Source organism: Bacillus sp. GB_SG_008 (genome assembly GCF_052038115.1).
Taxonomy (GTDB): Bacteria; Bacillota; Bacilli; order Bacillales; family Bacillaceae_G; genus Bacillus_A; species Bacillus_A rhizoplanae.
The window spans coordinates 172,448-275,630 of record NZ_JBPZSK010000006.1 but is presented as its reverse complement, the minus strand read 5'-3'; the positions used below and the strand labels follow the sequence as shown (position 1 = coordinate 275,630).

The following is a 103,183-nucleotide window of genomic DNA, read 5'->3' as shown; positions in this document are numbered from 1 at the left end:
AACGGAAATCTGGAAAAATCTTGGTATAAATAGCTTTCGGGGATTTGGTTACTGCTGATAATGATGCGTTATGTTAACCGATCATGTATAGAATATACATGGTTCCTTGTTCAACGGTCAGGTTGAACAAAGAACTTTAATTTAGATAATGCTTCTTATTCCTCCATAAAGAATGCTTTTCGCTCTGTAGTAATCCAATTCTCCAAATTGTCTTGGCTACGTTTAACAAGTCGATTCACTAGCACGTCATGCCACACATAATCCTCTAATAAATAAATATGAACAGGGTCATCTGTATAAAAAGCAACACTACGCTCCTCAATTGATGGTCCATAAATCATCTCTTTAGAATCTATGGACAGAATAAACCAATGTTCTGTAGATCGGGTTTCTGTATAAGGTGTTATACGATGGATTTCTAAATTTTTAATGGGATTTTCAACATGTAGCGTAATACCTTGTACCGTGACTTTATTAGCGACCTCAACCAGTTCCTCCTTCAACATCTCATACATATCATCCCACATCGATATGACAATACGCTTTTCGGCTTTTTTTAGTAATGTCTGACAATAACTAATTATCGTCTTATAGTCCTTTAAAGTAATCACTCGATTGTCTGCTTTTTCATCGGAGGTTTCTAGACTTTTTAATGATTCACTTATTCCTTCATAAGTGGATTGCCACTCTGATTGAGCTTTCTGCAAAAAGATTTCAACAGGTAAAGGTGAATATCGAGTGGTGTCATCTATTTCTTCCTTCATAACAATTCCTTTTTCAACAAGATTACTTAATACATCATAAATTCGTGCTCTTGGAATACCTGAGTCCTTACTCACTTGGTAGGCTGTAACAGGACCTTGTTTAACAAGAGATACATAAGATTTAGCTTCATATTCGTTAAAACCTAATTTTTTGAGCTGTTGCACTATATAGTTCAATTTTTCGTCCTCCAATTGTTCTTTTCCTATATTTTCAACGTTACAGTAACCATTTACATTTAGCAAATGATTAGTTACTATTTAAGTAGTGACTATAGAAAGGTTGATTATATATGGATTTCCACTTAGACCCATCGATATTAATTATTTTAATTGTTTTTGGTTTTTTAGCTTCATTTATTGATTCAGTAGTAGGGGGTGGTGGACTGATTGCTTTACCTGCTTTATTTTTTACAGGACTGAATCCAGCAGGGGCAGTAGCTACGAATAAATTAGCATCGACAATGGGGTGTGTAACTAGTAATATTGTGTTTTATCGTTCTGGTAATCTTGATTTGAAATCAGCGTTTAAATTATTTCCACTCACTTTCATAGGTTCCATAGTAGGTGCATGGACCGTTCATTTAATGAACCCAGAGATACTGAAGCCTTTGATGTTACTAATGCTCGGTGCTGTTGCTATTTATACGATATTCAAAAAGGATTGGGGTAGTATTTCCACTCATAAGAAATTGTCCGTTCGGCACTTCATTATTTTTACTTTTTTTGTTTTTGTTATTGGTTTTTATGATGGATTTCTAGGCCCTGGCACGGGTTCATTTTTAATGTTTTCCTTTTTATTAATTGGGTATGATTTTTTAAAGGCAGCAGGTAATGCGAAGTTTCTTAATTTGGGAAGCAATATTGGTGCATTGTTGATGTTTATGTGTTTAGGACAAGTAAACTACGCGTACGGCTTCATAATGGGAATAGCACAAATTGCTGGTGGGATCATTGGCTCCAAATTTGCTATAAAAAAAGGAAGTGGGTATGTTCGTGCCCTTTTCATTACAGTAACTTGTTTATTATTAGCGAAAAATATTTATGACTATATTCAATAATTTTTAAAATTAACTTCCTATATCGAATTTTACGTCAACTAGCCCCTCTTGTGGGGGGCTAGTTGTTTTTTTACAGTAGCAAAGATGAGATTTCACTTTTAGAAACTGTCTTAGCGTATAAAATCTGCGTTTTGTCGGCAGGACTACAAATAGTTCTGTTGACGGTACCCCTATGAGCACTCGAAAGGGGTCTTTTTCTACTACAATAAAAAGACCCCGTTACAAAACGGAGCAAGAAGATGAAATTTGAGGGTATTAAAATCTCTTAAGCTGATGGGCATGTATGGTGACCCCTACTACAATACTAGAATTCTTTCGTTTTCTACAAAACAATATATATTACAAGATCCATTTTTTTCCTTGACACTATCAAACATCATGCTATACTTGAGTAAATCGTAATCATTACGTTTTAAGAGAATAATACTCATGAAGCAAATAAAAAATATAGATGTAAAGGGTAGTTGTGATGAAACAGGAAATAGATTTTATAAAATTCAATCCAACACAAAATATGACAATTCTTGTTAAAACTAATTATCTAGTTGAGAAGTATAAGCACGTTGCTTCAAAAATTATGTCATATGACAACGTGTATGCTGAACAAGTAGGTTTTATAGAAAAACCGATAAATAATGAAGCTGCTGCACATCTACAGATGGCTGGAGGAGAGTTTTGCGGCAATGCTTGTATGGCATTGGCAGCTTATATTGCATCTGAAAAAGGGCTAAAGCATAATGATTTAGCGGAAATATTATTAGAAGCTTCAGGTACGGACAAATTAATAAGATGCCAAGTAAGAAGAAATTTAGATGAATATTATTGTCAAGTTACTATGCCTATTCCCAACCAGGTAGAACAGAGAACAATACAGTATGAGGGTGACGATTTGGATATTATTATAGTGAGATATCATGAGTTCATACATATTGTGATAGAAGTAGAGGAATTTGGCAGGACAGTGAGGCAAAAGGCACAATCATTGGCAAAGTTGCTTGGAGTAGTTTTAGGTGCCAACCTGATCGGCATTTTATTGTATAAATCGGAATCTGATGAATTGGCGCCCCTCATTTATGTCCCACATCTAGACAGCATGATATGGGAAAGGGGGTGTGGTTCAGGTACAGCCTCCTTAGGAGCCTATCTAGCTTGGAAGAATAAAGGGGAGATTGTTGCAAGGATAAGGCAGCCCGGCGGCACTATTAATGTAGTTGCTAATTGTCATGAAGAAGAATTGACAAGTCTTAAGATTGAAGGATCCGTCGGAATAGTAGCACAAGGCAAAGCTTTTATAGATGTTTAGTTATAACTTTGTATTGGGGGGTGAATGAATGAATGCGTTAAAAACATTTCAAGAATCTTTAAGCGAGTTTTTAGAAAAATTTGATGATTTAGCGGGAAGATATGATCATACAATTAATAATTGTTCAGAGTTAGAGAGTTTAATAGATGACTATTCAAAATTCATCACAAACGAGAGGAATAAAGTAGCTTGGAAACAACTGCAAGAATCCAGTGATTTGAATCAACTTGTGGCGGATTTAAGAAAAAAATCGGCACTTTGTGTTGCTATTATGGAGAAATACCATGCATTGAAGTTGCTGAGTGGAAATGCAAAAATGACCGATTACTTCAAAAATATAGAATCGTGTATTGAAAAAGAATTCGGCAGTTTTCAAATTACTTCTGAATCAAAGGTATTATTAGTTGGCTCAGGTTCATTCCCAATGACACTATTGCTAATTGCTAAGCGAACAGGAGCAGAGGTTGTTGGCATAGATATTGATGGTGAGGCTATCCAACTTGGACGAAATGTAGTAGAGAAATTAGGAAATGGATTAAATATTAGAGTAGAAAAAATATTAGTGGAAAATCTTGATTTTACAAAAGATGTGACCCATATCATTTTTAGTTCAACTGTTGAAAGTAAATATGACATATTGGATCAATTACATACATTGACGAATGAAAATGTAGTTGTTGCTATGAGATATGGTAATCAGTTGAAGTCCTTATTTAATTACCCGATGAGGGAGATAGATGGACAAAAATGGAAGATGGTTGAAAACATATTACGTCCAGATCATGTGTTTGATATTGCATTGTATAAAAAAGCATAAGTTACTTGTTTGTAAGAAAGGGAGGCTTTTATGAGTGATTTTAAGCGAGTCTTGCTATTAGGAACTGGTCCTACATCAATCCAACTTGCTTTAAATTTCAAAAAACAATTGAATTGCTATGTAGGAATTGCTGGAAGAGAATCTGTTCGTTCAGAAAAAGTCTTTGCAGCGCTTAAGCAAAGCAATCATCTTATTCGTGTGAGCGTTCAAAATGAAAAGCATCGAAATATGGAAGGTGAGTGCTTCGTTGATCAAGTTTTTAAAGGATATGGAACAATTAAGGGTGACTGGGATACCATTATTTTTTCTGTAACAACAGATGCCTATATTGAAGTATTAAAGCAAATAAATGGTGAACTTTTAAAACAAGTGAAATGTATTGTTTTAATCTCTCCAACTTTCGGTTCCAATAGCTTAATAGGTAACTATATGGATTCTCTTAATCCGGATGTGGAAATTATTAGTTTTTCTACATATTTTGGAGATACACGATGGATGAACGACAGACTATCTAATAATGTTTTAACAACAGCGGTAAAGAAAAGGGTTTATATAGGCTCCACACACTATCCATCTAAAAATGTCGATAGACTATGTAAGGAATATGGACAATTAGGTATTGCTCTAGAAATTATGAAGTCTCCAATTGAGGCGGAGACAAGAAATATTTCTTTATATGTACACCCACCATTGTTTATGAATGATTTTTCATTAAGTGCGATATTTAGAGAAGTAGATGTCAAAAAATATGTATACAAAATTTACCCTGAGGGGCCCATTACGCAATATTTAATTCGTGACATGCTGGCTCAATGGAAAGAAATTATGAATATTATAGGGAAAATGAATATGCAAAGTATAAATTTACTTAAATTTATGACAGATGATAATTATCCGGTGAGATTGGAAAGTTTATCACGTCGTGATATAGAAAATTTCAATCATTTAGAGACTATCCATCAAGAATATTTATTGTATATACGTTATACCTCACTATTGATCGATCCTTTTTCAGAGCCGGGTAAGGAGGGGAAATATTTTGATTTTTCTGCTGTTCCATTTAGGAAGATGTTCGTCAACAAGGAAGGGTATTTGGATATCCCGAGAATGCCTAATGAAGACTATTATCGTATAAAAATAATACAAGGAATTGCAAAGTATTTAAATGTGAATTGCCCAACAATAGATAAGTTCATTAAAACATATGAAAGTAAAATTGAACAAGTTGCTCGATCTCATAAAGGCGAATTATTATCCAATGCATTTGTCGTTCAAAGTTTTGATGAAGATTTGAAAATGATATGCAGTGAAATAGGAAAAAGTATAGAGTCAAAGACGGCAGAATAGGACCTGTCATAAAATATGAATATCATATTTATACCATTTAAATCGTAATCATTACGGTTTTAGAGTAAATTTATTAATATATGAAACATTAGATCCATATCTGCCAAGTCAAAAAGAGTTGCATTCAATTAAGTAAGATGAAAAGGAGAGGATAGAGTGTTTAATAAAAGATTTAAGTTAGCGGCTATAGTTTTTTTGATCTTATCTATTCTAGTTGGCTGCTCAGCAGTTACAGGAAACTCTGATAATGAGAAAAAGGAAAATGCCAAGGTATCGGACAAAGAAACAGAATTAGTATATGCATCAGCCAAAGATATTAATGATATGAATCCTCATTTGTACACAGGTTCCATGCCGGCTCAAGGGATGATATATGAATCGTTGGTTGAGAATACGGAAGACGGAATCAAGCCTTTACTTGCCGAATCATGGGAGATTTCAAAAGATGGAAAAGTATACACATTTCATTTAAGAAAAGGTGTGAAATTTCACGACGGGGAACCATTTAACGCAGAAGCAGTGAAGCAAAATATTGATGCTGTACAAAAGAATGCAGCAAAGCATTCCTGGAGTAAGCTATCAACAAAAATAGTAAGTTGCAATGTAGCAGATGAGTATACAGTTGAATTAGTACTATCAGAAGCATACTATCCAACTTTGGTTGAATTGTCGATGACTAGACCTTATGTATTCATATCACCCAAAGACTTTGTTAACGGGGGCACAAAAGATGGTGTAAATGGTTATCATGGTACAGGACCATATATTCTCACTAAACATAAAGTTGATGAGTATGCAAATTTTGAAGCGAATGAAAACTACTGGGGTGGCTCACCTAAAATTAAAAAGATTACTACTAAAGTCCTTCCAGCAGGGGAAACGACATTTTTAGCATTACAAAAAGGAGAGGTTAACTTTATTTTCACAGATGATCGAGGTGCGGACAGTATTGATGTCGAAGCAATGAATCAATTAGTTGATTCAGGTGATTATCAACTTGTTAGAAGTGAAGCAATGAATACAAAAATGATTGTAGCCAATAGCAGCAAATCTTATAATCCTGTGAGTGAAACGGCTGTTCGTGAAGCCATTTGGTACTCTATTGATAGAGAAACAATAAGTAAAGATATTTTAAATGGTACTGAAGCGGCAGCCAATACACTGTTTTCACCTAACGTCCCTTATGCAGATGTCGATTTGAAGAAACGAGGCTATGATTTAGAAAAAGCGAAAGAGATTTTAGAAAAAGCAGGCTGGAAATCGGAAAATGGTGCTGCCGTTAGAACCAAGGAAGGCAAAAAATTAGCAATGAAACTTTATTATGATAGCAATTCTTCTTCCCAAAAAACTGAGGCTGAATTTATCCAAAGTTCATTGAAAAAAGTAGGTATTCAGCTGGAAATTATCGGCGAAGAGTCAACTTCAATCGCTAATAGAAGATCGACTGGTGACTATGATTTATTATTCAATCAAACATGGGGATTAGCGTATGATCCACAAAGTACAATTGCTGCTTTTACTTCTGGGTCTGCCTATTTACATACTACTAGTGGCATTGCGAAAGCAGATGAACTCTATAAGAAAATTGAAGAAGTTATGATGTCCACTGATGAGGAAATACGAAAATCGTTATACGCTGAAATTTTGACAATTGTTCATAATGAAGCAGTCTTTATTCCCATTACAAATGGCAGTGTCACTATAGTTGCTCCTAAAAATTTAAAAGGCATCTCATTTAAGCAAACACAATTCGAGTTACCATTTGAGCGAATGAAGTTTGAATAGAAATATAAATAAAGGGGGCCCCTTTTATTTATGAGAAAGTGTGAATTTTTTAAGTTTAAGCTAATGTAAGAATCTTAATTTTATTGTACACATGCAATCGGCCCTTCGTATTTCTAAGCAGACGATCATTATAATGTTCAGAAGTGCTTGTCGCTTAATAGATTAATATATATGCAAGTTTCAAATAATATTTTCTATTAAAAGGAGATTTTCTATGGGAGGCTACATCATTAAAAGGCTATTAATATCAATCCCTTTACTCTTGATCATTTCGTTTTTAACGTTTGTTTTAGTTAATCTTTCTCCCCTAGATCCGGCCGAAGTGGTTTTGCAAGCGCAAGGTGTTCCAAAAATAACAGATGAATTAATCGTTCAAACGAAAGAAGAGTTGGGGCTGGATAAACCATTTATAATAAGATATTTCGAATGGGTCATTGCCTGCTTACAGTTGGACTTTGGGAATTCATACGTGACAGGAAAACCGGTTTGGTCATTAATAGGTCCAGCTTTTCTGAATACGTTAAAGCTAACGTTAGTTTCATCTGTTGTCATTATTATTTTATCAATATTATTAGGTGTTATTTGTGCGCTGAAAGAAGGAAAAATACTTGATAAATCGGTAAGAGGATTTTCATTTTTCCTGACTGCAATGCCGTCATATTGGCTGGCGTCTCTTATGATTTGGTATTTTTCTGTTAAATTGGACTTATTGCCAACAAGCGGAATGGACTCGTACAAAAGTTATATTCTACCGGTTATTGTTATTGCGATAAGTTATGCAGGCATTTATTTCAGGGTCGTTAGAAGTTCGATGTTAAGCAATTTAAATGAAGACTATGTACTGTATGGAAGGGCATGCGGCGTAACAGAGAGGAAAATTACCATGCATATATTAAGAAATTCGTTACAAGTTGCCATTTCGATATTTTGTATGGCTATTCCCATTATATTGGGAAGTACAGTAGTTATAGAGAATGTTTTTGCTTGGCCGGGGTTAGGGAGTCTAAGTGTTAGAGCAATTCTAAGCAGAGATTTCCCAATCATCCAAGCTTATGTTCTTATATTAGCGGTGGCGTTTGTATTGTTTAATACGATTTCTGACATTATAAATGCTGTGATGAATCCTAGGTTAAGGAAGGATTTCTAAATGAGAATATTGAGAAGCTTAAGTAAAGATAGGTTGGCTGCCATTTCTTTAATAGTAATTATTGTGACGATTGTCGTTGGTATATTTGCCCCTTTGATTGCACCACATGCCCCTGAAAAAATAAATATGAGCCTTCGGTTTGCGACCTCATCATGGGAGTACCCATTAGGTAACGATCACTTAGGGAGATGTATTTTATCCAGATTAATTTATGGAATTCGTCCCAGCGTTTTATGGGTTTTAGCTGCATTGTTCATATCTGTTTTGACTGGGGCTATTGCAGGCTTTATAGCGGGTTACTTTAGAGGAAAAGTAGATGCCTTTATTATGAGGATTTGTGATATTATGCTTTCTTTCCCGGGATACGTTATGACATTGGCGATTGTTGGTATTCTAGGGGTGGGTCTTGAGAATATATTGATTGCGTTTATTTGGATGAAATGGGCATGGTTTGCTCGAGTAATCAGAACGTCTGTTATGCAGTATGCTGAATTAGAATATGTGAAGTTTTCCAAGGCGTCTGGTATTAGTAATATAAAGATTATATATAAGCATATTGTTCCTGTTACATTTTCTGATATAGCAGTCATTTCAAGCAGCTCTATTGGTTCGATGATTTTGCAAATATCAGGGTTTTCATTCTTGGGTTTAGGAATTCAAGCTCCAAATGCTGAATGGGGAATGATGTTAAATGAGGCGAGGGAAGTCATGTTTTCAAGGCCAGAGTTAATGTTGGCGCCTGGTTTAGCCATTATTATCATAGTATCTGCATTGAATTTTTTATCTGATGCACTTCAAGTTGCTTTAGATCCTAAATTAATAACCTCTAAAAATCAGTCTCAGGAAAAAGAGGCAGCAACAAGAAACAGAGGTGGCAAAATTTATGAATATATTAGAAGTTGAGAATTTGAAAGTATTGGATATTAATACCGGTAAAATAATTATCTATAATAGTTCATTCAATTTAAAGCAAGGAGGCTGTCTCGCAATTGTAGGAGAAAGCGGAAGCGGTAAGTCCGTGACTTGCAGGTCAATTATGAGATTGAATAAAGCTTGGATTCGCCAATCAGGAGATATTCTATTTAAAGGAGAAAACTTAAACAATCTTCCTGAAAAAGAAATGAGAAAGAAAAGGGGAAGAAACCTTTGCATGATTCTGCAGAATGGTATGGGGGCATTTGATCCTTCTTGTGTGATTGGTGTTCATTTAAGGGAAACACTTGTTGAACATTTCGGCTGGAGCAATAACGAAATGGAAGGAAAAATGAAAACTGCCATGGAAAGCGTCGTGCTAAAAAATCCGATAGAGATTATGAATAAGTATCCACACCAACTATCGGGTGGAATGTTGCAGCGGATTATGATTGCATTGGCATTAGTATTAGAGCCCGACATTATTATCGCTGATGAACCGACAACAGCATTGGATACAATCTCACAATTTGAGGTCGTTGAACAATTCATGAAATTACGTGAAAGAATGGGCAGCTCGATGATCTTTGTTTCCCACGATTTAGGTGTAGTAAAAAAAATTGCTGATGACGTTTTGGTAATGAAGGATGGAGAAATTATTGAAAGAGGAAACACCCGAACTATCTTTTCAGAAGCGGAGCATGAATATACAAAGTATTTAGTATCGACCAGACTGGCGTTGAGCAATAATTTTAAGAAAATAATGGGGAGAGCTTAAAATTGCTGAAAGTTGATAGTGTTGAGAAATCCTATAAAAAAGGTGGATTGTTTTCAAAAGGAAAACAGAAGGTTTTGAACAATGTTAGTTTTGAATGCAGGAATGGCGAGTGTCTCGGTATTATCGGAGAAAGTGGAAGTGGAAAATCAACATTGGGACGTTTAATAGTCGGAATCGAAAAGCCTGATCGTGGAGCAGTTTTATTTGAGGGAAAGAATATACAGGATAGAAGAGTGAGATCAGGTAATATTAGCGTTGTATTTCAAGACTATACCTCCTCAATTAATCCATTTTTTACTGTTGAAGAAGCAATTATGGAGCCATTAAAAGGACAAAAAAAGGTTCAAAAAGAGATTCAAAGCAAGATTGATAGGCTATTAAGTCAAGTTGGATTAAATCCATCCTATAGAAAGAAATACCCTCATGAATTATCAGGAGGAGAAGTTCAGAGGGTGTGTATAGCAAGAGCCATTTCAACAGAACCGAAATGTATTTTATTAGATGAGGCAATTAGTTCTTTAGATATATCTGTTCAAATGCAAGTGCTTGAATTATTAAAGGAATTAAAAAAAATCTACAATATGAGTTATGTTTTTATAACTCATGATATACAAGCTGCTGCTTATATTTGCGACAGAGTCATTTTTTTTAGAAATGGTCAAATCGAAGAAATAGTTAAAATTGAACAATTAAAGGACGTTCAGTCAGAATATGCTAGAAAGTTATTGCAGACGTTAATAACTTCTTAATACTGAAATACACGAAACCACAGAATTTGTTACACGATTTAGGAGGAGAAAATGTTGAGTGGAGCTATGTCTTGGCCTTTTCTGCGTTTGTATATGTTGGTTCTTCTTTATTTTAGTGCCAATTCTATACTAAATGTTATTATCCCTTTACATGGGGAAACGTTAGGAGCCAGCAATACAACAATTGGCTTGATCATGGGGGCGTATCTGTTTACCACCATGTTCTTTCGACCATGGGCAGGTCATATTATTCAAAAGCATGGGCCGATAAAAGTGTTACGCATTATTCTTATTATCAATGGACTTGCTTTAACACTATATACATTTACTGGATTAGGGGGCTTTCTAGTTGCCCGTATGTTACAAGGGGTATCGACAGCTTTTTTTTCAATGGCATTACAGATAGGTATTATTGATGCACTGCCAGAAAAGGATCGCTCTCAAGGTATTTCACTTTATTCTTTATTCTCATATATACCAGGTATTATTGGCCCCATATTAGCATTAGGCATTTGGCAAGGGGGTATGAATTATTTTACAGTGGTGATGGTAGCGATTTCCATATTTACAGGGGTGTTCGGCTATAGTGCCAAGATGGACAAAGCAGACGCTCCGCCTGATACAAATAACGCCGAGCAGGGACTAAGTACGTTTAAATCATTTAGTCAGTTAGTAAAAAATCCGTTTTTATTTAAATGTAGCGTATTGATGTTAGTTGCATCAATTGTATTTGGGGCTATTACAACCTTTATACCACTATACGCTACGCAATTAAAAAGCGGTAATGCCGGAATTTACCTAATGCTTCAGGCGGGTACCGTTGTCTTTGCTCGTTTTGCTTTAAGAAAAAAAATTCCTTCAGACGGCAAATGGCATTCATCTTTTATCATGGGGACTATGCTTATTTTAACAGTAGCAGCGCAATGTGTAAGCTTTTCTATAACGGGTGGGGCTATCTTTTTCTATGTTGGCGCAATTTTAATGGGGATAGCTCAGGCACTCCTCTATCCAACGTTAACAACTTATTTAATCTTTGTCTTGCCACAGATGAATCGTAATGTGTTACTTGGTTTATTTATTGCTATGGCTGATTTAGGTGTTTCGCTAGGTGGTGTCATTATGGGGCCGATAGCTGATTTTTCCTCATACTCATTTATGTATATGATTTGTGCTATCTTAGGTGTGACAATGATCCTTTTTGCCTATGATCGACGAAGAATATTTGTTGGATAAATACAAAGGAGTCTTCCAAAATTTTCATTTATGAATTTTGAAAGACTCCTTTATTATGGTTGAATTTAATATTTTACTCTTATAGGGGTACCGTCACATGCCCATCAAGCTAAGCTTTTAAAGCACCCCCTAAACGAAAATTTTGTGTTTTTTATAGCACCGAAGTTCATTTTTATCGTTTTGGGGGTAACTTGTTTTCTTAAGTTGATGGACATGTGGCGAGACCCCTGGATTGCCTTGTATTGGTTGATTCGTGGTGTAAAGGCAATAGAATCCCGAAATCGTTAGCTAACGCAATACATGCCCTCCTCTTGTTGTTCTAAAGAGGGGGTTATTATTTTGATAGTCTCCTAAATACATTGACCCCCGATAATGATGCGTTATGTTAACCTTACAGGAATAAGATATACATCAAAAATAGTTCTATCAAAATAGATCACTCATGATAAAATGGAATTAAAAGGAAAGAGAGTGGCTTAATGAAATTAAAGATATTTTTCATAAGTTTATTAGTAATATTAAGTATAGCATGTGTATTCTTTATACAAAAAAAGGATGTCATTTTTCAAGAAGGAAATCCGATACCATTCGCAATTGCTATGTCAAAGATGATCTTTACAGATAAAAATATAATGGAAGTACAAACTAACGATACTCGCTATACCTATTTAGTAAAACGAGGGGAACTAGAGCCCTATATTGAAATGAGAGAGCAAGGTGGATGGGAATTTTTAGAGAGAGATATATACAGAAATTCTTTAACTTTTCAAAAAGGAAATATGACAGAGAGCGTTCCTTACAAATATTTCACACGGTATTATACAATCATTCATTCCCAATATGAATAGATACATTGACTTCCGATTTCGAATTTTTCGTCAACTAGTACCTCTTGCGGGGGACTAGTTGTTTTTTTTCAGTAGCAAAGATGAGATTTCACTTTTAGAAACTGTCTTAGCGTATTAAAATTTGCGTTTTGCCGTCAGTACCCCATGCCCACATGCCTATCAAGCTAAAATTTTATAGTACCCCCAGAACGAAATTTTGTACTAACTTGTAGCAAAAAAGCTCATTTTTTCGTTTTGGGGTATTTGCTTTTCTTAGCTTGATGGTGATGTATGGTGACCCCATATAGAATATTTCTTCATTATGTATGAAGTAGATTTTCAATTTTTGGAATATTAGTATTGTTTAGAATCTGTATATGTATTATTATAAATAATGGTATATTAGTAAATCTTTGGTACATATTCTATTCAATCTCTAAAAATATGATTCTTGGAGGCGTTGTTGTGTGTAAAAAATGGAAAATCGGGCTAATGAGTACGCTTCTTGCCTGTACTACCTTCACATCTGTAGCATTTGCAGCAGAAAAACCTGTCGATCAACCCAAATGGGAGGAATGGCTAAATGGACATGCAAAAAGATTAAATGAACCCACTTCCCAGACAACAGAAGATTTATCTTTTCTAAAAGATGCCATAAAAGATAAGCGTATTGTTGTACTTGGCGAAAGTACGCATGGAGCAAAGGAAATGAATCAATCCAAAATACGTATGATTAAGTACTTACATGAGGAAATGGGATATGATGTAATTGCATTTGAATCAGGATTTGCAGAAGCAAGTACGGTTCAACAAAATTTTGATAACTTAACCGCTACTGAAGCGATGAAACAATCTTTAGAAGGTGTATGGCAAACAGAGGAAGTTGAACAATTGTTTACCTATATGAAAGAACAAAAAGAAAAAGGAAAGCCACTAACATTAGCTGGTTTTGATATGAATTTGTTTTATAGATCCCCATTCTACTCGTATGCGAAAGACTGGTTGCAAAAATTAAGTCCTGAAGTGGCGAGTGAACTAGATGTAGCAGTAACAGAGTTAATCAAACTGGATAAGTATTACTATAATTTAAAAGATGGGTATCCTTATGATCAATATAAAGTAGAAATACAGCCCGTAATCAACAAGTTTGAAAACGTAAAAGCTTTTATTCAGACTCATAAAACCGAATTGACTCGAGTTGCACCTAGCCCTACCTATGACGTGAATTTTCTTGAGAAATCAATCAATATACGTATCGATGCGATTAAAACACACCTAGATAGTTTTATGAAATTAAAAGGAGGTATTATCCCTTCTAACATTGCAGGATTCCCAAATTATGTTCGAGATCAAAAAATGGCTCAAAACTTAGCATGGCTCACTGAGATGCAGTATAAAAACAAAAAAATAATTGTATGGGGGCATAATTATCATATTCGAAAACAAAATTCGAAAATGATATTAGATTACACCAAGTATCAACAATACAATTTTGTATGTCCTAATATGATGGATTTTCTTCCGCAGCGCATTAAAAACCAAATGTACACAATTGGAGTGTTTGCGTATAGTGGGAGCAGTTGGAACGCTGAAAATAACAAAATTGTTCCTGTACATACAGAACATGAAGAACAAAGTGTAGAAAAGATAATAAGCACCGTTGGAAGTTCAAATGTCTTTGTAAACTTAAAGGGAGAAAGTAACCGACCAGAAACGTCATGGATGTTTACCCCAACTGCAGCAAGTTATTGGGGGGACAAAGATAGAGAAGAAATCATGATTCCTAACGAACAATATGATGGCATTTTATGGTTAGAAAAGACTTCCCCTTCTGTTCTTAAATAAAAGAGAGGGCGTCCTTACATGCTAAGGATGCTCTTTTTCTTGTCATGATTGTACGTAAACAACATTCGATTGAATTCATTCCCTATAGAAAATACGGTTCTGGTACAAAATTCCAAGACTCTTGCAAGTAATCTCCTAATCTTGGACATACTGATAGTATGACTCTAAGAAAGGTACGTGATCAGTATGGAAAAGGAAAATTTGTTCAAATGGAAGCATTATCAGCCTGATATTATTTTATTAACAGTGAGATGGTACCTACGGTACAGCCTTAGTTTTCGTAACTTGGTGGAAATGGTGGAAGAACGCGGCTTATCGATGGCTCACACAACGATTATGCGTTGGGTTCATCAATATGGACCGGAATTAGATGAAAGGGTAAGGCCTCACCTTAATCTAACAAATGATTCCTGGAGAGTCGATGAAACGTATATCAAAGTAAAAGGTCAATGGATGTATCTATATCGTGCAGTGGACTCCGAAGGAAACACCATTGATTTTTATCTTAGCAAAAATAGAAATACTCAATTAGCCAAGTGCTTTTTCAAAAAAGCCTTGGCTTCTTCGCATGTGTCTTTCCCCCGCGTGATCACAGTCGATAAGAATCCAGCGTATCCTATAGCGATTCAAGAATTACAAGAAGAAAAAAGCATGCCTTCTGGCACGCAAATAAGACAACAGAAGTACCTAAATAATATCATTGAGCAAGACCATCGCTTTATAAAGAAGCGAGTTCGTTCTATGCTAGGATTGAAATCATTTCGAACTGCCAAAAAGATATTGAGTGGTATGGAAGCGATGCATATGCTTCGAAAGAAGCAAGTTTTCTTACGGGAGAAGTCTGTCAAAAACCAGAAAGAATTTATACATCAGTTGTTTGGACTTACAGCATAAAGGTAAGATTATGAAAGAAGTCCACTTATTTTTTCAAACTTTCATTGTATTTGCACCAGAACCTAAGAACAAATCACGCCTCTCTCTAAACTGGAGGGGTTTGCTATTCTTCATATATTTTTAAAAAAGATATAAAGATATCTTTACACCTTTTTTGTTTTCACCTACAATGTAAAGATATCTTTACATTGTAGGTGAAAAGATGGCTGTTAAAAACAAAATTAAAGAACTAAGAGTACAGCATGAAATTACACAAATTCAAATGGCGAAAGACTTACAGGTAACAAGGCAAACGATTGTAGCTATCGAGAACAATCACTACAATCCGAGTTTGGAATTAGCACTAAAAATAGCTCATTACTTCAATCTGAGGGTTGAAGACATCTTTATACTTGAGTAATCTCAAAATAAGGGAGTGCGAGGATAATGCGGATACAAAAGCAAGACGAAATGGAGAAATATCACGTAGCCAAAGCCAGTAAAAATGCGTTCTTAGTCTATACTGTTTTATTGTTCATGTGGTCGGTATACAATCAATTCAAAAATGGTCAATTAGGCGATGCTTTTCTCATTTTATCAGCTGGTAATGCAGTGTTTTTTGGGACATTAGTTATACAAAAAAGAAAGATAGAACGCTTTGAAGAGACAACTGATTCTAATACAGCATTGGGATTTATAAAAAGAAACAAGTATTTTATCATGTGGGCAATCATCTTAATTGCCATAACTGTTATTGGATTACTTACAAAGTAGAATAAAAGAGTAACTTCCGCTTTCGAGAATTATGTCAAAAATCCGTCCATTAGGACGGCTTTTTGTATTTTTGACTAGCGTGGTTTTTTTCCAAAATACTGGCGATACCCTTTAATGTTTTTTATTTTTAAAAGGTATGTAGGTTAAAATTAAGCATGCAAAACATATGACAAAAATGATAAGTTGTTTCATTGCATATCCTCCCCCTATTTTTTTCCATTTATGATTAAGTATAGGGATAGTACCAACAAAACGCGATAAACATACGTTAAGACAAATATTGTAAATAATCGTAATCAAAAACGTTGAAATATCACTTTTGTGGTTATTTGTTTTTAGTTATGGTTTTGGATATACGGAATTGCTATACGAAAAGGAAAATAAAAGTACCACCTAAAATCACCAAAAACGAAGGTTTATGGTGAAAAAATCCCTTAGAGTATAAAAAAATCAATTTCCACTTCCCAAAAATGTCTTAGCGTATGTCTTCCGCGAAATGTTGGCGGGACCCCAATAAGATATTTGTTGTCTATGTGTTAAAATGCTAAAAATGCTTACCAACTTCCAAAAGAATAAGGATCGCAAAATTGCAATATTAACCTTATTTTTAGATAGTGCTTAAATTATTTCGGATGATTTCTCGCCCGCACCTGTCCAATCGTCAACTTCGAGTAAGAGGCTCATGATAATCGTTTATAAAGTCATGCACCAGCATAACGGATCACTTCCATCACAATGAGGGCAACAACCTCCTGTATAAGTAATTCTAATTTGATCTGAATGAAGTACATAATAATCAGTAATTGGTTCGACGCCAGGGATCTCTATCCCGCCTGGAATCGCTGGCAATATAACCTCCCGCACTGTCATGTCCGACCACTTACCGTTCCAGGAACAAATACTGCACTTTAATATCTCTTCCGAAAAATTCGGAGCATTTTTGATGACAATAATACATTCTCTACTATAGGTATTGCAATTAGGACAATCGTGTACTTTCACGAATCTCCACCTCTCATCAAATTTAAAACTTTTCACGTACCTTCTTTTTATTATTCTTTTTTACAGTCAATTAGTCCTTTTTGGGTGCTTTTGCCCATCCCCCTTTTCGGGGGATAGGCAAAAACACCCTATGACGGTAAAGAAGTATATCTTGTTGACTTCGAATCAAACGACAATGTAACAGTAGGTGGATTTCTTGTTTATGTAGATATAGAGACTAAATTAAAGACTTATTAACTTCCGAATTCGGAAGTTATGTAATCACAATTACCCCCATCTTTTATATAGGAGTAATTGTAAATTTCAAACCATAAAAGTCAGAAAATTCTTTACATTGTAAGCGGTTTCTTATATAATAATAATGGGTTGGATGGCACGAGTGGCTATCAAGGTATCTGGCGTAGGTGGGGCCGATACTACGGACAGAGTAGAAATATTGTTTTTTACTATTATGAAACTCTATATATATTATAAAGAAGAGTGGAAAAGGAACTGACTCATAAGATCATGAGTCAGTTCCTTTTTCTGTTTTGCTACCGATAAGTGGGGTTATGTTAACTTGGTAAAAACACTTTATATAAAAGGGTTTCCTTACTTTTATCGAGAATATACTTATGTTCTTGATTTGTTAACTAAAAGGGAGCGTTAATAATGAAATTTAATCAATTATTTTTATTTATTATTGGGGCATTTGTATGTAGTTTAGTATTTAATTTTGTTACAGGTAAATTTGAATGGAATGTTTTTTACTTATTGATATTAGGGGCAATTTCAGGTTATCAAATTGGTAAAAATGAAATCAAAAAACAGATAAACAATATAAATTAAACTACCGCTAACGAATTTTACGTCAACTAGTACCTCTTGTGGGGGACTAGTTGTTTTTTTCAGTAGCAAAGATGAGATTTCACTTTTAGAAACTGTCTTAACGTATAAAATCCGCGTTTTGCTAGGGGTAGCACCACATGCCCATCAACTTAAGAAATTCGTTGTTATCCAAAACGAAAAAAATGCGCTGAATTGTTATAAATAATTGTAGATAGATAAAAATTTTCGTTTAGGAGGGACTTCATAACCTTAGCTTGATAGCGATGTGATGCTACCCCTAAAAATCAAAAAAGACAGGGCTATCCTTAAAACCCCGCTCTTTTTCTGAAATATTGCCCCCCATACTATGATATCTTGACTAACATTTCAAACGATATTTTGATAAAACATCTTCTAGTTCCATATTATGTACAATATAATCATACATTGCCAATTGCATTAAATATCTTCCCATTTGTCCATCTCCATTATAAGTTACGTCTTCGGTAATCATAATATGTTTTATAAGTAAAAAGAAAGCTTCCATATTTACTGAAAAGTTATCATTTATATAAATCTGATATCCTGGTGTAATTTCTTGAACTTTCTTAGGATGATGTTTATTTATTGCATCTATGACTTTAAAATCCCTATTACTTACTAAATTTTCACTTACTTCTTTAAATACATCCAAAATGTATCTATTTCCAAGATCATAAAAAAGTTTCAATCCCTCAAATATTTCACTTAAAAGTGGTCGCCATACAAAAATTTCATTTTCCCAATACTCAATATATGAAATTCGGCTATTTGGTAAACGATCAGACCTACTTTGACCAACTTCCCTGGTAATTAATACTTGATGTTTTACTTCATATATTTTGTTATCTAAGTAACACACTTCTTCAATAATTTCACTTAACTTATCACACTTTTTTTTGTATCTAGTCCTACATGCAAATTGTAGTTCCCTTCATATACAAAACACGGAACAATCTTATCTTCTCTCAATCCTAATTGTATGTTCTTTTTAATTGTTTCATCAAATTTACTTATATCCCCAATGAATAACATTTTTCCCCTCCTAAATTATTACTTAGTCTATCTATTTATGTATCATATGTAAGTAGCATATTTTATTCCCTAAAATCAATTATATCTCTTATAAAATATACAAGACAATCGGATGAGCTAGGATCCGTTAATAAGACAAACTATTCTTCTATTTTTTCCTCATATTGTTTAGCAAGCTTATAAAAAGAAGAACGTTTGATGCCATATTTTTTCATAGCTCCTACGGCTGTAATTGAACCCAAAAAAGATTGGACAAGTTATCTAAGAACAAAAGAGGATTCAAAACGATGTTCTTAAACAAAGCGATTGAATTTTTGCTCGATGAATTAGAGAAGCAAAGTTGAAGCAAGATTTTACATTGAATGAAGAAAACAAAGAAATGCGGGTGCCTGAGTGCCCGCATTTTCATTTGCTGTCGACAGAAGAAGTCTCCCTGACTTTCGATCGAAGGAAACACCCTTTTAGCGAGAGAGCGAAGCGGCAGGTGGGGGAGGTTCACCGAACTTCAAATGGTTAAATTCCGTAAAGATGATATACCAATTACCAAAATGAAAATTCATATGTTTACTACATATGCTATGTATGTTAACATATGAATTGCCAGAATATTCAACTGATGGTAAAAATAGTGGGATTACTTAAATAAAAGGAGATATTTACTATGAACGAATTTATAACCTTTGACTATTTCAGATCCATTTTGATTTTCTTGATCGTTGTTTTAGTGATTTCTTCTGCAATCGTAGCATTTCAGAAAAAAGGAGCTAAAATACTCAATGGGTTTGCCGTAGTCACCATTTCACTTATTTGCGTAGTGGTAGCAAGCGTGGGTCTGTATAAAACGGGATATATGATCGATGAACTGAACATGGTAGGAGACCCAGTTTCCACTTATATGGTTATTGCGATTGGAGTTCTAAGTGTAGTCAATCTTTCCACTTATTTCCTAAGAGGTAATCGAAAAATCGAAATCTAATGGATGTATTTTTTATCAAATACGTGAACTTCCGTATACATGCTGCAAGAGGCCTTCTAATTGCTTGAAGACCTTTTTTTGTTTAATTATCAGTAAGTTCAGACAGAAAACAACAAAAAATAGAATAAAAATACAAAATTAGAAAAAATTCTGAAATTTATGTTGCAATAGTTTCCTAAATTGTTAGAATAATACATGTGCAATATATATTGATAAAAAGGGAGAGTGATAGCATGGTTAGTATTTTTAAGAAATCTACCATGGTAGCATTGGGAACACTGCTAGTGTTAGGTTTTAACCAAACAGCATTAGCAAGTACAGCAGAAATTACGACTGAAGGTGGAAACAAAATAGGAGTTGGAGTCCCTAGGTCTCAATCTTCACCAGTATTGTATCTAGGAGCGGATTCTAATCCTTTTGAATCTAAAACTAATCAGTCTCAGGATCGTGTAAAACGAACGATTACGGTTGACCCATCTTCTACCGATACTACCGTTGAGATTCCATTTGAATTTAGAGATGGGGAGTATCTAGTTCTTGGGAAAGACAGCAAAGGTGATACGAATGGTTCAGCCAATATTTACAACAAAGAAGGTAAGTCACTTGGAATTGTATCGGTAAAAGCAACTGAGAACAAAACAGACCTTATTGATGCAGAAGTGAAAAATGGCAATACCCTAGTATTAAATGTACAAGCTGACACTCTTGCTCAACCGACTAACGTTGAAGTCGTTGCATTGGCCACATATTATTCAACTTACTTCTCTAGTTTTGCTTGGATTACTCGCGATGGGGTAAAATCTTTAAGCTTGACGCATACATCTTATACCGTCAATGCTCCTGATCCAGGTGAGGCTGCTGTAAGAATGATCGATTCTTGGAATAAATTGTATGCTGTACATAGCAGTAGTTCAAACTGGTATAACACAGGCGGAATGAAAGATCAGTATGAATGCCACTATAATTTCGCTAAGACAAAAAACCCTTGGAATTTAGAACCATCCAGACCAGATGTGAGTTACTCGGCAACTGTTGCAGCTCTTTGTAATCCTTAATCATTCATTTAGGGGTCCCGCCCCATCGCTATCAAGCTAAAGTTTTACACTACCCATAAAGCAAAAAAGGCGTTATCCTTTCTGTAGAATTATAAGAAAGGATGGCGTTTCTTTATGAATCTTTCGATTCTTGATGAACTTCAACCGATTGCTGAAGAATTATAACGACATATGTCTTCTCATGTTCTAGAAGGTTCTGGTGCAAAAACTTAAGGACAATTGCAATCAATCTATAAATCTTGGACATACTGTTACTATTACTTTAGAAAGGGTGCGGGATTGGTATGGAAAAGGAAAATGTATTCAAATGGAAGCATTATCAGCCTGATATTATTTTGTTAACGGTAAGATGGTACCTACGGTACAACCTCAGTTTTCGTGATTTGGTGGAAATGCGAGAAGAACGGGGTTTATCCATTTCTCATACAGCGATTATGCGTTGGGTTCATCAGTATGGTCCTGAATTGGACAAACGAATCCGTCGTCACCTCAAACAAATAAATGACTCTTGGAGAGTCGATGAAACATATATCAAAGTAAAAGGTCAATGGATGTATCTGTATCGTGCTGTTGATTCGAAAGGAAACACAATTGATTTTTTCCTAAACAAAACAAGAGACCAGAAGACCGCAAAGCGCTTTTTCAAGAAAGCTTTGCGGTCTTTTCATGTTTCAAAGCCACGTGTTATAACAGTCGATAAGAACCCGGCTTATCCTATAGCAATTGAACAGTTGAAAAAAGAAAAAAGCATACCTGATGGTATGCAACTTAGACAACAAAAGTACTTGAATAACATAGTAGAACAAGATCATCGCTTTATAAAGAAGCGAATCCGTTCTATGCTAGGGTTCAAATGTTTTGACACAGCTACATCCATTCTTTCTGGAGTAGAAGCCATGCATATGATTAAAAAAGAACAGATTGATTTACGGGACCAGTCTGTCCAAAATCAGAAAGAATTCATCCATCAATTGTTTGGACTTGCAGCATAAGATACGATTCCGTTAGGAATATATGCGCTTTATTCTCTTTTATTTTATTTTTGCACCAGAATCAAAAGGCTTACTACATCTCTCGTATCAAGCGGGTGGGGCTTGTGTGATAACTGGTGAGGTTTCAGAACGTAATATGTCATTAGAAAATGGAAAGATTACAATAAGTCCAGAAGGTGCAGAGTACCTGGTTAAAGAGTTGCAACAATACCAAGTTAAATAGAGAAATTAAAGGCTCCGCCATACAGGGAGCTTTTTTATTATCAATATAATAATTTCACGTATCGTAATGATTAACAGATCAAAACAAACCAAATAACAGTCTACATTTATATCTTGTTTCGCCCCTGGTTACAGCAACGCTGGTACTGGGCCAAGAAGCGAGTCTGAAGCGTTTAAAAACACATTTGTATAAATCCTTTTTTTGCTATTTAATAAAGTCATAAAATGGGAGGGATGATAATGAAACAGGTGGCTGTAATAGAGGGGAACTATCGATATTCTCTAATCAGGGATTGGACTAAAGAAGTCAAGCAAGAGCAACAGCGGAGAGTGTTGTTTATAATGCTGAATCTTAGTACTGCTAATGCTTTTGAGAATGACCAAACGACACAAAGATGTATAGGCTTTGCGAAAAGCTTTCATTATACATCTTTAGAAATTGTTAATTTATTCGCTTGGATATCAACAAATTGGAATGTAGTCAAGGGAATGAAGGAAGAAGAAGCTATTGGTCCCAAGAATGATGAATATATAAAAAAAGCCTTAAATAATTGCGATATGGTTATTGCAGCCTGGGGAGATGAGGCCACTACCCACAAGTCTGATAGGCTTAACGAATTAATGTCTTTAGTAATGAATGAATATAAAAAACCAATATATTGTCTTGGGAAAACAGGAATAAAGAAACAACCGCGACATCCTTCACGTCTAGCTAAAGAAACAAAACTGGAGGTGTTCAGATGAATGAAAATAATCGGTTAAACAGAACAGAGAAAGAGAAACGGGAATTTAAGTCTAAGGAAGGTTTATTAATTGATAACGAAGGAGAAGTAATTGGTGGGGATGCATGGATGTGGTGTGATGAATGCCTTGCTGATTTTAAAATAGAAGGTTATCCAGTTTGCGAGAATTGTTTAGAAGAATATAAAACAAAACATTCCAAATCGGGCAAAGGTTAATCCTTTGCTTTTTGGTTCTGGTGCAAAAAATACTCGATAGAAATATAGAGTGTCAATTTCCTTTAAATTGCTAGCTTATGAAACTAATCCAAACAATTTATGAATGAATTCTTTTTGATTTTGGAAAGACTTCTCCCTTTGGAGAGTCTGTCCTTTTTTGATCATGTGCATAGCCTCTATCCCCGCAATAATTCGTTTAGCAGTCCGTAAGGACTTTAATCGGTTCTGGTGCAAAAACTTAAGGACAATTGCAATGAATCTATAAATCTTGGACATACTGTTACTATTACTTTAGAAAGGGTGCGTGATTGGTATGGAAAAGGAAAATGTATTCAAATGGAAGCATTATCAGCCTGATATTATTTTGTTAACGGTAAGATGGTACCTACGGTACAACCTCAGTTTTCGTGATCTGGTGGAAATGCTAGAAGAACAAGGTTTATCCATTTCTCATACAACGATTATGCGTTGGGTTCATCAGTATGGTCCTGAATTGGACAAACGAATCCGTCGTCACCTCAAACAAACAAACAAATGACTCTTGGAGAGTCGATGAAACATATATCAAAGTTAAAGGTCAATGGATGTATCTGTATCGTGCTGTTGATTCGAAAGGAAACACAATTGATTTTTTCCTAAACAAAACAAGAGACCAGAAGGCTGCAAAGCGCTTTTTCAAGAAAGCTTTGCGGTCTTTTCATGTTTCAAAGCCACGTGTTATAACAGTCGATAAGAACCCGGCTTATCCTATAGCAATTGAACAGTTGAAAAAAGAAAAAAGCATACCTGATGGTATGCAACTTAGACAACAAAAGTACTTGAATAACATAGTAGAACAAGATCATCGCTTTATAAAGAAGCGAATCCGTTCTATGCTAGGGTTCAAATGTTTTGACACAGCTACATCTATTCTTTCTGGAGTAGAAGCCATGCATATGATTAAAAAAGAACAGATTGATTTACGGGACCAGTCTATCCAAAATCAGAAAGAATTCATCCATCAATTGTTTGGACTTGCAGCATAAGATACGATTCCGTTAGGAATATATACGCTTTATTCTCTTTTATTTTATTTTTGCACCAGAACCCTTTTTTCTAAAGTTTAACGACGTTTGAAAATCTTTGCAACAGAACCGTTTTTTGAGTTACACAACACAATAAAAATGGTTAACTATAAGTAAAAAAGAAAAAGACCGGCTTCTATCGGTCTTTTCAAATATTCTTATATTGTTGGTCTCTTCTTAGACCTAGATTTTCTAGGACCTACAATTAATTTGATTGCTGTTCTTTCTTGATTATTGATTGAAATCTCTTGAAACGCTGGAATAAGAACCAAGTCAATACCACTAGGAGCTACGAATCCTCTTGCAATAGCAATGGCTTTAATTGCTTGATTTATAGCGCCAGCTCCAATCACTTGAATTTCTGCATTACCGCTTTCTCTTAATACGCCTGCAATTGCGCCTGCAACTGAATTGGGATTTGATTTTGATGATACTTTTAATATATTTTCCATGTAAGTTGCTCCCTCTGTTATTTAATCGCCTTTTTTGGTTACTGACTGGAATATAATTAACGTACCTTTAACTAATATTCATATCCAAAGCAAACAATACTATTGAATGTATTTATTCGATACTTTTTATGTTGTACCTGCCCATCTACATAAATAAAAAGCGAATTACTAAATCTTAAACTTAGTCATCGCTCTATCCATTGCATCTTGGTTTACCCCTATATATCAAAGTGTTACTCTTTCTGATGAATGATTAAATATCCCCATAAGCAACGCTCTGTTCTTTGTCTGCATGTACATGTGATATCCAAACGTCTTACGTAATGTATGTGTTCCTATCTCATCTAAACCAAACTCTGCTGCTGTACTTCTAAGTATTTTGTATGCCATACTACGACCAATCGGTTTGTTACTACCTTGTCTGCTTTTAATTAAGTACTCATGATCTTCTCTCTCTTCAATGAACCACTTCAACTCTTGCAGTAATTTGAATACGTTTCTGCTTACCTGTTTTCATTTCATGCATTAAGATGTGACTACCTTTCAAGTCACCAACTTTCAGTTTCAAGATATCACTAATACGTAACCCTGTGTTAATTCCTATTACAAACAGGATATAATTACGTTCACGTCCTAATGGACGGTTTTGTTAAGTGATAATAAAGTTATTTAATTTATAATAAAGCCCTTTAATAAATAATAAAGTTGTTTAATACTTATTGGACTAACAGACAGATAGCTCAATAAGAAATAGACTATTGGTTAATTGTGGTATATAATTTCATTTACAGGAACGTATGTTCTTTGTTTTAATGTAGTAGCTTTTGATGCGAAAAATAATAAACTATGAAAATTGTGATTGGAGTGTTAGTGGATGAAAATAAAAAGAGTTTATCTTTATGTATTTAATACAATGTCAGACTGGGAATATGGATATTTAATTGCTGAACTAAACTCAGGAAGATATTTCAAAAAGGATTTAGCATCTTTAAAAGTGATTACAGTAGGAGCGAATAAAGAAATTATCACTACGATGGGTGGACTGAGTATAAAACCAGATATTTCTCTTGATGAATGTACCTTTGAGAGTAAAGATCTTGTAGTGTTACCTGGAGGGAATACTTGGGGAGAAGATATTCATCAACCTATCTTAAAAAAAATTGATGAAGCTTTAAAGCTTGGTACTATAGTTGCTGCAATTTGTGGTGCAACTGTCGGGCTAGCGAATAATGGATACTTAGATTCTAGAAAGCATACAAGCAATAACTTAGAGTATATTAAAATGGTCTGCCCTAATTATAAAGGAGAAAAATTTTATGAGATGGGACCTGTGGTAGCTAGTGAGAATTTGGTTACTGCATCAGGAGTAGCTCCTCTAGAATTTGCGATGGAAGTATTGAAAAAAATAGATGTATTTTTACCAGATACATTACATTCGTGGTATAACCTAAATAAGACTTACAAACCTGAATACTTCTTCCAGTTAATGAATTCAATAAATAAATGAGCTAAAAAAACAACTTTGCAGTTAGTTTAACAAGAATTAAACAATTTTATTATTAAGTTTTGAGTGCAAACATATTTAAATGGATAAAAATTAAACAACTTTAAAGAGCATTACTACAATAAAATGTAGCAAGGCTCTTATATTTTTATAAGAAAATTAAATAACTTTATTATCACTTAACAATAGGACAGTTTGTTGCTTTTTGGGAAAAAGATGGGGATAATAAAAACCAAGCCTTTTCATATGAAAAAGCTACTGATTTATTGGTTATCAATACTTTTACTAGAAATAATAATTTTGGACAATTCGTTTTTCCAAAAGAAGTACTTGTAAAACAAAGTATCCTTAAAACAGCCACTACAAAAGGAAAAATGGCAATTAGAGTTTACCCTAGTTGGGAAAATCCCACTAGCAAACAAGCTATCGAAACACAGAAATGGCAATTAGAATATTTTGTTGGGATGAACAATACAAATAGTTTACCAATACAAGAACTATTAAAGCTATACTCTAACTAAAATTGGATAGCCCTAAATGTGGTTTTAAAATAAAGTTCGATAATTTAAAACAAAGTATTCCATTTCCGTAAACAGGTGCGTTAGTGGAATAAGGAGTATTAAAATAATCAAACTTTTTTATAAAAATTTCATACTTAGTTAAAAAGAGAAACTCCATTTTGATCAATCTTTTTTCAAAATGAAGTTTTTATATTTGCTTTTAAATAAGGATTAAAACACATTTTTTAATCAAACTTTATTGCAAAGCTACAGTTTACTGATTTTCACCTAATTCCTAGAGATAAAGGTGGAATCTTTATGTTTTATAACAACAAGAATGAACTAATGTTTGTTGGTAAGGCAAGAAAGTTAAGACCAAGAATAAAAAAATATTTTGAAGATACTGTATCAGTAATCAAAGACCATAGAGATGAAGTAATCAAAATTGATGTTTGTCTTGTAGAAAACGCGATGGAAAGAGAAATTTATGAAACATATATCGCTAATAAACAAAAGTCAAAATATAATGTAGACAAAGTGTTCTTTAAATAAGTAAAAGCTCATAAAAAGGACTAATAAAATGAGACAACTTTGCCTCGGCTTATTAGTCCTTTTTTACCGCTTGCAACGTTACGTTGCACAATGATACGGATATCACTTGAGAGAAAGAACAATTTGATACGATAAAGGATGGGAATAGATTGGATAATCATAGCCAAACACCGGCGTATATATATACGTATGCATTTCGCGAAGAGGAACGTTCTTTATGTTATATGGAGATGCGCTCACTTTTTGGAACGGAATCGCACTCTAATATATTGAAAAGCACAATCAAAATTGATCCGAGCCGAAGCCCGTTTATTAAAGAACGGATTGACGTAATGTATGAAGGAGATGAACTGCCAGATATTTTGAAGCAGGTCGAACAGATTGATTTGTCTGGATCCACGTTCAAAGTCATCTTCGTTAAAATTAATGATCTTGATAAATCGAAAAAAATAGAATACGGAGAACGCCGCCTTATTGAGCGAGATATCGGCATGCATATTGAAGGTGAAGCCGATGTGCATCATCCAGAGCGTGTATTTGGCATTGTAATCATTGGCGGACGTTGGTACTTCGGAACATATATGGAAAGCGAGGCTGTTTGGTTCCATCACGTGAAAAAACCACGCAGCTATTCTACGTCACTAAGCACACGTGTAGCGAGAGCTGTTGCGAATATCGCTGTGCCAAATCCTGATGGAGTCAAAGCGATCGATCCATGCTGTGGTATTGGAACGGTAGTGGTAGAAGCACTCTCTATGGGCATTGACATCGTTGGCCGTGATATTAACCCGCTTGTCGTAATCGGATCAAGAGAAAACATCGCGCATTTTGGTTTTGAAGGAGACGTAACGGTAGGACCTATCGAAGACATTCAGACAAACTACGATGTAGCAATTATCGATATGCCGTACAATCTATTTACGTGCGCAACACCAGAAGATCAATTCTCGATTTTAAAACATGCGCGCCGTATTGCAAAAAAAGTAGTAGTTGTAACAAGCGAAACAATGGATCACATGATCGAAGAAATTGGATTTGAAATTACAGACCGCTGCGTAACAAGAAAAGGAAACTTTTCTCGGCAAATTCTTGTTTGTGAATAGGGAAGTAAGGGAAGACCAATGGGTGCATTGGTCTTTTTTTGTTTACTTTTCATTTTTAATGGTACAATTTCACTTTGAGGGTAAGGTAGGGATACAGCCGAGATACGTGTAAAATTAGGTCATAGTAATACATTTTTTACCAAACGTTGTTTTTCGGTGATATTTGTAACATAAACGTTCATTTTTGTTACGTTGTATATTTGAAAATTAGAAACGCCCTCACCGTTGAATTAGGCCTAGTTCCAGCGTTCCTGTAACCAGGGGCAAAGTATCTATTGAGAACACAGTGTTTTAGTGGTTAGCCCGACTTAATTCTTAGGAAAAACCAATGATTTTACAGTAACAAAAACGATCAGTTTAGATACAGTGTCAATTTGTACAGAATTATCGTTTTGGGGTAGTCCTAAATCCTTAGCTTGATGGGCATGTGGTGCTACCCCATATTGATATTATCCCCTTAAGGTAGACAGTGTAAAAAGACCATGAATACACATGGATGTTACACTTTTACTTGGAGGGGATAATATCAAACCAGTCTGTCCAAAATCAGAAAGAATTCATCCATCAATTGTTTGGACTTGCGGCATAAGATACGATTCCGTTAGGAATATCTACGCTTTATTCTCTTTTATTCTTTTTTTGCACCAAAACCAAATAAGCTATCCACATATTGTTTCAGATAATTTCAAAAGATTGTGAGGTTTTTTATCAATTTTTATTGACTTTTTTATCAATTTACATAAATAACAGAACAGCCTACTGCTTCTTTTATCCATCTTTACCAATTAATTAAGGAAATTACGTAACTTATATCCTTATTGCTTGCACAATCCCATCTTGTCCAGCTTGGATGATTTGTCCGTTTTGAACAATTGGTGTAGAGTAAACATAGTCCGTAGAAAAATGATACTCATCAATGATACTTCCATTCTTCAAATCTAGCCCCGTAAGTAAGCCATTTACACCAGAAATATAGACTTTTTCTCCTTCAGCTTTAACTGGTGAAGCATTAAATACGCGTTGTTTTGTTGTTGTTTGCCAAAGCAGTTTACCCGAATAAGGATCAATAGCACTAACTTTTCCCCATTCATCTGCTAAAACAGCCGTAGTGTTTTCTATTAAGATGAGTGGCGCGGAATAGAGAAAACCACCCTTAAATTTCCACTCGATATTTCCAGTATGACGATTAAGAGCATATGTGTTCGAAACATTCGAAACATAAACAAGATCTTTTGTCCCTTCCTTGGATGGAACGATTGTTGCTTTTGTTGCCCATGGACTATATATTAACGTTTTATATGGTGTTTCTCTTATCAGAATGGTAGATTCCCATATTACTTGTCCATTGATTCTATCCAATGCATAGGCCTTGCCGTCTCCTGCTCCCAAATAAATGGCTTTATCATCAGCGGTTGGCATCCCAGCAGTAAAACCGCTAACTTCTGTTGACCATTTTATTTTTCCAGTTTGTGCATCCATTAAAACGATATGATGCCCCGATGGAATGATTAGTTCCCCATTATCATAATAAATGTTGCCTAGAACGGGACTTGGCGTTTTACTTTTCCATACTGTTTCACCATTACTGGTACGAATACAATAAACCATGCGATCTGATGTACCAACGTAGATATCGGTTTCCTCATTATTTAATGCTGGCTGTGAATAAATCGGTTCCTTTAGTTCTCTCGACCATTTTTCTTTCCCATTATTCTGATAGATAGCTGTAACGCTTCCGGCTGTTGTTGTTGCAATAACTAGATTTGAAGAAGATATACTTGTTAAATCAGCTTGGATTGGTGCTAGCAGATCTTCTTGCCATTCTAATCTCGATGTACCGTGAGGATCTTCTATTTGTATAGTCTTCGAAGAATCCCACCATTCGGCCCGTTCATTTTTAACTCTGATCTGTAATCGGTATTTTCCTATAGGCATTGAATGCAAGTCTATGATTTTTTCAAAGCGAAGTGAGGAATTGCTTACTTGATTTAGGATTTCCCAGTTACCATCATCCTTTCCGGCATATTTATGGTCAGGCCAGAATTGATAAAGAACCTCTTTTGCTTTTGTACGAGGATCCAATATAACCTTTAATTCACCTTCTGAAGATTTATACTTTTGTTGAAATAATATAGCCTTTGGCTTTTCATGTTCTGCAGGTCTTGCTCCTGTAAGAGGAATCTCGGTCAGAACCGTTCGACTTTGAATACCCTCTTCATTAATACCTGCATGGTGAACTGATAATAAAGGCTGTTTATCAATGGTCTTTTTTTCTATCCAGAAAAACACAGGTGCATCCTTTGCAGCAGGAAGACTGAAAATATGACAGCCATTTTGCATCCACATTTGTTCTTTGTGAACATGGCCGCTTAAAATCAACCGAACGTTATAGGACTCAATCATTTCAAAAAGAGCTTCTTCATTGGATATAAAATAATTGTTATCTCCAATTGGATAATGCAAGTACAGTACGACTGGGGTTTTTCGTCCGATAGACTGTAGGTCTTTTTCAAGCCAATTTAGCTGGTCTTTCGTAAAAAATCCTGGTTCCTGAAGAAGCTGGGTAGGATCTAAAGCAATAAAATGAATTTCACCGAAATCAAAGGAATATTGTGATTTACCGACCACGTCATGAAAAAGTTCTCCAGCCCATTCGTCCCATCTTACTTCATGATTTCCCTTAATGGCATATAATCGATTTCGATAATTTTCAGGAATTAAACGATGAAATTCTTGATATTCTTCTGGGAGACCAGCCTCTATTAAATCGCCTAAATGAAGCACGAAGGAAGGAATATCTTTGGATTGAAAGCTAGAAAAAATCTTTTTAATATACTCACTTCTGTGTGGTGAGTAAGGTTCAATATGAGTATCCGCAATCACTGCAAATGAGAAATCTTCATTTTCCCAAGAAGACGCGTCGACTTTTATCGGAAATTGACTTAGGAAGAATAAGCCAGCTACGCCACCTGACATTTTTAAAAAATCTTTTCGATTCATTGGTGATACGTTCATTTTTATCTCATCCTTCTTATCAAATATGGTTTATAAATAGATTTTCTCTGTTCATGAAGAAAAAATTTCCGTCTTCTGCAATTTCTTACGATAGATAAAGGCGGATAAAGTAATGCTAATTTCATAGATTAATATCAGCGGAACTAATACGAGTATGTCTGATATAAAATCTGGAGGAGTAATTAGTACAGACGTTATGAGAATCACAAAATAAGCAATTTTTCTGGATTTCTTTAACATCTGAGGATTTATTATTCCTATAGCTGTTAAAAATAGAATGACAACAGGCAGTTCAAACAATATTCCAAAAGGAACGGTCAAACTAATTAGAAAACTAAAGTACTTTTCCGAAGTATAAAATTGCTGAAATCCTTCTCCTGCTAATTTTTCCAGAAAGGATAGAACAATAGGAAAAACAAGAAAATAGCCAAAGGAAATTCCCAGAATAAATAGCAAAAATAGTGCGGGAATTAGCATAAAGGTTGCTTTTCTTTCATGCTCTTGAAGGGCAGGCAAAACAAAACGCCAAACATGATATGCAGCTAATGGTATAGTAAGAGCAAGTGAACAGACGGCCGATATTTTGAAATAAATCCATAAAATATCTCCTGGTCCGAGTAAGGCGAGCATACTTTCTAAGTCTTTAACTAGCCATTTATAAATTTGTTCTACAAAAGCAAACGATAAAGCAAAAAAACTAAAAAGCTTCCAAGGGTATAGATAAGCCTTTTTCTCAATTCTTCTAGATGTACCGTTAATTCAACTTCCTTATCCTTCATGTTTTTCACCTCAATAATAAAAAAGAAGAGAGATAAGAAATATATCCCTTTTCTCAATCCAAAATTTAAATTTTTTCATCTTCCTTTTTAGAGTCCGAAGATACTAAATCCTTCGTCGAATTTTTAAATTCTTTTAACGTATTACCAAATGCACGCCCAATTTCAGGTAACTTAGATGGCCCAAATATGATGAGTGCAATAATTAAAATTAATATTAGACCTGGTACTCCTATGTTTTGTAACATGCTGTTGCCTCCATTAAAAATATTTTTAAACGATTGAGACGAATAAGATGAACTACATTTATCCTTTCACCGCTTCTTCCTTCACTCTGTCATTTAATGGTAAAGGATCCATACTTTGATCGTTGTTTGTTAAATCAATTCCATAGTCCTTAGCGAAAACCATATGGGTTTCAACAAGAACACCTTCTTTATTTTCATCTAAATTGAATACTCTTGCTCCACGTAGTCTGTTGTTATCAGCACCACCAAGACCGTACGTTCCAAAACCTGTGTTACCAGCATACCCAAGCAAAATTCCATAATAGTTGCCACAATAGGTGTTTATATGATCATGTCCGCAGAAAACTCCTTTAACGTCTCCTCTATCTAACATGGCTGAAAACAAGCCGCTGTTAACCGGTCCTGGGCATTCATCTTCATTTCTTTCTCCTACTATTTTATGCCTTGCCATTGCAAGCTCATGGCTTGCTTGTGTTCTTACGTCTACGCCTCCATGCCACATAAAACGATGCTCCCATAAAGGGATATGAATGAATACGAGTGAAGGAACTTTATAACCGTATTGCTTCTCAAGTTTTTTAGATTGCTCATAGTACCAATTCACCTGATTGAAACGGAGCCAGTCCCAAGTTGGGTATCCTTTAAAATCTTGCCCGGCTATTTGTGCTGGTGCATATCTTCCGCTATCAAGAAGCCAGAGGTTGAATACGGCTTTATCGCCTTTTGAATTTCTTATTAAGAGGTTCATGTTTCCTGTTCCAGAAAGGCCCTTTTCTCCAGGTTCATTCATATTATATTTGTAATTACTATAGAACTTCAGCATGTCATTCTCATACATTCCGGTCTTGGCTGAACAATCTTCATCATGATTTCCAAATGTAACCGCCCATTTAATTCCTCTTTTTTCCATTGGCTGAGTTACATTATTTAGGGCTTGTTTCATCTCTAATTCCGTATCAATGCCTGATTCAATATTGTCACCGTTAAGAACAACAAAATCCGGCTTCTCTGAGTCAAGAACTTTCTCCATAAGTTCAATTGTTCTGCGATCAATTCGTTCATCATCTTGAGTATCGTTAAATTGTACAACTTTAAACTTGCCATCTGAGTTAAATTGAAGCTTAGCATTTTCTGATTGTTCAGCATGTGCTTTATTAGTCAACAAATCAACCGGCAAACCAGTAGAAGCAACTGTTAACGCAAGCGTACTCACTCCTCCTATTTTTATAAAACTCCTTCTGTCTAACCCTTTGCTTTGATCCTGATTACTCATGAAAATTACCTCCAAATTTTTAAAAATTTTTTAGAGCCTAGCAATCGAAAAGAGAGAAAATAGGGAAAAAAGGTTTATACAGTTTCAAGTACAAGCAATCATTATTTAAGAACTGCCGCCATTATCCCCGTAATCTACATTTCCATCGTAGAATAAAAATATTGATAGAATATTAATTATGCTAGAAATATAAGTAAAAAAAACAAAACAAAATAGCCAAAGAAAACAACAAAATAGCCTTAATAAGAAAAACATTCAGATTATTTATAGAAGAAAAGATAGATGAAAAAGATGCTTTTAGGTTTTGTTTTCTTCTCCATTTTTGATAAATTTACAAAACTTAACATTTTCTTAGGCTTTTTTTTATATTCAGTTCTTATAATTGATTAAAACAAAACAAATCCAAATGATGGAGGCATTGAAAGTATTGTATGAATAAACATTTAATGACAGAAAGGTATAGAGTAATAATTAAAGAACTTGAGATAAAAAATAAAGTTAATGTAGTAGATTTAGCAATAAAATTAAACGTAACACCAGAAACGATTCGAAAAGATTTAAGCGCGCTTGAAGAGAAAAAGAAATTACGTAGAATTCACGGTGGGGCTATTCGATATTTTTGTTTGATTAAAGAACCTCATTTTAATAAAAAAATCGGCATCTCTCATAATCAAAAAAAAATGATAGGGGAAGTTGCGGCAACTTTTATTATGGATGGAGAAACAGTTGCTCTAGATGTAGGATCAACAACCTTACATATTGCGAGTTCCATTGAAAATGTAAAAAATATCACGATTGTGACCAACTCATTAGCAGCAGCCGAAATCTTAAATAATCGATTAGAAAGCCAACTATTTGATGGCAAAGTAATCGTACTTGGAGGGATAACTAATCCACTGCAACGTTCAATCAGTGGACCATTAACCAATCTGTTATTAGAACACTTTTATTTTGATAAAGCGTTTATTTCATGTGGAGGAATTAGCAAAGATGGAATATGTGATTTCAATATAGATGAAGCAACTGCATCTACTATTATGATGAAAAGATCAAGAAGTGTTTATGTTGTAACTGATTCTTCCAAGATTAATCAGAAGGCTCTTTTTCATATAGGGTCATTCTCATCAATTGATTGTGTTATTTCAGATCAAGAAATGCCCGTTGATTGGTCTAAAGATGCTATGGTTAGAAACCTAAAATGGATTAAAGCAGGTGACATGAATTAAACATTGATTACCATGTCATCTTAAAGAGGCTCCTTATTCATTTAGATAGTTAGAAAAAACCTATTATGTACAGTTTCAAAAGTGAACAATTAAAGGGCGCATTTCCAGAGCAGGATTGCGCTCTTTTTATGTATCGGGGCCAGATTGTGGAGTAACGATATCAATCCAAAATTGGTTTTATATTGAAACTATTCTATAAAAAAATTCTGTATAAGTATATGAAAATACTAGCAAAGGAATTAATGAAGGGATATTCAAATGCAGAAGTACACCTATTCACCTCCCAAAATCAAACATTCCACTAAATTGGTTGATGTACTCGACCAACATGGGAATGTTGTATGTAGTTTTAAAAGAAATTACAAAAGTACCTTAACAAGAATTGTATCCTATATATGGAATATTGATTGGCTTGTTCAAATTGATGTTTATTCCAACGATAGAGATATAGTTTATCAGTGCAAAAAGACAACAAAGTGGGGTGGGCATCCATATTATCAAGTTTTCAACTGTAAAACCGATGAGGTATTCCAAATTACCTATAAAACTTGGCTAAAAATTGCACCTGAATTCTTCATTACAAGTCAATCAAATGAATTTACAATGAAAAAAAGTAATGGATTGGGTAAGATTCTATCATCAAGGTAAAGAAGTGGCGAGATGGAAAATGAAAACAACCGAAATGTTTAAAACATATTTAGAAATTGAAGAAGACTGCCCAATTCAAGGTCCCGAGTTTTTTGTCTGTTTATTTCAAAATATTTTCTTTGTTGGTGATTAGAAAATTAAACTTCATAAGCAATAATAATTTGTTATGGTGGCTAAAAAATAAACGTTTAATTGAGTGATATCACAGTTGCTCAGTTAAAGGGCGCATTTCCAGTTGTCGCTTTTAAATAAAGTCACGGTGTTTATAAAAAAGACGCGATGTTTTGCCCCTTTGGATCTGTTTATCTAAAGGGGTATTTTTATAGTGAAAAGTGAAAAGAAGATCTGAACTGAAAGGCGGATTAAGGAAATGTTGAATAGCAATAAAGTTACTCCACTAAGGGGCCATTTAACCTAATAAGGGTTTACCTACGAAAAATCGAATATTCCCTTAAAGAGCTCGGAAAATCTCTAGAACCCATTTTATCGGAGTTTTGTAAAAGGGGTGGTAACTACGCGAAACTATGACTAGTTTTGTATAGGAATACAAGAATAGAAGATAATCTGATCGCTATATATCTCCATCAAATTCTTATAAAACTGTTTATCATAAAAAACTTAAAAATCCCCTCAATCAAATTTCTTCTCAATTCCAACTTAAACAATATAAAATGTTGTTTTTTTTGTTTTATTTACTTTTTTTTAATGTGGAATTTACTTATGATTTATATTTTAGTAACATTTCCCATTTACAATTAGGCACGTACTAATAAAGTCTCATTAAATTAGGAGGATAAATAATTGTTATAACTATCAAGTTTTAACTTAAAAAGTAGTTTCTGAACATCGTCGAAATGAATCTGATGTATCTTCCTGCAGTTGAAATGGTTAATAATTTGTGATGAAAAGAGGATCAACATTATGAAAAACGACCAATCACAGAAAAAAATTAAAAATAGTGTTGTTTTTGAAAAAGAAATGAGTCGACGAGATTTTTTACAGGGGACAACGAAAACAGCTGGACTTGCGCTCGGCATCTCGCTTGTTCCGTTTAGTGGTCTTCAATTGAATGGAGGGCAAACAGCCCTTGCTGCAGCCAATAGTAATGTCATCACGATAACGAATCTTGAACAAGGGACAGGCTTGTTCAAAGTTAACTTCCAAGGTACAGGATGGGAACATTGGTCCTCGCACTCTGTTAACAATAAGACAGGCGTCTACTTTGAATTTGAATTTATAGGAGATCAATTCCGTCTACTGGGAGAATTAGATGCCGGAGACGGGATTGCCGCTATCTCTATTGACGGGGGACCGGAACAAAAAGCAGACTTGTATGCACCTAGTAGACAAACAGGTGTTTATTATGAAAGCCCTGAACTTGAAGCAGGGGAACATAAAGTAAAAGTAACTGTTACCGGGGAGAAGAACGCAGCGGCAAGCAATGCGTTTGTCAGCTTAAGTCAAATTGAAGTGAACATTCCTGCGGATATTTCTTTCATCGACTTAGTCCAAGCCGATGTTCAGCATGCTGGATTTATTGAGGAGGGTACCCATACTCCTGTCATGATTCGATTGAATGAAGTATACAGCGATTTTGTACCGAAAAGCATGAACATTCATTTTGATACATCCATTCTCAAGGTTACCGATGTGACAGGAATGCAAGAGGGATTGCAAGCACAGATGACGGAAGTCTCCAAAAATAAAATCGTAGTCAACTTCACAACTGGAAATCCTTTAAAACAACGAAAGACGGTCAATCTTGCGAAACTAAACGTACAAGCGAAAGGTAAAGTAGGTAAAACTGGCAGCATCACGATTAAAGACCTTGTTGTAGCGGATGCCAATGGTCGGGAAACTGTTATTTCGGAATTGAAAGTGGACATTTCCATCACGAGAAAATCCATCATGACTTTCAACGTCATTAGCGATACTCAAGGGGATACCGTGGATTTTGATACCGCATTGAAGCAAATGAATATCATCAACCCTTATTCCAAAGCGCTGGTTATTAACGGTGATATTACAAACTACGGCGATCCCAAAGAATTTGACGCGGTACGCAATATAATACATAACAATGCAGTTCCTTTCAATATCATTCCTGCCATGGGAAATCATGATTTGTACAGAAGACAGGATAGCGTAGAGGTCAGGTTTCAGCGTTTTTATGATTTTGCTGGAGTGGACAAGCCATACTATGAGCGCAAAGTTCGAGGTATTCCATTTTTAGTGTTGGGTAACGAAAACCATGCAAATTTCAGCACAGACCAAGTATATTTTAGCGATGATCAATTGAATTGGTTGCGCGATCGATTGGAAAAGTATTCGAAAGAGGCCAAACCGGTTTTTATCGCGACCCACCATGTCCTTCGCGACACCGTCTCGGGCTCGTACAAAACGTATTTGGGAGACTATCTGCGGCAAGCAGAGTTTATGGATATTATCGGGTATTACCCGAATGTATTCGTGTTTACGGGCCATTCACACTGGTCTTTGGAATTGCCAGATTGGGCGGTAAATGTTAAAGTACCGGGCGGTCATAAGAAAGGCATTACAGTCGTTAACGCCGGTGCCATTCAAACCGGATGGATGCCGACGAATCCGGAACCCGGAGAAATGATACACCCAGAAGGCGGCGCTTTTAATCAAGGCTTGCAAGTACATGTATTTGAGGATGAAGTTGTCATCAAAGGCCGGAATTTTAGAACCAATAGTTGGATGCAGGAGTACATTGTGCAAATCGATAAATAACAGTTTGAAAAATGTTATATAAATAGGAGGTCAATTAGAATGTTACAAAACATAGGGATTCCTGGTTTGATTTTAATACTTGTGATTGCGTTGATTATTTTTGGACCTTCCAAGCTACCGGAAGTAGGCCGGGCTTTTGGACGCACGTTAACTGAATTCAAGAGTGCAGCCAAGGGGTTAGTATCTGATGAAGATAAAGAGGAAGAGAAAAAGGAAGAAAAAAAGCCTGAATTAACGGCTGTTGAAAAGAAGCAGGAGAAACCAGAAGTTTCATAATCATATGTGGACGAGGTAACTCGTCTATTTCTTTTATATATAAGCAGGAGGTATGCATTATGGAAAAAAAAGATTTACATCTTATTGAACATTTAGAGGAACTTCGTCAACGAATCATTAAAACCTTACTTGCATTCATTGTTTTCCTCATTGCCACTTTTATTTTTGTAAAGGATATTTATGATTGGTTAGTTAGGGATCTTGACGGAAAGTTGGCCATCTTGGGCCCAAGTGATATTTTATGGGTGTATATGATCTTATCAGGTGTATTTGCCATAGCGGCTACGATTCCTGTAGCCGCCTATCAGACATGGCGATTTGTGACGCCGGCGCTGACCAAGGAAGAGCGTAAGGTGACTTTAAGTTTTATTCCGGGGTTATTTCTTTTGTTTATGATGGGAATCTCTTTTGGTTATTTTGTCCTGTTTCCGAACGTGTTAGGGTTCTTAATGAAGTTGTCTGCAGGGCAGTTTGAAACCGTGTTTACGGCAGAGAAATATTTCCGGTTCATGATTAGCTTGAGTCTGCCATTTGGCTTTCTATTTGAGATGCCCTTGGTCGTGATGTTTTTAACGAGATTAGGAATTCTTAATCCAATGAGATTGGCTAAGGCAAGGAAACTGTCCTATTTTTCTCTTGCTGTCGTATCGATCTTAATTACGCCACCTGATCCTATATCGGATATCTTGGTTATTGTTCCTTTGCTTCTTCTTTATGAAGTGAGTGTCACCATTTCCAAGATTGTTTATAAGAAAAAGCTTATAGGGGTAGAAGGAGCAATTGTGACGTGAAGTGCAAAGTAACTTACAGAAAATGTAATAATTCAATTAATTTCGTATAATTAAAGCAATCATCTTAATAGATGTTTACCAAAAACCATAATTTTTGAGTGTAATCTCATTTAGAAAACTTTGCAACAGAACCAACTTTTATATATGTTTCATCAACTCTCCAGGAGTCATTTGTTTGCTTGAGGTGACGACGAATTTGTTTGTCTAACTCAGGACCATACTAGTGTACCCAACGCATAATGGTAGTGTGGGCGATGGGTACACCACGCTCTTCCATCATTTCCACCAAATCACGAAAACTCAGATTGTACCGTAGGTACCATCTCACTGTAAGAAGGATAATTTCAGACTGATAATGTTTCCACTTGAACAAATTTTTCGTTTTCATACCGATGACACCCCTTTTTTAGAGTCATAGTATCAGTATGTCCAAGTTTGATAGATTTTTTGCACCAGAACCATATTTTATTTATTCCATTAAAGGGCGCGATTACTGAGTAAATAAATCCCAACTTCTCATTTATAACACTGAGAGATTGGGATTTTTAATACTAGAATCTTCTTAACGTTGTAATATGAATTTTTTGAAATTACCTCTAATTATCTTCACAATTAATTAACGAACAATGTTTATTTTCAAAAACCATTTTGATAATAGTGGAATGGAGGTGTACTTCAATAGATATGGGGCATTTTCTTACAAGTAATGGTTAATTAATTTCATCAAAAATAGCTACTACACGGCTCCACCCCGCACTTGCATTAGCAATATTGATAGGAAACGCACATACTGTAAAACCATATGGTTTTGAAATTTTATCAAGGTTACAAAGCTTTTCAATTTGACAATATTCTTTACGTCTGCCTACTAAATGGGCTTCCCAAAACTGTGACTTCCCTTCCTTTGCCTCTTTGGCTGTTACATTAAATGGACGATCTAGACCCCATGCATCTATCCCGATTAGTTTTACCCCTTGGTCGATAAGCCACTCTGTTGCTGATGCAGTTAGTCCTGAATGCAAGTACTCATAACCAGGCTGATGAAAATGCTTGGAAGTTCCAGTGTAAATAAGTATGATGTCATAAGGTTTGATTGAATAATTCATCCTTTTTAGTTCTTGTTGCAAATCATCAATACTAATCCCTTCGCCAGCTTGCTTGTAAGTCATATTAATGAGAACACCATCTCCATAACACCAATTTAAGGGGATTTGTTCAATTGTTTTTGCAGGTTTTCCATTAGATGTAGAACCATAATGATAAGGAGCATCAATATGGGTGTAGGAATGAGTTGATAATGTTACTTCTTCTACTGCCCAGCCTTCCTCATCTGGCCAATAAGACTTATCAAGCCCTAAATACTTTTCTGTTACTGTAATTGAATCTTTATGATCTTTGTAAATAATTTTATGTGCATTTGGCTCAAATTCCCGAGTAGCGTTTGATAATCGATCGCTTAAATCGATAATTATTTTCCCTTTTCCATTTCGTATAAAACTTTCAATCATAACTCCATTCCCCCTAGTTCCTTAAAATTCATAAGCTCTCTAACTTATACTAGAAATTTAATCTATTTTTGATTATATGCAAAACTTCTTTACAACTTTAACCATTTTTGATTGATAGTTTTTTACCTTTATCTGTATTCTTTAATCGGTATTTACGGTTCTGGTGCAAAAACTTCAGGACAATTGCAATGAATTTATAAATCTTAGACATACTGATATTATTACTCTAGAAAGGGTGCGTGATTGGTATGGAAAAGGGAAATGTATTCAAATGGAAGCATTATCAGCCGGATATTATTTTGTTAACGGTAAGATGGTATCTACGGTACAACCTCAGTTTTCGTGATTTGGTGGAAATGCTAGAAGAACGGGGTTTATCCATTTCTCATACAACGATTATGCGTTGGGTTCATCAGTATGGTCCTGAATTGGACAAACGAATCCGTTCTATGCTAGGGTTCAAATGTTTTGACACAGCTACATCCATTCTTTCTGGAGTAGAAGCCATGCATATGATTAAAAAAGAACAGATTGATTTACGGGACCAGTCTGTCCAAAATCAGAAAGAATTCATCCATCAATTGTTTGGACTTACAGCATAAGATACGATTCCGTTAGGAATATATGCGCTTTATTCTCTTTTATTTTATTTTTGCACCAGAACCAATTTATATTACAGCGAATCCCATCAATCAGTTATCCATCGTCAAGACATCTTTACAGCTTGTAGCGGTAACATCCCCCGTCCAACTGAGATTAAACCTAAGGACGTGAAATAAATGCAACTTGATAAGATCATACAAGGGCTAGAAAAGGAAGTTGAGAAGGTTGAACCCACACATATGGACGATGAGGCAATTAGAAAGTACATTTCAGTCCATAACCAGCCTATTGTAATCGCTATTCCACATTCAATTATGCGGTTTAGAAAGAGTAAGAATAAAGAAGAAGAAACCTCAGCCGAATAACCGGTTGGGGTTTTTCTATTTAAGGAAAGATAGGGACAAATGGAGGTAAAAGATTGCTGTAACTTAGCTAAAGAAGTTACACCAAATGAATAGTTTCAAAAGGCATTAAACAAGGCTTATGACGGTGCTGTAACGCCTATGACACGCTACACCAATCAACATGCTACAATGCGTTTCCACTGTGGCATGTGTGGTACTGAGTTCTTTAATAAGGCTGGTTATATGATTGGGAAAGACCATCAAAAACATATTTGTACTATGCCTTATGGTGATAGATTTGGTACTAGATTAAATAAGCTTGGTAATAGTAAGTTAACACCTCAAAAACGAAAGAAGAAGGTAGACCCTGAGAAAGTGGCAAAACGAGTATATGAGATGATTATAGAAGATTACACACCCCAGCAGATAGCAATGGAATTAAAGGTTAACCCAACTATAATAAAAGATCATTTTAAAGCGGAGGGACTAATTTAACTGTCTTTCTGCTTTTCTTTTTTATTTAGGTTGTTTTCGTAAAGATTGTTGTTTTTAATATAGGTAATTGTTGTTTTTCCATAATCTGTTAAAATGACAATAGATAAAACTATTTATTAAGAGATTAAAAAGGAATGTTAGAATTATAGAAATAGGAGGTATTAAAATGAGTAAAGACAAAGAAACTCCTGAAAGAACAAGAGAAAAACTAAGACAAGAAGAATTAAAACGAAATCCAACTGGAAATATGAATGACGCATTTAATAAAGCTGAACATGGGAACCTTACCGATTTAACAAGTAGTTTAGGTTGGAAAGGTATGGGTATTTTAATACTTGTAATTATTATAGGTTTTGTTGTAGCATCAATATTCTTTAAGTAAGAAGACTTCTTTTTGAAGTCCTTTATTTAGAATCCTTCCCAGTGATTCCCTCAACTATCTCCCTTGCAGATTTCCTGTTCTTATTTATTCCGATGAGTTCATTTAATCCTTTACGCACATCACGAAACCCATTTTCAAATGTAGTTTGTAATCCTGTATGTACTTCTAAGGTTTCATTCTTTAATCCTTTTACACTATCCCCTAATTTCGTTACCTTCTTCTCCATTTCTGTTACCTTGTTTAGTATCTGTTTCGCTAACTCAAGTTCTCTTTCTGTTGCCATGCAGCAAGACCTCCCAAAATATTTTATAACCATTATATCAGCACCGATTGTGCCAAAAAGGTTTCTAGAAAAACCGCTCAATTTTTTCTGACCGTTTTCTAATATACAGATCAGTACAAACAGTGAGGACACCCCTTTCCTAGATTGCGATACAGCAAAGAAAGTAAGGTGGTTGGTCATGAATCAAAAGTTAATTGCCTAGAATCCGCCCACAGGGTATTCCATTATCTACCATCCATACTTTCCAGTCCATCCCGTATATTTTGTAACCACTAGACAGCCCATATACAGACCCCTGCCCTTGTATATAGGGGTATCTAAATATAAAAAATAAAGGCGTCGCAACGTCACCGCATAACGTCCTTGCAACTGTCCTTGCTGATCTCATTCATTACTTATTCATTGGTTGTTTGCTTATTGTTCTTTCTTCTTATCTCACTTCACTGAGTCGTTGCCATTCCCTCGTGCCTCGCCCCAGCACCACCTACTTTCCTCGCTATTACTCATGCTGTATGTGTGGCTATATGGTATGTGGTAGCACATACACCAGCCTATTATCCTACCATTCCAGCAGGGGGCTATATTGCCTCGCCACAGTACCGCCCTTTTGATAATCGATGGTTTCCATAAACACCACCGTTTATAAACGTATACCTTTACAGATACATAGAAAACTATAAAAAACCACGTCTGTAAATATCGATTTCTCACTTTACAGACATCTGTTTATTTTATATACCTTTACAGACATAATTGGTATAATTACCAATGAGGTATAGCATATGAAGCATAAAAAATTTGGATATGTCCGAGTTTCGAGTAAAGATCAAAACGAAGAACGACAAATTCAGAATATGAAAGATTTAGGAATAGAAGATCGAGATATTTTCATTGATAAAAAATCTGGAAAAAATATGGAGCGAGAGAACTACCAAATGTTAAAACGTCTCGTTCGTACAGGGGATACCATTGTGTTTGATTCCTTAACAAGACTTGGAAGAAATATGAATGATACATTAGAAGAATTTAGATACTATGAAAAGCATAAAGTGAATTTACAATTTATAAAGGAACCGTATATTAACGTCAATTACACTGGTGAAAGTACAAATGACGTCATTCAGAGCGCAATTCAAAAAGCAACACTTACAATATTATCAGCCTTTGCAGAAAAAGAGCGAATCGATATTAAACAACGTCAAGCTGAAGGAATTGCTCTTGCCAGAAAACAAGGTAAACATTTAGGACGTCCTCCTGTCGAAATAACAGAAAAATTTATTGAAGCTTATAAGGAATGGAAATCCGGTTCAATTACAGCAGTAGGAGCTATGAAAAAGTATGACATCAAACGATCTTCATTTTATAAACTTGCCAAACAGTATGAGGAAAGAATGAAAGAATAGAGAGACAAAATTTTAATTTGTTAAGATAGTAATTGAGGTAGCACCAACATTCGTTAAAATGTGGGTGGGACCCCTTTTAGCAAAACCGGAGTGGAAATGATGAGTATAAATAGTTTTGTGGGATTGATAAAGGACGAATTATTAAAAGAGGTAAGCATAAGAAGTGAGGATGAATTCGAGCCTGTAGTAGTTAAAGATATTCCTAGACTTTGGAAGTGTTTAGGGACAGGTAATTATGCCGCAGTATTTATGCACAAAGAATACAAAGATTGGGTAGTGAAAGTTTACGTGCGAGAAGGAGAAGGAATTGAAAAAGAGTCAGAAGTATACCGAAGAATCGGAAAACATCCTTCTTATTCGAAGCTTATATATAAAGGAGAAAATTTCATAGTATTGAAACGTTTAAAAGAAATTACCTTATACGATGCTATTCATAAGGGGATTAAAATTCCTAAGCAGGTAATCCTTGATATCAATGAAGCTTTAGAGTATGCAAGGGAACAAGGATTAACTCCTTGTGATGTTCACGGGAAAAATGTGATGATGGAAAACGGAAGAGGATATGTAGTCGATGTATCTGATTTCTTAAAAACAAAAGAAGATAGTAAGTGGAGAGACCTAGAAAAGGCATATTTTACATTTTATTTGCCTTTCATTTATAAATTGCCTTTCCCTGTTAAAATACCGTATTTCATGTTAAACATTGTTAGACGTTCATATAGAAAATATAAGAAGCTTAAAAAGAAATTCAAATTGTAAAAGGACCACATACTTATCTTTAGGTTAGATAAGTGAACCACTAGTAAACAAAAGGACCGTACATTTTAGATATGTCTAATATGTACGGTCCTAATTTTATAACTTCATGAAGTAATCAGTAAGCTTTTCATTTTCTTTTTCACGCAATTGCTTATTTTCTTCTTCAAGCTCTTTATTCTTTTTCTCTAACTTTTCAATTCTTCTTTTAAGAGAAGCGATGACGGCATTTTGATTGTTCTCGTCCCGTTTAATCCTAGAGTCCACAAATGCTTTTTCTTGTTGATTTCGCAAGAAATTGATGCGTTCTTTGAGCTCTGTATGGTTATACAGTGTGGCTTTACTCACTCCGGCTTCTTCTGTCACACTATTGAAGTTAATTGCTTTAGAGCTCTTGGTTAGACGTTTTATAGCTTCCTCAACCTTAGCTATAGTTGTCTGTTTCCTTTTTTCGTGTAGCTGCCTTAGTTGCTCTTCACGGTCGAAATTTGCTTAGCGTATGTTTTCGTTAAAATGTGGGTGGGACCCCATGCCCATCAACTTAACAGAACGAATTGCCGCAAAAAGATAAAAATGAATTTCGGTGCTATAAAAACCACAAAATTTTCGTTTTGGTGGTACTTTAAAATCTTAGCTTGATAGCAATGTGGCGGTACCCCTAATACATGTTTTCATATTATTAAAACACTCAAAATTTCTCTTAAGGATGGAAAATTTGTATATCATATTTATATAATTTATGTTATGGTTTCATATGTTAATTACTTACAATTATTTTCAAAAGGGGTATGAGGTATGAAGGCAAAGAAACTAATATGTTTAGCATTTCCACTTATGTTAGTAGCAGGGGTAGGGTGTTCTAAAGACAATACAGAAGAAAAGAAGACTGAAACTGTTAGCAAAACAAAAATGAAAGTAGTTCTATCAGAAAAACAGTATCCCTATTATATTTGTGAACAGATGGTAGAGTTTCAATTCAAGAAGGATGAAATATTGTTAAAACTAGGAGAAGCTTCAAAGGATAATAAGAAATATAATGATGTATTTAAAACAGCAAACGATATGGATGAAGCCTTAGACCGCATGGAGAACATAAGAGTACCTGATAAATACAAAGACATTCATAAACTCGTACAAGAAGGGATAACAGATGCAAGAAAAGGAACAAAGTTAATAAAAGACGCTGATAAAGAAGATGGACAGAAGATTCAAGTAGCTGTATTAAAAAGTTCTCCACATATGTCAGGTGTAGATGGAGAACAGTGGAGAGAAGCAATTTATAAGTTAAATCAGGAAACCAAAGATGCCTACGCCAAAGCACTTGATAAGAAAATGGAAGAACATACAAAGTAATAGAGTAACTTGTAATTATACATACAATCATTCAACTAATAAGGGGTAATAGGTCTCACCATACATGCCCATCAGCTTAAGAGATTTTAATACCCTCAAATACCAAAAAACGTTATCCTTTCTAAATAAACTAAATTAGAAAGGATGACGTTTTCTTATGCATTTTTCGATTCAAGATGAATTACAATCATTTGCGGAAGAATTACAACGATATGTTACACCTGTATTCTTAGAAGAACTTGCAAGAGAAATTGGATTTATAAAGAGAAAACGTAAGCTTTCTGGCTCAGACTTAGCTACTATATGTATTTGGGTTCTGTTGCAAAGTTTTCTAAATGAAGCTACACTCTTGAAAAAAGGAACGAGGAGAATCACAAATGCGATATTTTAAAGGGAAACAGTTCGAACGAGATATTATTTTGGTAGCCGTCGGCTACTATTGCCGTTTTGCTTTAAGCTATCGTGATGTCTCTGAAATTCTGAAAGAACGTGGTGTTTCGGTTCATCCCACAACCATTATGCGTTGGGTTCATGAATATGGGAGCTTGATTTATCAAATTTGGAAGAAGAAAACGAAAAACACCCACTTGTCTTGGAAACTAGATGAAACCTATATAAAAGTCAAAGGGAAATGGTGTTATTTATATCGTGCGATTGATATAGAAGGGCACACATTGGATATTCAACTTCGTAAAAAGCGAGATCATCAGGCCGCTTATGCTTTTATGAAAAGACTAGTGAAAATGTTTGGAGAACCAACGGTTCTCACTACAGATAAGGCGCCCGCATTACTTTGTGCGTTTAAGAAATTACGGGAAAAAGGCTTCTGTAAACACACTACTCATTGTACAATTAAATACCTGAACAATCTTATAGAACAGGATTATCGACAGGTGAAGCGTTGTTTTGCCAAATCCACAGGATTTCAAAGTATTCGTTATGCTTCACGTACGATAAAAGGAATCGAAACCGTTCATGCCCTATACAAACAAAGGCGAAGTCTTCAAACAGACTCCGCCTTTTCGGTATATCATGAATTACAGCAATTACTAGTAGTCTCATAATATTTCCTCATATATTCATGCCTCTGTTTATCTCTTGAGAAACTTTGCAACAGAACCCTCTTATTCATCTTTTTTATTCGGTTCTTGGATTTGAAGGAGTTCAACAAAAACATTTAGCATGTCCTGTATTGGAATTCGATTGTCTACAAAATGTTGCAAATTAAATCCATTAAAAATAGCCATGCCTGCTGTTGCTAAAGTTCTGGCATCTAATGGACTTCCGATTATACCTTCGTCTTTCATTCTCTGAAAAAAATGTGTAAGGAATGATCTCCATTCTTCCATCTGGAGAATAAGCCTTTCTTTTATTAGAGGTAATTGATTAGATATCATACATCCTTGGAGAAGCATGGGAGAAGATCCTTTTTCATAAGCTTCATTTACCAAACGCATAGAGTATTCTTTAAATTTATTTAGCATATCACACTCTTTTTGATTAAGAATTTCCTTTAAATCTTCAAAATAAAAATCAATTCCTTCTTTTATTAGTTTCAACAAAAATTCCTCTTTATTGGAAAAATGAACATAGAAAGCACCTTTAGAGTAACCCGCATGTTTTACAATCTGATCAACGCTTGTCCTAGAATAGCCTTGTTTAGAAAACAATTCAATTCCTGATTGCATTAATTTGTTGATGGTGTTTTCTGATTGTTTCTGATGATAAATTCCCATAGAAACCTCCTTTTTAATAAACTGAATATTTTATTAATTTTAACACATTCTTCATCATATAATAAATTGTTTAATACTGACTAGTTGGTATTAAAAAAATTAACACTTATAAAGGAGATGGTTGAATGACGTTATCTCAAGGAATTATAAAAAAATGGTTGTTACCGTTTATTTTATGTTTTTCAATGGTTTTTGCATTTTTTCCGCAATCTAAAGCGGAGGCTGCTACGACACCAACCTCAGTTTCAAAACAAACGCCTTCAACACAGAATATGGTCCAATTAAAAGACTTGCCCGTTATGATTGATGGTGTTAAGTATACACAAGACGATCCGCATGTAAAGAACGTAACCCAGTTTGTTTTCGATGACTCAGCAAAGGCAAATGGAGTAGTCTATGGGTTTACAAGTCAAGATCACTTAAATGCTCATTTGCAGAAAGCTGTTGCTGAACGTAAAAAGGCCATTAAGAGCGATACAATTACAACTCAAGTCGTTTACTATAATTCGTATTTTTATGAGCATTCTTACTATCGAGGAAATTCCTTCGGAACTTCTAGTAATATTAGCCGGGTGGGCTCATATTGGAATGATAGAATCTCTTCATTAAAGGCAGGTTACAATCATAACTGGACGGTTATGTGTTGGGATATTAACTACAGTGGATCAAGATTTTGGGTGCAATCCGGTATCAATGTCAGCTATGTTGGGTCAACTTGGAACGATAAAGCGTCTTCCATCTTCTTCACTAATTAAACTGAAGGACTAACCGCAGGAAGTATGACGGACCTGAGGAAACTTCTACGAAAATCGTGAGAGACTTTCTCAGGTCCAAATATTTTACTTTAAGGTCATTGAAACGGTTGTTGGATCGAGAATCAAACAACATAAGAGATTGTTTTTTTATATTGAAATTAAGTTATGTTAAGGACCATAAACCTTCGTTTTTGGTGATTTTAAATGGTACTTTTATTTTCCTTTTCGTATAGCGATTCCGTATATCCAAAAGCCAAACCAAAAACAAATTACCAAAACAGCAATACTTAAACGTTTTGGGTTAAGTTTATTTACAATATTTGTCTTAATTTTTTATAAAAACTAAACATAAATCTGTAAGAGAAGAATCCATTTTGATCAATCTTTTTTCAAAATGGATTCTTTTATTTATCCTAAAATGCTGGTTTATGAGGTGTTTTTGAACAAACTTTATTTTAAAGCAACAATTATTTCAATCAAATTTTATTTCAAAGCTGCATTAAGACTTAAAAAATACTAATTTCCTGTAAGTGTTTTAAAAGATATAAAACAACTGTTTACGGTATAAAAATAGTACTATTACTAAGAGGGATTTTTACTTCTCCTTCGGATAGCACTACACTACATTAAAAAAGCTTAATTATTATTGGATAAGAGGGTGAAGTGAATTTAAATTTGCAACATTCTTCATCACAAAGTTGTATGAATGGTGCCTAAAACCATACCGCTGGTTAAAGAAAATACATATGTTGTGGACCTTTTAGGATAGATATAGTTATGCAAAAATGATAGCAAGGGGGTCAAGGGAGTGTTTAATGATTTTAAACTTGTGGATGATCGTCCGTTTTATATTCAATTAAAGGATTATTTGAAAAAAATGATTATGAAAGGACATCTGCTGGAACACCAGAAGCTTCCATCTACCCGAGAACTTAGTAAATTATTATCGGTCAGCAGAAATACTGTTCTCACTGCTTACGCAGATTTAGAACAAGAAGGTTTAATCTATGCAATAAAGGGAAAAGGAAATTTTATAGGAAAAGTTAAAACATCCAAAACTCCATCCATCGAACTAAACTGGAAAGAAAAAGTCAATGAAGTTACCTTGTTAGCTGATGAATTGGATTTAATGAAGCACGGTGTTCGCTGGGAAAAAGGCATGATTTCATTCAATAGTATTGCCCCAGACGAAAAGCTTTTTGATGTTGAAAATTTTAAAAGAGCTTTTCTGAATCGAATGTCTATTGAAGGGGATATCGTTTTGAACTACGGATATGCAAAAGGTTATAAACCTCTCATTGATTACCTTCTTCACTATATGGAAATGAAAGGGGTAGATATTTCCAATAAGGATATTTTGATTACGAATGGTTTCACCGAAGGGCTGGATATTTTATTGTCTTCTTTAGCGAAAAAATCCGGTCGTATTATATGTGAAAATCCGACCCATCATGCTGCCTTAAAACTGTTTCGATTACATGGACTTGATGTGCATGGGATTGAAATGAAGGATGATGGTATTGATATTGATCAAGTTGAGAAAAGTTTATCCGAAATGGATTTTGATTTCGCATATCTAATCCCGTCTTATCATAATCCGACTGGAATTGTCACATCCTCAGAAAAAAGGACTGAAATCATGAACCTTTTTTCGAAATATGGGATCCCTATCGTGGAGGATGGATTTAATGAGGAATTGCGTTATTCGGGTTCTCATCTAGCACCCCTATTAACATTCGCCGGGTCCGGCAACAATGTTATCTATATCAGCAGCTTTTCAAAAATTCTTTTTCCAGGATTACGTGTTGGTTGGATTTTAGCAGATAAAGAATTAATTCATTGCTTGGAAAGTGTGAAAAGGGCAAGAACGATTCATACATCTACACTGGATCAGGCAGTGCTTTATCAATATTTGCATGATGGTTATTTCGAAAAATATTTAAAAAAGGCCAAGTCAGTTTATAAGAAAAAATATGAACTAGCTGTTCATGCTTGTCATCAATACATTCCTTTTCAAAGAATGACTGGAGATGGGGGACTCCATCTTTTTATAGAGTTAGAAAAAGGAATGAATTCGCGTACACTTTTGAAAAAATGCTATCAAGAGGGAGTCGTTTTTTCTCCTGGGGACGTCTTTTACACGGATGGAAGAGGAAGTAATACGTTTCGATTAGGATTCTCTCGATTAAAAGAAGCGGATATTCTTAAGGGAATTAAGATAATTGGAGATACACTGAAAAATGAAAGTGGGAGTTGAAAAAAGTGAGAGTTGGCGTAATTATGGGAGGCGTGTCCTCCGAAAAACAAGTATCCCTTATGACTGGGGAAGAAATGATTGCACATTTGGATAAAAGTAAGTACGAAATTGTGCCTATTCAACTAAATGACAAAAAAGAGCTTATTGAAAAGGTAAGGAATATTGATATTGCCTTGTTAGCGCTTCACGGAGAATATGGGGAGGACGGTACGATTCAAGGTACATTAGAAACTCTTGGCGTTCCCTATACCGGAAGTGTCATGTTATCAAGCGGTATTTGTATGGATAAAAATATGTCGAAAAAATTGATTCGTTATGAAGGAATTCAAACCCCGGATTGGGTACATCTTTCGAATATGGAAGAACTTCAGCTTGATGAAATCGAAAAAATGGGGTATCCGTTAGTGGTAAAACCTAATTCGGGTGGTTCCAGTGTAGGGGTAAAGATCGTATACGATAAGGATTCTTTACTATCCTCGCTTGAGGATGTATTGAAATGGGATTCTGAAATCGTAATTGAAAAATATATAAAGGGCGAAGAAATTACATGTTCCATTTTGGATGGAAAACTTTTACCGATTATTTCAATTCAACATACGGCCGAGTTCTTTGACTATCATGCGAAATATGATGATGCGGCTACGATTGAAGAGATTGTAGAACTTCCGGTCACAACGCAAAAGCGTGTCGCTGAGGCTGCAATGGCGTGCTATAGAGCATTAAAATGCAGTGTTTATGCTAGGGTTGATATGATTATAAAAGATGGAATCCCATATGTGATGGAAGTGAATACATTGCCGGGGATGACAAAAAATAGCTTACTGCCAAAAAGTGCTCATGCGGTGGGAATCACCTATAGTAAGCTATTGGATATGATTATTGAAACATCCTTACGGGTTAGGAAAAACGAAGGCTTTTAATAGAAACATAATTAACTGTAGTGTTAAAACTTATTGTTGATTCAGGAGCTTTAGACCTAGTGGGAGCATAACTGTTCTAGTCTTTCTGGTATTTTAATAGTATTGGAAAATATGATTTTGGACAAAGAACACTATGTCGTATACAACGCATGATAGCTGTATGATCAATAAATAGCCAAATAGCGCGTGTTTTTCCAGCAATTGCAGCTAGGAGTTTTAATCAAACTTTTTTATAAATAATACATCATAGTGTGATGTGAGGAATTCATTTTGACCAATCTTTTTTTCAAAATGGATTCCTTTTTGTTTATTGTAAAAGCCTCGTTCAATTAGTATGTTTGATCAAACTTTGTTCCAGAGTATTAGGGGGGTTACTGCCCACGAATAGCGGGATAAAGCGAACTTCTTCGAAAATGAAAAAAGTTGCTTATTTTACAAGCAACTTTTTCGTTTTAAAAACTAAAAAGATTGATTTTGCGCTGGTTTAATAAATTGTTCCGGGTTTTCGATTAATCCGCACGCAGCGCATTGTACGCGATATGTAGGACCTTGGTAGGCCATATGAAATGCACTCATATTTTCATTTGTATATTCTTCCTCGATTTGACCAGTTTGTGGATTTAATTTTACTGGTTTTGCTGTTTGCTCAATGATATTAAATCTTGTTCGGTTTGTTTTACAATTTGGACAAAGCATTGGTTCCATATCAACACACCTCCATTGTTAGCATTTGTTGATATGGCGGAGTTTATTCATAAGGAAAAACTCTATAAAGGATTTCTGCATTTTTTGTCAAAATAGTAAGAATGTAAGGGAGGAGAAGAATGTGAAACTTCAAATGAAATACATCATTTTATATGCACAGCAATATGAGGAATGCATCCGTTTTTATCGTGATATATTACAGCTACCGATAAAGAGTGAGCACGGTACATATGTTGAATTTGATACAGGTTCTACAATTTTGGCAATCAATAGTAGAAATGATGTTCAAGAGTTAACTGGTTTATCAATTCCGAAGACGTTATCGGAATCATCTACATTTGAGATTGGATTTGTTGTCGATGATGTTACAGAAACAATACATAACTTAAAAGAACACGGAGTAAAGGTGTTAGTAGAGCCGGTTACAAAACCATGGGGACAAACAGTTTCCTACGTTTCTGATCCGGATGGAAATTATATTGAAATTTGCAGTTCATTAGACTAAAGGAGCGGGAGAGAATGAGAAAGTTTCCTATTTTAGAAACAGATCGTTTGCAATTAAGGGAATTAACATTAGTAGATGCAGATGCGATGTTTCGTTATTTTGTTAAAGAACCTGTTATTCGTTATTTTGGGATGGATGCATTTCAAAATATAGAAGAAGTAAAAAACGTCATTCGGAATTTTAGAGAAAGGTATGAAGAGGGATCTGCATTTCGTTGGGGGATCGTATTAAAAGGAACAGATCAATTAATTGGCTCGTGCGGATTTCATTTAATTAATCACAAGCATAAACGTGCTGAAATCGGATATGAATTAGATGAAACATATTGGGGAAAGGGATATGCGACAGAAGCATTACAAGCTATTCTTACATATGGGTTTGAAACACTTTACTTTAAGCGGATTTCAGCTGTTGTATACCCGGAAAATGAATCATCTCGTAAATTATTACAAAAAGCAGGCTTTACGGAAGAGGGGTTGCTTCGAAAATATATGATTCAAAATGATGTCGCGCACGATGCGATTATGTATTCGTTGCTGCAGGAAGAATGGGCAACATTACTTCAAAAAGTACGTTAATTACATGAATATGAATAAAGACAATATAAGACCTAAACCTTTAGTTTTAGGTCTTACAAAATATATCTTTTTATCAAAATTTTTTACAAATTATCAATCTTTATTATAGATGATCAGACTTTTTTATAAATTATCGAACTTTATTTTAAATCTACAACTATATTGGACGGTGTTATATATGAACGATAACCTTACCTTGAAAGAATATTCTTCTGATTATCAATCTCAAATTTTAGATTTAATTCTCTCCATCCAACAAGATGAATATAATATTCCTATTTCAAAAGAGGACCAACCTGATTTAGTTAGGATAGAAAGTGTTTACCAATCCGGAAGCGGTAACTTTTGGATCGCACTTTATAAAGGAAAAGTTGTAGGTACTATCGCTCTTTTAGATATTGGCAATCATCAAGTAGCATTAAGAAAAATGTTTGTAAAAAAGAACTTTAGAGGAAAGACATTTCAAACGGCCAGTCTTTTATTACATAATGCAATTGCATGGGCGAAAACAAAAGAAGTGAAAGAAATATATTTAGGAACGACATTGAAATTTGTAGCAGCCCATAGGTTTTATGAAAAACATCGTTTCGAAAATATAGAACTTAACAAGTTACCTACCAATTTCCCTATCATGCAAGTGGACAAAAAATTTTATAAATACATTGTTTCCTAACTCAAAGACAATATAGAGTATTTCTTTGTTCAATAATCGGGCCAGATTGTGGAATAACCCTAAAAAAGAAAATTGTGTATTTAGGTTAAATTATATAAAAAAGATTGTGAAGGAATGTACTTAAAGTAACGGGCAGGTTAGTTTAACAAGGAATTAAAAAACATTGAGATGGTATCCCAATGTTTTTTAATTTGTTTAATGTTGTTTATCTAATGCTAGCTTTAGTCCAAATCCAATTAGGATAAGACCTGTTGTCTTATCTTAATGTAAAGTGACAAAAAAGTTGTTTAATTTACAATAAAGTCGTTTAAAAAATAATAAAGTTGTTTTAAAAAATGCGAGTCATTCTATTCAACAATCGGGCCGAATTGTTGAGGAATTATAGACAGTAGACATCCTACCTGAATAAGATTAATGGTAAAATTGAGAAGTATGGAAGACTTGATAAAGAATATAAACTAGTTGGTTACAATTAAAAGGGTCTTAATATTAAGGAAGGAAGTGCAAAACTATGGATTTCGAAACAGTTATGCAGGAGCTTGAAGCCCTCGGTAAGGAACGAACTAAAAAAATGTACATATCCAATGGTGCGCACGAGCCGCTTTTTGGCGTAGCTACAGGTGCTATGAAACCAATCGCAAAGAAAATAAAAATAAATCAACGTTTAGCTGAAGAGCTTTATTCCACAGGTAACTACGATGCAATGTACTTTGCAGGCATTATTGCAAACCCAAAAGCTATGAGTGAGTCGGATTTTGATCGTTGGATGGATGGGGCGTATTTTTATATGCTGTCTGATTTTGTGGTGGCAGTAACTTTATCAGAGTCAGATTTTGCACAAGACGTTGCTGATAAATGGATTGCAAGCGGTGACGAGCTGAGAATGTCAGCGGGCTGGAGTTGCTACTGTTGGCTTTTAGGGAATCGCCTAGACAATGAATTTTCCGAAAGCAAGATTTCCAATATGCTTGAAATTGTGAAAAATACGATTCATGATTCGCCAGAACGAACGAAATCCGCTATGAATAATTTTCTATACACCGTGGGGATTTCATATTTGCCGCTACATGAAAAGGCAGTCGAGACCGCAAAGGAAGTAGGTACAGTAGAAGTAAAACGGGACAAGAAAAAAAGCAGTTTCCTAAATGCTTACGAAAGTATTCATAAAGAAATTGATAGAGAGAGGCTTGGTTTCAAACGTAAATATGTAAGATGTTAAAAATTAGCTTAGTATTGGGGTGTTGATCCAAGACGGATTGACACTCTTTTTGTTGAAGTTACTGAACTAACGGGCAGAAGGGTGAAGGAGAATTTAGCTCATAACTTTATAAATACCATTGACTTGGAGTTCACTCCAGCTGTTATGATTTCGAAAGAAATTAGCTGAAAAATTAGGATTCGGAAATCCTGTAAAATATTCAATCTTTGTATAAATACATCTATTCCTTTATTCCAGAAAAGGGCGCTTTTTTTGAATAAAACTTAGATTTTTAAACGACTTTATTGTTATATTTTTTAGTGTAGTGAAGTATCTTGCATCAAAAATTAAACAACTATATTTTTAACCCCGTCCTAAACTTAGAACGGGGTTATGCTTGTTTGAGCTTTTAAAATTAAAAAACTTTATTGTCATTTTACACCTAATTGGACTTGGACTTTCGGAAACATAAGCCATTCACGCAAATAGTTAATGAAAAAGACGTAAACAAAAAACCAAGTGATAGATAGCACTGTATAAATAACACCCATTATAATAAGTTGTTGTGTTGCCGCTGCTCCTGTTTTTATAAATGGGCGTAAAAATGTTAAGAAGAACATTGCAACCTTGGGATTGAGTACATTTGAGAAGAGTCCTTGTTTAAAAGCTGACTTTTTCATTTCAGAATTATTTTGATTTTCAACACTGGTAACTTTCTGGATATGTGGAAAAAGAAGTAAAAGGGGTGGTAGATATTATACCTGACTAATATGTGTCACTCCTTATTCTTTATGAATCTTTACGATTTAGGTCATGATAAATTTTAAGCGCAACACCAAATAATCATTTAGACAGGCTTTTTAATTTGGTTCTAATTGCCCTTATATATATTTAACAATTTAGTTCGTTTAATTATAACTTTTAAAAAAATATTTCACACATTAACTACTTCGTAATACTATATAGTAGTACGAAGTGATGCCATTGTGAAAGAAGCATAGGAGAAAGTAAAGCTCCATAAAGAAAATCAGCTGTATCCAATGGGGATAGCTGGTTTTAAAAATATTTAGAAAATCCAGTTGACACTCCAGCTACTCGGTGATACAATGTACTTGTAATAAGTAATACTGAATAGATTATTTTCTCGAAAGTTATTCAGTAAAAATGCCCCTTAGTACTCTGTAATACTGAATATAAGTCAGACAGAATAGAGGAGGTAGAGGAGGATCTGAACATGGAAAATTTAACTGAAATGCTGAAGGGTTCGCTGGAAGGTTGTGTGCTGGAAATCATCAGCCGCCATGAAACCTATGGCTACGAGATTACCCGCCACCTGAACGAGCTTGGGTTTACCGAAGTCGTGGAAGGGACGGTCTATACCATCCTCGTGCGATTAGAAAAGAAAAAACTTGTGAATATAGAAAAGAAACCGTCAGATATGGGGCCGCCCCGCAAGTTTTACTCACTTAATGAGGCTGGCCGCCAGGAACTTGAATTGTTTTGGAAAAAATGGGATTTTGTATCATCAAAAATAAACGTCTTAAAGTCAATCTAGCTTCATAAGATATTCTGTCTGATATTTTTGGAGTGTCTTATTCAGCTTTATAAAAAAGGAGGAAAAATAGCATGATGGAAATGTTCAAAAAAATGATTGGTGATAAAAAAGAGTACAAAATGATGATGGCACGGGTTGGAGCCCTGCCAGAGGACTACCAGTTTGTATTTAAGAAAATTCAAAACTACATGTGGAATTTCTCAGCGGGCAACGGGATGGATATGCTACACATACAGTATGAATTAATCGATTTGTTCGAAGCCGGTGCGGCGGAAGGTAGACAAGTGCTGGAAATCACTGGGGACGACGTGGCGTCCTTTGCTGACGAACTAGTGGCAAACGCTAAAACCTATGTCTCCAAGTATCGTGAAGATTTGAATCAGAGTATCATGAAGCGATTGAGAAAAGAATAAATTTAATAAATAATACCGACTGATTAGCTGGTTACAAATGTGAATTGCTGCCATCGCTATTCAGTTATATTTTTAACCCGGTACTAAGTAATACAGATTATCAGTGAGACTAAATAGAAGAGTATAGGCAATCTAGCTCCGCAAAGCGCTTTTTATAAGGAGGAAAAAAGTATGAGCAATACAGCGATTTCTGTAAAAGGGTTAAAAAAATCTTTTAAAGACAAGGAAGTCTTAAAGGGGGTGGATTTTGAGGTACGGCGTGGCGAAATTTTCGCACTGCTGGGCTCAAATGGAGCGGGCAAGACGACGACGATCAACATCCTCTCGACGCTGATGAAGCCCGATGGCGGCGAAGTAGGTATTTGCGGCTTTGATGTCCAGCGTCAACCGGATCATGTTCGCCAGAGCATCAGCCTGACAGGGCAGTTCGCAGCTTTAGACGGCATGCTCACCGGGCGGGAAAACCTGATGATGATCGCCAAGTTGCGTGGAGTTTCCAATCCCGATCAAGTCGCCGACAATCTGCTTGCAAGATTCAGCCTGACCGACGCGGCCAACCGCCGGGCAGACCAGTATTCCGGCGGGATGAAGCGCCGGCTTGACATCGCCATGAGCCTGATCGGGACGCCAGCAGTCATTTTTCTCGACGAACCGACGACAGGGCTTGACCCCGAAGCACGGATTGAAGTCTGGGATACCGTCAAGGAGCTTGCCGGCGGCGGCACAACCATCTTGCTGACAACCCAGTACCTGGAGGAAGCCGAACAACTGGCAGACCGTATCGCCATCCTGCATGACGGAAAAATCATCACGACCGGTACCCTTACCGAACTCAAAGAGATGTTCCCGCCAGCGAAAGTGGAGTACATCGAGAAGCAACCGACATTAGAGGAAATTTTTCTCGCGATCATCGGCAAAAAGGAGGAGATGTAAATGAAAAGCAAAACAGGGGTATTACTAGGGCGTTTAATGCGCAACATCATGCGCAGCCCGGATACGATTATCACAGTGGCGATTACACCGATTATGATGATGTTGCTGTTTGTCTACGTATTTGGCGGCGCCATAGAGACAGGCACGGACAACTACGTCAATTATTTATTGCCGGGAATCTTGCTGATGGCTATCGCATCCGGCGTCGCTTACACTTCCGTGCGGCTGTTTACGGATGTAAAGAGCGGACTGATGGCGCGTTTCATTACCATGCCCATCAAGCGCTCGTCGGTATTGTGGGCTCATGTATTGACCTCGCTTGTTTCCAATGCGCTTACTATCGTGGTGGTTATCCTCGTCGCGCTCTTGATGGGCTTCCGTTCCAGCGCTGATATCCTAGATTGGCTCGCGGTAGCTGGGATACTCGGGCTGTTTACGCTGGCGCTGACATGGCTGGCAGTCATTCCCGGATTGACAGCGGGATCTATGGAAGGGGCGACAGCCTACTCGTACCCGCTGATTTTCCTGCCGTTTATCAGTTCGGCCTTTGTCCCCACCGAAACCATGCCTAAAATTGTCCGTGCGTTCGCTGAGAACCAGCCCGTAACTTCAATCGTGAATGCGATTCGTGCCCTCTTGTATGAAGGGTCTGTTGGCAACGGTATCTGGATCGCACTTGCTTGGTGTGTCGGCATCATGGTCATCGCTTACTTCTTCGCTAATAAAGCATTTAAACGCCAGTTAGGATAAGTACACCATCGGTTCGGTGTCTCGTGGCAACTAAATCTTCCGAAATAAAATATATGTTTGGAAAAGCACGGAAAAATTTTCCGTGCTTTAATTATTTGTCATGTTCTCAAGGTAACTATTGTCGATATAACAACTTCATGTTATTCCACAATCGGGCGCGATTGTGGAATAAGAAAGAACATTACATATTAGTCATATAAAATATGTAATGTCCTTAAATTTATTTGTTTTTTAAAATTTAGGTCTTGATAAAACTTTTTTTCAAAATGGATTCTTCTCATTTACCGTAAAATACGGGTTTGTGAGGTGTTTTTGATCAAACTTTATTTTAAAGCAACATTTAGAAAATCGGTAAAGGTAAAGAAATTGTGAAGATTTTCACTTTAACTAACGGTCATGTTAGTCAAAGAAGGAATATTTAAATATAACGTTGAATTTAGCTATGATAATGGAATTGATCAAAATTGTTTAGTCATTGAATGTGTTGGAGGAAGAGCTAATGAAAAAAAAGCAGTATTATTTTCTTTGAAAGAAAATTTCCAAGTGCAAACATGATCCTTATTAAGGAACAGCTCCCGAACCTTATTGATACTGGTTTTGGGAGTGATGCGAAAGATACAGAGCGATTAATTAAAGAAGTAGGTGTTTTACCAGAAGAATTACACCTTATTGTGAACACGCACTATCATAGTGACCATGTAAGAGGCAATTTTTATCTTCAAAAAAAATTATGGTGTTTCGATTGCTACTCATAAATGGGAAGCCAATTTAATTAATTCTTGTGACCACGAAGCTTGTAGTGCAGAATGGTTAGAACAGCCTGTATCCTGCTCGATTAAATGATTCGTTCCGGAGCAGCAGGCTGGCAGAATAATCATTTAATCGCCATCACCCATACCAAGCACCACAAAAGAAATGGATGAATAGGAACATAAAGCCGAAAGATTGGAAACCTCAAGATTTTCTCATCTAACTAAAAGCCCAGCCTAAAAGTAAAAAATTCCGGGGGAGATTTATATGCCATTAAAAGTAGGAGATATAATTTCGTTTGAACGGACTTTTTCAGTAAAGGATGTTGAATTATTTACAGAGATTTCAGGAGATGAAGGGATTCATCATAGAACCCCAGATGAACAGGGAAGACTTGTAATTCAAGGATTATTAACGGCAACTCTACCAACAAAAGTAGGTGGAGATCATAACGTACTGGCTCGTAGTATGAATTTTGAGTTTTTAAGACCTGTTTTTACGGGAGATATAATATTTTGCGAAGTAACAATTGAGAAGTTTGAAAAGCAAGATAATAATAGAACGGCCATTATGGCATCTTTCTTATGCACAAATCAGAATGAGAAACAAGTATTGAGAGGAAACTTTGCTGGAGTGATATTATAAACTTAATATGACTTATTCAACTAAAGGGCGCGATTGTGTAACACAGGCAGAAAATGATCAAACTTTTTTATAAAACCGAAACATAAACCTGCTGGATAAGAAACCATTTTGATTTACTATGTAATTTTAAAGACCATAGTATTTCAAAATGGTTTCTTTTTGATTCTCACTAAATTAGGGTTTGCAAAACATTTTTGAACAACCTTTATTCCAAAACAACACTCTACACATATTACTCGTTATAGTCTTACTTAGGGTTAACTTCAATTTTACCCTTGTACTTAATGACTTCGAATCTATCTCCCATTTCTGTTTTCTTAAATGTTTTATCACCTACATATAATTTCTTCTAGTTTTCCGTCTACCATGACCCTAAGAGCGTTTTTCCTAACGATTATATACTCTTTATATATGTTTTTGTTTATCATAACTGCTTGCTTATGTTCACCATTCTTTAGTAAGCCTCTATCTATTAATCCTTGCCCTACTATTGTGAGGCATGAAGAATGGGTGCATATTGGAAAATTTGATAGTCATCTTAATAAGTACTCTGGCATATATTGTGCATATACGGTATACACAATTAATAAGGAGGTTCTGTATGCTGGCATTAGACATTAGAAATTTAAATAAGAAATATCAAAATTTCGAGTTGAAGGATGTATCGTTTCAACTGGAAAAGGGTTATATTATGGGCTTTATCGGTGCCAATGGCGCAGGAAAAACAACCACCATTAAATCGATCTTGAACATGATTCATCTTGATAGCGGCGAGGTACGTATTTTAGGCAAGAACATTGCCGAACACGAGATTGAATTGAAACAGGAAATCGGATACGCATTTAGCGGCATTGACTTTTATACTCGAAGCAAAATGAAGACGTTGACCAATGTGATTAAGAAGTTCTACACGAATTGGGATGATGAAACCTATTACAACTATTTACGAAGATTTAAATTGGATGAAAACAAAAAAATCGTTGAATTGTCGACGGGGATGAAGGTAAAGTACAGTTTGGCCCTTGCCTTATCCTATGGGGCGAAGCTTCTTATCCTAGACGAACCGACAAGCGGACTCGATCCAGCCGCAAGAGATGATCTGTTGGATATTTTTCAAGAGCTCGTGATAGATGGCGAGATCAGCATTATTTTCTCTACTCATATTACATCCGACTTGGAGAAATGCGCGGATTTTATTACCTTTATCGAAAACGGTCAAATTATTAACAGTTCTGAGAAAGATGAATTTATTGCCTCATATCGCCTACTAAATGGTAATGGAAACCAGCTAAATCAGGTGAAAGAAAAGTTGATTTCCTACAAAATAAATTCATTTGGCTTTACGGGATTGATTCACTCCAAAGACTTCGATCCCTCCTCCGATATTAAAGCAACCACGCCGAGTCTCGAAGAAATCATGATTTACTTCTCAAGAAAGGAGGATATGTATGTATAACTTAGTGATGAAGGATTTAAAATTAGGCCTAAATCCCATGTTTTTTGTATTACCTGTTTTGACAGGTGCATTAATGCTTGTTCCCGGTTGGTTATATTTTATTGTCATTCTGTATTTTTGCTGGATAACGATACCGATTATGTTTGCAGGATATAGAATTCAGAACGATTTAATATTTACCACTATGATGCCTGTAATCAGAAAAGACATGGTGAAGGCAAGGGTGTTCGTTATTGTCATTCTGGAATTATTGCATATTGTTAGTGCAATTATCTTTGGAATGTTTAATATTCGCTTATATCCGAATCAAACCTACTATTTCTTCGCACCGCACATGGGTTTCTGGGGACTATGTTTTGTCATGCTCGCAATCTTCAACATTATCTTTATTTCCATGTATTATAAGACAGCGTATAAATATGGTGAAGCAACCTTCGCATCCGTTACAGCTGCCATGGTTTTTGCCGGAGTTGCACAATGGCTTGGAATCCAGAATTCTTTTGTGTCTGACATTTTCAATGGTAGCGGTGCTGACAATATGACGCTTCAAATATTCATCCTGATTGCAGGAATCGTGATATTTATTTCATTCACCATGATTGCTTATCGAATTGCGTATAAGCGATTCCTACAAGTGGAGATACAATGAACATAGCAATTTCGAACACATCTGAAAAGCCAATTTATCAGCAGCTTTTCGAACAAATCAGCGCCCAAATTTTGAAAGGCGAATTAGAAGGCGGCTATTGTTTAACACCAATTCGACAAGCAGCCAAGGAACTTCGCGTTAGTATCATCACCGTAAAGAAAGCTTGGGAAGAACTCGAACGATGCGGTTTGATAAACACAATAACGGGTAAAGGATGCTTTGTAACCGAACTCTCATCCGATGAGATACTGCGAATACGCAACGAAATGGTCATAAAGCAAATGGTTAGCGACATTTCATACTACAAATCCTTTGGTCTTACAATAGAAGAAGTTATTGAACTTTTGAAGAAGGCTTATACAGTTTAACATACTTCCAAAAGAATTCCCCTTCCTCAAGGAATGAGAAGGGTGAAGCCCAATGAGTAGGGAGGGGATGAATTTTGGTTGGTGTAAGCCAAAGGAATGAAAAAGGAATTTTCTCAAATGAGACAGAAGTTATAGAAAGAATACTTTTGATCTCAAAGTTATTGTTTGCTGAATGTAGGCGGTGCACCATTAGAAATGCTAAAGCAATACCGAAACAAAAGGACAAAACGAATGGGGGGTGATGACAATGTTGTTGAATCAAAAATATGAAATCTTTCCAACAGAAGCACAAAAAGAAGTGTTAGACCGTTGGCTACAATATTGTCGTCAAACTTACAATTCTGCCTTGCTAGACAAAGAACGGAAATATAAGCAAAATAAAGAAAATTACAATCGTTATGATATGCAAAGACAACTTACATTGGACAAGAATACGTATCCTTTTCTAAAAGAAATGCCTTCTCAGCCGCTACAAGAAGTTTTTGCACGTCTGAAAAAAGCATTTGATAATTTCTTTCGTAAAGATGCAAAATATCCAAAACAGAAAAAGTATAAAGATTACACGCTTCTTTCCATTTCCGCAATTTGGGTTCAAACGAAATGGAAAGAAGCGCTATGCCATGTCTTTTTCTGATAACGGTAAATTATACAATACAAAGCTGGGAGAAATAGATATCCTACTCCACAGACCACTCGAAGGAACAATCAAGCAACTGATTCTCAAACGTCAAGGGAAAAGATGGTACGCTATTTTCTCTGTCGAAAGACAAGTGGTACCATCTGATATCGATACCAATCGTTCGATAGGAATTGACGTGGGATTACATAAGTATGCCGTTCTTTCTAATGGTTTAGAATACGAAAACCCTAGATTTCTCCGTGAAAAAGAAAAACAACTAAAGAAAGCACAGCGAAAACTTTCTAAGAAGAAAAAGGGTTCTGCTAACTTCATAAAACAAGTCGAGCGTGTTCGCAAGCTACATGAAAAAGTAGCGAACCAGCGCAGAGATTTTCTTCATAAACTCAGTTACAATCTAGCGAAAGATTATTCCGTTATCGTTGTAGAAAATTTGAACATTCGTAACATGGTCAAAAACAGAAAATTATCGAAGTCTATTTCTGATGCAGGATGGGGAATGTTTCGAAACATGCTTGCTTACAAATGCGAAAATCATGGCGGTGTACTCATCAAAGTAGAACCAAAGTATACTTCACAAGACTGTTCTTTTTGTGAGAATCGCGTGAAGAAGTCTCTCTCTATTCGTACTCACATTTGTACAAAGTGTGGAACGGTATTGGATAGAGACTATAACGCGAGCCGGAACATCTTACAAAAAGGATTAAAAGAATTGTTTGCCACAAACTAAAGTCTACAAACTGTAGGGCAAGGTTATGTCCGAACAGTATAATCTACGCCTGTGGAGACTGTGTAAGACGTAGTGGGACACCCGACTATGCAACAGTTTATGAAATAGGAAGCCCCTTATTCAATCGACCGGAAGGTGGATAAGGAGGGGTTATTCACATAAGACGTTGTGATACGAAATGTGATCTTTTTGCGCAGTAATCCCAAAGAAACCCATCATTTTACAGGGAGCTTTTTGTTTTTGAGTTAGATCAGTCAGGCAACTTTGCTTTGTCTATGGACCATTCAATTTTTTTAAATCTGTTCAACAATCGGGCACGATTGTTGAACAATACAGGTAGAAAATGATTAAACTTTTTTATAAAAGCCAGACTAAAGTCTGTTGAAGAAGAAATCATTTTGATCAATCTTTTTTCAAAATGGTTTCTTTTTATTTATCATAAAACGTGGGTTTGCGAGGTATTTTTTGAACAAACTTTATTTCAAAACTACAATTCGCTCTATTTTGAAATTTTCTCCTTCTTTATCTTTATCTTCATAAATGTAGTGAATATATGACAAATACTCCAGCCGTCGAATTTTATAGTTATAAATCAAGGTACAATTTCAAAAACAGTACCTTGGTTAAAATCAGTCACTTTCATAGAGCCATAAACGCCTAAATATAGTCTGGTTTGATCCAGATTCGTTCCCAAACTAACATAATAAGCTGATTGAGACCCAAAATTATAATCGGTTTCAATAACACTAAAATCATTTAGTTTACAATCTGTACTTACCCTGGTATAAGCTAAAACCCCTCTAACCGGAGGTCGAGATTCTTCATGCCGAGCAAAATCGGTAAACACAACGCTTCCCGTTAAATTTGGGATTCCATTCCCTATATATGGCTGGACTCCTGTAAGTGCAGTTCCTCCAAACTTGTCTGGTCTGGGATCTTTATGAAAATAACTAGTTAAAGGTTGTAGACGCCTCACTGAAGTTTTTACTGTTTCATTGTAATAAGCAATTGTTTTCTCATCCAAAGTCGGATTCGCAGAACAGCTACTTATAAACGCAGTAGGAAAAGCACCTTCCCACCCCCGCCAACCAAAGTTAATAAATCCTTCTTGGTCAGGGTTAGATCTCATTAAAGAAGCTTGAATAAGCTGAGTAACCGGTATTGGTTTATAATGTACGAATGAAAAAATCGACTCTACCAAATCCTGTCCGACAATCCCTACATATTTGATATACTGATTATAAAACCTTTGAAATGAAATGCCTGTTATATTACGAACCCCTTTGGCAATTACCGTAAGCGATTCCTGGATAGGTACGGGAAGTTCATTAAAACGTGTGACCACGGGTGGATTATTGATAAATGTATTCTTAACTACATCAATTTCAATTATTTTACCGAATATTTCCATATTATCCTGACTTAAATTAAATGGATCATAGCCTGCTCCACCATCACCAGTTGTTAGAACAAGTTTTCCAGTTTCAGGTGAAAAGTTTAAGCTATTGACACCATTATGATTAAAAAATGGTCTTCTTATGTTAAGTAATGTCCGTCGTTTTTGAGGTTGACCATTCGATTGTAAAATCCATTCTTCAACTGTATCAATATGATCATATTGAGTTTCTCTATTTGTCCACCTTAGGTTTAAAGTTCTGGGATCACACGGGTTAGGCTTAAAATGTTCAGAAAGAGCACCTGGACCTTGTGTTCCAGCTACTGAATAATGAAGATAAAACAGACCGTTATAATAAAATTCTGGATGAAATGCTAGCCCTAGCAATCCACGTTCATCATATCCACTACCAGAAACACCTTCCTCAGAAGTACCTAATTTTATGACTCGCGGGCGAATATCTAAAAAAGTCTTGATAACTCCGTCTCCTATGTAAAAGATCTCTCCTACCTGGGTTGCAATAAATAGTCGTTCAATTGAATCACCCGGAAGTATAGTTGTTTTCAAAACGGTGGGTAAATTTATCTTACTTACAATAGGTCGTAAACGAACCTTAACTTTTATCAACTAATTTTACACTCCTTCTTATTGTTTTCTTTTATAAGAATATGACTAGAACTGTTCTATTAGTATCAAATTAGGGCCGGGGAATTAGGGGGATTTCCTTTTAATATTGGTCCGTTTTTGGTAGGTTTTATGTGGATATTAAGATGAGCATATGGAAATTTCAAACTGTTTATATTACTCAACGCAATTGTAGATGGTGCTTTTGCATTTATATTGAATGGTGTTATTAAAAAGATAAAAGTATTTACATTAGTTCGGTTAAATTAGATTCAATTTTTCGTTTATTTCTTTTGTAAGGAGTTTTTACTGTATGGATTTCAGTACATTACTGAAAGTAAAAGGGAATTTACTTAATAATATTATGAATTAATCACTTAAAGTAACGGGTGCTTATCTTCAATAATCGGGCGCTTTAATTGAGAAAGAATCACAAAAATTATCAAACTTTTTTATAAAAGGATGGTTCAATTGAATATAAAAAAGCGTGTTTTAATCAATTTTTTTCAAAACACGCTTTTTCTATTTGTTCTTTTATCAAGGTTTATTAAGTTAAGTTAAGTTAATCAAACCTTATTCCAAGGCTACAATAGTAGATTCATATTACTGCCTTTATTATATAGGTTTTTTATTGATTATTCTAACAGTTGTGGAACTCTAACCCGTTATTTTATGTTTTTTACATTTCTTAGATGTAGTGAAATAGCGTAGCTACAATGAAACTGTAACCAAAATGATTGTGGAAAATTGCTTATTTTACACTTACACCACATATGGTAGTCTGATAATAACAATATTATCCAATAAGAGGGCTGAATTAAGGTTCTATAAGTAATAAAATAACAATTATAAGGAAGGAGGATTATCGCATGAAAAAGTATTGTTTCTTGTCTATCCGCAATATGCTGATTTTGAAATAGCTCACGCATTATTTTTGCTTAGAAAAGTGGGTAAAGAAAAAATTACTACTGTTTCCGTAGATGGGTTTGATTTAATTCTTTTTTCTGGAGGAGACGGTGTTCGTGAAATACTAGATGAGGGAATTGTTAGTAAGATGTTAATGAACACCTTTAGCTTACACATTTCCATTGTCTCTATATGTGCTTCCGTCATTTTGTTGGGCAAAGCAGGGATACTTAACGGTAGAAAATTTACGTGTCTTCAGCATACATATGAGAAAACAAAGTCCTGTTTGAAGCATTAGTATATACAGGAACAGATATTGAAGTTGAAGAAACAATTATAACTGCAAACTCTGCAAACGCAGTACCTTTTGCAGTTATAATTGTAAATTAATGGATTTTTTGAAAGAAAAAGAAAAATTAGATTCAACAGTCAACTATCCACCACTTAAACGCTAACGCGCTTTGAAGTGGGGGCTTAGAAAAAGCCCTGGTTGTCTAGCCTTAGTCTTTTATAGACTCCGTTCGTAGGTTGCATACCCAAGAATGATTCCCTAGTTCTTGGCTCTATGGTGGCTCTGTAACAGTTCTGATTGGGAAGGAACGGTCAACCACAAGCCTTCTTGTATAATAAGTTGCTAACACCTACAAACATTGGCGAAGGGAAACAAACTCTTAGGAGGGACAAAACATGCGTGTATTTGTCAAGAATTTACGAGGAGAACCACTTATGCCTTGTAGTCCTCGTAAGGCTCGGCTTCTTCTCAAACAAGGAAAAGCAAAGATTGTGGGATATACACCATTTACCATTCAGCTTCAATACGCTACTGGAGAAACGGTACAACATGTTACAGTCGGCGTTGACAGTGGTGCAAAGCATATCGGCATTGCGATTACCACTGAAGACAAAGTGTTAGCAAAAGGAACCATTGAGTTGCGTCAAGACGTCAAAGAAAACCTTACACTAAGAGCTACATTACGCAGAGGTAGAAGACAACGAAAAACAAGATATCGCAAAGCACGTTTTCTCAATCGGAAAAAGAAAGAGGGCTGGTTACCGCCATCGATTCAAAGCAGAGTGGATAACCAAATTCATTGGATTGAAACATTCCGCTCGTTATTACCATCTCCAAAAGTGATTGTCGAGGTAGGAAAATTCGATGCACAAAAGCTCAAAAATCCTGATATACAAGGAACAGAATATCAACAAGGGGATGCTTTTGGCTTTTGGAATACGAGATATTATGTATTCGCAAGAGACAATTACGCCTTTCAAATTTGTAAGAAAAAAGGTGGTATCTTGCATACGCATCATATCATCGAACGATGCAACGGCGGCTCTAATATGGCAGATAATCTTGTAACTGTACATGAGGAGTGTCATCAAAAATTTCATCAAGGGAAACTCAAACATAGTTTCAAGAAACCAAAACAATATAAAGAAACAGCTTTTATGAATATACTGCGTTTGCAAATCATGAAACGTTTAGATTGTGACATTACGTATGGCAGTTGCACAACACCGAAACGAAAAGAGTTAAGTTTAGCCAAAACACATATAAATGACGCTATTGCGATCACAAATCCAAAACGGTTACAAGAATATGACCAAAGTGGCGAATTTCGCATCAAACAATTTAGAAAGAAAAAGCGTTCTCTCCATGAAGCAACTGCGAGAAAAGGAAGAAAAACGAAAAATACAAGCGCAAAGCGAAATAAGAAAAATACATCACATGTAGATGGAATTCATTTAGGTGATAAGGTGAAAGGATTTGGGCAAATAGGATTCGTGACGGGGTTTACAGGGAAAATGGTGTACGTACAAGATATCGATGGACACTATATACAAAATCCGTCTAAATCTTATAAGCAGATAAAGATATTGGATATAGAATGTATCCACCATAATACCAACTGGTTGTTTTTACAAGTGAGTTAGGCTGTACCTAACCGAAATTCATTCCCATCTTACCGTTGGGCTACTACCTGTTACATGTTTGAAGATGGGGACTTCTTTCGGAAATAGGTTAAAGTTTTGTAAGGGAATAATCTCTTAACTGAAGAATCTTATTTAAGAGAATCTCAACAATGTAAATCAATATAAAATAGTAATAAGGAAGAAACAGGAAGGGTAGATGGAAAATGGGGAATTTTTCAATATTAAACATTGTTTCAATTATTCTTTTCTTCGCTTTAATACTGTTATTTTTTATTTCGCTTGGTGCATTTATACGTTCACGACTCGTCAATCAATCTAGTCAAAGAGCTTCTTTAGTTGAAATTGAGAAGAAATTAGATAGAGTTATTGAGATGTTGGAGGAAAAAGAGAAAAATTGACAACATGCTTAATAAAACAAGTAAGAAAATATATGAAATTAGAAAAGAACAAGTAATGTGGATAATGCTTATTACTTGTTCTTATATCGGTAATATAAATGCTGTCTGAATGTTTAATTTATAATAGTATTATATAATTCTAGAGCTTCTTTTACATTCAATCCATTTTTTACGATGCCATGAATAGATTGAATCATAGCAACTGGATGTTCAGATTGCCAAATATTCCGTCCCATATCTACACCGATTGCTCCTTCTTGCAGTGCGTTGTATGTAATTGTTAGCACTGCTTCTATTGTGTCTAATTTTGGTCCTCCAGCAATAACGACTGGGGCAGGACATGTACTTGTGATTTTCTCAAAGCCTTCACAGTAATACGTTTTAATAATATCAGCGCCCATTTCAACACATACGCGTGAAGCTAGTGCTAAAAAACGTGCTTCTCGTTTTTGAAGTTCTTTTGCTACTGCAGTAATTCCTAGTACGGGCAAACCGTAATTATGTGCTTCGGATACAACATTGGCAAGATTTGTTACAGTTTGAGTTTCATAATCAGATCCAACAAAGACAGATACACCAACCCCAGCTACGTTATGACGCAGTGCTTCTTTTATTGGAGTAACAATTGTTTCATTGGCAAGATCTTTCCCAACTACAGTGGCCCCACCTGACACACGAAGGACCATAGGAGTTTTACAATTTTCCGGTATACAAGAGCTAAGGACACCTCGAGTTAAAAAGAGGGAGTCTGTATATGGAAGTAAGCTTTTTACTGTTTCAAGAGGTTGTTCTAATCCATGAATTGGCCCTAAAAAGTAACCGTGATCAATTGCTAGCATAACTGCTTTTCCGTCAGGCAAAATAGTATTTAAGCGATTTTGAAATCCCCAAGTCATAGGATATCACTCCTTAATTACATTTTGGATTTTCTGTTTGTACAGTATCTTTTTCTTGCAAGTGAGGCGATTTAATAAAGAGCGCTTTAAAATTTTGAGAAGAACGATTGATGAGATAGTGGGATTCATGAGGACGAACTTGTAAGACATCGCCTTGTTTAATAGGAACTTTTACATGATTAATATAGAAATCTATTTCACCTTCTAATGCGTAGAAAATTTCTTCACAAGTTGTATGATAATGGTTTTGAAAATCTTGCCCTGGTTTAATGACAACAACACCTATATCAATATTAGGTCCCTTCACTAAATATTTTGGTCCATTATCACCGAAGCGATAAGAAAAATCTTCTTCATTTACTTTTAGCATGCTTTTCACTCCTTTATGTAACAATTTACAGAGCGCCAGGTGCAATCCACATATGAGAAGTAAATCCTTGATCAGCTAATTGTAGTTGCTGCTGATATACAATTTTCCAGTTTTGATATAATTCTTGATACTGTTGATGGTTTTCGATATTTGGTATATACGTTGTTTCCCATTTTACAAATTGTTCAGAAACGGCTTCCATTGAATGATAAATACCAGCACCAACTCCTGCAACTATTGCTGTTCCTAAAGCAGCAGCTTCTTTTACTACTGGAACTTTTACAGGAACACCTAATACATCAGCTACAATTTGACACCATAACTTTCCTTTTGAAGCCCCCCCAGCAAAAACTACTTCTCTTGGGAAATGTCCTGTTAATTCTTCAATTAATTTTAAATTTCCATATGTTACAAAAGCAGCACTTTCTTCAATTGATCGAAACAGTTCTTTCTTCCCGCATTGTTCAGAATCTAAGCTTAAATTTATAAAAGAGGGAGATGCATGGCGCCAAGAAATATAGTTCATGACATTAGAAAAAATCGGAATGATACCGTGTGATCCAACTGGGACATGCTTTGCTTGTTCCTCTAATAATTCGTAAGCATCGATACCTAGTTCTTTTGCTCTTTGTTTTTCTTCTTGACAGAAGGCGTCCCGAAACCAGCGCATAACAAGGCCGGGAAAAAAGGCAATTGTTTCGTATTGCCAAAGAGTAGGAAGAACGTGACAATTTACACGAATGCGAGCATTTGGATCTGGTACAGGATTGTTTACATTCACTTCTTGTTGCCAAAAACTTCCTCCGCAAATGAATGTTTGCCCGTTTTTGACAACTCCAGAACCGAGAGAAGCCATTTGCGCATCTCCACCTCCAGTAACAACAGGCGTTCCCTCGAATAATCCAGTTTCTGCTGCGCTTTGTTTTGTTACGTTTCCAATAAGAGTTCCGGCTTCATTTATTTGTGGTGAGAGCACAGAGGAAAGTTTGCATTGGGCCACTAATTCTGGAGCCCAATTTCTATTTTGTAAATTGAAAATTCCCGTTGTACATCCATTGGAAGGGTCAATTTGTAATACGCCGCACAGTTTATATAAAATCCAGTCATTTAACATGGTAATAGAATGTACCTTCTTATAAATCTCTGGTTGGTGTTCCGCAATCCATCGTAACCTTGGTAATGCACCTAGAGCGAACGTTTGCCCTGATACCGTATATAGATTATGCTCAATGTGAGGGTGTAGTTGTTTAAGTTGTGTAACTTCAGCAACAGCACGGTTATCAACATTTGCACACGCCCAAATTTCAGTACCATCTTTGTCATATAAAACAAATCCTTCGCGCATACTTGTTGCACTAATTCCTTGAATAGAAGAAGGAGGAATACCACTTGTTTGTAGTACATCTTTTGTACATTCTTGAATAAGTTTCCAGTTTTCCTTTACGTCAAAATCCATTGAACCTGGGTATCGTGGGTTTTCTATGTGAACCCATTCTCGTTGACTAACAGCAAGTTGATTACCTTGTAAATCAAATAAAACAGCTCGGATACTACCAGTTCCGGCATCATAAGCTAATAGAGCAGCCATTATATTCCACTCTCCTTTTCCAATAAAGAAAGGGCAGTTTCTTCATCGATAATCAATGTATGAATGTACCTGCCTTTCAATGCCCCGTAAATCGCATCAACTTTTTGTTTACCGCCAGCTACTCCAACGACGTGTTTCATATTCCGAAGTATAGAAAGAGGCGTACCGATAATTCGTTTATGATGAGATAAACTTAGGATGTCTCCATCGATGGTATAAAATTGTCCAAGAATATCACCAACACCATGTTGATTTCGAATATATGTCATTTCCCGAAGGGTCATTTTTTCTTCTTTTAAAATAGTCGCATCAGAAGATAAGCCGCCAATTCCAACAACAGCAGTATTTGCGAGCGATGCAACATGCAACATGTCTTTCACAGATGGTTCAGATAGTATGCTGTCTGCCATTTTTTGTGTAGAAGCTAAAAATGGAGAAGGGATAATATGGAGATTTCCATGTACTTGATTAAGGTAATTTTGTTTTTTAGGAAGATAGTAACTTACGCCGCCGGTTAACGTGACCATAGAAATATTCATAGTTACATCAAAATTAATATTGTCCAGCGTTTTTGAGATAGTTTCACCCCAGCCAATACCGAGTAAATCGCCGTGTTGTAAATGTGTTTCTAAATATTGCGCAGCTGCTTTACCTAATGAATCAGAAAGATTATCTTTCGGCGTTGGAATAATGAAAGCATCTATTAGTTGAAACGCTTTTACAAGCTCTCTTTCTATACTTAAACAATGTAAACCAGTGCCTTTAATATGAAATGTAACGATTCCTTCAGTCCGTGCTTTTTCTAATAAACGGACAACTTTGTTCCGGGATATATGTAGTAATGAGGCGATTTCTTGTTGGGTAAGGTGATCTTTGTAATAATACCAAGCAGCTTTTGTTAACAAATTTTCTTCAAAGTTCAGCTGTGTCATGCTTTTCATCCTTTCAACAAATGACCGATGTTTAAACATATGTAAGTATATTTTTATTTATACCGTCTGTAATAGGAGGTTTACTTGAGAAAAATAAGTTCTAGATATGAGGAAAAGGATATACAATGCTACAAAACAAGTAGAGCAAAAAATTAACGGTTGAAAAATTGTTTCCTGTTAAAGGTAGGTGAAAGAAGCTTGGAACAAGTTCCTTTATTGGAAGTTAAAAATGTAAAAAAAGCATTCTTACAGCAACCTGTGCTAAAAGGAATCAATTTAACAGTAAAGAAAGGGGATATTTTCGCATTAGTAGGTGGTAACGGGGCTGGAAAGTCAACGTTAATGAAGATATTGACAGGGTTGTACACTTATGATGAAGGAGAAATCAAAATAAAAGGGAGATCTGTTACATTTTCCAATCCATCTGAGGCTCATCGAAACGGTATTTATTTAGTTCCGCAAGAACCGCTTATTTTTCCTAATATGACTATTGAAGAAAATATTTTATTAGGCATGAGGCAAAGTAAAAGAGAGCTTCGGACGAAATTAGATGTACTCATGAGGCAACTTGGCTGGAATCTAAAGCTGGGTGAGCGTGCTTCATTGTTGTCTATTGCACAGCAGCAATTAGTAGAAATAGTTAGAGGATTAATAAGAGAGGCAGAGATTCTTATTTTAGATGAACCTACATCGACGTTAACAGAAAATGAAATTAAGAGTCTATTTGTTGTGATGAAAAATTTGAAAGAACAAGGAATTGGCATGATTTATATTACTCATAGGTTTCCAGAGATTTTTGCAATTGCGGATCAAGTAGCTATTTTACGAGACGGCGTAATTTCTAACCAAGGTAATGTAAATGAATTTACTTACGATATCCTATTACAGGGACTACTACCAGAAGATTATCAGCAAATTCAAAAGAGAGAGAGTTTATATAACGAGACAGCGTCGTTAAAGCAAGTATTACAAGTAAATCATTTATTTAGTCATAGATTTCGAGATATTTCATTAGAAGTAAAAGCAGGAGAGATTGTTGGAATTGCTGGTGTTGTGGGAGCGGGAAGAACGGAATTAGCTGAAGTATTATATGGTATTACATCTGCAACCGAAGGAAACGTTCTATTAGATGGGAATGAAATTACAACGTGGTCAACAAAAAAGAGAATTGATGCAGGAATTATATATGTACCTGAAGACCGAGCGAGGCATGGGATTTTTTCAATTGCTTCTGTACAACAAAATATGACCTCTGTTCTCTTATATCGTTTAAGTGCATTTTTTTTAAATCAAGAAAAAGAAAGCGCTTTAACGGATGGGTATATTAAAAATTTTCGAATTATGGTTCACGATACAAATCAAAGCATAGAGTCTTTATCGGGAGGAAATCAACAAAAAGTAGTGTTAGGGAAATATCTTGCTTGTCAGCCTAAGCTTATTATTTTAGATGAACCAACACGTGGTATAGATGCAAAAGCGAGATTCGAAATATATGAAACAATTAAAGAACTAAGAGAAAATGGTTTAGCGGTATTGTTAATTTCCTCAGATTTAGAAGAAATCATGAATTTAGCAAATCGTGTGTATGTAATGCGAAATGGTAATATCGTGTCACATTTAGAACAGGAAGACATTTCATTGGATCGTATTACACGTTCTGCTTATGGGGGAGAGGAGGTTTCAAATGGATGAAATATGTTACATATATATTGAAAATGCGTGAAACCTCTATTGTAGGGCTGTTATTTCTTTATATTATCTTTGTTAGTGTAATGAACAAAGATTTTCTTCAATTGGATTCTTTTTCGATTATTTTAAAATCAAGTCTTATTTTAATTGTTCTCGCAATTGGTCAATCATTCGTGTTATTCACTAAAAATATTGATGTCTCGGTAGGATCGATAATGGGTTTATGTGCTGCTTCGTGTGGAATGTTTTTGACCAGTGGAAATAATCCTTTTAGTGCAATTATAATTACATTTTTGCTCGGTGCGTTTATCGGAATTGTAAATGGCGTAGGTGTGACAAAGTTTCATGTTCCAGCAATTATTATGACACTAGGAATGCTAGGTATTATTCGAGGTTTGATGATTATATATACAGAAGGGAAATGGATCGAAGATATTCCAAATGACTATAAAAAATTGTCTTCCGTAACATGGTTAGAGATTCCGATAACAGTTTGGTTCATCGGACTATTATTAATAGCTGCTTATCTTTTCCTAACAAAGATGTCGTTCGGAAGATATTTTTATGCGGTAGGAGATAATAAAGAAGGTGCAAGACTGATTGGGATTCCGGTATCGTTTGTGCAAATTTTAGCCTTTATGATTTCGGGCATTACTGCTGCAATTGCTGGATGTCTATTTGTTATGAATATTGGGTTTGTACCGAATCAAACAGGAACAGGAATTGAACTGCAAGTAATCGCTGCTGCGGTGCTTGGGGGTATTAGTTTAAAAGGTGGTACGGGATCAGTTTTTGGTGCAGCTTTAGGAGCATTGTTTTTAGAGGTGATTAGTAGTTCATTAGTATACTTAAAAATCCCAGCCTTTTGGAACAACGCAATTTCAGGATTTTTATTATTACTTATTATTATTCTAGATAGTGTAGTACAGAAATGGAGGAAACAGAGGCAGAGGGAGGTGGAAATATGAAGTCTAATCACTGGCTCTTTTGCTGGGAGGGAGCACTCCTTCTTTTGTTATGTATGGAGTTTATCGTTTTTAGCTTATTAAATGCAGATTTTTTAAATATAGGGAATTTATTGTTTAGTATTAATGATTTTATTTTTATTACAATAGCCGCGATACCGATGACATTTGTCATTATGACGGGAGGAATCGATGTTTCAGTTGGGGCAGTTATGGGGCTTACATCTATTCTTATCGGTGTATTATGGATAAATGGGGCATCTATTGGTATTGCGGTAATAATTGCTCTTATTATAAGCGTATTAGCTGGTTTTTTAAACGGTGTTATTATTCAAATGACATCTGTTGAACCGCTAGTTATAACATTAGGAACAATGTTTTTATATTCGGGTATCGCTCTTGTAATTTCGGGTGGATCTAAAGCAACTGGATATGAAGGAATTAGCGGATTGCCAGATTCATATGTCCAGTTTGCAAATGGAATATTCTTAGGAATTCCTAATTTATTTTGGTTACTCCTTATTATGACTGTTTTATTCTCTATTCTGCTGCGCTATACAAGATATGGTCGATATGTAATTTTAATAGGCATGAATGAAAAAGCAGCTAAATATTCTGGAATTCAAACGAAGCGAGTTGTTATTTTAGCATATATGCTTTCTGGTCTAGGCGGTGGATTAGGTGGAATATTTCTAACGGCTTACTTTGGTTCAGCTCGAGCGGATTTAGGAAACGAAGCAATTTTACCAGTCATTACAGCAGTTGTATTAGGCGGTGCTCTTATTACTGGTGGAAAAGGAAGTATTGTAGGAACTGTTCTTGCAAGTATTGTTATTGGAATTATGCAATATGGGCTACAGATGACAGGATTAACAAATGAGCAATCCAATGTTGTAATCGGTATTATTTTAATTCTCTCTGTTATGGTACGCCATTCCAAGATAAGATACTTCTTTATCAAAAAAATTGTTTCACATAGGGAGGAAACAACATGAAAAAGAAGATAAGTGTATTCATCATTTTATTGGTGTTTGTTGTTTCTATGATGGCATGTACAAATACAAAATCAGATGGGAATAAATCAAAAGATGTGAAATTTGCCTTTATTCCTAAATTAACTGGAGTCGGTTTCTTTACATCGGGCGGAGAAGGCGCAAAAGAAATGGCGGATAAGCTCGGTGTAAATTTAAAATACGATGGACCTTCTGAGGCAAGTGTATCAGGGCAGGTAAAATATATTAATAACTTTATTAATCAAAACTATGATGCGATTATGGTTTCATCTACTTCTGTCGACGGTTTATCACAAGCTTTGCAACGTGCAAAGAAAAAGGGGATTACAGTATTAACATGGGATTCTGACGTTAATCCGAAAGATCGCTCTTTCTATATAAGTCAAGGAACACCAGAACAATTGGCCAATTTGCTTATTCAAATGACTGCTTCACAAATTGGTGATAAAGGAAAAGTAGCATTCTTCTATTCTAGTCCAACAGTAACAGATCAGAATCAATGGGTTACAAAAGCGAAAGCAATTATAAAAGAAAAATATCCGAATTGGGAAATTGTGACGACCCAGTATGGGGAAAACAATGCTCAAAAATCACTAGCAGTAGGTGAAAGCATTTTGAAAACATATCCAGATATTAATGCAGTCATTTGCCCTGATGCAACTGCATTACCAGCAATGGCACAAGCTGCAGAAAATTTAAAAGTGGATAAGAAAGTTGTTATTACTGGTTTTTCAACACCTAATGTCATGCGAGATTATGTGAAGCGTGGTACAGTTCAACAGTTTGGCTTGTGGGATGTAAAACAACAAGGTGCACTTGCAACCTATGTTGCAAATGAAATGGTTGTAAAGGGTAAAAAGTTAAAAGTTGGTGATAGCTTTGAAGTTCCTGGTATTGGAAAAGTGAAAGTGGAACCAAATTCGATTCAAGGATACGATTATGAAGCAGAAGGAAATGGAATTATTGTATTGCCAGAACGGGTTGTGTTTACAAAGGATAACATTGAAAAATATAATTTTTAATAGTGTGTTTTTAAAGAAAAATTAATTATAATGATGAATATTTTCAAGTGAAGAGCAACCTAATATGGTTGCTCTTTTTTATGAAATAAAAATGAAACTTTTTTGAAAATCGAGAGAATATAGAGTGAAAGCTTTGAGAAAGGAGCCCCGATGCGAGTGAAGTAGAATTACAAGAATGATTGCTGTCCAAAGGGAAAAATAGTTGTAGACTGAAAAAGGGGGCTAGATATAGAAACAAAAGGAGCAGATGCAGCCCCTTTTATTTCTTATCATAAGGCTCTGTTAAACTAAAATGTTGATAAGTGAATATGAACAATGACTGTCTAAATTTCACAGTCATTATTTTTTTAAATCCTTTCTAATTGTTTCTTTCCATTTATTGATGTTGTTTATTGCATTTTTTTCTCCACCATTATATAAATCTTCAATTGTCATTGACCATCTTCTATATATACGTTTTCTTTTGTGGTTTGGCAGTGGATTGGTTATTTTACCTACTTTTGAAACGAGTTCCCTATTTTTTCTAAGAATATAACCAGTATCCCAATTATTATCATAAGCTCCAGTGAATAAGTTTATCAAATGATTATATCCATCTTTAGTATAGTTAGATGGGTGTTGAATCATATAACAAGAAACAAGCCAAAAATGTAAATCATATAATTTAGAGTCGTTATGCTCCCAAACCAGTGGGAATTGAAACATCTCGTAACAGGAAAGTCCATCTATTTCATTTGCTCCACATTCAATACATTTACCAGATTCCATTATTGTATTATTGTCAACCATTGTCGTTAAATCCTCCACTGATATACTTGTTCTTTTTGGGTATGTGGTAATTTATCAATGTGCTTAAGTAGATTACTAAATGCTTTGCTCATTCTTGCTTCCTCCGCGAATGTTTGTTCTTATAACAAATATACTAAGGATTCGAGAATGTATTAAATATCAACACTATACTTTAACAGAGCCTATCATAAAAACGGACAATATTTTATCACCATTTTTACCTTTGATTGTCCCAAAAGTATGATTTTCATTTATTCTCTAGATTTTTATGTTTGCTCATGAGTTTCTCGGTATATTCAATCGATTTTCCTCTAGGAACAGAAAGGCATTTCCATTTCTCATTTTTAAGTAACTTCCCTACATATACAATTTGGCCAATATGATAGGAATAATGTGATATTTGCCTTTCAATAGCTTCAATTACAGAATGAGCCTCTCCGCGTATATGAATTGTCTTTTCTAAATCGTTTTCTTTCAAACTATTCAATGTTGTAAATAAAACTTTCCATCCTTGATTCCATGCCTCATATAAGGCTGCTTTAGAGGGAAATTCCCCAGTAAATTCATCATCACGGTTTCTAGTTGATTTTTCCCCATCTGTTGTTAAAAAATCAGTCCATCTAGAAAGCATGTTTCCCCACATGTGTTTGATGATAATGGCGATACTATTAGATTCTTCATTCGGATATATATGGAGTTCTTCATAACTTAATTGATCGATAGCATCTTCGCCTAACTTTTTCATAGAATGAAATGTTTTTAATACACAGCGTAAATACTCTTTTTCAATTCCCATTATAAACACCTACCTAAAAAATACTTTTATAAAGGATTCGATATTTACCTGTTGTAACCTTTTATTTGAACGTAGTGGAATATAAAGTTCTTAGCAGCCCTTTCTTTCATAAGGAAGGGTTGTTTCGTTATAAGTCGAATACAGTAATGTTGCAAGAGAGGAGTAATCATATGTTATTTCAACAAGGAGAGCTATCTATTCGATACATAACGGAAGATGATGTTCAAACATTATCAAACTGGTTATCAAATCCTGAAGTTTTACGTTTTTATGAAGGGCGAGACAAACCACAATCAGTAGAACAAGTTCGAGAGCGTTATATAAGTAGTTCTGAAGATAAAGAGAAAAAGTGTATTGTGGAATATAAAGACCGAGCTATTGGCTATGTACAAATATATCCTTTAGATGCAGAGTGGAAAGCGTTATATGGATATGGTAAGAAAGAGAATGTATGGGGGATGGACCAATTTATTGGAGAAACAGCATACTGGAACCGAGGAATTGGTACAGAGCTTGTGCAAGCTGTAATTACATATATCAGTAACAAATTAGGTGCAGTCGCAATTGCGATGGATCCAAGGGTAAGAAATGAACGAGCAATTCGTTGCTATGAAAAGTGTGGTTTTCAAAAAGTGAAATTGTTGAAAAAACATGAATTACATGAAGGAGTATTGGAAGATTGCTGGATGATGGAGTATAAAAATGAGGGGAGAGTTGGTTGATGAAACAAGCACTTATAGTAATTGATGTGCAAGAAGGAATGTATACAGCAGGTGTGCCTGTACATAATCGCTCTGGCTTATTGCAAAATTTACAGGAAGTAATTCAAAAATGTCGTACACATGATATACCTGTTATCTATGTACAACATAATGGAACTGAGGGTCATCCGCTAGAAAAAGGAACACCGGGTTGGCACATTCATTCTAAAATTACTCCGATGTCAAATGAGGTTGTAGCGGAAAAAGAAACACCTGATTCTTTTCATGAAACAAATCTTCGTGCAGTTTTGCAAGAAAAAGGAATTAAACATCTTTTCATTTGTGGACTGCAAACCGAATATTGTGTAGATACAACCGTTCGCCGTGCCTTTAGTGAAGGGTATAAAGTAACACTTATTCATGGTGCACATAGTACGTTTGATTCAGAGCAATTATGTGCAGAAGATATCATTCAGCACCACAATAAAGTGTTAGGCTGGTTTGCGAATATAGTAGATGTAAAAGATATAAAGTTAAATTAGAAACATAGTATGTAGAGAGAAATATTTCATAATCTAAGTGTATTTTGATGAAAGTTAAGCCACCATTTTTAGAGTGAATTGTGGATTTAAAACAAAGTTCAACCGTTTATATATGAGTGCAGTGACATAACTAGGAGGTTTCCACTATGACAGCTTTCTTTGAACCTATGGCGTTCCAGCTGAAAACCGAACGACTTGACCTGAGTATGTGGGAGGAATCCGATGCAGCCTGGTTGAGAAAACTAATTGGTGAACGTGGTGTGGACATGCCGACTCTTGACGCCGCCCGTAGCCGGATTATCGAGATGCGCAAGAGAGCAGTCGAAAATGGCATTTCCCTTCTCACTATTCGCCGCCGAGACGAAGGCGATTTCATCGGATACTGTGGCTTGATTATCGGTCGTTCCACACTTGAAGAGCCGGAGATCGCATATGAGCTGTTCCGCAGCGTTCACCGTAAAGGCTATGCGACTGAGGCAGCATCCGTGGTCCTGGACGCTGCGATTGCTACCGGGCGCAACAGGCTTTGGTCGACTGTAGGCGCTTGGAATGTTGCGTCCTTCCGAGTGCTAGAAAAGATAGGATTTGAGCGGCACCACAGCACGTGGGACGAGCGCGGTGAGATAGTTTGGAACGTACGCGATCTTTAGAGATTTCGACCTTTTCCGAAACTATGGAAAAGGAGAAAAGGTCATTACTTTAGGGGAGAATCCAGATACAGGTAAAAGGGCTGGTTTATAACCCAAATAGTGACAAACTATAACCAATACGAAGCATTTACTCCTGCTGAAGTAGTGACAAAAAAAGGTGGCTGGACAAAAATCTTATTGCACTAACTGAGTGCTTATCTTGAATAAGATTTAAGCGGCGATCTTCAAGAATCGGGCGTGGTTGTTGAACGACATAGGTAGAAATGATCAAACTTTTTTATAAAAACCAAACTTAAATCTGCTTAGAAGAATCCATTTTGAACAATCTTCTTTCAAAATGGATTCTGTTTATTTATCGTAAAATTTGGGATTGCGAGGTATTTTTGATCAAACTTTTTTTCAAAGCTACATAAATCCCTAGAGATGATGCTTATTTATAAGTAAATTTAGTTTTTTATTAAGTCCTTACACAGTTCTTCTCGCCGAAATTAGTCAATGTCATGCGGAGTTAAAAAGTAGGAGGAGTAATTGCAAAGATTACTACTGCTTTCTCCTTATACGGATTTTCCCATTTATGCTTCATATAAGATGGGATTTTTACACTATCACCTGTGTATAAAGTTAATGTTTCTTGATTTAAATTTAGAGTAACAGTTCCCTCTAAAACAAATGCGATTTCTTCACCTTTATGCTCTATTAGTTTTTCGGAAGAAGAAGCTTGAGGTAATAAAGTCATAAGAGCAAGTTCAAGGGCTCCCGTTAAATCTGGAGATAGTAATTCATATGACAAATGTTCACTTTCAGGAAAACTAATCTTTTTTCGTTGGTCAGCTCTTACAACTAAGCTTTGTGCACTTGTATCTTCCAAAAAGAAATTAAACATAGGAATATTTAATGCGTTAGATATTAATTTAAGGGTTTGCAAGGATGGGTTTGCAGATCCTTTTTCGATTTGACTTAACATAGAAGGTGTGACATTGACGAGTGTTGCCAGTTCTCGACTACTCAAGCCTTGTGCTTTTCGGTATTCTGCTATTCTTTGTCCGACATTTATATCATTCATGTTGATTCTCCTTGTATATGAATTATTAAAGGTTTTTATTAAATTTAATTTAAATTTATTAATATATATTTAATTAATTTCGTTTGTGTGTTAAATTTAGTTTAATTATAATAAATAAAATTAAATTTTAAAATGCTAACATCTAACATTAATTAAATAAGGATAAAGAAGGGAGAATTCACAAATGAAGAAGTATGATAGCACAGCTATACAAATCTTAAAAGAAAAGCACCCTTTACTAAATCAACTCGTTTTGACGGAGGAAGTATTTTGGGTCAATCCTAATAAAGAAGAGTTTGAAACCGGAATTAAAAAAGCACCTCTTACTAAAGACGATGTAAAAGATGCTGAGGAAAGATTAAAACGTTTTGCACCGTATATTGCGAAAGCCTTTCCTGAAACAAAAGATACGAATGGGATTATTGAATCTCCTTTAGTGACAACGCCTTCTATGAAACAACATTTAGAACAAGAGTATGAGCAGCATATAGTAGGGAATTTATTACTAAAATGTGATAGTCAGCTTCCGATATCAGGATCTATTAAAGCAAGAGGTGGAATTTATGAAGTTCTTAAACATGCGGAAGATTTAGCTTTAGAACATCATTTATTAAATAAACAAGATGATTATTCCATTTTAGATAGTGATCAATTCCGCACGTTCTTCTCGCAATATTCAATCGCAGTAGGTTCAACAGGGAATTTAGGGCTTAGTATTGGCATTATGAGTGCAAAATTAGGATTTAATGTGACAGTTCATATGTCCGCTGATGCAAAGCAGTGGAAAAAAGATTTACTTCGAAGTAAAAATGTCACAGTTATTGAATATGCAGCGGATTATAGTAAAGCAGTAGAAGAAGGAAGAAGACAAGCCGAAGCGGATCCTATGTGTTATTTCGTTGATGATGAGAATTCAAAAAATCTGTTTCTTGGATATGCTGTAGCTGCTTCTCGCTTGCAAAAACAACTGCAGGATCAAAATATTGTTGTTGATGCTGACCATCCATTATTTGTTTATTTACCATGTGGTGTCGGCGGAGGTCCTGGCGGCGTAGCATTTGGTTTGAAATTATTGTTTGGTGATCATGTACATTGCTTCTTTGCGGAACCAACTCATTCTCCATGTATGTTAATTGGTTTATTGACAGGTCTTCACGATGAAATTTCTGTCCAAGACTTTGGCATTGATAATGTGACGGAAGCTGATGGCCTTGCGGTAGGAAGAGCATCTGGATTTGTTGGAAAAGTAATTGAACCGTTGCTAAGTGGATGTTACACAGTAAGTGATCAAGAATTATATAGACTATTAAAAGCTTTTGTCGATACAGAAGGAATCAAATTAGAGCCGTCAGCATTGGCAAGTGTATACGGACCTGTTCAATTGTTCAAACAACAGCAATATATACAAGAAAATCATCTGCAAGAAAAAATGATGCATGCAACGCATATCATGTGGGGAACAGGTGGAGGTATGGTTCCACCTCACATTATGGAAGAATATTATAAAAAAGGATAAATAACTTATAAAATCAAGAAGAGTTTTTAAGTAATCTTTATTGTAGATTAAAGTAACTTATTTGTATGAGTACATCACTTATCTAAAGTGGTGTACTTTTTGTTTTTTTATGTTTTCTTTATGGTTTCATATATTGCCATAACAAAACTGTAGCAATAGTGATTTACCGTAACATCAGTTTCAGTTATAATTGATTTGTTTGTAAAATTTCGAAAATTCTTACTGGTAAGGAGGAATTAATTTGAATACATCTCAACTATCTGAACGCTTTAAGAACTTTGCTAAAATTGAATGCAGAGGTTCAAGTAAACTGTATGAGTATTTATCTATAAAGATTTCAGAAGATGATGAGTTAATGGAGTTATGTGCAAATTCTCGAGAAGGGCAACCAGTTCCTAATTTATTTTTAGGGGCTGTTCATTATCTATTGTTAAAAGGAAAAGAACATGTTTTAAAAAAGTATTATCCAAGTATTACTAAGCATCCAAGAGAAATAGAAGATTCTTTTATTCATTTTAAGGATTTTTGCCGAATGTATAGAGACGAAATTATTTCTATCTTAAAAAGCAGGTTAGTACAGACTAATGAAGTAAGACGTTCTGCTTATCTATATCCAATTTTTTGCTATATTTACAACGTTGTAAAGAAGCCCTTATCACTAATAGAAATTGGAACAAGTGCTGGTCTGCAATTGTTATGGGACAAGTATAGTTATTCATATGGAACAAATGAGGTTTATGGAGATAAAGACTCAAATGTCCATATAACATCTGAAATAAAAGGAAATCATACGCCGCCATTTCTTTTATCTAGTCCTCCAGTAGCTTCAAAAGTAGGATTAGACTTACATATTAGTGATTTAGGAAATTCAGAAGATTATTTATGGTTAAAGTCGCTTATTTGGCCTGAACATGAAGAAAGGTTAGCGCTTTTTGAAAGTGCAGCTAAATGCCTTATCGAGAATCCAGTAAAACTTGTAGAAGGGGATGGAGTGGCATTACTTACAAATGTTGTAGAAAAACTTTCAAATGATACTGCTATTTGTATTTTCCATACTCACGTTGCAAATCAAATACCAGAAGGTTCTAAGTATGAACTAATAGAAAAAATAAAAACGATTGGAAGTAAAAGAGATGTTTTTCATATTTACAACAATATGTGGGATAGAAAACTTCATCTTGATTATTTTTTAAATGGTATAGAATATAATCAAACTATCGGAGAAACAGATGGGCATGGTAGATGGTTTGAGTGGAACTTGAAGTAGCGTATAGGGCGGAAGGGGTAACTAAGATAGGTATAGACGTAATTTTCCCAATTGAAATTTAAATTAATAAGTATTGATGACTATAACTTATGGTAACCCCAAAAGTGATTCTTTGTAAGAACACTTTTGGGGTTATTTTTGATAAAGAGAGCTATCCTTTTCGTGCTGCTTTGTACGTTATCAGTAACTGTCATGCCGGAGATAATTTTCCGTTAAGCTGATACTCTGTTATAACAGTAACATCTTTAAATGTGAACGAAATGAAACAAATAAAATATGTTAAATAATTGTGTTGATTATAGTAAAAAAACTTGGTATGGTTATACATTGTTATAGCTAATATGGGAAAAAGAAAAGAAAAGCGAAATCAAGATAAGGATTGCTATTCTACTGTGAAGGATTTTAAAGGAACGCTGTTTTTGTATAAATAGAATATTAACTATAAATGAATATTTTGAATATAAGGTACAAGGAGATAATAATATGAAAGACAAACTAAGTACAATCCCCTCATTATCTTCAAACTCTGTTTATTTGGGTGTTTTGCTAGCTGTAGTTGGAGGGTTTTTAGATGCTTACACTTTCATCAGCAGGGACGGAGTATTTGCTAATGCACAGACAGGAAATGTAGTACTACTCGCTATAAGAACAGCTAATGGGGAATGGGGAAGTGCTTTGCTTTATATCCCGCCTATTTTAGCTTTTATATTAGGTGTTTTAATATCAGAAGTAGTAAAGATTCCTCATATAAGGCATTTATTACATAGTTATAGACGCTCTATTCTTATGCTAGAATGTATTGTTTTAATCATTGTAGGTATCTTGCCAAAAAGTATACCTAACATAGTGGTAACAGTATGTATTTCGTTTGTATCATCTTTACAGATCTCTACTTTTAATAAACTAGACAAGTGGGCTTACAATTCAACGATGACAACAGGTAATCTTCGAATTGCAACGCAGGCAGCATATTTAGCATTCAAAGAACATGATCAGGAAGAGAAAAAACGATTTAAAGAATTTCTTGTTATCATTGTTTCTTTTATATTTGGTGTGCTGTTAGGGACTTTTTCCACCACTCATATAGGGATCAAATCTATTTGGATTGCATCTGGAATTTTAGTGATTGCTCTTATTATGTATCATAAAGATAGAGGTTATTGGAGAAAATCCGTAACGTTGAAATGAAAATTTTTAAAAAATGTTGCTCTAATAATCCCTCATGTGGAGTGCAACGCGCTGATAGCATAAAAATCGTAGCTCGGTAAAAAATCCTGAGAAATAATGGTTCTCAGGATTTTTCCAATTGAATTTAAGGTCAGTAACTACTGACGACTATAACTTATTGCAATTCAAAAAGTGATCCTGTGAGAGATCACTTTTTTGTTATCTTTGATAGAGTATTATCGTAAATAGCTGTGCGAAATGTATCATTTCCGTTTTTTCGCATCTGTAACATTCTGTTCTTCAGCAAACTCTGTTCCATAAGCTAGCGATCGGTGGAAATTAATATCTTTTCTATTGCTTGTTTGCTGAGTAGAAATACGACTGAGTAAATAACTATGAACAAAGACTTCTGCTACTGTAACTACTATTGCTGATAAAATACTTCCCCAAGCAATTTGCATATAATTATCTAGAAGTACGCTGCCGAAAATCCATACACTCATATAAGTGAAAAGAAAATCAACCATGATTGCAGCGGTATTTCCCACCCGTGGTAAGAAGATTAGGTCTCCTAACATATACGAGGCAATCGTGATAAATAGACTGAAGGAAAAGATGTCAACAAATGTTGCATCAAAGAAAAAATCCAAGCCAATTGCAAAAGCAATTATGCAGGATACAAACTTTATAAGCAGAATAGTAATATGATTCATCATCTGAACCTCTCTTTTTCTATTTAGTTTGAATGAAAATAGGAAGTTTATGCATGGAAATTTAAAGTTCAAATTGTAAGGTGGAGTTAAATTAACAATGTATCATTGTAAAAAAGATAAACACCTAATTCAAATACCTAAATAGGAGGAAGATAATGACTCAATTATTAATCAATCCGATGTTCTTAGTACTCATTCTGTTTCCGGTTGTTACGGTAATTTTAAGTGCAATCGCTTATGTAGGGTTAAAAAATTTATTTGTTATGCCCTTAATCATTTTTCTGCTTTCAATAGTCTTTATGATTATGTATGCAAATGAAACATTTCTCTATTGGGTAATTTTATATTCAGCTTTATCAATATTGGTAGGGCTTTTGTTCAAATTTATTTTGTCTAAATGAATTTAGTGATTTGAACTGCTGTTTAACTTTAAGTTGAAGGATTTTTGAATGAACTGAAAGGAAAATGAAATGTTATTCTCAAAGGTAGAACTGATTTTTAAAAGTAAAAATTTTTATCACTCTTCATTTATCTGAATGTTAAAAAAACACAAAAAATGTTATATTAAAAAGAGGAAATTAACATTTTTAGGTAAGGAGGGATAGAGATGTGGATTACTTCAGAGGTAGAAATTCCAGATGAATTATTTGATAAACTCGAACAAGGGAAATTGGTGGTATTTGTTGGAGCTGGAGTATCTATGAAAGGTAATTCAAACTTACCGAATTTTGATGACTTAGTTGATTATATTGCGAACGCTCTATATGTAGAAAAGCGTGAGGAAAATGAACCGCACGATTATTATCTTGGGAAAATTGCGAAAACGAAAGATGTTCATCAGATTGCTAAGAATCTTGTTCATGTAGCGTATTCAAAGCCAAATCCATTGCATGATTCTATTTTACAATTATTTGCAGCTGATGAAAATGTTCGTATTGTAACTACAAATTTTGATCAACATTTTACAACTTTACTCGAGGAATCGAAGCGTAAAGTAAATATATATTATGCTCCGGCACTTCCAACTGGAAGAGCTTTTAAAGGATTGGCATACATTCATGGTAATGTGGAACAAGAAAAAGAAAATTTAATCTTGACAGATGGTGATTTTGGAAGGGCTTACTTAACAGAAGGATGGGCAAGGCGGTTTTTAGTAGACCTATTTTCTAATTATACCGTTTTATTTATTGGTTATAGTCATAATGACCCTGTTATGAAGTATTTAGCAACTGGATTACCACCTAGTACGAGAAGGTATGCCTTTGTTGCTCATGGAGAAAATACATATCACTGGGAGCATTTAGGGGTTAAGCCGATTGTATATCCGAATAAGATGCAAAATCATCAGTCATTAGCAAAAGCAGTACAGCGATGGGCAGAGCTAATGGGTGATAATTATATTACAAAAAGAACACGGATTCGTGATATCGTAACGGTTCCACCATCTTTAGAGCAGGAGCAGCTGTCTTATATTAAACAATCTGTAAAAAAGATTGAAACACTTCGATATTTTGTAGAGTTTGCAAGAGACTACGAATGGGTGGAATGGCTAGAAAAAGAGGGGCAGTTACGGAATTTATTTTCAGAAGAAGCTGATACTTCTGAGAAAGATCAGTTGCTTGCACAGTGGATTGTTGATCATTTTTTATTAAGTCATCAAAATGAATTATTTCAGTTAATGTATAAAAATAATACGAAGATATCGGCCTTGTTATGGAATACGATATGCACGTTTTTAGTAGATATGGAACAACCGATACATACGATTTCCTTTGCAAAATGGCTTTTATTATTGTTAGAAAAGGCGAAAGCAAAAGAATTTTTTATTGGCAATTTGCCTTCTTTACTTCATAAATGTACGTACCCGGAGCATAAAGAAATTATGGTTCTTTTACTAACTTGTATATTAGATGGAAAACTGAAATTGAAGCGACTTCGGCAATGGGAACAAGAGACGCAAGATGTTGTAGAGTTAGCGGAAACAAATCACCTGTCAGCTGCAACTTTTTCAAAAATGCAGCACATATGGGAAGTGAAAATAAAGCCGCATCTTTCTTATTTTGCTATACCAATTTTGCAGATTGGATTAGAAAAATTACAGAGATTAGCTCTAAAACAAAAGACCCTTCAAATCCATGATACAATCAGTGAATTACGAAGTGCAATCGAACCGCATGAGCAAGATAGCCAGCCGCGTGAATTTTCTTTTTTAATTAATATTGTTAGAGATTGTATGAATTATATTTGTGCACATGATGAAAATAAAGCAAATTTTTATATTGCTTATATGCTTGAATTTGGAAACACACTGCAAAAGAGAATTGCAGTGCATAGTATGAACCATACTGTGTTCCGAACGCAAAATGAAAAAATTGAATGGTTATTACAACATAAATTGCTTATTGAAGACTCTTGCAAGCATGAGGTGTTTCAACTGTTAAAGAATCATTATGAACAGGCATCTGAATCTTCAAAACAAAAAGTGTTAAAAAACGTAATGAAACACTTTGAAGTAAAAACTTGTTACGCGGCTTGTAACTTAATAGATTGGCTTTACATGTGCGCTCCAGATAACGAGTCTACGAAACAAACATATGAATTTATGAAACAGAAATTCCCTCATTTTTTATCGAGAAAGTATCCGGATTTACAAGAAGAGCGGACGTTACAGCCGATTACATGCAATTTAACAGCAGATGGTTTGTTGCATATGAGAGAGGAAGAAATGGTAAGGCAAGTTCTTCAATATTCACATGAAGGATTGTTTGAGAAACATCATTTTTTAGAAATGCTTTCCAAGGCTTGTAAAACAAATGCACAATGGAGTATTTCTCTTGCATATCAATTAGTTAGATATAAAGAAGTGAGTAAAGAAGTATGGTTTGTATTAATGAGGGAGTGGCGCAATAATCGAAAATTAACAAATGAGCAAATACAAGAGATTTTACCATTGTTACATCAATTTGTACGATATGCTACTTATCATTGGCTTATTAGTAGTTTTCTGTATGAAAAGAGTAATCGGTTAGAGGAATTTCAAGAAGACACAATTCGAGCAGTAAAGCAGCTTGCTTTTTCGTTGTTCCCTCATGTTATGAAAGGTGAGCAAGGAGGAAGAAAAGAGCAAACGGACTACTACAATGAGGCTGTTCAGCATCCGGTAGGGAAAATAACAGCAGTTTTATTAAAACTTCTTGCATATGAACATCTATATGATCGAAATATACATGCTTATTTGTATGTATTTGAAGAGCAGATGCGAAAAAAATCATACTACGTAAATGTTATGCTTGCTAGGCTCACAGCTGATTTAACATTTCTCTATCATATCGAGAAGCAATGGTGTAGAAAGCATATGATTCCTTATTTAGATTTGCAGAAAAATGAAGAGGAAACAAAGTATGCATGGGCTGGGTTTGTAAATACTCAAATTAATTTGCCTTTATTTATACAAACAAAGAAATATATTGCTTTTGCTGTTCGCCATTTACATTTGTTGAATGAACAAACACAAGAAGTATTTATGAAGTGGCTGAGTCTCGTCTTTCTAAAGTGTATTTTATATTGGGATGAACAAATAGATTGGTTATACACTCTTTTTATACAGGGAGAAGAGCTAGAAAAAGTAAAGTTTGTCGGAAATGTATCTTACTATGTAAAAACATTAAGTATAAAAGAACAACAAAAGTTTTGGCAAGACTGGCTTGCAGATTTTTTAGTAGAACGTCCCAAAATGAGTATAATATTAGGGAAAGAATATATCATCTTTCTGCGGTTTGTGTTACACATGGATGCTATTGCTGAAAAAGGGATTGAAGCTGTTTTATCGTATTTTTCTATATCTTCACTGCATAAAGAGAAACAAGAAGTGAAATATTTGTTCAAACAGATGCTGGAAAAAAGTGAGCTAATTCATCAAAATCCTAAAGTGTATGCAAATTTATTTTTCGTTTTATTAACAAAGCTAAATGATGCAGAGTGTATTGAAAATGAAATCATTAATCTTCAGAAAATATTTGATGAAACAAAGCTTGAAAATACACTATTTGAATGTATTCAAAATGAGATGATGCGCATCGGATTGATCAATCGAAATGCAAATGATTCACATTTGTTATTATGAAACATACGATGCAGTGTGAGTAGAATTTTTAAAAAATAATGAAAAAGTGTTGACATGGTTAAAAATAACACTTTATAATACAAATCAATACTTAATAAAAATAAAGCATTGAAGGGAACATAGTAGTGTTTATCTCCCTGTAACAGAGAGCTGATGGTTGGTGGAAATCAGTACAAAGGTAAACGTGAATTACAGTCCTGGAGCATCTTTTTCGTAGTAAAGGCAGATGTCTTTATGAAGGAAAAGACGGTCGATATGATCGTTAACAAAGAAGAGAGGTAGACATATTTGTCTACAACTAGGGTGGTACCGCGATAATAATCGTCCCTACTGATTGAATCAGTAGGGATTTTTTGCATATATGCGGACCTATATGACAATAAAATAATAAGCGCGATGATAGGAAAAATAGTAGTGGTTGTTTCCCTGTAACAGAGAGCTGGTGGTTGGTGTGAACCAGTACATAAACAAACATGAATTACAGTCCTGGAGCATCTTTTTCGTAGTAAAGATGATGTCTTTATGAAGGGAAAGACGGTCAGTGTGATCGTTAACAAAGAAGAGAGGTAGACAATTTTGTCTGCAACTAGGGTGGTACCGCGATAATAATCGTCCCTACTGATTGGATCAGTAGGGGTTTTTTGTATATTTTTCACAAGGAATCGTTACCAACCTTCTTTTGTTACAAATATTAGGTTCAGAAAATAGGGAATTTTCAATCCCTTATTATAAATTTTCAAATGATACAAGGAGGAATTTTCAATGGGAAATCATGAATTAGAACAATTACGTAAACAGGTGGATGAAATTAACTTACAACTTCTGCACTTATTAAATGAGCGTGCAAAGGTTGTTCAAGAAATTGGTCAACAAAAGAAACTGCAAGGTACGAAACGCTTCGATCCTGTTCGTGAGCGTGAAGTACTTGATATGATTGCTGAACATAACGAAGGGCCATTTGAAACATCTACAGTGCAACATATTTTCAAAACAATTTTTAAAGCAAGTTTAGAATTGCAAGAAGATGACAATCGTAAAGCATTATTAGTTTCACGTAAAAAGAAACAAGAAAACACAGTTGTTGATGTAAAAGGTGAATTATTAGGTAGCGGTGTACAAACATTTATTATGGGACCTTGCGCAGTTGAAAGTTTAGATCAAGTTCGCCAAGTTGCTCAGGCAATGAAAGAACAAGGTATAAAATTAATGCGCGGCGGTGCGTTCAAACCGAGAACATCCCCTTACGATTTCCAAGGATTAGGAATAGAGGGTTTGCAAATTTTACGCCAAGTAGCAGACGAGTTTGATTTAGCAATCATTAGTGAAATCTTAAATCCAAATGATGTAGAAATGGCGCTTGATTATGTTGATGTGATTCAAGTAGGCGCTCGTAATATGCAAAACTTTGATTTATTAAGAGCTGTTGGAAAGGTAAATAAACCAGTATTATTAAAACGTGGTTTAGCAGCGACAATTGATGAGTTTGTCCATGCAGCAGAATACATTATTGCACAAGGAAACGATCAAATTATTTTATGTGAGCGTGGTATTCGCACATACGAAAAAGCAACGCGTAATACACTTGATATTTCAGCAGTACCAATTTTAAAGAAAGAAACACATTTACCGGTTGTTGTGGATGTAACACATTCAACAGGACGAAAAGACTTACTTCTTCCAACTGCGAAAGCAGCACTAGCAATCGGTGCAGATGCAGTTATGGCAGAAGTGCATCCAGACCCAGCGGTTGCATTATCAGATTCCGCACAGCAAATGGATATTCCACAGTTCCATGCATTCATGGAAGAGTTAAAAGGATTTAAAAATAAGTTATCATAATTAAATAGATATTGCGTTGAAAGGAAAACAGTAGCATTTATCTCCTTGTTACAGAGAGCTGATGGTTGGTGGAAATCAGTACAAAGGTAAATGTGAATTACAGCCCTGGAGCATCTTTTTCGTAGTAAAGATAGAAGTCTTTATGAAGGGAAAGACGGTCAATATGATCGTTAACAATAAAAAGAGATAGACATACTTGTCTATAACTAGGGTGGTACCGCGATATCATCGCCCCTACTGAGCTGAATCAGTAGGGGCTTTTTTATAGGGTGATTCGAGTAGTGGAGAGGCTACATATAAGCTTTCGCTGTCTAAAAGTAGCAGGATAAAATCGTAAAGGGGAAACAAAGATGAGATATATAACAGCTGGAGAATCACATGGTCCGCAGTTGACAGTTATTTTGGAGGGTGTTCCTTCTGGTCTTTCTTTAACTGCGGAGGATATTAATATAGAGTTATTAAGACGACAAAAAGGTCACGGCCGCGGAAGACGTATGCAAATTGAAACGGATACTGTTGAAATTGTAAGTGGTGTGCGTCATGGCTATACGCTTGGTTCGCCAATTACATTAGTTGTGAAAAATGATGATTTCAAGCATTGGACAAAAGTAATGAGCGCTGAACCGATTTCTGAACAAGAAAGTAAAGAAATGAAACGAACGATTACAAAACCACGTCCAGGGCATGCTGATTTAAATGGAGCAATTAAATATGGTCATCGTGATATACGTAATGTATTGGAGCGTTCTTCAGCAAGAGAGACGACTGTGAGAGTAGCGGCAGGAGCTATTGCAAAAAAGATTTTAACAGAATTGGGAGTAACTATCGCAGGGCATGTGCTTGAAATTGGTGGTATGAAAGCCAAGCAAGTTCCACATGTATCATTAGCAGAGTTGCAGGTTATTTCAGAAAACTCACCTGTTCGCTGCTTAGATCAAGAAGCAGAGCAAGCGATGATGGAAGCGATTGATGCAGCGAAAAGTAATGGAGATTCCATTGGCGGAATCGTTGAGGTAATTGCTGAAGGAATGCCGATTGGTGTTGGGAGTTACGTTCATTATGACCGGAAATTAGATGCAAAATTAGCTGCAGCCATCATGAGTATTAATGCGTTTAAAGGTGCTGAAATTGGCATTGGTTTTGAGGCATCCTGGCAACCAGGGAGTGCTGTTCATGATGAAATTTTATGGGATGAAGAAACGGGTTACACACGAAAAACGAATAACGCTGGCGGGTTAGAAGGCGGGATGACAACAGGTATGCCAATTGTTGTGAGAGGTGTTATGAAACCAATTCCTACATTATATAAACCACTGGCAAGTGTAGATATTGACACAAAGGAAACGTTTCAAGCAAGTATTGAACGTTCAGATAGCTGTGCAGTACCAGCAGCAAGTGTAGTAGCAGAATCAGTTGTTGCGTGGGAGCTGGCAACTGCATTAGTAGAACAGTTTGGGAAAGATCGTATGGATCTTATTAAACAAAATATTGCTCAGCATAACAAGTACGCAAAAGAATTTTAAAAAGGAGGGATTTTCGTGAAAGTAAAAGAACAATTAGGAACACTGCAACCATATAAACCGGGTAAATCGGCAAAACAAATGCAAGAAGATTATGGTTTTCATTCATTTGTAAAATTAGCTTCAAATGAAAATCCATTTGGCTGTTCACCTCGTGTTATGGAAGGGTTACAAGAAGAGTGGAATGAACATGCTTTATACCCAGACGGGGGAGCGGTTGAACTCCGTCAAACAATTGCGGAAAAACTACATGTTAAAAAGGAAGAAATTTTATGTGGAAGTGGGCTTGATGAAGTGATTCAAATCATTAGCCGAACGATGCTTTGTCAAGGAGATAATGTCGTTACGGCTGGAGAAACATTTCCGCAATATCGTCATCACGCAGTAATCGAGGGGTGTGAGGTGAAGGAAGTTCCGTTGCAGAATGGAACTTATAACTTAGATGAAATTGCGTCAGCAATCGATGGGAAAACAAAGATTGTTTGGATTTGTAACCCGAATAATCCAACAGGAACATATGTAAATGACCGAAAATTACGTGAATTTATGAGGGAAGTTCATAAAGAAACATTGGTTGTGATTGATGAAGCATATTATGAATATGTCACAGCGAGTGATCTTCCAGATACAATTTCATTACTAAAAGAGTATAAGAACCTTCTTATATTAAGAACATTTTCAAAAGCGTATGGATTAGCTGCATTTCGAGTTGGTTATGCAATTGGGAATGAAGCAATAATTGAGAAATTGAATGTCGTTCGCCTTCCATTTAATGTGTCAGCACTTGCACAAAAAGCAGCAGTGCTTGCATGGAACGATGAACAGTTTTTACAAAAGACAATTCGTGCAAATCGAGAAGGCTTGGAGCAATATGAAAGATTTTGCAAAGAAAATGAAATTTCGTTTTATTCGTCTCAAACAAATTTTATCTTTCTACCGTTAGAAGATGCACAAACAGTTTATGAACTTTGTGCACACGCTGGGTATATCATTCGTCCGTTTCCGAATGGTGTTCGGATCACGATTGGCACGAGTGAGCAAAATGAAGGAGTGATTGCAGTGTTAACACAACATTTTAATAATAGTAGGTCTCGAGATGAGGCGCATGTGTAAAAAAGTTGTATTAATTGGAACAGGACTAATTGGCGGTTCACTTGCTTTAGCAATTAAGCGAGAACATAGTGTAACCATTACTGGTTATGACATTCAAAGTGAACAAGTAAAACGTGCAAAACGATTGAATGTAATCGATGAAGTGGGAGTGGACTTAAAGACAATGTGTGAAGAAGCACATTTAATTATCTTTGCATCTCCTGTCGAAGAAACAACAAAGTTGCTTAGAAAACTTGCTTCATATCAATTGCGTGAAGATGTTATCGTTACGGATGTCGGGAGTACAAAAGGAACAATTATGAATGAAGCTGAGACGTTACTAGAAAACGGTATTACGTTTATTGGTGGGCATCCGATGGCAGGATCTCATAAAACGGGTGTAGAAAGTGCGAAGGCACACTTATTTGAAAATGCCTACTACATTTTAACGCCAATGAATACTGTTCAGACGGAGAAAGTCGAACAATTAAAGGATTGGTTAAAGGGAACGCGTTCGCATTTTCTTGTGTTAAATACAGAGGAACATGATTATGTAACAGGTGTTGTGAGTCATTTTCCGCATTTAATTGCTGCAGGCTTAGTTAAACAAGTAGAAAAACATGCGGGTGACAATCCATTGATTCATATGCTGGCAGCTGGCGGTTTTAAAGATATTACCCGCATCGCTTCTAGTAGTCCGAAAATGTGGAGTGATATTGTAAGACAAAACCGTACTCATTTATTACAGTTATTAGAGGAATGGATTATGGAAATGAAGCAATTACAGCATACAGTCGCAGAAGGAGATGCAGAAGTACTACACACTTACTTTGCGAATGCAAAAGAATACCGTGATTCCATGCCTGTTCGTAAAAGCGGTGCGATTCCTGCTTATCATGATTTATACGTTGATGTTTTAGATAAAGTAGGGGCGTTAGCGCATATTACAAGCATACTTGCAAAGCAAGAGATTAGTATTACAAACTTGCAAATACTAGAAGCGCGTGAAGGATTACTCGGGGTGTTACGTATTAGCTTTCAAACAGAAGAGGATCGTATGAGAGCAACGCAATCTTTACAGCATGAACAGTATCAAACATATGAAAATATTTAAATGAAAGAAGGTGCCGTAACAAATATGAAAACTGTACAAACAGCTATAGAAGGTTTGCAAGGAAAGATTATTATTCTAGGTGATAAATCAATTTCGCATCGTTCTGTCATGTTTGGCGCAATCGCCCACGGAAAAACAACGATTAAAGGTTTTTTACCAGGAGCAGACTGTTTAAGTACTATTTCTTGTTTTCGCGAGATGGGCGTATCGATAACGCAAAACGGAGATGAAGTAGAGATAATTGGAGCAGGAATTGAAGGTTTACAAGAAGCGAAGCGAGTACTTGATGTTGGGAATTCTGGTACAACGATTCGTTTATTGCTTGGAATATTAGCGAATACAAATCTTCATTTTTGTTTGCAAGGTGATGCTTCAATTGGAAAACGACCAATGAAACGCGTTACAAAACCGCTTAGTCTAATGCGAGCAACAATTGATGGAAGAGAAGACGGAACGTATACACCGCTAACGATACGAGGAGGAAATCTTCAAGCGATTGATTATATTTCACCTGTTGCAAGCGCTCAAGTAAAATCTGCTATTTTATTAGCAGGCCTTGGAGCGCAGGGTGTAACAAGTGTTACAGAACCTCATATATCACGAGATCATACGGAAAGAATGCTTCAAGCATTTGGTGTACAAGTAAAACGAGATGGAACAAAAGTTTCAATAGAAGGTGGGCAACAGCTAAAAGGTACGAACATTCATGTACCAGGAGACATTTCATCGGCTGCATTTTTCCTAGTAGGCGGTGCCATCACTCCGAATAGCAAACTTACATTAAAAAATGTTGGAATCAATCCAACAAGAACGGGAATTATCGATGCTCTTACAAAAATGGGAGCAAAGTTAGAAATTGAACAATATGATACAGATGCTGCAGAACCTGCTGCTAATCTTATAATTGAAACATCAAAGTTAAAAGGAATTGAGATTGGCGGCGATATGATTCCAAGATTAATTGATGAAATTCCAATCATCGCTCTTGCAGCAACGCAAGCAGAAGGTATTACAATTATCAAAGATGCACATGAATTAAAAGTGAAGGAAACAAATCGAATTGATACCGTTGTAGAAGAACTAACAAAATTAGGGGCGCGTATAGAAGCAACGAACGATGGTATGATTATTTATGGGAAAACATCATTAAAGGGAAATACCGTAAATAGTCATGGTGATCATCGGATTGGAATGATGCTTGCAGTAGCTGGCTGCATTGCAGAAGGAGAGACATTAATCCAGGATGCGGAAGCAGTTGGAGTATCATATCCTAGATTTTTTGAAGAGATTGAGAAATTGAAGTTAGAAACCCGGTAGATTGATATAAAATCTATCGGGTTTTCATTTGCAAAATTTATGTTTTCTGATTATTGTGTTATATTTTATTGTGCATGTGCAGTTAGTAATACGATGGAGGGAGAGCGGGAGCATGGAAGTAACTCAATTATTAGAAGAACAACATCGAGAGGCAGTAAGACTATCTGAATACGCCTTTCAATATAAAGTACCAGAAGATCAAATTGAAAAACGTCTTCAGCTTTTTAAAAAGTATCATCAAATATTTGGGATATTAGAAGGAAAAGAGCTTGCCGCAAAATTACACCTAATTCCGTTTGAAATCTTTTTAGGTGAAGAAAAGTTCAAAATGGGTGGAATTGCAGGGGTAGCTACATATCCAGAATTTAGACGCAATGGGTATGTAAAAAAACTATTAAAGTACGTATTAGAGACAATGAGACAAGATGGTTATAGCGTTTCAATGCTACACCCATTTTCTGTTTCTTTTTATAGGAAGTATGGATGGGAATTGTTTGCGAATCGCCTTGTTTGCTCATTATCAAAAGCTGATTTAATCATGAAAGAACACGTACCAGGAAGTATAAAACGTTTTAATAAGGAATCACATTTGAAAGAGGTTGAAATTGTATATGAGCAATTTGCAAAAAGGTATTCTGGTATGCTAGTTCGTAATCAGGATTTCTGGTTGGATTTTGTTTATGGTGATCTGCATGCAGCTGTTTATTATAATCAAGTTGATGAACCTACAGGTTATATACTTTATAAAATAGAGAGTTCTAAGATGAAAGTAGAAGAATTTGTGCCATTAAACAGTGAGGCTAGAAGCGGTTTATGGAATTTTATTTGTCAGCATGATTCGATGATTCAAGAGCTTGAAATGATTGTTCATGAAAAAGAACCATTGCTGTTTTCACTGCAAGAGCCTCGTGTTAAGGCTGAAATAAAACCTTACTTTATGGTTAGAATCGTAGATGTTGAGCGTTTTATTAAGCAATATCCATTTGCTTGGGAACATAACGAGGAAGAGCTTATTTTACATATTTCTGATTCATTTGCACCTTGGAATAATCAGACAGTCTTATTACGAGATAAAGAGGTAGTTATGGTAAACGAAGAAGAAGCTATAGCGTTGAAAGAAAAAGGCGTACACCTAAATATTAATGCTCTATCTACAGCTCTTTTCGGCTATAGAAGTCCATGGGAATTAAATCAAATAGGTATCATTTCCGGAACAGAAGAAGACATAAATCAATTTGAAAACTTGATTCCTTCCCAGCAACCATTTATTTATGATTTCTTTTAATTGCTGTGAATAGATAAAGAACATAAAAAGTGCTATGTGAAAATAGCGCTTTTTATGTTCTTAAAAATTAAATGGTTCATCAATATTTTCTATATATTGTAGGAATGTGATGGTAATAATAGCTGACTTGTGGATGTGTTACTGATAAGTGAATGGGTGGATATGGCCAAATGAAAGGCGTTACAACTCCTACAACGGGGCTTGCTGTATGAATAGCAGCAACGTGAACGGCAGAAGGGGTTGCTACAGGAATGCCAGCAACAACCCTTGTTAGAAAGAGGTTCATAATATGTTCACTCCAATGGATCATGTATGAAATAGTATATTCTTTCGTTTGTTTGAAGTGTGCAGGTGAATTTTAATTAGGATTGTAAAGGTTCTTTTTCTTGTTTGTAATTTCTACCTTCAGGAAGTGGTTATTTCACTTTTACTCCATCGATAAGAGCATTCAATTGTTTACAGTTCATTAAAAAAATGCTATGTACTCATATCTTCAGTTTGTATTCTGAATATATATAGCGCCCGTTCAATTTCTATTTATTTTTAATAATATTTATTTTATAATAATTATAATTAAATTGTACTTCTTATTTGGAGGTGGCGATGAAAAATTATAGATTTTATTCATTTTGGATAGCTCAAACAAGCATCTCATTAGCTGATGTCGTATACATCATGGTCATTACGACTTATATTTATCAGAAAACAGAATCTGTATTATTCGCTTCTTTATTTCCTTTTTTTAAGGCCCTTACAAGATTAATAGCTGGCTTGTCAGCACCACTAATCCTACAAAATACTTCTATGTCAAAAACACTTGTAAACTTACAAATTACTAAAACCATTTTGATCACTTTATTACTATTAGGATTTACATTCTTAACTTCTCATATTTATATTTTATTCGCTTACATATTGATACTTTCTTTCGTAGAAGGATGGGGGAGTCCTTTATTAAATTCTATAGTTCCCCAAATTGTTTTAAAGGAAGAGCTCGTGAAAGCTAATAGCTTGTTAAGTATTTCTAATCAAGCGGTACAAATTGGCGGTTATACTCTGACAGGACTTATTGTCGTAAAAATAGGACATATTCCTACTTTACTAATAACGGCTGTCTTGTTATGGATTTCTATCGTTTGTTTGTATATAGCAATTCGCTCTTTTTATGATCAGATAACACAAAATCATGAGGCATCCAAATGGACCCTTATGAAGGAAGGGTGGATTCACCTTTGGAGTAACTCAACCTTGCGATTGGTTACGTTAATGGATGTAATTGAAGGGATTGCAGGTCAAATATGGGTTGGTGCGATTACATTGGTTTATGTAAAGGAAGTACTTCACAAAGGAGAGCAATGGTGGGGTTACATTAACGCTAGTTATTATATCGGTACAATTGTAGGAGGGTTTATAACAATATATCTAGCGAAAAAGATTCAAAAAAATCTTATACTCAGTATGGTAGCAGGATCTTTTTTATTTAGCATTCTTACTTTGTTATATGGGCTTAGTAGTATTCCTGTCTTATCACTTATACTCTGTATTGCCATGGGGCCGGCATATCAAATACGGGATGTAGCACAGCAAACTGCATTTCAAACAAATATAGAGGTGTCATTACTTCCAAAAGTATATGCATCTCGTAGCGTGCTGCTATCAACGATTTCGAGTCTTTCTATTTTTATAATTGCCCTTATAGCTGAATACCTGGGTATCAGAATGGTTTATATATTTGGAGCTATACTTATTTGTATTTCGGCTGGACTATCTTTTGTTTTACTTAAAACAAAAAACGAGAAAATGAATGTTCATAATACAATTGGATAGAGCCGAGAAAATATGAATTTACAATGTAAAGGAAATCCTAATTCCTCGTTTATAAAACCGAGAAATTGACAACGGAAACGACTGAGCGTTCCGGCACAAAAGCCAGAAACAAGGGTTGGGAGGCTGCTGTTTCGACTATTGAGATGGCAAATTTAAATCGCCAACGCCCGTCTTTATAATAAAGTGAATGGATAGATTTCTTCAGATTATCGGCACCCCCATTTCATTGAGAGACTTGAATGGGGGTATTGTCGTGTATAGGGCAAGTTTCAAGTTGAATATGTTTCTTCCATATCTAGCTTGTCAGTTTCTTTAAATTCGTGGCAACAATCGTTAAACATTACTTAATATTAAAGAGCGAGAAGCAAGATTCTAATGAGAGTGTTCTTTTCATGTAAAGAGTGGCTGGGCAACAATTGGATAGAGCTTCCCATTTAAGGCAAAGGAAATCGCTCGTGTCTCCTCAGATACAACTAGTGCAAGAGCATCGCTTTGTTCCGTTACTCCCAGCGCGGCACGATGCCGTGTCCCTACTTTCTTTTTCCCTAGATCTTTTATCGTTAAAGGAAGAACGTTCGCTGCTGAAACAATTTCATTAGCCCGGATTAAAACAGCACCGTCATGAAGAGGATTTCCAGGATAAAATATGGACTCCAATAGAGTTGAAGTTACAGCAGCTCCTACCATTGTTCCTTTTTGAATGATGGCATCAAGTGGGTCGCGACGTTCGACAACAATCAAAGCGCCATGCCCCTGTTCAGATAGATGTTGAACACAGCTAGATAAGTCTTTGTACGTGTCAGTATAAGATGATAAATAACAATTTAGATAAAAAGAAGCGGCTATTGATTGAGTATGTAAAAAATTTCCCTTAATCTCTTGAAGGTTGCCTAGTGTGCAATAATTTTCATTTCCCAGCATGTTTAAGTTATGTTGAAGTGCTTGGATAATTTGTTGTATATTTTCTGCAATCCGTTGTTTCATAGGTGAAAAATCGCAATCTGTATGCTTCATGTGCATATACCTCCACTTGTTATTTATGATAGTGTGTAGTTGCTTGAATTAGCATCATCGAACGGTAAATTTCTAAGCAACACATCTTCTTTTTTAGGTATGGTGATACCTAAATGCCTATATCCTATCTTCACTAATTCATACTTCTTAACAAGGAGGGACTTGGCAGGAAGAATCCAGGGATCTTCAAATCATATCTTGTGGGTTCCATTCTTGTTCAATTTAGTGTAGTTGAAGATAGTATCAGTAAGTTATTCGGTTAATATAACTTGTTAATTTTAACCGAATCATTC

99 protein-coding genes, 12 pseudogenes and 3 other annotated features are annotated in these 103,183 nt (G+C 35.4%); of the genes and pseudogenes, 81 read left to right on the top strand and 30 right to left on the bottom strand.

Going from position 1 to position 103,183, the window contains the following annotated elements; genetic code table 11:
• Positions 1-155 precede the first annotated feature (155 nt).
• A complete protein-coding gene (locus tag ACTDJC_RS17395; RefSeq protein ID WP_440604192.1) occupies positions 156-941 on the bottom strand; it encodes a TrmB family transcriptional regulator in 786 nt (261 codons plus the stop codon).
• Between the two features lie 113 nt (positions 942-1,054).
• Between ACTDJC_RS17395 and ACTDJC_RS17390 the strand changes: the two genes are divergently transcribed.
• From ACTDJC_RS17390 to ACTDJC_RS17320, 15 genes are all read left to right on the top strand, one after another.
• Complete coding sequence (locus ACTDJC_RS17390) at positions 1,055-1,822, top strand: TSUP family transporter (protein WP_253629736.1); 768 nt, start codon at positions 1,055-1,057, stop codon at positions 1,820-1,822.
• Between the two features lie 469 nt (positions 1,823-2,291).
• Positions 2,292-3,125: a diaminopimelate epimerase gene (locus tag ACTDJC_RS17385; protein WP_440604191.1), complete on the top strand. Its 834-nt coding sequence runs from the start codon at positions 2,292-2,294 to the stop codon at positions 3,123-3,125.
• Between the two features lie 28 nt (positions 3,126-3,153).
• Positions 3,154-3,942: a nicotianamine synthase family protein gene (locus ACTDJC_RS17380; protein ID WP_440604190.1), complete on the top strand. Its 789-nt coding sequence runs from the start codon at positions 3,154-3,156 to the stop codon at positions 3,940-3,942.
• A 30-nt stretch (positions 3,943-3,972) separates the two neighbouring features.
• Complete coding sequence (locus ACTDJC_RS17375; RefSeq protein WP_440604189.1) at positions 3,973-5,289, top strand: opine metallophore biosynthesis dehydrogenase; 1,317 nt, start codon at positions 3,973-3,975, stop codon at positions 5,287-5,289.
• A 156-nt stretch (positions 5,290-5,445) separates the two neighbouring features.
• Entirely contained in the window at positions 5,446-7,074 is a 1,629-nt protein-coding gene (gene cntA / locus ACTDJC_RS17370) for a staphylopine-dependent metal ABC transporter substrate-binding lipoprotein (RefSeq protein WP_440604188.1), read from the top strand.
• Positions 7,075-7,288: 214 nt separating this feature from the next.
• Positions 7,289-8,221 carry a nickel/cobalt ABC transporter permease gene (opp1B, locus tag ACTDJC_RS17365; protein ID WP_440604187.1) on the top strand — a complete coding sequence of 311 codons (933 nt, stop codon included), beginning with the start codon at positions 7,289-7,291 and terminating at the stop codon, positions 8,219-8,221.
• Positions 8,222-9,124 (top strand): staphylopine uptake ABC transporter permease subunit CntC, encoded by a 903-nt coding sequence (gene cntC, locus ACTDJC_RS17360; RefSeq protein WP_440604186.1) that lies wholly within the window; start codon positions 8,222-8,224, stop codon positions 9,122-9,124. It begins immediately after the preceding gene.
• Positions 9,105-9,911 carry a staphylopine uptake ABC transporter ATP-binding protein CntD gene (cntD, locus tag ACTDJC_RS17355; protein ID WP_440604185.1) on the top strand — a complete coding sequence of 269 codons (807 nt, stop codon included), beginning with the start codon at positions 9,105-9,107 and terminating at the stop codon, positions 9,909-9,911. The genes cntC and cntD overlap by 20 nt, the downstream gene beginning before the upstream one ends.
• A 2-nt stretch (positions 9,912-9,913) precedes the next feature.
• Complete coding sequence (locus ACTDJC_RS17350; protein ID WP_440604184.1) at positions 9,914-10,660, top strand: ABC transporter ATP-binding protein; 747 nt, start codon at positions 9,914-9,916, stop codon at positions 10,658-10,660.
• A 54-nt stretch (positions 10,661-10,714) separates the two neighbouring features.
• The gene (gene cntE, locus ACTDJC_RS17345; protein ID WP_440604183.1) at positions 10,715-11,893 is read left to right on the top strand and encodes a staphylopine family metallophore export MFS transporter CntE; all 1,179 of its coding nucleotides are present in this window, start codon (positions 10,715-10,717) and stop codon (positions 11,891-11,893) included.
• A 479-nt stretch (positions 11,894-12,372) separates the two neighbouring features.
• Positions 12,373-12,741 (top strand): hypothetical protein, encoded by a 369-nt coding sequence (locus ACTDJC_RS17340; protein WP_440604182.1) that lies wholly within the window; start codon positions 12,373-12,375, stop codon positions 12,739-12,741.
• 444 nt (positions 12,742-13,185) lie between these two features.
• Positions 13,186-14,565, top strand: coding sequence for an erythromycin esterase family protein (locus ACTDJC_RS17335; protein ID WP_440604181.1), 1,380 nt, complete (start codon positions 13,186-13,188; stop codon positions 14,563-14,565).
• Positions 14,566-14,751: 186 nt separating this feature from the next.
• On the top strand, positions 14,752-15,459 hold the full coding sequence (locus ACTDJC_RS17330) for an IS6 family transposase (RefSeq protein ID WP_440604180.1): 708 nt from the start codon (positions 14,752-14,754) through the stop codon (positions 15,457-15,459).
• A 202-nt stretch (positions 15,460-15,661) separates the two neighbouring features.
• Entirely contained in the window at positions 15,662-15,859 is a 198-nt protein-coding gene (locus ACTDJC_RS17325; protein ID WP_440604179.1) for a helix-turn-helix transcriptional regulator, read from the top strand.
• A 26-nt stretch (positions 15,860-15,885) separates the two neighbouring features.
• Entirely contained in the window at positions 15,886-16,212 is a 327-nt protein-coding gene (locus ACTDJC_RS17320; protein ID WP_440604178.1) for a hypothetical protein, read from the top strand.
• Between the two features lie 693 nt (positions 16,213-16,905).
• Here ACTDJC_RS17320 and ACTDJC_RS17315 read toward each other — a convergent pair.
• A complete protein-coding gene (locus tag ACTDJC_RS17315) occupies positions 16,906-17,082 on the bottom strand; it encodes a hypothetical protein (protein ID WP_440604177.1) in 177 nt (58 codons plus the stop codon).
• A gap of 783 nt (positions 17,083-17,865) precedes the next feature.
• Between ACTDJC_RS17315 and ACTDJC_RS17310 the strand changes: the two genes are divergently transcribed.
• On the top strand, positions 17,866-18,042 hold the full coding sequence (locus ACTDJC_RS17310) for a D-alanyl-D-alanine carboxypeptidase (RefSeq protein ID WP_440604176.1): 177 nt from the start codon (positions 17,866-17,868) through the stop codon (positions 18,040-18,042).
• A 358-nt stretch (positions 18,043-18,400) separates the two neighbouring features.
• On the opposite strand, the gene ACTDJC_RS17305 is transcribed toward ACTDJC_RS17310, so the two are convergent.
• The 3 genes and pseudogenes from ACTDJC_RS17305 to ACTDJC_RS17295 form a co-directional block, all read right to left on the bottom strand.
• Positions 18,401-18,922 (bottom strand): hypothetical protein, encoded by a 522-nt coding sequence (locus ACTDJC_RS17305; RefSeq protein ID WP_440604175.1) that lies wholly within the window; start codon positions 18,920-18,922, stop codon positions 18,401-18,403.
• A gap of 17 nt (positions 18,923-18,939) precedes the next feature.
• Positions 18,940-19,095 (bottom strand): hypothetical protein, encoded by a 156-nt coding sequence (locus tag ACTDJC_RS17300; protein WP_440604174.1) that lies wholly within the window; start codon positions 19,093-19,095, stop codon positions 18,940-18,942.
• A 140-nt stretch (positions 19,096-19,235) separates the two neighbouring features.
• A pseudogene (locus ACTDJC_RS17295) lies at positions 19,236-19,334 on the bottom strand (recombinase family protein); the annotation flags it as partial.
• A gap of 422 nt (positions 19,335-19,756) precedes the next feature.
• Here ACTDJC_RS17295 and ACTDJC_RS17290 point away from each other — a divergent pair.
• From ACTDJC_RS17290 to ACTDJC_RS17265, 6 genes and pseudogenes are all read left to right on the top strand, one after another.
• Entirely contained in the window at positions 19,757-20,071 is a 315-nt protein-coding gene (locus ACTDJC_RS17290; RefSeq protein WP_440604173.1) for a hypothetical protein, read from the top strand.
• 269 nt (positions 20,072-20,340) lie between these two features.
• On the top strand, positions 20,341-21,126 hold the full coding sequence (locus ACTDJC_RS17285) for a DUF2599 domain-containing protein (protein ID WP_440604172.1): 786 nt from the start codon (positions 20,341-20,343) through the stop codon (positions 21,124-21,126).
• A 284-nt stretch (positions 21,127-21,410) separates the two neighbouring features.
• Positions 21,411-22,118, top strand: a complete 708-nt coding sequence (locus tag ACTDJC_RS17280; RefSeq protein ID WP_440604171.1) for an IS6 family transposase — start codon at positions 21,411-21,413, stop codon at positions 22,116-22,118.
• A gap of 85 nt (positions 22,119-22,203) precedes the next feature.
• Positions 22,204-22,341, top strand: a pseudogene (locus ACTDJC_RS17275) (AbrB/MazE/SpoVT family DNA-binding domain-containing protein); the annotation flags it as partial.
• 239 nt (positions 22,342-22,580) lie between these two features.
• Positions 22,581-23,084, top strand: a complete 504-nt coding sequence (locus ACTDJC_RS17270; protein ID WP_440604170.1) for a DUF1643 domain-containing protein — start codon at positions 22,581-22,583, stop codon at positions 23,082-23,084.
• Entirely contained in the window at positions 23,081-23,299 is a 219-nt protein-coding gene (locus tag ACTDJC_RS17265; RefSeq protein ID WP_440604169.1) for a hypothetical protein, read from the top strand. Before ACTDJC_RS17270 ends, ACTDJC_RS17265 begins: the two co-directional genes overlap by 4 nt.
• A gap of 75 nt (positions 23,300-23,374) precedes the next feature.
• Here ACTDJC_RS17265 and ACTDJC_RS17260 read toward each other — a convergent pair.
• Positions 23,375-23,518 (bottom strand): annotated as a pseudogene (locus tag ACTDJC_RS17260) (IS6 family transposase); the annotation flags it as partial.
• A 94-nt stretch (positions 23,519-23,612) separates the two neighbouring features.
• On the opposite strand from ACTDJC_RS17260, the pseudogene ACTDJC_RS17255 reads away from it, so the two are divergent.
• Positions 23,613-24,324, top strand: a pseudogene (locus ACTDJC_RS17255) (IS6 family transposase).
• Between the two features lie 197 nt (positions 24,325-24,521).
• Here the strand turns inward: ACTDJC_RS17255 and ACTDJC_RS17250 are convergent.
• Both ACTDJC_RS17250 and ACTDJC_RS17245 read right to left on the bottom strand, forming a co-directional pair.
• A complete protein-coding gene (locus ACTDJC_RS17250) occupies positions 24,522-24,815 on the bottom strand; it encodes a stage V sporulation protein S (RefSeq protein WP_098311296.1) in 294 nt (97 codons plus the stop codon).
• A 225-nt stretch (positions 24,816-25,040) separates the two neighbouring features.
• Positions 25,041-25,440, bottom strand: a pseudogene (locus tag ACTDJC_RS17245) (tyrosine-type recombinase/integrase); the annotation flags it as partial.
• A gap of 249 nt (positions 25,441-25,689) precedes the next feature.
• Between ACTDJC_RS17245 and ACTDJC_RS17240 the strand changes: the two are divergent.
• The 4 genes and pseudogenes from ACTDJC_RS17240 (at position 25,690) to ACTDJC_RS17225 (ending at position 28,474) form a co-directional block, all read left to right on the top strand.
• Positions 25,690-26,322 carry a type 1 glutamine amidotransferase family protein gene (locus ACTDJC_RS17240; protein WP_440604168.1) on the top strand — a complete coding sequence of 211 codons (633 nt, stop codon included), beginning with the start codon at positions 25,690-25,692 and terminating at the stop codon, positions 26,320-26,322.
• A 182-nt stretch (positions 26,323-26,504) separates the two neighbouring features.
• Positions 26,505-26,840 carry a MepB family protein gene (locus ACTDJC_RS17235; protein WP_440604201.1) on the top strand — a complete coding sequence of 112 codons (336 nt, stop codon included), beginning with the start codon at positions 26,505-26,507 and terminating at the stop codon, positions 26,838-26,840.
• A gap of 252 nt (positions 26,841-27,092) precedes the next feature.
• Positions 27,093-27,371 (top strand): annotated as a pseudogene (locus ACTDJC_RS17230) (nucleotide excision repair endonuclease); the annotation flags it as partial.
• Positions 27,372-27,520: 149 nt separating this feature from the next.
• Complete coding sequence (locus tag ACTDJC_RS17225; RefSeq protein ID WP_097898858.1) at positions 27,521-28,474, top strand: TRM11 family SAM-dependent methyltransferase; 954 nt, start codon at positions 27,521-27,523, stop codon at positions 28,472-28,474.
• An 807-nt stretch (positions 28,475-29,281) separates the two neighbouring features.
• Here ACTDJC_RS17225 and ACTDJC_RS17220 read toward each other — a convergent pair.
• From ACTDJC_RS17220 to ACTDJC_RS17205, 4 genes and pseudogenes are all read right to left on the bottom strand, one after another.
• Complete coding sequence (locus tag ACTDJC_RS17220) at positions 29,282-31,489, bottom strand: outer membrane protein assembly factor BamB family protein (RefSeq protein WP_440604167.1); 2,208 nt, start codon at positions 31,487-31,489, stop codon at positions 29,282-29,284.
• Positions 31,490-31,540: 51 nt separating this feature from the next.
• Positions 31,541-32,268 (bottom strand): annotated as a pseudogene (gene tatC / locus ACTDJC_RS17215) (twin-arginine translocase subunit TatC).
• 65 nt (positions 32,269-32,333) lie between these two features.
• Positions 32,334-32,513: a twin-arginine translocase TatA/TatE family subunit gene (tatA, locus tag ACTDJC_RS17210; RefSeq protein WP_230576992.1), complete on the bottom strand. Its 180-nt coding sequence runs from the start codon at positions 32,511-32,513 to the stop codon at positions 32,334-32,336.
• A 58-nt stretch (positions 32,514-32,571) separates the two neighbouring features.
• Positions 32,572-33,786 (bottom strand): metallophosphoesterase family protein, encoded by a 1,215-nt coding sequence (locus tag ACTDJC_RS17205; RefSeq protein WP_440604166.1) that lies wholly within the window; start codon positions 33,784-33,786, stop codon positions 32,572-32,574.
• A 431-nt stretch (positions 33,787-34,217) separates the two neighbouring features.
• On the opposite strand from ACTDJC_RS17205, the gene ACTDJC_RS17200 reads away from it, so the two are divergent.
• The 6 genes and pseudogenes from ACTDJC_RS17200 (at position 34,218) to tatC (ACTDJC_RS17175) (ending at position 39,481) form a co-directional block, all read left to right on the top strand.
• Positions 34,218-35,012, top strand: coding sequence for a DeoR/GlpR family DNA-binding transcription regulator (locus ACTDJC_RS17200; protein WP_230576990.1), 795 nt, complete (start codon positions 34,218-34,220; stop codon positions 35,010-35,012).
• 258 nt (positions 35,013-35,270) lie between these two features.
• Positions 35,271-35,793: pseudogene (locus tag ACTDJC_RS17195) on the top strand (tubby C-terminal domain-like protein).
• A gap of 284 nt (positions 35,794-36,077) precedes the next feature.
• Positions 36,078-36,188: a winged helix-turn-helix transcriptional regulator gene (locus ACTDJC_RS17190; RefSeq protein WP_440604200.1), complete on the top strand. Its 111-nt coding sequence runs from the start codon at positions 36,078-36,080 to the stop codon at positions 36,186-36,188.
• A 393-nt stretch (positions 36,189-36,581) separates the two neighbouring features.
• Complete coding sequence (locus tag ACTDJC_RS17185; protein ID WP_440604165.1) at positions 36,582-38,414, top strand: DUF4073 domain-containing protein; 1,833 nt, start codon at positions 36,582-36,584, stop codon at positions 38,412-38,414.
• Between the two features lie 39 nt (positions 38,415-38,453).
• The gene (gene tatA / locus ACTDJC_RS17180; RefSeq protein WP_098311325.1) at positions 38,454-38,690 is read left to right on the top strand and encodes a twin-arginine translocase TatA/TatE family subunit; all 237 of its coding nucleotides are present in this window, start codon (positions 38,454-38,456) and stop codon (positions 38,688-38,690) included.
• Positions 38,691-38,749: 59 nt separating this feature from the next.
• Positions 38,750-39,481 carry a twin-arginine translocase subunit TatC gene (gene tatC, locus ACTDJC_RS17175; protein ID WP_440604164.1) on the top strand — a complete coding sequence of 244 codons (732 nt, stop codon included), beginning with the start codon at positions 38,750-38,752 and terminating at the stop codon, positions 39,479-39,481.
• A 133-nt stretch (positions 39,482-39,614) separates the two neighbouring features.
• On the opposite strand, the pseudogene ACTDJC_RS17170 reads toward tatC (ACTDJC_RS17175), so the two are convergent.
• Together ACTDJC_RS17170 and ACTDJC_RS17165 are read right to left on the bottom strand one after the other, a co-directional pair.
• Positions 39,615-39,869: pseudogene (locus tag ACTDJC_RS17170) on the bottom strand (IS6 family transposase); the annotation flags it as partial.
• Positions 39,870-40,191: 322 nt separating this feature from the next.
• Positions 40,192-40,989 (bottom strand): cyclase family protein, encoded by a 798-nt coding sequence (locus ACTDJC_RS17165; protein ID WP_154713218.1) that lies wholly within the window; start codon positions 40,987-40,989, stop codon positions 40,192-40,194.
• 248 nt (positions 40,990-41,237) lie between these two features.
• Between ACTDJC_RS17165 and ACTDJC_RS17160 the strand changes: the two genes are divergently transcribed.
• From ACTDJC_RS17160 to ACTDJC_RS17145, 4 genes are all read left to right on the top strand, one after another.
• On the top strand, positions 41,238-41,591 hold the full coding sequence (locus ACTDJC_RS17160; RefSeq protein ID WP_440604163.1) for a hypothetical protein: 354 nt from the start codon (positions 41,238-41,240) through the stop codon (positions 41,589-41,591).
• Between the two features lie 177 nt (positions 41,592-41,768).
• Positions 41,769-41,957: a hypothetical protein gene (locus tag ACTDJC_RS17155; protein WP_440604162.1), complete on the top strand. Its 189-nt coding sequence runs from the start codon at positions 41,769-41,771 to the stop codon at positions 41,955-41,957.
• A 222-nt stretch (positions 41,958-42,179) separates the two neighbouring features.
• Positions 42,180-42,431: a hypothetical protein gene (locus tag ACTDJC_RS17150; RefSeq protein ID WP_440604161.1), complete on the top strand. Its 252-nt coding sequence runs from the start codon at positions 42,180-42,182 to the stop codon at positions 42,429-42,431.
• Between the two features lie 166 nt (positions 42,432-42,597).
• Positions 42,598-42,813, top strand: coding sequence for a DUF6366 family protein (locus ACTDJC_RS17145; protein ID WP_440604160.1), 216 nt, complete (start codon positions 42,598-42,600; stop codon positions 42,811-42,813).
• Between the two features lie 22 nt (positions 42,814-42,835).
• Here the strand turns inward: ACTDJC_RS17145 and ACTDJC_RS17140 are convergent, their stop codons facing one another.
• Positions 42,836-43,096, bottom strand: coding sequence for a chromosome segregation protein SMC (locus tag ACTDJC_RS17140; protein ID WP_440604159.1), 261 nt, complete (start codon positions 43,094-43,096; stop codon positions 42,836-42,838).
• Between the two features lie 782 nt (positions 43,097-43,878).
• Between ACTDJC_RS17140 and ACTDJC_RS17135 the strand changes: the two genes are divergently transcribed.
• Positions 43,879-44,499, top strand: coding sequence for a recombinase family protein (locus ACTDJC_RS17135; protein ID WP_440604158.1), 621 nt, complete (start codon positions 43,879-43,881; stop codon positions 44,497-44,499).
• Between the two features lie 99 nt (positions 44,500-44,598).
• Complete coding sequence (locus ACTDJC_RS17130) at positions 44,599-45,258, top strand: serine/threonine protein kinase (protein ID WP_440604157.1); 660 nt, start codon at positions 44,599-44,601, stop codon at positions 45,256-45,258.
• Between the two features lie 96 nt (positions 45,259-45,354).
• Here ACTDJC_RS17130 and ACTDJC_RS17125 read toward each other — a convergent pair.
• Positions 45,355-45,744, bottom strand: a pseudogene (locus ACTDJC_RS17125) (DUF6262 family protein); the annotation flags it as partial.
• 306 nt (positions 45,745-46,050) lie between these two features.
• On the opposite strand from ACTDJC_RS17125, the gene ACTDJC_RS17120 reads away from it, so the two are divergent.
• From ACTDJC_RS17120 to ACTDJC_RS17110, 3 genes and pseudogenes are all read left to right on the top strand, one after another.
• On the top strand, positions 46,051-46,608 hold the full coding sequence (locus tag ACTDJC_RS17120) for a hypothetical protein (RefSeq protein ID WP_440604156.1): 558 nt from the start codon (positions 46,051-46,053) through the stop codon (positions 46,606-46,608).
• Between the two features lie 157 nt (positions 46,609-46,765).
• Positions 46,766-46,924 (top strand): annotated as a pseudogene (locus ACTDJC_RS17115) (IS4 family transposase); the annotation flags it as partial.
• A gap of 61 nt (positions 46,925-46,985) precedes the next feature.
• Positions 46,986-47,672: an IS6 family transposase gene (locus ACTDJC_RS17110; RefSeq protein WP_440604155.1), complete on the top strand. Its 687-nt coding sequence runs from the start codon at positions 46,986-46,988 to the stop codon at positions 47,670-47,672.
• Positions 47,673-47,732: 60 nt separating this feature from the next.
• Here the strand turns inward: ACTDJC_RS17110 and ACTDJC_RS17105 are convergent, their stop codons facing one another.
• Positions 47,733-48,344: a TetR/AcrR family transcriptional regulator gene (locus tag ACTDJC_RS17105; RefSeq protein WP_098311151.1), complete on the bottom strand. Its 612-nt coding sequence runs from the start codon at positions 48,342-48,344 to the stop codon at positions 47,733-47,735.
• Positions 48,345-48,469: 125 nt separating this feature from the next.
• Between ACTDJC_RS17105 and ACTDJC_RS17100 the strand changes: the two genes are divergently transcribed.
• The 3 genes from ACTDJC_RS17100 to ACTDJC_RS17090 all read left to right on the top strand — a co-directional run bounded on the left by ACTDJC_RS17100 (position 48,470) and on the right by ACTDJC_RS17090 (position 52,276).
• Complete coding sequence (locus tag ACTDJC_RS17100; protein WP_440604154.1) at positions 48,470-49,099, top strand: peptidase inhibitor family I36 protein; 630 nt, start codon at positions 48,470-48,472, stop codon at positions 49,097-49,099.
• Between the two features lie 808 nt (positions 49,100-49,907).
• Positions 49,908-51,356 (top strand): MocR-like pyridoxine biosynthesis transcription factor PdxR, encoded by a 1,449-nt coding sequence (pdxR, locus tag ACTDJC_RS17095; protein WP_098311153.1) that lies wholly within the window; start codon positions 49,908-49,910, stop codon positions 51,354-51,356.
• A gap of 5 nt (positions 51,357-51,361) precedes the next feature.
• Complete coding sequence (locus ACTDJC_RS17090; protein WP_440604153.1) at positions 51,362-52,276, top strand: D-alanine--D-alanine ligase; 915 nt, start codon at positions 51,362-51,364, stop codon at positions 52,274-52,276.
• A 459-nt stretch (positions 52,277-52,735) separates the two neighbouring features.
• Here ACTDJC_RS17090 and ACTDJC_RS17085 read toward each other — a convergent pair whose 3' ends face one another.
• Positions 52,736-52,981: a DNA alkylation repair protein gene (locus ACTDJC_RS17085; RefSeq protein ID WP_098311155.1), complete on the bottom strand. Its 246-nt coding sequence runs from the start codon at positions 52,979-52,981 to the stop codon at positions 52,736-52,738.
• A gap of 121 nt (positions 52,982-53,102) precedes the next feature.
• Between ACTDJC_RS17085 and ACTDJC_RS17080 the strand changes: the two genes are divergently transcribed.
• From ACTDJC_RS17080 to ACTDJC_RS17065, 4 genes are all read left to right on the top strand, one after another.
• The gene (locus tag ACTDJC_RS17080) at positions 53,103-53,486 is read left to right on the top strand and encodes a VOC family protein (protein WP_098311156.1); all 384 of its coding nucleotides are present in this window, start codon (positions 53,103-53,105) and stop codon (positions 53,484-53,486) included.
• 14 nt (positions 53,487-53,500) lie between these two features.
• Positions 53,501-54,064, top strand: coding sequence for a GNAT family N-acetyltransferase (locus ACTDJC_RS17075; protein WP_098311157.1), 564 nt, complete (start codon positions 53,501-53,503; stop codon positions 54,062-54,064).
• Positions 54,065-54,242: 178 nt separating this feature from the next.
• The gene (locus ACTDJC_RS17070; protein ID WP_440604152.1) at positions 54,243-54,737 is read left to right on the top strand and encodes a GNAT family N-acetyltransferase; all 495 of its coding nucleotides are present in this window, start codon (positions 54,243-54,245) and stop codon (positions 54,735-54,737) included.
• Between the two features lie 511 nt (positions 54,738-55,248).
• Complete coding sequence (locus ACTDJC_RS17065; protein WP_098311159.1) at positions 55,249-55,956, top strand: DNA alkylation repair protein; 708 nt, start codon at positions 55,249-55,251, stop codon at positions 55,954-55,956.
• Between the two features lie 410 nt (positions 55,957-56,366).
• Here ACTDJC_RS17065 and ACTDJC_RS17060 read toward each other — a convergent pair whose 3' ends face one another.
• Entirely contained in the window at positions 56,367-56,657 is a 291-nt protein-coding gene (locus tag ACTDJC_RS17060) for a LysE family translocator (protein ID WP_375337698.1), read from the bottom strand.
• Between the two features lie 512 nt (positions 56,658-57,169).
• Between ACTDJC_RS17060 and ACTDJC_RS17055 the strand changes: the two genes are divergently transcribed.
• The 10 genes and pseudogenes from ACTDJC_RS17055 to ACTDJC_RS17010 all read left to right on the top strand — a co-directional run bounded on the left by ACTDJC_RS17055 (position 57,170) and on the right by ACTDJC_RS17010 (position 64,821).
• Positions 57,170-57,490, top strand: a complete 321-nt coding sequence (locus ACTDJC_RS17055) for a PadR family transcriptional regulator (protein WP_017151750.1) — start codon at positions 57,170-57,172, stop codon at positions 57,488-57,490.
• A gap of 71 nt (positions 57,491-57,561) precedes the next feature.
• Positions 57,562-57,903, top strand: a complete 342-nt coding sequence (locus tag ACTDJC_RS17050; protein ID WP_098311161.1) for a DUF1048 domain-containing protein — start codon at positions 57,562-57,564, stop codon at positions 57,901-57,903.
• Positions 57,904-58,074: 171 nt separating this feature from the next.
• On the top strand, positions 58,075-58,836 hold the full coding sequence (locus tag ACTDJC_RS17045) for an ABC transporter ATP-binding protein (protein WP_440604151.1): 762 nt from the start codon (positions 58,075-58,077) through the stop codon (positions 58,834-58,836).
• Positions 58,837-59,586: an ABC transporter permease gene (locus ACTDJC_RS17040; protein WP_429716423.1), complete on the top strand. Its 750-nt coding sequence runs from the start codon at positions 58,837-58,839 to the stop codon at positions 59,584-59,586.
• Between the two features lie 551 nt (positions 59,587-60,137).
• Positions 60,138-60,341, top strand: a complete 204-nt coding sequence (locus tag ACTDJC_RS17035) for an MBL fold metallo-hydrolase (protein ID WP_440604150.1) — start codon at positions 60,138-60,140, stop codon at positions 60,339-60,341.
• Between the two features lie 262 nt (positions 60,342-60,603).
• The gene (locus tag ACTDJC_RS17030; RefSeq protein WP_440604149.1) at positions 60,604-60,981 is read left to right on the top strand and encodes a hotdog domain-containing protein; all 378 of its coding nucleotides are present in this window, start codon (positions 60,604-60,606) and stop codon (positions 60,979-60,981) included.
• A gap of 601 nt (positions 60,982-61,582) precedes the next feature.
• Entirely contained in the window at positions 61,583-62,437 is an 855-nt protein-coding gene (locus ACTDJC_RS17025; protein ID WP_440604148.1) for an ABC transporter ATP-binding protein, read from the top strand.
• On the top strand, positions 62,430-63,086 hold the full coding sequence (locus tag ACTDJC_RS17020) for an ABC-2 transporter permease (protein ID WP_440604147.1): 657 nt from the start codon (positions 62,430-62,432) through the stop codon (positions 63,084-63,086). Before ACTDJC_RS17025 ends, ACTDJC_RS17020 begins: the two co-directional genes overlap by 8 nt.
• Positions 63,083-63,454 (top strand): GntR family transcriptional regulator, encoded by a 372-nt coding sequence (locus tag ACTDJC_RS17015; protein WP_440604146.1) that lies wholly within the window; start codon positions 63,083-63,085, stop codon positions 63,452-63,454. Before ACTDJC_RS17020 ends, ACTDJC_RS17015 begins: the two co-directional genes overlap by 4 nt.
• A gap of 241 nt (positions 63,455-63,695) precedes the next feature.
• Positions 63,696-64,821 (top strand): annotated as a pseudogene (locus tag ACTDJC_RS17010) (RNA-guided endonuclease InsQ/TnpB family protein).
• A gap of 592 nt (positions 64,822-65,413) precedes the next feature.
• Here the strand turns inward: ACTDJC_RS17010 and ACTDJC_RS17005 are convergent.
• The gene (locus ACTDJC_RS17005) at positions 65,414-66,844 is read right to left on the bottom strand and encodes a PQQ-dependent sugar dehydrogenase (protein WP_440604145.1); all 1,431 of its coding nucleotides are present in this window, start codon (positions 66,842-66,844) and stop codon (positions 65,414-65,416) included.
• Positions 66,845-67,787: 943 nt separating this feature from the next.
• Between ACTDJC_RS17005 and ACTDJC_RS17000 the strand changes: the two genes are divergently transcribed.
• From ACTDJC_RS17000 to ACTDJC_RS16990, 3 genes are all read left to right on the top strand, one after another.
• Complete coding sequence (locus tag ACTDJC_RS17000) at positions 67,788-68,045, top strand: DJ-1/PfpI family protein (protein WP_253631142.1); 258 nt, start codon at positions 67,788-67,790, stop codon at positions 68,043-68,045.
• 389 nt (positions 68,046-68,434) lie between these two features.
• A complete protein-coding gene (iscB, locus tag ACTDJC_RS16995) occupies positions 68,435-69,682 on the top strand; it encodes an RNA-guided endonuclease IscB (RefSeq protein WP_440604144.1) in 1,248 nt (415 codons plus the stop codon).
• A 203-nt stretch (positions 69,683-69,885) separates the two neighbouring features.
• The gene (locus tag ACTDJC_RS16990; RefSeq protein ID WP_253629720.1) at positions 69,886-70,080 is read left to right on the top strand and encodes a DUF4083 family protein; all 195 of its coding nucleotides are present in this window, start codon (positions 69,886-69,888) and stop codon (positions 70,078-70,080) included.
• A 113-nt stretch (positions 70,081-70,193) separates the two neighbouring features.
• Here the strand turns inward: ACTDJC_RS16990 and lsrF are convergent, their stop codons facing one another.
• Genes lsrF through ACTDJC_RS16970 form a run of 4 tightly spaced genes read right to left on the bottom strand, consistent with a single transcriptional unit; the run spans position 70,194 to position 73,866 of the window.
• Positions 70,194-70,976, bottom strand: a complete 783-nt coding sequence (gene lsrF / locus ACTDJC_RS16985; RefSeq protein ID WP_440604143.1) for a 3-hydroxy-5-phosphonooxypentane-2,4-dione thiolase — start codon at positions 70,974-70,976, stop codon at positions 70,194-70,196.
• Between the two features lie 13 nt (positions 70,977-70,989).
• Positions 70,990-71,346 (bottom strand): cupin domain-containing protein, encoded by a 357-nt coding sequence (locus ACTDJC_RS16980; RefSeq protein ID WP_098307047.1) that lies wholly within the window; start codon positions 71,344-71,346, stop codon positions 70,990-70,992.
• A 25-nt stretch (positions 71,347-71,371) separates the two neighbouring features.
• Complete coding sequence (gene lsrK / locus ACTDJC_RS16975) at positions 71,372-72,934, bottom strand: autoinducer-2 kinase (protein WP_440604142.1); 1,563 nt, start codon at positions 72,932-72,934, stop codon at positions 71,372-71,374.
• The gene (locus tag ACTDJC_RS16970) at positions 72,934-73,866 is read right to left on the bottom strand and encodes a sugar-binding transcriptional regulator (protein ID WP_141524973.1); all 933 of its coding nucleotides are present in this window, start codon (positions 73,864-73,866) and stop codon (positions 72,934-72,936) included. Before ACTDJC_RS16970 ends, lsrK begins: the two co-directional genes overlap by 1 nt.
• 198 nt (positions 73,867-74,064) lie before the next feature.
• On the opposite strand from ACTDJC_RS16970, the gene ACTDJC_RS16965 reads away from it, so the two are divergent.
• Genes ACTDJC_RS16965 through lsrB form a run of 4 tightly spaced genes read left to right on the top strand, consistent with a single transcriptional unit; the run spans position 74,065 to position 78,555 of the window.
• Positions 74,065-75,558, top strand: coding sequence for a sugar ABC transporter ATP-binding protein (locus ACTDJC_RS16965; RefSeq protein WP_440604141.1), 1,494 nt, complete (start codon positions 74,065-74,067; stop codon positions 75,556-75,558).
• Entirely contained in the window at positions 75,555-76,523 is a 969-nt protein-coding gene (locus tag ACTDJC_RS16960; protein WP_440604140.1) for an ABC transporter permease subunit, read from the top strand. The genes ACTDJC_RS16965 and ACTDJC_RS16960 overlap by 4 nt, the downstream gene beginning before the upstream one ends.
• The gene (locus ACTDJC_RS16955; protein WP_098307057.1) at positions 76,520-77,515 is read left to right on the top strand and encodes an ABC transporter permease; all 996 of its coding nucleotides are present in this window, start codon (positions 76,520-76,522) and stop codon (positions 77,513-77,515) included. The genes ACTDJC_RS16960 and ACTDJC_RS16955 overlap by 4 nt, the downstream gene beginning before the upstream one ends.
• Positions 77,516-77,562: 47 nt before the next feature.
• Positions 77,563-78,555: an autoinducer 2 ABC transporter substrate-binding protein LsrB gene (lsrB, locus tag ACTDJC_RS16950; protein ID WP_375337697.1), complete on the top strand. Its 993-nt coding sequence runs from the start codon at positions 77,563-77,565 to the stop codon at positions 78,553-78,555.
• Between the two features lie 339 nt (positions 78,556-78,894).
• Here the strand turns inward: lsrB and ACTDJC_RS16945 are convergent, their stop codons facing one another.
• Positions 78,895-79,344 carry a DUF5946 family protein gene (locus ACTDJC_RS16945; protein WP_098307061.1) on the bottom strand — a complete coding sequence of 150 codons (450 nt, stop codon included), beginning with the start codon at positions 79,342-79,344 and terminating at the stop codon, positions 78,895-78,897.
• Between the two features lie 247 nt (positions 79,345-79,591).
• The gene (locus tag ACTDJC_RS16940; RefSeq protein ID WP_440604139.1) at positions 79,592-80,140 is read right to left on the bottom strand and encodes a DUF1572 family protein; all 549 of its coding nucleotides are present in this window, start codon (positions 80,138-80,140) and stop codon (positions 79,592-79,594) included.
• 170 nt (positions 80,141-80,310) lie between these two features.
• On the opposite strand from ACTDJC_RS16940, the gene ACTDJC_RS16935 reads away from it, so the two are divergent.
• The 3 genes from ACTDJC_RS16935 to ACTDJC_RS16925 all read left to right on the top strand — a co-directional run bounded on the left by ACTDJC_RS16935 (position 80,311) and on the right by ACTDJC_RS16925 (position 82,033).
• Entirely contained in the window at positions 80,311-80,862 is a 552-nt protein-coding gene (locus tag ACTDJC_RS16935) for a GNAT family N-acetyltransferase (protein ID WP_440604138.1), read from the top strand.
• Positions 80,862-81,383, top strand: a complete 522-nt coding sequence (locus ACTDJC_RS16930) for a cysteine hydrolase family protein (protein WP_440604137.1) — start codon at positions 80,862-80,864, stop codon at positions 81,381-81,383. Before ACTDJC_RS16935 ends, ACTDJC_RS16930 begins: the two co-directional genes overlap by 1 nt.
• Before the next feature lie 146 nt (positions 81,384-81,529).
• Positions 81,530-82,033 carry a GNAT family N-acetyltransferase gene (locus ACTDJC_RS16925; protein WP_098307069.1) on the top strand — a complete coding sequence of 168 codons (504 nt, stop codon included), beginning with the start codon at positions 81,530-81,532 and terminating at the stop codon, positions 82,031-82,033.
• A 508-nt stretch (positions 82,034-82,541) separates the two neighbouring features.
• On the opposite strand, the gene ACTDJC_RS16920 is transcribed toward ACTDJC_RS16925, so the two are convergent.
• The gene (locus tag ACTDJC_RS16920) at positions 82,542-83,096 is read right to left on the bottom strand and encodes a helix-turn-helix domain-containing protein (protein WP_098307071.1); all 555 of its coding nucleotides are present in this window, start codon (positions 83,094-83,096) and stop codon (positions 82,542-82,544) included.
• Between the two features lie 184 nt (positions 83,097-83,280).
• Between ACTDJC_RS16920 and ACTDJC_RS16915 the strand changes: the two genes are divergently transcribed.
• The 3 genes from ACTDJC_RS16915 to ACTDJC_RS16905 all read left to right on the top strand — a co-directional run bounded on the left by ACTDJC_RS16915 (position 83,281) and on the right by ACTDJC_RS16905 (position 87,067).
• Positions 83,281-84,612, top strand: coding sequence for a D-serine ammonia-lyase (locus ACTDJC_RS16915; protein WP_440604136.1), 1,332 nt, complete (start codon positions 83,281-83,283; stop codon positions 84,610-84,612).
• Positions 84,613-84,853: 241 nt separating this feature from the next.
• Positions 84,854-85,879 (top strand): DUF2332 domain-containing protein, encoded by a 1,026-nt coding sequence (locus tag ACTDJC_RS16910; protein WP_440604135.1) that lies wholly within the window; start codon positions 84,854-84,856, stop codon positions 85,877-85,879.
• Positions 85,880-86,362: 483 nt separating this feature from the next.
• Positions 86,363-87,067 (top strand): YoaK family protein, encoded by a 705-nt coding sequence (locus ACTDJC_RS16905; RefSeq protein WP_440604134.1) that lies wholly within the window; start codon positions 86,363-86,365, stop codon positions 87,065-87,067.
• Positions 87,068-87,309: 242 nt separating this feature from the next.
• Here ACTDJC_RS16905 and ACTDJC_RS16900 read toward each other — a convergent pair whose 3' ends face one another.
• The gene (locus tag ACTDJC_RS16900; protein WP_253629709.1) at positions 87,310-87,759 is read right to left on the bottom strand and encodes a YndM family protein; all 450 of its coding nucleotides are present in this window, start codon (positions 87,757-87,759) and stop codon (positions 87,310-87,312) included.
• Between the two features lie 155 nt (positions 87,760-87,914).
• Here ACTDJC_RS16900 and ACTDJC_RS16895 point away from each other — a divergent pair, with 155 nt between their 5' ends.
• The 8 genes from ACTDJC_RS16895 (at position 87,915) to ACTDJC_RS16860 (ending at position 100,049) form a co-directional block, all read left to right on the top strand.
• Positions 87,915-88,160 carry a DUF2651 family protein gene (locus ACTDJC_RS16895; protein WP_440604133.1) on the top strand — a complete coding sequence of 82 codons (246 nt, stop codon included), beginning with the start codon at positions 87,915-87,917 and terminating at the stop codon, positions 88,158-88,160.
• Positions 88,161-88,366: 206 nt separating this feature from the next.
• Entirely contained in the window at positions 88,367-91,882 is a 3,516-nt protein-coding gene (locus tag ACTDJC_RS16890) for a DUF4020 domain-containing protein (RefSeq protein WP_440604132.1), read from the top strand.
• A gap of 99 nt (positions 91,883-91,981) precedes the next feature.
• Positions 91,982-92,214 (top strand) — a binding site (T-box leader).
• Positions 92,215-92,269: 55 nt separating this feature from the next.
• Positions 92,270-92,502 (top strand) — a binding site (T-box leader).
• A gap of 142 nt (positions 92,503-92,644) precedes the next feature.
• Positions 92,645-93,721 (top strand): bifunctional 3-deoxy-7-phosphoheptulonate synthase/chorismate mutase, encoded by a 1,077-nt coding sequence (locus ACTDJC_RS16885; protein ID WP_098307083.1) that lies wholly within the window; start codon positions 92,645-92,647, stop codon positions 93,719-93,721.
• Between the two features lie 7 nt (positions 93,722-93,728).
• Positions 93,729-93,960: a binding site (T-box leader), on the top strand.
• Between the two features lie 111 nt (positions 93,961-94,071).
• Entirely contained in the window at positions 94,072-95,244 is a 1,173-nt protein-coding gene (gene aroC, locus ACTDJC_RS16880) for a chorismate synthase (protein ID WP_440604131.1), read from the top strand.
• Positions 95,245-95,259: 15 nt separating this feature from the next.
• Positions 95,260-96,354, top strand: coding sequence for a histidinol-phosphate transaminase (hisC, locus tag ACTDJC_RS16875; protein ID WP_429718529.1), 1,095 nt, complete (start codon positions 95,260-95,262; stop codon positions 96,352-96,354).
• The gene (locus ACTDJC_RS16870; RefSeq protein WP_253629703.1) at positions 96,347-97,447 is read left to right on the top strand and encodes a prephenate dehydrogenase; all 1,101 of its coding nucleotides are present in this window, start codon (positions 96,347-96,349) and stop codon (positions 97,445-97,447) included. The genes hisC and ACTDJC_RS16870 overlap by 8 nt, the downstream gene beginning before the upstream one ends.
• Positions 97,448-97,471: 24 nt before the next feature.
• Positions 97,472-98,764 (top strand): 3-phosphoshikimate 1-carboxyvinyltransferase, encoded by a 1,293-nt coding sequence (aroA, locus tag ACTDJC_RS16865; protein ID WP_440604130.1) that lies wholly within the window; start codon positions 97,472-97,474, stop codon positions 98,762-98,764.
• A 112-nt stretch (positions 98,765-98,876) separates the two neighbouring features.
• Complete coding sequence (locus ACTDJC_RS16860) at positions 98,877-100,049, top strand: GNAT family N-acetyltransferase (protein ID WP_440604129.1); 1,173 nt, start codon at positions 98,877-98,879, stop codon at positions 100,047-100,049.
• Between the two features lie 79 nt (positions 100,050-100,128).
• Here ACTDJC_RS16860 and ACTDJC_RS16855 read toward each other — a convergent pair whose 3' ends face one another.
• A complete protein-coding gene (locus ACTDJC_RS16855) occupies positions 100,129-100,335 on the bottom strand; it encodes a hypothetical protein (RefSeq protein ID WP_098307093.1) in 207 nt (68 codons plus the stop codon).
• Positions 100,336-100,652: 317 nt separating this feature from the next.
• Here ACTDJC_RS16855 and ACTDJC_RS16850 point away from each other — a divergent pair, with 317 nt between their 5' ends.
• Complete coding sequence (locus tag ACTDJC_RS16850; protein ID WP_098307095.1) at positions 100,653-101,876, top strand: MFS transporter; 1,224 nt, start codon at positions 100,653-100,655, stop codon at positions 101,874-101,876.
• A gap of 390 nt (positions 101,877-102,266) precedes the next feature.
• Here the strand turns inward: ACTDJC_RS16850 and cdaS are convergent, their stop codons facing one another.
• On the bottom strand, positions 102,267-102,890 hold the full coding sequence (cdaS, locus tag ACTDJC_RS16845; RefSeq protein WP_253629687.1) for a sporulation-specific diadenylate cyclase CdaS: 624 nt from the start codon (positions 102,888-102,890) through the stop codon (positions 102,267-102,269).
• Positions 102,891-103,183: the final 293 nt, after the last annotated feature.

What these genes read in the sequence shown, in the direction of transcription:
- ACTDJC_RS17385 (WP_440604191.1), top strand. Translation starts at nt 2,292, where the DNA reads ATGAAACAGGAAATAGATTTTATAAAATTCAATCCAACACAAAATATG.
- aroA (WP_440604130.1), top strand. Translation starts at nt 97,472, where the DNA reads ATGAAAACTGTACAAACAGCTATAGAAGGTTTGCAAGGAAAGATTATT.
- ACTDJC_RS16860 (WP_440604129.1), top strand. Translation starts at nt 98,877, where the DNA reads ATGGAAGTAACTCAATTATTAGAAGAACAACATCGAGAGGCAGTAAGA.
- ACTDJC_RS17040 (WP_429716423.1), top strand. Translation starts at nt 58,837, where the DNA reads ATGAAAAGCAAAACAGGGGTATTACTAGGGCGTTTAATGCGCAACATC.
- ACTDJC_RS16990 (WP_253629720.1), top strand. Translation starts at nt 69,886, where the DNA reads ATGGGGAATTTTTCAATATTAAACATTGTTTCAATTATTCTTTTCTTC.
- ACTDJC_RS16935 (WP_440604138.1), top strand. Translation starts at nt 80,311, where the DNA reads ATGTTATTTCAACAAGGAGAGCTATCTATTCGATACATAACGGAAGAT.
- ACTDJC_RS17055 (WP_017151750.1), top strand. Translation starts at nt 57,170, where the DNA reads ATGGAAAATTTAACTGAAATGCTGAAGGGTTCGCTGGAAGGTTGTGTG.
- ACTDJC_RS17140 (WP_440604159.1), bottom strand. Translation starts at nt 43,096, where the DNA reads ATGGCAACAGAAAGAGAACTTGAGTTAGCGAAACAGATACTAAACAAG.
- ACTDJC_RS17015 (WP_440604146.1), top strand. Translation starts at nt 63,083, where the DNA reads ATGAACATAGCAATTTCGAACACATCTGAAAAGCCAATTTATCAGCAG.
- aroC (WP_440604131.1), top strand. Translation starts at nt 94,072, where the DNA reads ATGAGATATATAACAGCTGGAGAATCACATGGTCCGCAGTTGACAGTT.
- ACTDJC_RS16905 (WP_440604134.1), top strand. Translation starts at nt 86,363, where the DNA reads ATGAAAGACAAACTAAGTACAATCCCCTCATTATCTTCAAACTCTGTT.
- ACTDJC_RS17135 (WP_440604158.1), top strand. Translation starts at nt 43,879, where the DNA reads ATGAAGCATAAAAAATTTGGATATGTCCGAGTTTCGAGTAAAGATCAA.
- ACTDJC_RS17390 (WP_253629736.1), top strand. Translation starts at nt 1,055, where the DNA reads ATGGATTTCCACTTAGACCCATCGATATTAATTATTTTAATTGTTTTT.
- ACTDJC_RS16890 (WP_440604132.1), top strand. Translation starts at nt 88,367, where the DNA reads ATGTGGATTACTTCAGAGGTAGAAATTCCAGATGAATTATTTGATAAA.
- ACTDJC_RS17240 (WP_440604168.1), top strand. Translation starts at nt 25,690, where the DNA reads ATGAAAATAAAAAGAGTTTATCTTTATGTATTTAATACAATGTCAGAC.
- ACTDJC_RS16980 (WP_098307047.1), bottom strand. Translation starts at nt 71,346, where the DNA reads ATGCTAAAAGTAAATGAAGAAGATTTTTCTTATCGCTTCGGTGATAAT.
- ACTDJC_RS17165 (WP_154713218.1), bottom strand. Translation starts at nt 40,989, where the DNA reads ATGATTGAAAGTTTTATACGAAATGGAAAAGGGAAAATAATTATCGAT.
- ACTDJC_RS17030 (WP_440604149.1), top strand. Translation starts at nt 60,604, where the DNA reads ATGCCATTAAAAGTAGGAGATATAATTTCGTTTGAACGGACTTTTTCA.
- ACTDJC_RS17065 (WP_098311159.1), top strand. Translation starts at nt 55,249, where the DNA reads ATGGATTTCGAAACAGTTATGCAGGAGCTTGAAGCCCTCGGTAAGGAA.
- ACTDJC_RS17310 (WP_440604176.1), top strand. Translation starts at nt 17,866, where the DNA reads ATGAAATTTAATCAATTATTTTTATTTATTATTGGGGCATTTGTATGT.
- ACTDJC_RS17250 (WP_098311296.1), bottom strand. Translation starts at nt 24,815, where the DNA reads ATGGAAAATATATTAAAAGTATCATCAAAATCAAATCCCAATTCAGTT.
- ACTDJC_RS17105 (WP_098311151.1), bottom strand. Translation starts at nt 48,344, where the DNA reads ATGGGAATTTATCATCAGAAACAATCAGAAAACACCATCAACAAATTA.
- ACTDJC_RS17130 (WP_440604157.1), top strand. Translation starts at nt 44,599, where the DNA reads ATGAGTATAAATAGTTTTGTGGGATTGATAAAGGACGAATTATTAAAA.
- ACTDJC_RS17300 (WP_440604174.1), bottom strand. Translation starts at nt 19,095, where the DNA reads ATGTTATTCATTGGGGATATAAGTAAATTTGATGAAACAATTAAAAAG.
- tatC (WP_440604164.1), top strand. Translation starts at nt 38,750, where the DNA reads ATGGAAAAAAAAGATTTACATCTTATTGAACATTTAGAGGAACTTCGT.
- cntC (WP_440604186.1), top strand. Translation starts at nt 8,222, where the DNA reads ATGAGAATATTGAGAAGCTTAAGTAAAGATAGGTTGGCTGCCATTTCT.
- ACTDJC_RS16925 (WP_098307069.1), top strand. Translation starts at nt 81,530, where the DNA reads ATGACAGCTTTCTTTGAACCTATGGCGTTCCAGCTGAAAACCGAACGA.
- ACTDJC_RS16970 (WP_141524973.1), bottom strand. Translation starts at nt 73,866, where the DNA reads ATGACACAGCTGAACTTTGAAGAAAATTTGTTAACAAAAGCTGCTTGG.
- ACTDJC_RS16920 (WP_098307071.1), bottom strand. Translation starts at nt 83,096, where the DNA reads ATGAATGATATAAATGTCGGACAAAGAATAGCAGAATACCGAAAAGCA.
- ACTDJC_RS17200 (WP_230576990.1), top strand. Translation starts at nt 34,218, where the DNA reads ATGAATAAACATTTAATGACAGAAAGGTATAGAGTAATAATTAAAGAA.
- ACTDJC_RS17155 (WP_440604162.1), top strand. Translation starts at nt 41,769, where the DNA reads ATGCAACTTGATAAGATCATACAAGGGCTAGAAAAGGAAGTTGAGAAG.
- ACTDJC_RS16960 (WP_440604140.1), top strand. Translation starts at nt 75,555, where the DNA reads ATGAAATATGTTACATATATATTGAAAATGCGTGAAACCTCTATTGTA.
- ACTDJC_RS17265 (WP_440604169.1), top strand. Translation starts at nt 23,081, where the DNA reads ATGAATGAAAATAATCGGTTAAACAGAACAGAGAAAGAGAAACGGGAA.
- lsrB (WP_375337697.1), top strand. Translation starts at nt 77,563, where the DNA reads ATGATGGCATGTACAAATACAAAATCAGATGGGAATAAATCAAAAGAT.
- ACTDJC_RS17100 (WP_440604154.1), top strand. Translation starts at nt 48,470, where the DNA reads ATGACGTTATCTCAAGGAATTATAAAAAAATGGTTGTTACCGTTTATT.
- ACTDJC_RS17220 (WP_440604167.1), bottom strand. Translation starts at nt 31,489, where the DNA reads ATGAACGTATCACCAATGAATCGAAAAGATTTTTTAAAAATGTCAGGT.
- ACTDJC_RS17045 (WP_440604151.1), top strand. Translation starts at nt 58,075, where the DNA reads ATGAGCAATACAGCGATTTCTGTAAAAGGGTTAAAAAAATCTTTTAAA.
- ACTDJC_RS16895 (WP_440604133.1), top strand. Translation starts at nt 87,915, where the DNA reads ATGACTCAATTATTAATCAATCCGATGTTCTTAGTACTCATTCTGTTT.
- ACTDJC_RS17020 (WP_440604147.1), top strand. Translation starts at nt 62,430, where the DNA reads ATGTATAACTTAGTGATGAAGGATTTAAAATTAGGCCTAAATCCCATG.
- tatA (WP_098311325.1), top strand. Translation starts at nt 38,454, where the DNA reads ATGTTACAAAACATAGGGATTCCTGGTTTGATTTTAATACTTGTGATT.
- cdaS (WP_253629687.1), bottom strand. Translation starts at nt 102,890, where the DNA reads ATGAAGCATACAGATTGCGATTTTTCACCTATGAAACAACGGATTGCA.
- ACTDJC_RS16855 (WP_098307093.1), bottom strand. Translation starts at nt 100,335, where the DNA reads ATGAACCTCTTTCTAACAAGGGTTGTTGCTGGCATTCCTGTAGCAACC.
- ACTDJC_RS17340 (WP_440604182.1), top strand. Translation starts at nt 12,373, where the DNA reads ATGAAATTAAAGATATTTTTCATAAGTTTATTAGTAATATTAAGTATA.
- ACTDJC_RS16850 (WP_098307095.1), top strand. Translation starts at nt 100,653, where the DNA reads ATGAAAAATTATAGATTTTATTCATTTTGGATAGCTCAAACAAGCATC.
- ACTDJC_RS17315 (WP_440604177.1), bottom strand. Translation starts at nt 17,082, where the DNA reads ATGACAGTGCGGGAGGTTATATTGCCAGCGATTCCAGGCGGGATAGAG.
- ACTDJC_RS17380 (WP_440604190.1), top strand. Translation starts at nt 3,154, where the DNA reads ATGAATGCGTTAAAAACATTTCAAGAATCTTTAAGCGAGTTTTTAGAA.
- ACTDJC_RS16955 (WP_098307057.1), top strand. Translation starts at nt 76,520, where the DNA reads ATGAAGTCTAATCACTGGCTCTTTTGCTGGGAGGGAGCACTCCTTCTT.
- ACTDJC_RS17375 (WP_440604189.1), top strand. Translation starts at nt 3,973, where the DNA reads ATGAGTGATTTTAAGCGAGTCTTGCTATTAGGAACTGGTCCTACATCA.
- ACTDJC_RS17075 (WP_098311157.1), top strand. Translation starts at nt 53,501, where the DNA reads ATGAGAAAGTTTCCTATTTTAGAAACAGATCGTTTGCAATTAAGGGAA.
- lsrF (WP_440604143.1), bottom strand. Translation starts at nt 70,976, where the DNA reads ATGACTTGGGGATTTCAAAATCGCTTAAATACTATTTTGCCTGACGGA.
- cntD (WP_440604185.1), top strand. Translation starts at nt 9,105, where the DNA reads ATGAATATATTAGAAGTTGAGAATTTGAAAGTATTGGATATTAATACC.
- ACTDJC_RS17025 (WP_440604148.1), top strand. Translation starts at nt 61,583, where the DNA reads ATGCTGGCATTAGACATTAGAAATTTAAATAAGAAATATCAAAATTTC.
- ACTDJC_RS17290 (WP_440604173.1), top strand. Translation starts at nt 19,757, where the DNA reads ATGAACGAATTTATAACCTTTGACTATTTCAGATCCATTTTGATTTTC.
- ACTDJC_RS17280 (WP_440604171.1), top strand. Translation starts at nt 21,411, where the DNA reads ATGGAAAAGGAAAATGTATTCAAATGGAAGCATTATCAGCCTGATATT.
- ACTDJC_RS17330 (WP_440604180.1), top strand. Translation starts at nt 14,752, where the DNA reads ATGGAAAAGGAAAATTTGTTCAAATGGAAGCATTATCAGCCTGATATT.
- ACTDJC_RS17325 (WP_440604179.1), top strand. Translation starts at nt 15,662, where the DNA reads ATGGCTGTTAAAAACAAAATTAAAGAACTAAGAGTACAGCATGAAATT.
- opp1B (WP_440604187.1), top strand. Translation starts at nt 7,289, where the DNA reads ATGGGAGGCTACATCATTAAAAGGCTATTAATATCAATCCCTTTACTC.
- ACTDJC_RS17070 (WP_440604152.1), top strand. Translation starts at nt 54,243, where the DNA reads ATGAACGATAACCTTACCTTGAAAGAATATTCTTCTGATTATCAATCT.
- ACTDJC_RS16885 (WP_098307083.1), top strand. Translation starts at nt 92,645, where the DNA reads ATGGGAAATCATGAATTAGAACAATTACGTAAACAGGTGGATGAAATT.
- ACTDJC_RS17160 (WP_440604163.1), top strand. Translation starts at nt 41,238, where the DNA reads ATGGAAAAGGGAAATGTATTCAAATGGAAGCATTATCAGCCGGATATT.
- ACTDJC_RS17270 (WP_440604170.1), top strand. Translation starts at nt 22,581, where the DNA reads ATGAAACAGGTGGCTGTAATAGAGGGGAACTATCGATATTCTCTAATC.
- ACTDJC_RS16930 (WP_440604137.1), top strand. Translation starts at nt 80,862, where the DNA reads ATGAAACAAGCACTTATAGTAATTGATGTGCAAGAAGGAATGTATACA.
- lsrK (WP_440604142.1), bottom strand. Translation starts at nt 72,934, where the DNA reads ATGGCTGCTCTATTAGCTTATGATGCCGGAACTGGTAGTATCCGAGCT.
- ACTDJC_RS16940 (WP_440604139.1), bottom strand. Translation starts at nt 80,140, where the DNA reads ATGGGAATTGAAAAAGAGTATTTACGCTGTGTATTAAAAACATTTCAT.
- ACTDJC_RS17035 (WP_440604150.1), top strand. Translation starts at nt 60,138, where the DNA reads ATGATCCTTATTAAGGAACAGCTCCCGAACCTTATTGATACTGGTTTT.
- ACTDJC_RS17110 (WP_440604155.1), top strand. Translation starts at nt 46,986, where the DNA reads ATGCGATATTTTAAAGGGAAACAGTTCGAACGAGATATTATTTTGGTA.
- ACTDJC_RS17150 (WP_440604161.1), top strand. Translation starts at nt 42,180, where the DNA reads ATGATTGGGAAAGACCATCAAAAACATATTTGTACTATGCCTTATGGT.
- ACTDJC_RS16900 (WP_253629709.1), bottom strand. Translation starts at nt 87,759, where the DNA reads ATGAATCATATTACTATTCTGCTTATAAAGTTTGTATCCTGCATAATT.
- ACTDJC_RS17320 (WP_440604178.1), top strand. Translation starts at nt 15,886, where the DNA reads ATGCGGATACAAAAGCAAGACGAAATGGAGAAATATCACGTAGCCAAA.
- ACTDJC_RS16915 (WP_440604136.1), top strand. Translation starts at nt 83,281, where the DNA reads ATGAAGAAGTATGATAGCACAGCTATACAAATCTTAAAAGAAAAGCAC.
- ACTDJC_RS17205 (WP_440604166.1), bottom strand. Translation starts at nt 33,786, where the DNA reads ATGAGTAATCAGGATCAAAGCAAAGGGTTAGACAGAAGGAGTTTTATA.
- ACTDJC_RS16945 (WP_098307061.1), bottom strand. Translation starts at nt 79,344, where the DNA reads ATGGTTGACAATAATACAATAATGGAATCTGGTAAATGTATTGAATGT.
- ACTDJC_RS17085 (WP_098311155.1), bottom strand. Translation starts at nt 52,981, where the DNA reads ATGGAACCAATGCTTTGTCCAAATTGTAAAACAAACCGAACAAGATTT.
- ACTDJC_RS17050 (WP_098311161.1), top strand. Translation starts at nt 57,562, where the DNA reads ATGATGGAAATGTTCAAAAAAATGATTGGTGATAAAAAAGAGTACAAA.
- tatA (WP_230576992.1), bottom strand. Translation starts at nt 32,513, where the DNA reads ATGTTACAAAACATAGGAGTACCAGGTCTAATATTAATTTTAATTATT.
- ACTDJC_RS17185 (WP_440604165.1), top strand. Translation starts at nt 36,582, where the DNA reads ATGAAAAACGACCAATCACAGAAAAAAATTAAAAATAGTGTTGTTTTT.
- ACTDJC_RS17120 (WP_440604156.1), top strand. Translation starts at nt 46,051, where the DNA reads ATGAAGGCAAAGAAACTAATATGTTTAGCATTTCCACTTATGTTAGTA.
- ACTDJC_RS17145 (WP_440604160.1), top strand. Translation starts at nt 42,598, where the DNA reads ATGAGTAAAGACAAAGAAACTCCTGAAAGAACAAGAGAAAAACTAAGA.
- ACTDJC_RS16870 (WP_253629703.1), top strand. Translation starts at nt 96,347, where the DNA reads ATGTGTAAAAAAGTTGTATTAATTGGAACAGGACTAATTGGCGGTTCA.
- iscB (WP_440604144.1), top strand. Translation starts at nt 68,435, where the DNA reads ATGCGTGTATTTGTCAAGAATTTACGAGGAGAACCACTTATGCCTTGT.